The sequence below is a fragment of the Leptospira levettii genome, from assembly GCF_002812085.1.
In the GTDB taxonomy this organism is placed as follows: domain Bacteria; phylum Spirochaetota; class Leptospiria; order Leptospirales; family Leptospiraceae; genus Leptospira_A; species Leptospira_A levettii.
Window position 1 is genome coordinate 1,326,445 of the sequence record NZ_NPDM01000001.1, and the last position, 115,343, is coordinate 1,441,787.

Consider the following 115,343-nt stretch of genomic DNA (forward strand, 5'->3'; position numbering starts at 1 on the left):
GCATTGAGAGGAGTCCTGATTTCATGACTCATGGACGCCAAAAAATCTGTCTTAGCTTGGGATGCTTTTTTTGCATCAACTTCCCTTTCCTTAGCAACAACCATTTGTTCGCGTAATAATTTCTCTCTAGTTACTTGTTGAGAAACATCTGAAATTTGGATCATACAAAATGAATTTGATTCATCTTCGATTGATATTGGTATGATGTGTAAATATTGGTAAATTCTTTCATTTTTCAACATCTTTTGTTCATTTTCGTATAATGGAAATGGATATGGATTTAAAGTGTGTGTAAGAATGGAATATTGCGAAAATTGAATGCATTGTTCAATTGATTTAAGTGTTCTTGTGTCAACTAACTCTGGAAATACTTCGTAAATTAGTTTGTTTTGAAGATCTTTCTCTAAAAGATTGGAACCTTTTAGAAACCACTGATTGGCAATTACGATTTCATAGTTTTGGTTTAAAATCAGAATTCCTATTCCTGATTTTTTTACAATTGTTAATAAGTGTTTTTCGGTTAAAGAACTCACTACTTTAACTTTTCAATCAATACTCTGGATAAATTTTTGATGCTGTCAAAATTTAGAATAAAAAATATATAACCTTTAATTTCTTTACCTTTTAACTGATAGTCTATGAACACTAATAAAATTGAATTGTCTTCATTAGGATTCGGCTTTCGATTCAATAATAGTTCCTCGTATTTTCCTGAAAAAAATTCCGGGATTTGAGTTTCTATTTTGTAATTAGACATTTTTGCCAAATTTGATAAAATTGCATTTAGAATAATATTACCAATTTCACTGAGTGCATCTTTTTCAAATTGTGAAACTTCATTCAGTGCTACATAGTCTTTCATCATCATTTTTACAATTTCTAAACTAGCACTTTTATGGAATAATAGAAATGCAGATCCGTTCCCAATATCACCAACAAACTTTTGTTCGACTGTGCAAACATCTTTATTCGCTAGGTTTTCAAAGTTTTTTGCTTCTGATTCGGTAATTAGTTTTAAACTGGGAACAGTTAATAAAATTTCATCAGAGATCATTTCACTCATCAATTTTGCAGCTCCACCTAAGCTGATATTGAAAAGTTCACACAACGAATCTCGCTCTAACTCTGTTAAGTGGTTCATATTTTTTCCAACAAAGGAATGATTTTTTCAGGCGTAACAGGCTTTTCGACAAAATCAATTCCCAGATCTTTGGCTCTATTTTTGATTGCATCTTGGATGTTTGCAGTGACTAAAACTATTTTTGAATTCGGATAGTTTGATTTTAAATTCTCAGCTAAATCTAAGCCGGATATTGTCCCTGGCATATTTTGGTCCAAACTAAATAAATCAATGTCTGGATGGTCGTGTAAAATAGATTTTGCCTTATCTGCTGACTCAGCTTCTAAAATCTCCCAATTGGGGTGTTTTTCGGAAATGATTTTCCGAATCATCAATCGGGTGACTGTGCTATCATCAACTACAAGTGCTTTTTTTTGTGACATATGGATTGCCTTATTTTCAAACTAGTTTTATATGAGCATGTATACACTTAGTCGACGAAATTTTCTCAAGTAAGCCATCCATGCGTTCTAAATACTTTTTATTTTTATTTTTTTACATTTTTGTCTTTTGTAAGTCGAACCAAAAAATATGCGAAGGGGAAAATTGCCGAAATGGTAAACACTCCGTTTCCTATGAAAATGGTGACTTTTTTGAAGGTGAATTCTTTGAAGATACCAAACATGGCTTTGGAATTTATCGATATGCTAATGGAGATGTCTTTGAAGGTGAATACAAATTTGGGTATAAAGAAGGATTAGGATCTTATCGTTATAGCAATGGAGATCAGTTTCATGGAAATTATCTCAAAGGCAAAAGAGATGGGTTCGGAAAATATATTTTTGCAGATGGATTCATTTTGGAAGGAAATTGGTCACAAAATGAACTGAATGGAAAAGGGAAAATCACAAATGCAAAAGGTAGTTTGGTGCTAGAAGGTTACTGGCACCAAAATCATTATATTGGGTTTAAACCAAAAGAAGAATCAAACGATACGATCAAAATTTCGGATCCCGAGTGATTCGTAAATTTTCCGTGTAGCCTTGGATTTGTTGAGTGTATACATGTGGATGCCTGCAATTTTGTGATCTAATAAATCACGGACTTGTTCCGTTGCCCAATGGATCCCAACATTTTCAGCATAGGCATCATCTTCAGCACGTGATAATGACTTCAATAGTTTTGCCGGAAAATTAGTACCCAAGGATAATTCAGCCATACGTGCCATTCCTTTTCTAGAAGTTATCGGCATGATACCAGCAATGATTGGAACTTTGATTCCCGCAATCTCACATCGTTCTACAAAATCATAAAAAGAATCATTATTAAAAAACAATTGTGTGCAGATATAGTCTGCACCTTGGTCAACTTTCCATTTTAAGTATTCAATTTCTTTTAAACGATTGGGAGTAGAAGGATGACCTTCTGGAAAACCAGCAACTCCAATCCCCATATTTGGATAGTTTGCTTTGATGAAACCAACTAATTCTCCAGCATATTCGAATCCATTTTCTGTTTTTTGAAATTCATTTTGACCTTTTGGCGGATCTCCACGAAGAGCCATAATATTGTGGATTCCACTTTTTTGGTATCGTTTTAGGATCTCACCAATTTCTTCTTTGGTGGATCCAACACATGTGAGATGGCTAACAATTGTTAAACCAGTCTCCTCTTGTAATTTGACGACTAAATCGTGAGTTAGGTCACGAGTTGATCCACCCGCACCATACGTGACACTCACATAAGCAGGGTTCATTTGAGATAGTTCTTGGATATTTCGGAACAAATCCTCTGATGCTTCCTCATTTTTTGGAGGGAAAAATTCGAAGCTGATGGTAGTTTGTTTTTTGCCGAGGATCTCAGAAATGTGCATAAAACCTATCCTCTAAACAGGAATATTTTTCTCAAGCCCCTTGTTGGCAAGTAACCAACCTTTTGACGCTTTTGTTTTTACCGCAAGCCAGAGGGAAAACTTTGGAAAGAGAGCTGGCATAATCACGATAGTAGACCTGAGATAAGAAGGAACAAGGACTTCACCAGGATTTTTCACTATCGCTTTACAGATTGCCTTTGCCACTTGGTCTGGTTCTATAACAGGAGTAAAAATGGAAGGTTTGACACCATCTATCATTCTAGTCTTCGCCATTGATGGACAAATCCAACTAACACCGATTTGAGTTTCGTATAATTCCATTTTTAAGGCTTGAGAGAAACCAACCATTGCATGTTTGGTTGCGGAATAAGTGACAGTTCCTTCTGTTCCAAACTTACCTGCAATACTTGCTAGATTGATGATACATGCTTCTTTTTGTTCTCTGAGAATTGGCAACGATTCATAAACCAACTTCATTGGTCCATGAACATTGATTTGTAAGGCTTTTTTCCAAACAGAAAAATCCTTTCCTTCAAAGGGACCACTAGGAGCAATCCCCGCATTGTTAATCAAAACTTGGAAACTGAGTTTATTCTTTCTGATTTTTTTGATAAGATTTCCGATATCATCTTCTTTGGAAAGATCACAAACATATCCATAAAATTTTCTTCCTGCTGATTCCACTTTCAGTTGGATTTCTTTCAATAGGGATTGGTTGATATCAACTCCAATGATATCGTTTCCCTCTTTTGCCAATCGTTCTGCTGTTAAAGCACCAATTCCCATTCCACAGCCTGTAATCAAAATCGTATTTCCAGATAATTTCATACCATGACTCTAATCTATTTTTTGGTTTCGTCAATCGGAATCATATAGGAAATAGACTCAAATGCAATATCGACTTTTAAAACCTGAACTAGGTCATAGATTACAGTCTGTAAACTCTACAAACGAATGGATCCGAAATCCAGAGGTTCCCTTTGGATCTTGGGTGATTGCAGAAGAACAGACGGCAGGAAAAGGACGAGGCCAAAATTTATGGCAGTCGTTAGGCGAAGAACCATTAATATTCTCTGGGAAAATCAGAATTTCAGCTGCCGAAATTTCTTTGCCTTTACTTTCGATTTTTATCTCTTCTGCATTGCTTAAAACAATTTTCTATTTTTTTCCTGAAAGGGAAGTAGATACTACAATCAAATGGCCAAATGATATTTATAAAAACGAAAAGAAAGTAGCAGGAATTTTAGTTCAATCTGAGTTTATCAATGGAGTTTATGATGTTGTGATTGGAATTGGACTCAACTTTTTTGGACAATCAGTACCTGAAGATTTAAAGGAGAAGGCTACCTTTTTATGTGATTCTCAAATAGGAGAAGGTGGTTTAGAAAGATTTGTAAATCATTTGGTCATAGGAATCAACCAAGCAGTGATCACACTCCTAGACCAAAGCCAAGTTTTAAAAGATTTAGTCTGGATCGAAGATCATTCTCTATTAAAGAACAAAGTCATTGAGACTGAATGGGATGAAAGAATCGTAAGAGGTCGAGTTTTGGGAATTGATGAATTAGGATTCCTTCTTATTATGACTGAAACTGGCCAAAAGATTGAGCTTATGGACACTTCACCAAAATTTCGGATGATATAAATGTCAGAATCACCATTATTATTAGTTATCGATGTTGGAAATACTAACACTGTATTTGGAGTTTTTCGTGAAGGTCAAGAGACACCTGATTTTCACAAAAGAACTGTTACGCGAAGGGATCGAACTTCGGATGAACTAGGACTATTTCTAAAGGGATTTTTGACTCAAGAGAATGTAAAAGCAGACCGAGTCAAAAAAGCAATTTACTCAAGTGTTGTGCCTTCGCTCAATCCGATTGTCGAAAGAATGTTAGAGGACTGGTTTGATGTAAATCCACTTCGAGTTCATTACCAAATGAATTTAAACTTTGGAATCAGTTACCCTAGGCCATTTGAAATTGGTGCGGATCGACTTGTCAATGCGGCCTATTGTGCCAAAACCTATCCAGGAAAAAAAGCCATCCTAGTCGATTTGGGTACTGCGACAACATTTTGTGTGATTAGCGAAAAACCAGAATACATTGGTGGTGTGATAGCACCTGGATTAAAAATATCCATGGATGCTTTAACGAGAAACACAGCCCAACTTCCGCCAATTGTATTCGGTTCTCCTTCTCGTGTGTTGGGAGAATCAACTGTTGAATCAATCCAAGCTGGTTTTTTCTTTGGGTGGATTGGCCTTCTGAAAGAAATTGTGAGAGCCATCAAGGAAGAACATCCTGGTGATTATGTAGTAGTGGGAACCGGTGGTCTTGTGACAACAATCCATGCTTCGCATAACCAAGTGTTTGATGAAATTGATCCAATGATGACACTCAAAGGATTAAAAATTTTAGCTGATTTAAATTCCTAAGATTTTTTTTCGATACAACTCGCCCATAATTTCATAACCTACTTGGTTTGGATGAATTGGGTCTGATACAGGATATAAGGGAACATTACCTTGGTAGGATTCAAATACTGATTCTACATCGATTGTCTCTACATTTTGTTTTTGAGATTTGATTTGGCGTAGTGTTTCGTTATTGGTGCGGATCGTTTCCCGTATCGAGGACATATTTGTTCTTGGAATTAAGGTAAGATATACTATCGAATTCTGAGAGTTTTGCAAAAAATCAATTAAGGAACGTGTGCGAGTTTCATAGCCAGAGGTTCCATAAACCATCGCATCGTTTGTACCTAATTCTAAAATCCAAATCTGAGTTGGAATCTCATTCAATCGATTTTTATTTTGTAACCAATCTTCCGTTGAGTAACCAGCAACGGAAAGATCTGTTACTGTAAATTCACTTGGTAATTTTTGTTTCAGACCAAATCCGTTTGACCATTGTGCGAGTGAATCTCCAACAATTGTGATTTTACGGTTCAAAGAATTTGCTCCTAATAAAGAAAGATATTGTTGTGAAGGTTTATCTGAATGGTAACAAAAATGGAAACTAAACTGAAAAACAAAGAAACATAGAATATGTTTTAACTTCGTGAAATTCATTTTCTCGTATAAACAATAGTTTTGTAATGTAACCAATGATTTGATGGAACGGGTATATCCCATTCTTTTCGAATCCAATTCCCTTGTTTTAAATATTCTTTAATGGTATCATTGATAAGATTTTCATCATAAAAGATAAAACTATCACGAGAGTGGATCGTTTTGATATAAGTAGTCGATGGAAGTTCCAGTTCACCAGGGATAAATTCTAAAATATCCAAATCAGGACGTTTGGATTTGAGATAAAAATAAGGGTCTGGTAAACTCTGAAGGTAAAGTGCTTTTGAATTTGATAAACTTTTTTCAATCTTTTGAAAATGCAAAGTTTGGATTTCATTCGTATCTGTCTTTGACCAATGGATCTTAACTATGAAAATCATAGCAAATAAGGATACCAAGATTCCGACATATGGAAGTTTGTTAACGAATGATTTTTCTTCGAGTAACAATGCCATTCCGAAAGCCAAAGGGAAAAGGCTATGGTATACATACCAACCTTCAGAAGAAGTATACAAGGCTACAAAAACTGACAAAATCCAAACCCAAAATAAATACCATGAATTCATTTGTTTTGTTTTGTTTTGGAAAAGTTTGAATGTAAAAAAACATAAACATGATAGTTGTAGACCAATGATCACCAAACGAATTTTGGGAAATCCAAATCCAAAAGAAAAGATTTTCAACTTATCAATGAGTGTAAAAGTTTTGAGAAGGTTTTGTTTTCTCGTAAGTTGAGCTCCAAACTGAATTTGAAACCAATCCCAATTTGGATGGATATAATAAATCCAAACCAGTATTGGTAAAACTCCACCTAACAAAAACCAGATTATTTTTTTAAAACCAAAATTTTGATAAATTAGAAAAAGTGTAATGAGTCCAAAAGAAGCACCGATGGGATGAGATAATGCGGAAAACGACAACATCACACCCGCAAAAAAAGAATTCCAATTTGATTTACTTTTGTTTGTTGCAAAGAGTAAACTTAGGATAAAAAAACAGGCAGTGAGGGCTTCCATACGAGCGACAGTGCCAAACCGAAATACAAGAGGTTCCCAAAGTACACTCGCGAGGGCAATTTGAGCTGCCATCTCTGAAATCGAAAGTCTTTTGAGTAAAATATAAAATCCAAGTGCAGTTAAGTAAACAATACAAACATTCGCTATGCGAAGGGTGATTAAACTATCAGGGAAAATAGATAATGTAAATCCTGAAAATAATAGATAACCAGGTGGCATCCATAATGTTTTGGATTCCATGCCAGGTATGAGTCCAGTGAGGACCTCGGTTTTTAAATGTCCTGTATTTGCAAATGAGATGGCAGGGGAATAAAATAAAACTTCATCTGGCCATACAACAGGCAATACTCCTAAGCTGATACCAACTTGGAAACAGTAAAGAAGGGAGATGAATAGAAACGAGGCATAAGCCACGTTCGTTCTACTTTGAGAGAGAGTTAACGGCTTCTTGTTCCGTTTCGAAAACTTCAAACAAATCGAGTAGTTCCACAACATCAAAAACCTTTTTTACAGGCGGGGTGATGCAACAGAGTTTGAGTTTTCTTCCTTGTTTGTCGAGTTCTCGAACCATACCAACGAAGATTCGAATCCCAGAGGAGGAGATATAGGATATAAGCTCCAGGTTGATGATGATGTCACCTTCCCCGTTTTGCACGTCATCAGCTAATTTTGCCTCAACCTCATCAGAATGTGTAATGTCTAAACGACCATTGAGGTGAACGAGTGTGTGCTTTCCGATTTTTTTGGTTTTTATTTCCAAAGCGAGCCTACTTGGAGACTAGAATCTTTGAAAACACCAAAGGTTCAAGAAATTTTTACGCTGCTTGGTTTCTGTTTCTCGTAAAAAGTCGAGGATCGTTGTGTTCTGCCTCCGGAATATGCAACATAATCCTTTGACGAGTGGAACGAGACGTCCTATGGCCTAAAAATTCTTGGATTTCCCAAACAGGGAATCCCTTTTGGTACAAATCGAGAGCAATCACATCTCTTAAAAAGGGAATATGGATTTCTCTGGAAATGAGACGGCTTGCATTTTTGAGAATTTTTTGTATGGTGCGTGTTCGCAAAACTCCATCTCTTCCCGGGAATAGATAATCATTCGGTAAAAACTCACATGCATACCGGTAGAGTTCGATCGCAAAATTGGGTTCGAGAAAGATATTACGCCTGCGTAGGCGACCACCGTTCTTTAAATGGAAACGATTCATTTCCGCATTAAAATCGGCAATCTTTAGATGGATGAGCTCAGGTAAAGATAGTCCCGTACATACTAAAAATTTGATGATCAAATAGTGTAGGTGGTTACGGCATCTCAGTTTATGGAGTAAATTTCGGACTTCTGTTTGGTCTAATAGAGAGTTTTCAATTGTACAAACATCAACAGTAAGAATGTGTGGGAGTAAAGTTGGTAGTTTCAAATTAGTATTTAGCATATTTTTCTTGTGGAATGTATCAGAGTATTACAATCCATGCAATTAAATTGTCACCAAACCGTAGTTTTGGATCACTATTTTTGAAGAAATAAATTTCCTAGTTCATGTTTTTGCACGATGAATTTTTCTGCTTGATTCAAATTTAAAAAACGATTTTATCATTGGGAGAAACGATAAAGGATTAAAACAAATGGACTCGCTGGAACTCAAATCAAATGACCCGGAACTACAACTTACAAAAGAAGACATTCAAAAAGTTGAGGAATTAACCGGACAAATTAAACTCAATAATCCAAATGACATAGTTTCTTATGGATCCTCTGCCCAAGCCAAAGTCTCGGATTTTGCGGACAAAGTTTTAGCTGAAATTAAAACCAAGGATGCTGGTTATGCGGGAGATTTATTAAATCAATTATTATTTAAAATCAAAGATTTGGATATGGATAGTTTTGCGGGGGAAGGAAGTACTCTTTCTAAAATTCCATTGATAGGTGGTCTCTTTGATGTTTCTCGAAAATTTTTAGCAAAGTTTGAAGATCTAGAATCTCAAATTGGAAAAATTGTAGATGAACTGCATTCAGCAAGAACCAATCTCACAAAAGACATAACTTTATTGCAGGCGTTATACGAAAAGAACTTAGAATATTTCAAAGAAATTCAAATCTACATTGCCGCAGGTGACAAAAAGATCCAAGAGTTAAGAGACAAAATTCTTCCTGAAATGTTGGAAAAGGCAAAAGCGCAAGGTGATACCTTAGCATCCCAACAGTACCAAGATATGGTGCAAATGGTGGATCGTTTTGAGAAAAAAATTCATGATCTAAAACTCACTAGAATCCTTTCCCTACAAACAGGCCCACAAATCCGATTGATCCAAAGCGGAAACCAAGTATTGGTTGAAAAAATCCAGAGTTCAATTTTAAATACAATCCCTTTATGGAAAAATCAAATTGTGATCGCTCTTGGTTTGATGCGCCAAAGAAAAGCTTTGGAAGCACAAAAACAAGTTTCAAAAACCACAAATGATTTGATTCAAAAAAATGCTGAGATGTTAAAGTCTGGTACTGTTGAGATTGCAAAGGAATCGGAAAAAGGAATCATTGAAATTGAAACACTCAAAAATGTGAACCAACAATTGATCGAAACGATTACCGAAACCTTAAAAATCCAGGAAGATGGTCGTCAAAAACGAAAGTTGGCGGAACAAGAGATGATCAAAATCGAATCCGACATCAAACAAAAACTTTTGGAATCTAAATAGAATGACAGACATACAATTGGAACAAGACCAAGAAGAAAAAAAGTGGGCCAGAAGGGCCCATATCTCTACTTTGCTCACCTATCCTATGGCATTATTGCCATTCCCTTTCTATTTTTCCTCTCTTGGAGCAATGATTTATCCATTTGTGATGTGGTTATCTCGTGGTAAATCATCCTATTCCGCAAAACAATCATTAGAAGCAATGTATCTACAAGCACTTCTATCTCTTGGATATTTTGGTTTTGGAACCAAGTTCGGTGATGATAGAGTATTACTTGTGTTTTCCTACGTATTTATGGCTTTTTTACATGTTGTTTTTTTAGGAATTGCGATCTATCGAACAACAATTGGAAAACCACACCATTATCCATTTAGCTTTTTTCCATTACTCTTTTCCTCCCACCAAACAAAGGAAAATTGGAATGAGTTAAAGAAAAAATTTGAAGATAAAGTAGAATTTTCAGAATATAAAACCCAAATGGAAAAGTTAGATTCCTTTCGAGTATCAACTGAAAAAGATGCAAAATCACTTATGGATACAAACCTACAAAGTTTGTGTAATGAGTATTTGCATTCACTGTCTGATTTAAGAGTGAAACTTGCAGAAGATCCACTTTCTTATCGTAAGGCAAAACAATTCTTAAACTATTTTCCAGAAACTGTTTCCAAAATTCTGAACCAATACATCAAAGTGAATCAGAATTCAAATACCCCTGATGCAGAAAAAAGAAAATCAGAGCTCAATTCTTTATTAAGTGAAGTGATCAAAACCACTGAACAAGTTCGAAATAAATTGAAAGCTGATGAAACCCTAAATTTAGATGTTGAGATCACTGCCATGAAGAAAAACATCGAATTTGGCGGGTATTAATGCATTCTGAATTACTTGATAGATCCTATCACTTTCTAAATTTTTTACCGAATGTTGTGGACTTCCTTGTTGAAAAACACAAGGAGTCAAATTTAAAAGTAGATGAAAAAAGTTTATACAACCTCGTAACAGAAGCTGATCTTAAAGCAGAATCGATGATCCTGGAGGAGATCCAAAAAAATTTCCCTTTGGATGGAATCTTATCTGAAGAACGTGGTGCCATCGAAGGTAGTTCCGGGTATACATGGGTAATTGATCCTTTGGATGGTACCACAAATTACACACATGGTTTACCGCTATATGGTGTTTCTGTTGGAGTTGTCGAAACAGAAACAATGGCACCAGTGATTGGTATGGTTTTTTTTCCCGAACTAAATACATATTACCATGCAATCAAGGGCCAAGGTGCCTTCCGCGAAAAAAAACAAATTCAAGTCTCTCAAACAAAGTCGATGAAAGATTCTCTTTTTGTTACAGGATTTCCTTATGATCGAAATTTATCGCTGGATACACTGATGCAATATTACAAATCGATTTTACAAAAATCGAGAGGAATCCGTCGAACAGGAGCTGCAACATTGGACTTATGTTGGTTAGCTGAAGGAAAATTTGAAGGTTATTACGAATTAGGATTAAAACCTTGGGATATGGCAGCCGCAGGTCTCATCGTTATGGAAGCAAAGGGGAAATTAACTTCTATGGATGGTAATGATTTTTCGATCATGATCCCGAGTTTACTTGCAAGTAATGGATATGTTCATGAGTATTTACTCGCTGAGTTTGAAGGGCAAATTAACCGAGTAGTTTATTGACCATTTGGTTGAGTTTTGTTCGAATCACTTCCTTTGAGAAATTAGCAAGTACATACTTTCTACCATTTTTTCCTAATCGAACTTTCAGATTTTCATTTTCTAAAAGGTATTCTAACATCCTTTGGAATGAAACTTTATCCGAATAATACAATCCACCTTGACTTCGAATACAATGACCTTTCATCACTGATGAGTTAGCATTTACCAGAACAGGTTTTTCCTGGAGCCAAGATTCCATAATCGAAATAGAAAAACTTTCATACGCAGAAGGATTTATCAGGAGGTAAGATTTTTGAATTTCAGAAATTTTCTCTCCTTCTGATACATATCCTGAAAATAGTATCTCTTTTTCTTTTGAAATATCCATTGAAAAAACTGAACCTAAACATTTGAGATTCACATCGGTTCGATGACTTAGATTTTTCCACTCATGATAATCTTGGAATAATTCAGGATATCCCTTCGCTGGTTCAATACGACCGATCGTCAATAGTTGGATCGTATTACTATTGGAGATAAAATCTTGATTTGAATTGAAGTGATCTTCGACGTAAGTGCCGATTAAAAAGTAATCCTTAGCTCTTTGGTTTGTATAAGATTCGTATACTGCTAATTCTTCAGGAGCATTAAAACTGTAAATATAGTGATTTAAGTATATTTGTTTATAAATCGGTAAGCGGAAAGGAGGTTCAGCATGGAATGTAGGAACAATCACAAAAGGTATTTTAAGTAAAGGAATACTCATAACTACTGGATAATATAAATATCCAATGAGTATGATTAAATCATATTCAAATTGATTTTTTGAAATATAGTCTATTAAATCTGGAGAATAGGGACCTTGTTCTTTTATAAAATCCATTTGGTCTTTCGATGAGACCGACTCACCAACAAACAAACATTGATTTAGTATTTTATTCATGTAATCAATATTACGTTTTTTTCTAACTTCAAATCGAAGGATTTTATATCTGTTTTCGTTTGTTATTCCTGTTTTAAATTCATTTTCCCAGGTAACATAATTTTTTGCAGAAGTTGTACAAACTGTAACATCATGAGTCTCTGACAATATATCTACATAATCAAAGGCTAATTTTTCTGCACCACCTGATGCGTTTTGTAAAAATCGAGGTGTAATGAATAGAATTTTTGCCATGGTTAACTTTTGATTACTTCTAACAAAGGTAAAATGCTAGTTGATTTTAAGTATGCATCAAGCCTTAAGTTTTGATGATAAATGAGACCATTTCGGTATTCGGTACTTGTGAAAATTTTGCTAATCTCTTTTGTTAATTGATCAAAGTTTTTGGATTCAAAAAGTAATCCTGAATTTCCCAGTGTTTCTGGCACAGCACCGGCAGCATAGGCAACAACAGGCATTTGAAAATGCATTGCTTCTAATAATGGAACACAAAATCCTTCATGTTCACTCATAGATAAAAACAGGTTACTTTCTTGGTATATCTGTTTCACCATAGTTTCATCGACATAAGAAATAATTTTCACTTCATTCTGTAGATCTAGTTGTGAAATCATAAAGTTGAGTTCATCTAAATATGATTGTTGGTCGGGGTTACAGAAACCTAACATACGTAGAGAAAACTGATTTCCAAAATTTGATTTCCAGGTTCTCGCAAAACGAATTAAATCATCCTGGCATTTGTTAGGTGCAATTCTGCCTACAAACAAGAAGGATGGAAAGTGAAATGTTTTCACTTTTGATTCAATGTGATTGTGGTCCCATTTTTGAAAATTTAGGTGTAATGGAAAATGTTTTGCGTGTTTGAAACCTAAATGAATGAGTTCGCTCAAATTAAAATTGGAAACAGCAAAAGAATGTTGGAAATTTTCGCGGATGATTTCCAGGTCTTCTCTACCTTTTCGCAGGAGGTAACTGAAACGTAGGTCGTATGGTTCAAAAAAGTTTTCTGGTGTTACGTTATGATAAATTAGTATTTTTTTATTTGGATATTGTAACAAAAAATCTAATACTTTAGAGTGTATGGAATGATGGTAAACAATTACATCGTTTTCATGAATTTTCACTTTTGAAATTTTTTCTGCAAACCTACGATCACTTGACAATACATTTTCAGCGAAGATTTTTCCTTGGTAACCTTCTTTTGCCAATAAACGTTTGATCTCCAACATCTCCTGAGATATGGCATCACCTAACTGAAAACCTGCGGAAAACTGATGAATGTTCATTTGATACCACTTTTTAAAATGCCCGAGATCACAGACGAAAAAGGATATTCATTGTAATACTTTAGTGCAGAAAATTGATTTTGAATGATTTCATTATATTTTTCCTTTTGCAAAATGATTTCTTTCATGTTTTGCACAAGGGATGGATAGTTTTTTTCAAAAAATAATTTTCCACCATTACGCATCGTTCCTGGTACTGCACCAGCTGCATAAGCAAATACAGGAATTCCAGATCCAAATGCTTCTAAGATAGGCAGACAAAATCCTTCGTGTTCACTCATGGATACAAAAATGCTAGTTTGATTTAGGATGGAGAGCACTTCGGAATCGGATTTTCCCATGATAAAATGAACCTTATCTTCAAGTTGGTACTTGCTGACAGTTTCTTTCAATCGATCAAAGTAACCATCAAAAGCTCCTATGATGGATCCAATACAATAACATTCTGCCTCTGGAAATTCCTTTATCCATTCATGTGTAAAACTGATTAAGTCCTCCCATTTTTTTTGAGGTGAATATCTTCCGACAAACACAATTGAGAATTTGTTTTTTGAATTTAGATCAGAATTTGAAATTGTTTGGTATTGTTTACAAATGGGTAAAATGTATGGATTTCGGAAATCGTAACTGCTTAATGTTTCAAAATTAAATTGAGAATCACACCAGACTGAGTCACAAATAATTGATAAACTTGCTAGTTCTAAATAAGAGAGTGATTCAAACTTTTCCATTGCATGAAATATATCTTCTGTTGTTGTATGTTCGTAAAATCGCGAAGGAGTTACATTATGAAATCTTAATATTTTGGTGCCAGGTAAGTTCTGAAATAATGTGTAGGGATAACCAGAACCACCATAATGGAGAATATGGATGTCTTTGGCGTTGGTAGGATTGTTAAATGAATCCACTAAGTGAAACTCACTGGTCAGCGGTTTTCCCTTTCTCGGTAATCTAGTGATAAAATGTGTTTTATAACCTAAATTCTGAAATACTTCAGATAAACCGATAGCATCATTTCCGACACCATCCGAATCTTTCAGTTCATCTAAATGTTGGAAAACATTCATTTTAAAATTTTGTATATCGGAATACCTTTGTATCTTCTGTTACAGATAGATCTCTTAAGGAATTAAATCCTAATGTGTTTAAATAATTTGGTAACAATTCCAAATTGATTTCTGATATTTGTAGGTCTCTAAATGGTCGATTATTAAATTCGGGTTGGATGGAAACTGAAAAATATAAATGGTTTCCTTTGTTTAATAAATAGGAAATTTCTGCAAAAATTCTTTCAATGAAATATGTTGGAAATCGATTTAAAGGCAAATAAACCAAAACGTCAAAATTTTGCATTTTAAGTTGTGATAAAGGAAATATAGACTCGAGATAATTTATGTTATGCGAAATTTTACTTTTGATAAATTTATACTGATCTGAGTTTGAAGTAATTGATTGGAATGGAATTTTTTGAATCGATAGTTGTTTAAGGATTTCACCCCATTCAGGAAACAAAATTAAAACTTGTTTTGAACTTTTTAAATCATCTACCGTAAGATTCCAATTTGGATTGATTCCTGCGTCGACAAAAAAGGATTCTGTTGCCCAGCTAAAATTAGGTGACGAAGTTTGATTCGAGTTTAATAAATGATCACGGTAAAAACCATCAAATCTTCTTTCAATGAGTTCTAATCTCTTTCCTAACCGTACCAATTCATGTAGTACAGAGAAAAAAGCTCGGATTCGATTTTCAGAAAGTTTTTTATCAATCTGGCTATATACAGAAATGACTCGATTGATAATAAATTTGATAGGACCACGAATGTACCAAAACTTCGGATTGGAAAATTTTGGACTCGAGATTCCCTTTTCAAATAAATGTGCAGTTCCCGCTGGGTCAAATTTTCGAAAACCAAGAGGAGATTCCGGTTTGTAGCTGATTTTTGTGAGTTCCGACCAATGGATTTGGTGGTTTGGGTCCAATGGAATTTTGGATTCTATTGATTCGACAATTTCTTGTACGTTGAGCTGTGGGTCTCTGATCTCGACAAAGGGGGATGGATTGAATTTCTTTTTGTCTTCCACAGTTTTCTTTCTTTTGTTGAGAGGATTTGAAAAATTGGAAGAATGGCAACTAAATCTTAGGGTCAGATCAGAAAATTCCCTTATATATGAAAAAAAAACAAACTTTAGTCACCGGAGCCACTGGATTTGTGGGAAGTTATCTACTTCCTGCACTGAATTCCCACGACAATTATGAAATCCATTGTTTTGAAGGTGATATACGTGACCGGAATTGTGTTTCCGACCAACTGAAGAAAATCCAACCCGATATTTTGATCCATTTAGCTGCCCAAGCTTTTGTTCCCAACGCGATTGCAAATCCATGGGAGACAGAAGAAATCAATGTCGGTGGTACTTTAAATCTTTTAGAAACCCTCCATCGTTTGCAAAAACCATGTAAGATGTTGTACATTTCCTCAGCAGATGTTTATGGAAAACAAAATGTAGATGTACTCCCCCTCAAAGAATCATTACTTCCAAAACCTGTAAATCCGTATGCTGGTAGTAAACTCGCTGCTGAATCCTACTGTCGTCAATATGCAGAATATAGTCCTAATGTTTCCGTAGTGATTGCTCGCCCATTCAATCATATTGGAGTTGGACAACGAAAAGAATTTGTGATTCCCAATTTCTGTACTCAAATCATCGAAGCAAAACACATGGGTAAAAAAATGATTTCAGTTGGTGATTTAGAACCTACGCGAGATTTTTCACATGTGAGAGATATCGTTGATGGTTATTTGACTTTGATCGAAAGAGGAGAATCAGGCGAAATCTACAATATATGTTCTGGTGAGGAACATAGCATCCGTTCCATGGTAGAAGAGCTTGTAAAATACTCTGGCGAATCGATTCAATTCTCTGTGGATGAAAGTAGAGTTAGACTATCTGAAACATCCAGAGTTTACGGTGATAACACAAAATTAAAAACTTTGGGTTGGATCAACAAACACAGTATCAGCGAAACACTTAAAGAAATTTATGATCATTTGGAATCAGAATTTTTAAAATCCAAACAAGCAGTTTGAACTTCTTTCCAAGTAATATCCGATACTACCTTTTTAATGGATCCCTTTTTGCCTTTCTGAATCAGGGATTCTAAGGTTTTCATTCTTTCAGCTGTTGCAGGGTGTGTGCTTAGAAAATCTGTAATTTGATTTGTAGTAGATTTTTCATCTTTGGCATTGGAAACCTCTTCCTTGTCTTCGGAACCAGATTCACCATTTTCCAACTCTTCCATTTTTTTGAAAAAACGAAGTAAACCATCTGTTGACATATTTTGAGCTTTTAAATATTCGATGGAAGATTTATCTGCTTCCGTTTCAAAATCTCTTGAAAATTTCAAAACCAAAATAGTAGAACCTATTTCGGTAAAGGTTTCTAAAAATTCCATATTTCCAAGTCCAGGACCTACCACCAAACTGATTGCAAGTGATGTTCCACCTGCTTTCACCAAGTTGCGCATATGATGTCGTTTTTCCACATGTGCGATTTCATGTGCTAAAACACCTATGACTTCTTCTTGTGATTCAGCATCATTTAACAAACCAGAGAAAAAGTAAATTTTTCCGTTGGATAATGCAAATGCATTGGGGATTGTCGAACTTAAGACTGAAACTTCGAATTTGTGTTTACTATCTTTTGGAACAATTTTTTTCAATGCTTCAGAGAAAAAACGATCAGTTGCCTTTGAATCACATTTTTGAAACTGAGCTTCCATTTTCAATTGTACCGAATCTCCTAAGGATTTGTCCATTGAAAGTGGGATAAAATTCGTAACAAACTCCAATCCTTTAAAGTAAAAAAAGCCAACGATCGTTACAATGAGTAGAGAAAGAATCCCAAGTACAATGGGATTCATTTCCCGAATGGAATAAAATAAAGCATTTGTATGGCTTTGGGATTTTTTGTTATGGATCCAAATTTTTTCCAATAATTTGGTTTCTTCTTTCGTACAGAAAATTTCTAAAATAGGGCTTTCTTTTCTTTCGTCAGGAAGGAGGATCAGCTTACAGCCCTTATGCGTATGCGAAAATTCTGCGAATTGTGATATGGTTAATTTATGATGAGTATCAAATGACGTAAATTGTATGGTTTGGCCATGGACAAGGACGGTCCCTTCTTCTGGGACCGCCGAGACACCATTAAAATATCGTGATGTAAATATTTGATTTTGAAACAATGTTTATGATAGGAAGGCTTCTAGAGTTTCTGCAAGTGCTTCCAAACCTTCCGCGGTAGCATTTGCCTGTGTATCTGGTTGGGCAGAAATTGTTGAGAAATCAACTTCAGCTTCTAAACTTACTGATTCGATAAAGAGTTTAGTCAATCGAACCACAGCCCAAGCAAATCCAATACCTAGTGTGAATAGAATGATCAAATACGCGATCAGAAAATTGACAAAAATCTTCCCACCTGTGATATCAGATCTAAATTTTTTACCTTGGAAACTAGTTCGATTCCAGATATAGTTTTGCACATCTGCTAAAAACCATGAGTAATAGATACCAAGAGTGACTATGCTTAGCAAAAATCCTTTCAAATACAGAAAGAAAATTTCCTTACCATCAGCTGAGAAACCAAAATTGGTATTTCCATAACGAGTTTTACTTTGGATATAAGCTTCTTTTTCAGCAAAAAACCAAGGGTAATAAATTCCTAAAGTAACGATTGTCAGTAGAATCCCTTTCCCATAAAGTTTTGCTACTTCTAAGATTTTACCATCAAAGCCAAATCGAAGGTTACGATAACCTGTACGTGATGTTATGTATTTTCGGCCACCAACAATGATGATGGGAACTAATGCTAAAATAACTCCAATGTAGAGTACAATTCCAACGATCGTTGCAAAGTACGGGACAGGAATTTTATTGGCAATCCATAGGATGATCATGATGGCAATGTACAACACGATAAAAATTCCAGCTGCTTTCAAAAAGCCGATGAAACGTTCTTTTCCAGTTCCGTGAAACGAAAATCGTTCTCCAGCCCATTCCAAATTCTCAGCCATAAACTTTTGGACGTTGGTGCGAGCCCAAAAGCTATAAATCCCCAAAGTCACTACCGTGAGAAACATATTCTTCAAAAATAATATGAAGAGTTGTCCGCCAGTGGCGTGGTATTGTAGTCTTGTGTTGTTCATTGATTTCCCCGATCGATAATAGTGTGCAGAGTATCCACTATGTTCAAAAAGGGTAAAGAAAAATATTTCCAATTGATTCGAAATACAGATTATACGGTTGAACAGAATTCACTATTTTTATAAAATCATACAACTGGAACCTTTGGGGGTCAGTCTATTTGTATAGAATGCGTACATCTTTATCCTTTGTCCTGATCTTTGTTACGATAACGACCTTGTGGTCAGACCCAAGGCAGGAATTACCTCCAACACTTGGAGATTTAAAAGGCCAAGATAAATCTGTAAGGCAACCACCTGATCGAAAAGACAAAAAAGGTTGTTGTAAAATCAAATACCCCGCTGGAGGGTATGACTTCTTTCTGGCAACGGAAGAAGATTGTCGTGCGAGTTTGTATTTTGACAGGTTTCTGGGAGAAAACAATACACTATGCTTTCGTTGGGAAGGGGATTAGAGATAGCTGAATTTATGGGTGTGCGTGAACAAGTTTTACAAACATTAGTCAAGATTTTTCCAACTTACGATGCTTCTCTTGCCATTGCTGGTGGTGGGTGTAAGGCTTTTTATGCACTTGGTGTTGGAAAAACCTTACGTGAGTGGGGAGTTCGTTTTACAGAATTATCAGGTGTTTCTGCAGGTGCAGCTATGGCACTTTGTATCCTCTCACAAACAGAAGAAGAGTCTGTCGAATACTTCGAAGAAATCACCAAACGGAATTCCCGTAATTTTCATTTTTCCAATTTATTGAGAGGAGAATCAACTTTCCCTCATGAAGATATGTATAGACGAACCATTCGATTTGGAATGCGTTTTGACCGTGTGTTAGAATCGGGTGCAAAAATCTGGATCCACTCAGTGAAAGCCCATCCGAAAGAGGATTCGCTTAAAAATAAATTTCGTTTGGCTAGGTTGATTTCAGAAACAGGAAGAGCCTTTATATTAGATGATAGAGATCGATCGGAAGGAATTCCGGCAAATCGTACGGCAGAAATCATTAAAAAATGGAATATGGAAGATGTTGATTTCACAGAGAAAGACTTTGTGAATCCTGAAACGATTGAACAATTCATTTTGAATTCTTCATCCATTCCTCCGATTGTAGACTTTCAGTCAGTAGGCAATGAATATTATCTCGATGGTGGACTCACAAATAATATGATGATCGAAACATTTGCTCCAAAAGCAAAAATCATCGGTATCCATTATGAGCCAAATACCATTGTAGGAAAGGATCCTGATTTACTTGCCCGTACTTTTCTCATCACACCATCCAAACCACTTCCCATCACTTCTTTTGATTATACGAATCCAAAAGGTGTTCGAGAGACTTATGAATTAGGGAAGGCGGATGCTTTGGCCAAAAAATCAGAAATCATCAATTATTTAAAAAAGGATTGAATCGAGTTTAGTCCTTTTTCTAAAATTTCTTCTTCCGTAATAAGAGAAATTACAACAATACATCTATTATGCGAAAATCCAAACCAAGAACCTGGATGTAATAAAACGCCAGTTTCTAATAAAATTTCTCCAACAATCTTCTCATCTTTTTTATCGAGATTTAACTCGAGTAAAAAATACCAACCTGCTTCTATAGCGTGAACTTTTTTGCAGTAGGAAAATTGGTTCACAAAATCTTTACAGAGCGAATAGTTTCGCATAATTCTTGTTCGAATTCGGTTTTGAACCATAGTTTTCCATGGTAACAATTCGTTTGTTGCCAATTGAACCAACGAATTTACGGAAAGGTAAGTGTCTGAGATGAAACTGAGTTTTTTTTGGATTTCTGTTTTGATTGGTTCAGGAGAAAGATTGAGGATCCAAGCTAATTTGGTTTGAGGCAAAGCTAACATTTTGGAAAAACCATGGCAAACAAAAAGAGGAAAATTTGGATTTGAAGGAAGGTGATGAGGTTCTCCAAAAAAATCATATGCTTCAAACACTTCATCAACAATCACAGGGATTTGTATCCCAAATGATTCCCATATTTTCCAGAATGATTCCGTTGTTTTGGATCCAGTTGGATTCGAAGGACTTACCAAAACAATGAGTTTGGTTTTTGTGCTAATTGAATTGGCAATGGTTTCAGCATCGTAAACCCAAGAACCATCATTTTGATTTTCTTTTAATTGGTAATGTACTTCCTTTAAATTTTCTAATCCAATCAGAAAACTAAATAGTGGATACCCTGGGTTAGGGGTAAATACTTCATCTCCCGGATTAGTCAGTAATTTAAATAAATAGGAATATGCTTCGGATGTACTCGCTGTTAAATGAAAATTGGAAGAATTTACTTGGAATCCACGAAGTTTATAGAGGGAGCTAATTTCATTTCGCGTTGATTCTAAACCTTCTGGAATTGGTTCATAAATACTGGCATTCAGATTCGAAAGTATGTGAGTTAAAACAGAAGCTGGAAACTCTAATCCCATTTCTGTAAGATTAGAATTTCCTAAATCTAAAATTGGTTTTCCAGTCTTGATTCTTTCCGTTTTAATTTGGTAGATCGGATTCTCTGCGTTTAGATCACCGAGCAAACCAAAACGATCCGAAAAGTGGAAATGTTCTTTGGTCAAATCATCCAACTTTGTTTAAAGATTTTGCAATTTTACGAATCACGATTCTTGGAGTGATCCTAACCGATTCTGCTAACAAAAAGTTGATGAACCCTGGAATTTTCACTACACGTTTTGCAAACAAAGCTTTTAAACCGATTTCTACAACATCTTGGGAATTCATTGCCAAAAAAGATGATTTCACTAACTTACTTCCCGACATATTGGCTCTTTCAAAAAATTCTGTTCGTGTAGGACCAGGACAAAGGCAAGATACTGTTATACCGTAATCTTTTACTTCTTCAGCAAGTCCTTCGCTTAACGACAGTACGTATGCTTTTGTAGCATAATAATTTGTCATCAGTGGTCCAGGTTGAAACGCAGCTGTGGATGCTACATTTAAAATATAACCATATTTGCTAGTTACCATGTCTTGCAAAAACAAATGGCATAATTCTGCGAGAGTTGTCACATTCAGTTGGATCATTTTTGATTCTTCTGAAAAAGAATTTTTGTGAAATTCACCATTTAGTCCATAACCAGCATTGTTAATGAGGCAATTGACATTGAGATTTAATTTTTTGACAGCCTTATAAACTTTTTCTGCAGCATTCGGAAGAGATAAATCTTCGGTTATGACAACTCCTTCCACTCCATACTTTTGTTTGAGTTCACTAGCAAGACTTTTGAGTCTATCAGCACTTCTTGCTACTAAAATTGGAGTATAACCTTTTTTTGCCAATGAATGGGCAAAATCTTTTCCGAGTCCTGTAGATGCACCTGTAATTAAAGCATATTTCATATGGGAAATTTATTTCAATTTCGAAAACTTGGCAATTCTTAAATAATTTGTTTTGGCAATTTTGACTACCTGGTCAATATTCGTATTATGAGCCAACCTCTTACCCATCCGCTTCATACCATCCAAAAAGAAAGAGCCATAATTTTTATTTTAGCCGCCCTCCAATTTTTGCACATACTAGATTTTGTCATTATGATGCCACTTGGACCTGTTTTTATGCAGAGTTTCAAAATTGATTCCGCTGCTTTTGGATTACTTGTATCTTCTTATTCAATTAGTGCAGGTGTTTTCGGATTAATTGGAGCTTTGTTCTTAGATTCCTTTGATCGTAAAATGAGTTTACTCGTATTATTTTTTGGTTTTTCTTTTGGAACTTTATTATGTGCGATAGCTCCTAACTATCCATTTTTCCTTTTTGCAAGGATCATTGCGGGAGGTTTTGGAGGGATGATTGGTGCAACGGTTTTATCGATCATTGGTGATATCATTCCTGTTTTTAGACGAGGCACTGCAACTGGAGTGGTGATGAGTTCCTTTTCTGTTGCTTCTGTGATTGGAATTCCAATTGGATTATCCTTAGCCAATCGGTATGGATGGCATTTCCCGTTTTTATCTTTAGCAATTGCAGGTTTTTTAATACTACCGATTGGATACAAGGTATTACCCGCAATCCGATACCATCTTGATTCTGATGAACATCCAAAACAATCTCAATTTAAGTCACTCAAAGAAGTGCTCCTTAAAAAAGACCATATGGCACCTTTCATTTTTATGGTTTTTCTAATGTTTGGTGGATTTACTATCATACCTTTTTTAAGTCCATTTCTAGTATCTAATGTTGGTTTGGCGGTAGATGAATTGCCATATATATATTTTTTTGGTGGTTTATTTACTTTTTTTACAAGTCGTCTGATTGGAAAACTAGCCGATCGTTATGGAAAGTTAAAAGTATATCAAATTATATCAATATTGGCAATTATTCCCATCGTGTTAGTTGTTACTTTAACAAAAACTACACTGCCAATTGTTCTCGTCATCACAACTGTTTTTATGATCTTAGTTTCTGGAAGAATGGTGCCTGCATTTGCAATGGTAACTTCTGCTGTCGAACCACGGATTCGTGGGAGTTTTATGTCAGTAAATTCTGCCATTCAACAGATTGCTTCGGGTGCTGCTTCTTACGTCGCTGGATTGATTTTAGTGCAATCATCCGACCAACAGTTTTTGAATTACGAGTTGGTTGGAATGATTTCTGTTTTTAGTTTATTGTTTAGTGTTTATCTGGCAAAAAATATTAAAATTGCAGGTTAAGAAATATGCCGAAACTAGCAAATGTTAGATTATACTATAATTCTAATTTTCCAGTTTCAAGAAAATCGATGATCATACGTTTTTGAGCAGGTGTGATCATCTTTTTTTCCAAAAGTTGATTTAGTATTTCTTCAGCGGTTCCTATTTCAATACCACTTAATTCAGAGAAAATATATTGAAAGTATTTATCGATTCTGTGGTCAGCAATATAGGATGTAAGTTTGGAACTTGTTTCTAAAATCAAATTTTGACGACGCACCAATTCTTCCATAGTTGATAAAATAATGGATACTTCGGGATCCTCTGCAAACAATTGCATCATATGATCGTAAATTTTGGGAGATTGTAGAGGAAGTTCATAAATTGAATCTCCTAAGGCGGTGTATAATGATTTTTCTTCTTCATAATCCAAACCAGTATATTTATTTAAGTTTGATACCACTTCGGAAGGAAGGATAGTTAGAAATTGACAGGCATATTCTGGTTCTTTTAAATAACGGACAAAATATTGAATCAAATCACAAATTCTTACATAACTAACAAATGTCCAATATTTGAAACTACGAATATCAAACATATGTTTAATCGTCTTTTCTCGTTTTAGAGATTCACGAAGATTCATATAATTTTCAAAATCAACTTTAAATAAATAACTTAAAGTATGATTGGAAAATGATTCTATGATTTCACGTACTAAAGTTGGCTCACCTATGTATAAAAAATAAGTGATTAGTTCAAGGTTATCTTTGTTGGTCCAAAGAAATTTTTCTAAATTTTTTGCAGGGATTTGGGAAAATGCAGAAAAACCGATTTTGAAAGTTACTTTATCTTGCAAAAATGCTTCTAGTTTATTTTTTGCTATACAATCTTCGTCTACGTCTTGTTTAGCGAATGAATGCCTGCAACTTGGAGGGCAGGCTTCAAATAGAGATGTTCCTAAAAAGCATTTTGGCATGAATTATTGCATCAACTCTCCACAATCTCTCATTTCAGGAGCATATGGATTCTTTATTTCTTTCCCAGTCATTAACCATGATTTATCGACCATTGGACAATAAAATCGATTGTACTTCAATTGATTTGGTACCTCGGCTTTGATTTGAATCAATATTTCTTGGATTTTGGAAATTTTTTCATAACTAGATTCTAAATCACTCTCATTTGATGGTATGTTGGTAAGAATCTGGTCAGCCCAAGATTTTAATTTTGGATGGCCACTTGTACCCAAACTTTGAACTGATTCGGAAAATTCTTTCCAAACCGGCTTTGGATTTTCTTTCAAAAATTCTTCGAGTATTGTTTGGTTTTTCGCGAAAACTGTTTCTACTAGTTTTTCATGGTTTGGAGAGAAGGGAACGACTTCTTCTTTGCAAGATTGGGCGAAAATGGCTAAAATGAGGAGTGAAATCCGAAATACTTTCATAATTTGATTCTTTTTTCCTATCTTGGAATTGGAATTCAAATTTTACAGGCGAGTTTGTTGGAAGGAAATTGCTTTTTTCTCGACAAAGCCGCTTTTTCAAGCATGATGACAGAAAAGTTCACGAAGGTGTAATTCCATTATGATTATTGTAGAAGGCATTGGCCACGTCAGTATCCCCGTCTCCCAACTCGACACCTCTATCGATTTTTACCGGGACATTTTTGACTTCGAAGTGGAGACAAAGAAGGCTACTGAGGCAATTCTTTCTCTAGATTCGTTCCGAATTCGTTTGGTGAAAGCAGAGGTATCTGATCGATCTCTTCCTATCCTTAGTTTTGTGATGGATGTGGATGATTTTACAGAAGCAATCAGCGAATTAGAAGAAAAGAATGTAAAGATTATCAAGGGACCTGAGGGAACCGATTCTGGAGAATGCCTTACCTTTGCTGATCCAAGTCAAAATTTAATCGAGATTTTTTACTCTAACTAAAACCTGTTGCTTTTTTAATCTTTTATTCGTAACATCCTCTTGGTATGTCGCAAGAGTTTCGAGAGGATGATCACGAAATCCAATTCATTGCTGATTTTAAGAAAGGTTATGTATACTTTCTAAATAATTTCCAAAACATTGTTGGAAGTTTTCTACAATTCTTAAGCACAGGACTCACGGAAGCAAACAAACGTGAAATCTTACCTTTCCGAAAGACACTCGACCAAGAACTAGACAAATCACAAAAAAAAATAAAAGAAATCATCTTTAACTTAGATGAAAAACATTTATTCGCCCAAGTAAGGAAAGATTACTCTCGGTATTTTTCACGGCACATTGAAGATAACAATCGTGATGACTTCATTCAGTTCCATTTAATCTTTGAGATGTTGAGATATTTCCTGATAGAAACCAAAGAAGGTTGGGAAAAACTAAAATCTGCTGTTCAAAGTAACCAATTTACTGACTTAGAATTTCAAAATAACGGACTACTAAATTATCGAATCCTTCCTGCTCTAGAAAAATTATTCCAATTAGAAATTTTACTCAAACGTATGAGTTTTATTTTACAAATTGATAATCCGAATTGTTTGACGGAATTCAAACCTACAAAACCAAAATATCGTGATAAAGGAACTTACCGTCTTTCCTCCGTTTTTGAAGAATCTTTATATGATAAACCTAAAGAATTAGAACCTGAAGATTCTGGAATTGAATATAAAGCTGATGAAGTTATAAACAATCATCAGGAAAAATCGAAAGATAATTGGAAGTCGATCAAACAAAAAATCAAAACAGAAGGAGAGACCAATTACATCCAAGCATATGGAAAGTATACTTGGAACTCAGACCAACATTATTTTTTTAGATATGAATTGGATAAATATAATGCTGAAAAATCATTATTTAAAAATGCAATCAGTTTAGATTCACATTTAGGTGCAGACGAACAGGTTCTACGTTCTGAATTAATTCGTTCTATGACTAGTATTGAGAAAAAAAGTAAATCAGCTGATGATTTCGAACTTGAATACCAAACTTTCTTAAAACAGTTTTTTACTTTTTGTGAAAATATTATTCTTATGAATATGATGTTACCTACCCAATTTAAGTATGTTTTTTTGTTTCATTTAGGTCCATCTCACTTTTATATGATTGCAAAAAAGTTCCTAATGGAAGTGAACACTGGTTATATCCATGCAAGAGGAAACGATGGTAAAAAAGTAATCCGTGTGATTCCAAGTGAATATGTAAAAAAACATGTAATCGATTATTGGAACGAAGTGATTTTACCAAATGTTGGAGAAGAAAAAAATAACTTAGCTTTACTTAAAAAAATTACGGAAATGATTGAAGAGAAATACAAAGAAATTTCTAGATTGGTGATTAAAAACTACGACGACCTTGATCCTGAAATCAAAGCATCAAAACCACGAGAAACAATTTTTAGAGAGTATATGAATGAGTGGATGGGAGCAGCGAATCTCATCGTATTCAAACGATTTGTGAAGAATAAATCCTACTAAAGAACTAAGCTACAAGTTGCAGATTCTGCTGTAACGTAAAACTGCGTTGCAACTCCCGCAGGAAAGGGAATGATGGGGTTGTTCTGAAGTACATAATCGGTAGCTTTACAAGAGCGACTAAACACTCGAACAGTAACTACACTGTCACAACCTATAGTTAAGTTCCGAGCACTTAACAATGTGTCTGTTCTGTATGCCTTTGTCTCATTCCCATCGTATTCAACAGAAATTCCTTGTCCTTGTTTCAGTTCAATTTCAGGGCCATATGCTTTATTGGTAACCGCATAACAGTCTACAAAAAATTCTGTGCCAGAACAATTGACTCCCTCTTTTGAATTTGGTAAACAAGAGCCACCTGATTTAGAAACGGTTATATAACCTGAATAAGTACCATCTGGTACTTTTGTGTAAAGTTCTGTACCAAGATTCAAAGTAATAGATGCAACTGTATCATTGAAACGTACAACAGGATCAATTCCAAAATTTTCACCTTTGATTACAACTTCTGTTGCACTATAGGTTGCATTGGAATTGTTTTGAGCAGGTGTCCCAATTTGTGGGGTAACTGATGATATCACAGGAGCTGAGGTTAATAAAGCAGCCAACGGATCTTCCGAAGACGATTTCACGCAGGAAAAACTGTTTCCAAAGACTAACGAGAATCCGATTGTGTATAAAATCCTTCTCATGGTACCCACTTCCATTATCGGATATTTTTCAGAAGATTCATTTCTATTTTTTACCACACAGGAAATTCTATGAACACTGTCTCCATCCAAACGATCGATTCTTATGTAGCATTGATTGAACTGAATAGACCCGAAGCAAAAAATGCAATTTCAGTACAATTTTTGGAAGAGTTACACCAATCCATCAAAGCAGTGCAGAAGGAGAAATTTCGTGCCCTTGTCATTACGGGTGTAGGAGATGCATTTTGTTCTGGCGCTGACTTAAAAGAACGAAAAAACATGTCTCAACCAGAGGTTAAAAGATTTCTCCGCAATATTAATGTTTGTTTTTCGGAATTGGCAAACTTATCCATCCCAACAATTGCAGCAATTAATGGATTTGCCTTTGGAGGCGGACTAGAATTGGCTTTGTCATGTGATATTCGTTATGCGAGTGAATCTGCAATCATGGGTTTAACGGAAACAAAATTGGGAATTATTCCTGGAGCTGGTGGTACACAAAGATTATCAAGAATCGTAGGGGAATCAACAGCAATGGAGTGGATTTTTTCTGGTAAAAAATTGTCCAGCGCCGAGGCACTTAGCCGAGGATTGGTCTCCAAAGTCGTGAATCCCGTGGATTTGAAGGATTCTTCTCTTGCCTTAGCAAGGGAGATTGCGGAATCTGCACCTATAGCTGTTTCTGCATCCAAAAGGGCAATTCGGCAAGGATTTTCAATGCCAATCGAATCAGCCTTGCAGTGGGAACAATTATGTTATTCTGAAACGTTAACTACAAAAGATAGGTTAGAGGCCTTACAGGCATTCACTGAAAAAAGAAAACCTATGTTTAAGGGAGAATGAACTTTGATTTTAACTGGTAAAGAAATTTTAAAACGATTAGGTTCTGATATTAAAATTGAACCTTATGATGAAAAACTGTTAAACCCAAACTCATATAATTTAAGACTTCATGAGGATTTGTTAGTTTATTCTGAATTTCCATTGGATATGAAAAAACCAAATCCGGTACAAACCTTAAAGATACCTGAAGAAGGATTGTTGTTGGAACCAGGAAAACTTTATTTGGGACGGACCATAGAGTTTACTGAAACACATAATTTAGTACCTATGTTAGAAGGTAGATCATCCATTGGAAGGCTTGGAATGTTTGTTCATATCACCGCTGGGTTTGGTGATGTTGGTTTTAAAGGATTTTGGACATTAGAAATCCAAGTGACCCATCCACTACGTGTTTACTCTGGAGTCCAAATCTGTCAGATTTTTTATCATACCGTTGAAGGGGAAATCAGCGAATACAAATCAGGGAAGTACCAAGCAAACCAAGGGATCCAACCGTCTTTGTTGTATAAGGACTTTGAAAAAAAGTAAATACGTTTCGGTGAGAACCATTTACCTGCCAGCCATCTCGGTCGGCAGGTTTTGTATCATTTCAATTATTTTTTAGTCTTAAAGGTGCAATCCCATTTCGGGTCATCTAAGTTTAGACCACCAAGTTTCACCCAATTGTTCGTTTTTCCGATGAATGTAATGGAACAGAGTGTTCCCTTTAGATCCAATCGGTTTCCACCGTCAAGTGAAGTGAATTTTCCACAGTATGTTTTTCCATCGCGTGGATTATAAATACGGCCGTTTTTATAAACACCTTCACCAACATAATCAAAACCAGTGATGAAAACCATACCTAAATTCGGACGTGTTCTCAGCTTTGGATCTTCATTATTGTGATCTAAGTAAGGAGTGCCAGGGACACCTTTGTCTTTGTCTTTCTCTGGGTATGCGTTATCTTTGATACAAACTGTTTTTCCACAGTATTTATCACCACACTTGAAAATTTCGATGACCGAATCTTTCTCAGGTGGAAGGTATCTTCCCAATGCAACATCAGCATTTTGAGCAAATAACGTAGTACTAGATAGAAGTACAACTGCCCATACACTTAATACAATTCTTAAATTCATACAGATCCTTATTCTAAAAAATGGATTCGCTTATTTTGTCAGATTTTCGTAACTATGGCAAGCTGGTTTTTTAAAATTTTATACAATTGAATCTAAGAAAATGCAGAGTGTTCTGAATACAAAAAGAGCCAAAATGTTGAAATTCATTTTAGCTCTTTTCTAATTTCTAAACTTTAAAACTAAAGTTTAGAATCAATTCTGTGGAAAACTTAATTCTAACCTCAATTAATTGAGGCTTGTTGCTTTTTCTAATAATTTAGAAAGTTTGACCACGTTTTTATTGGTTGGATCGATTGACTGCGCCCTTGTGACATAGGTAAGAGCTCGGTCTACATTTCCCAATAATCGGCTAACATCCGCAAGGTTTATTAAGTTTTGGAAATTTTCAGGGTCATATTTTAATGCTTCTTGGGCTGCTTTTAGAGCTCGTTCATAATTCCCTAATTTTTTTTCTGACATCGCTAGGTAATACCAATATTCACCAGATCCTTCGTTCTCTTTTAAAAACTCAGTTAAAACTTTTGCAGCAATATCGTATTCTTTTCCCTTATAACTGACCAGTCCTAAAAATTTATTTAGTTTCTGGTTATAAGGATCAGCGAGAAATGCTTTTTTCATGACGGTAATGGCACGTTCAATTTCACCATTTTGGTAAAGTGCCTTTCCTTCTTCAAAAGCACCAGTCGTTGTAAGTGCTTCATCCCAATCATCACCTGGTGTGTCGAAAAAATCATCAATTGGTTGGTTAGCAATTTCGTCTTTTGGTGGTGTATGATGGATCGGTGATTTTTCACTTTTAAAGACCACACTTAACATAGAGATATCGTCTGTGATATCTCCTGCATTTTTCACAAGTCTTTCGACTTCATAGATGTCTCCATCCGCTTCTTCTACAAAACGTAAAACCATGGTTTCATCTTCATTGATGGTTCTTACATCTTCATCAGGAGTTAAATCGATATCATCGCGACCATCGGAACCAAGGATGAGTTGGTCCCCTGGTAATAATTGGAAAGACTGCACTTCAAATGCATATTCAGAATCAAGTCCAAGTTTTCTAAGTTTTAATTCACTTTCAATGAAACTTGCTTTGCCATCTCGGTATAAAATACTGTAAGGGTGTTCCGCATTAAAATACCAAACCTTTCCCGTTTCGTCATCAATGAGCATCACGGTAGCAGAAATTACCATCGTTCCACTAAATGATTTGAAGACAGCATTCACTTCTTCGTAAACATCTGTTAGCCATTCTTCCGGTGTACGGTTTAAAATTCGTTTGTTACCAGCGGAACGTGCCATAATGGAATTCATCACAACACCCATAACAAGTGATCCACCAGCACCTTGCATGGATTTACCCATTGCATCCCCATTCATCACCATGGTAAAACGGCGGAAATCATCAGGTTTTCCTAATTTTAAGTTTCCTGTGATACAAATATCACCACCTAAGTCTCCCGTTTTGTTACGGAATTCAAAAGTTTTCTTTTGGTGCACAAAAAAATCACAACGAATGTTCTCCGATTTGTTAGCATTGAAGAACAATGGTTTTGCGAGAAGTGAAGTTAGGAAGTAGTCTCCATCTTGTTGAACTTTTAACCGATGGATTTCATCCATTTTTTCTTGGAGTTCTTTTGTTCTTTCTTTTACTTTTTCTTCCAAGTTTTCTGCATAATCTTGGAGTTCTCTTCTGGCGTCTCGAATGGAAGATACCATTCCGTTAAATGATTCGGCTAAATATCCAATTTCGTCATTAACTTTGATAGGCACTTCAACTTCTAAATTTCCTTGGTTTACCTTTTCTACCCCAGCAAGTAGAGCATAAAGTGGATTCACAGGGGCAGATCGAAAGAACAATGGAAAAATGACTAATAAAACGATCATTACAATTGCAAGGATCACAAGTTCTAGTTTGGCAGATTTGTGCATGTAATTTCTGTAATCGCGGTAATTAAATCCTACTTCCAGATTGATTTTCTTTTTCGCATCATAGGTCATATAAGCAACGTAATGCGAAAGTCCATCCAAATCTTTACGGTAGTGACGAGTTAAATCTGGCTTAAAATAACGGAAAAATTTTAACATTTCCACTTTTAAGTCACGGCCAGAAATTTCTTTTCCATCCCATTTACATTCATTTACGTGTTTGAGGATTGAGTCTCGGAAGGTATCAACATTTTTGACTTTTTCGATGTATTTGACACCTTCTTCGCAGAAGTTATCTGGATCAATATCTACCAATTTATTGGTATTAATGAATGTACGTTTGTTTAACTTTTCAATGAGTTTAGAGACTTCGGTTTTGAGTTCATTGCCTTCTAGATCTGGATTATCACTTAAAAAATGAGTGATGGCATCTTTGTAACCAGCAAAGTAATAAGGTGTTTTTGATAATAAGGAAGTGAGGGAATTTCGATAATCGGAATCTCCTAAGGAAACAAGTTCATTGTAAAGTGCAGTATTGTATAAATCCGCTTGGACAAGAGGCAGGTCCAAGGTAACATTGGAAGGTAAGTACGCTTTTTTAAGATTTTGTCCATTGGAATCGTATTCAATCATAAAGACGATGTCCTTTGATCTTTCTCCACCTTCTGCTACACGTAAGGCTTTTTGGATGGCGGTATTATCAAAGGAAAGTTCCTTTTCTTGGTCCACCAAATAAGAGAATGCTTGCATGATGAGAAGGATCGTAACAAAGGATATCCCCACAATTTTGGCCATAAACGTTGTACGTTCTGTACTATTGTTGATGAAAGTAATCGTGATGATAAAGAATGAGAATGTGAAAGTTAATACTATTGCTGTCAGATAAGTAGATCTTTCCATTGCTCCATCACGACTCATAACATTAGTTATGTTTGGAACTACCGCGGCAATCAAACCTGCAATCATAATGATTAGGAGGGTGCTACGTTTGTCTTTTTCTACATTTAATAATCTATAACATGGTAATCCGATGAAATTGAAAAAAGAATAACCAGCGATGAATAAACTTAAAATTCGGCTGGCACCCTCTGAATTAAAATCCCAATGGTGAGCCGTAAAATGGTATTTCCTTTCCCCTTGGGAAACACTTACTAGAAACCATAATACAACAACAACAGCAATTACGTAAGAGATTACTTGGATAATGTTTGCAGCTTTATAATCTCTATTGTCGGGGAAACGAAAGAAGTATTGTCCAAAATGGATGATACCAAAAATGATAATTCCACCTGTTATCCAACGATGGTAAGAAGCAATCGGATGGTAGTAAAAGGCACCTAGTAAGTATCCAAGCTGGAAAAGTGCTAAAAATAAACATGCTAAAGCTAAGTGTTTGGTTGCGACAGTTTTGTCTTTTAGTGAAAAGAAAAATGTTGCCAAGACCGCAAGGAGGACAGTGACAATTAAACTACCGAATGTATAATAATTTGTTAGTATGTGGTCAACGGATAATGTGCTTTCCATAGGGTCTTCTAGATGTTAATTTAATACGAAATCGTAACAAGCGGATATGTGAAATCAATTCATTTTCCACCGTCTCCGAGCAAATCAGAACTGTACTTTTTTGCTCGGAGGAAAAGGGAAATGTCTAACGGGTAACGATGAAACAATCAATTCCGTCGTATTTTAATTTCGATTTGAGGGATTCTGCCTTCGCACGGTCCGAAAAATCACCAACTTGAACGACATATTTGCCATCTCTCGGTGTGACAAAGACTGCTTGGTTGTATTCAGACTTAATGGTCTCTTGGTACTTAATGGCTCGTTCTTTTTCTTGGAAAACACCAACTTGAACCGTGAATCCTTTGCCACTTACCAATGGTTTTGCCACACCAGGTTTGATTGGGGTGAGTTTTTCTGGTTTTGCGGGCGCATCATCTAAGAGGTCAGAATCATCCAAGTCATCTGCCAATTCATCCTCACCTTTTTTTAAGACCTTAATCCCAACTTTAGTGACACCCTTGTCTTTAAATTCTAAGATTTCTGCAGTTTTCTCAGATACATCAACAATCCTTTCATCGACAAAAGGACCTCTATCGTTAATCCGAACCACAGCTTCTTTTTGGTTCTCTAAGTTTTGGATTTTAACGACTGTTCCAATGGGTAATGTTCTATGAGCCCCAGTCATTTTCATTCTGTCAAAAGGTTCACCGCTGGCAGTCGGTCTACCTTGGAATTTTTGTCCATACCAAGAAGAAAGACCAACTTCATCAAACTGAGTCGTCGGTTTTTTGGATGGTAATTCAGCTTGTGGTGAAGTAGTGCTTGGTTTGGACTTCGCATCTAAATCATCCATGATTGACCTTGCAACAGGGTCATTCGAACTAGCAGGTTTGGATTTTTGTGAACGTTCAAAAAATATATCTTCTGGATCACCGGAAGCACTATAATCCCGTCTCGTAGCATCTGCTGAACTGCAGGATACGAACCACAATAGAATGGTAATGAGTATGAGCCTTTGCATATTTTTCCCCTTTCTCTGGACTCTTGTGTGTACCTTTCGGTTCGTTTTTCCAATCTCGTGATAAAATTTCTATGGGGAGAATCGATTCTGAATCGATAATCCCTCTGTATGGCACAGGAAATCCTGACTCTATTCAATGAAGCAGTGCGTTTGGAGCGGAATGGTGAATGGGACCGTGCCGAAACTCAATACAAATCTTTATTAGAAAAAGATCCCAATTACCATCTTGCCTTACAAAACTTAGGTGTCATTTACGCGAAACAAGGCAAACACGCGGAGGCGATTCCGCTATTCTCAAAAGCATACAAATTACATGCGAATGTTAAAAACAGTTATAATCTTGCTGTTTCTCTTTATAAACACAATGAAACAGAAAAAGCGATTAGTTTCTTAAAACAAACCTTATCCTTTGAAAAGAAGTTTATCTCAGCACATTTATTACTCGCCCAAGCATACCAGAAATTGGGAAACGATGAGAAAACGGAAGTGTATTTGAACAATGTCATCAAAATTGAACCTAACCATAAATCAGCTTTAGGAGGGCTTGCGATGTTTTATTACGAAAGGAATCGTTTTCCAGAAAGTTTAAAAATGATTGAGCGTTATTTGATTTTATATCCAGGTAATGCTCAGCTAAAAATCATCCAATCCGAAATTTTGGCCAAACAAGGGAATTATAAAGCGTCTGCAAATTTGCTGACAACAATGGTAAAAGAAGATGTTGGGTTCACACATTTTAATGAAAGTTTACAGTCTGCTTGGCAAGAAGAAGACCAAATGGCAAAAGAAAGTTTGGAGAGAATCCAATCGAAAGCCAAAAAAAAATTAAAAGAATTTAAAACGAAATTAGAACTCTCCAAAGAAAATCCAGAAGAATTTTCTCCCCCTGATCCGCAAGAGGCTTTGGATTTAAGTTTGTTGTATCTTTTCAATGGAAACCCAGAAAAAGCGATGCAGTATTTAGTATTTGCGCAAAAGATGAAGGAAAACGCTGATTCAGACGGTACTTCCTAAATTGAAACCTTCCATTTATTTTTCTTTTGCCATTCTATTGATTTTTGGATTGGAAAATTGTCGTTATCCAATCGCCAAACAAGATGTCCTAGAATCCGATACCTTATTTTTAGAATCTACCGATCCGAAAGCAAAAGAATGTAATGAAGAAGGAATTCGTTTCACAAAGACCATTCAATTAGATTCTGCTGCTGCTACTTGGGACAATTGTATTCTATCAAATCCTAATGATGTATCTCTCCACCTCAATCGATTAAGGTTTTATTTTCTATTAGATGAATATGAAGTTCTCAAACAGAAGGTAAGCAAAGAATCACCTTCTCGTAGTTCGGTTACTTACCAATCAATTTTAAAAGAGTTGGAAGTTCGATTACGTTTAGAAGAAAAAGTAGTCCTTTTAGATGCATTGTCACGTGTGAAAGGTTGGGAGTTATTTGCTTATGAAGAACTCGCCAATTATTATCTTCAAGTGGGAAATTTCCAATTTGCAGAAGGATATTTTAATCAAATTTTAGAAGTAGTACCATTTCATGAAAATGCCTTGTATGGAATGGCAGACATTCAGGTCCACAAAGGGAATTGGTACAGTTTACTTGATTATGCAAAATCATTAGAAGTCTCTGCTAAAAAAAACAAAGATTACCATTTTTACTTTTTAAAAGGGAATTTTGAATTGGGGCGGTATGAGATCGCACTTAAGTGGGCTGAATCAGCATCGACAAATGAAAAATCAGATATCAATTTTTTGGAACTTTGGAGAGACACACTTCTCGTTTTAAAAGACAATCCAAAATGGGACTCCTTGTTACCTTATTATCGTAAGGCAAAGGAAAAAGGATATTCAGTTCCTGAATCAGTTTTTTTCCCAACGTTATCGAAAGAAGGGAAAGATGTTCGAAAAGCAGTTCGTTCTGGAAGGAGTTAAACTAAAAAACAATCTTCAAGTTTGAATCATTGTTTTTAAACGAAAGGATAAATTTTGATTTAGGAATGGATTTATTCGTTCTCTTGGCATAAGTTCCAAATTTTTTCCGCCTGTCTCAACTTAAGTACGTTATGCGTTCGAATGAATGGAATTTTATTTTTTAACAAATGCAGTTCACATGCTAAGGTGGCAAACTCTCGATCTTCCACTGGTAAGTTTCCCAATACATTTCCTAAAAATGATTTTCTTGAAACACTTACCATGAGCTGAGGGAATTCTAATTTTAAGATTTCTAGGTCTTGCAAAACTCGAAAGGAAACCATTGGGTCATCACTCAGGAAAAACCCCATTCCTGGATCAAAAAAAATTGCTGATTCCTCAATTCCTAGAGAACTTAGCTCATTCCTTCTGTCCCTGAAGAAAACTTGTATTTTTTTGATAACTTTTTCGGGTGATAATGTAGAGTTCACTTTCGCAATATTTCTGTTATGCGAATGCATGATGATAAATTTTAAATCAGGGTATTTTTGGCTATATGGTTTTAAAAATTCACGATCACCTTCGTAGGTAAATCCAGTGATATCATTGAGGCATCGAACACCGGCTTCAATGGCCTTTTTTTGGACTTCTGGGCGAAAACTATCCAAACTGATTCGAACCCCTTTTGGAACAAAGTAACGTATCACTGGTTCCACTCGGTTCCATTCTTCCTCTTCCGTGACCAAACTTGCCGCTACATTTGAGGACTGGCCTGAAACATCCAACCAATCTGCACCTTCTTGTAAAAGTTGTGTGCCTTTTTTGATGGCTTCATCTGGATTTAAATACTTCCCTCCATCACTAAATGAGTCAGTTGTTATGTTTAGGATTCCGAAGATTTCAGCCATGATTGTGAAGATTCCCTAGGAACCTCTCACTTAAAGCCATATTTTTCCCTTGGCAGAAAATTCCGATCAGCCGATACATAGGAGAGACGGCAGATGAAAAAATTCCTTGTTTCCTTACTGATTTCGGTGTTTCCAATCCTCGGCCAACCACTTCCGAAAGTGAAGGACGTAAGGTTTTACCCACCTCTCAATACCCAAAATGTGGAGTACAATCCAATTGTATCTCCAACAGGTAGGTATTTGGTCTTCCAATCCAATAGGCCAGGTGGAGAAGGAGGGATGGACCTTTGGATTTCTGAAAACTTAAGTTTTCCTGACCGAATGAAATTGCCTGTCTGGTCGGCTCCTAAAAATTTCAGAGAACTGAATACTACCAATTTTGAAGGAATGTTTTCGATTCTTTTTGATGAAGAGGAAAAACCTTACGAACTATACTTCACATCAGTTCGAGACAAAACACAAAAAGATGTCAAAAAAAACAGAGAAGGTTATGACGGATTAAATATTTATTATACGAAGATCAATCAAAGAACAGGTCTTTGGTCAATACCCAATCATGTGAATGAAATCAATTCAAATTTTGAAGATAAAATGCCCGCAGTTTCACCTGATGGATGTTCGGTTGTGTTCTCATCCAATCGACCTGGTGGACTCGGTGGATTTGATTTATGGATTTCAAAACGAGAACCAATTACAAAAGACACAGAAAAAAATCCAGATAAACCAAAAATCAAATGTAGAGATGGTATTTGGCAAAAACCTATTTCGCTTGGTCCAGTGATCAACACAAGCGAAGATGAAATCAGTCCCAACTTCCATTGGGACGGTCTTAGATTGTATTTTAGTTCTAATCGTGGCGACAAAAATAGAAAGTTCAGTTTTTACTTTAGCGAATTGAATGAAGCAAATGGTCAATTTGAAACTCCAAAATTATTAGGAAATCCATTTAATACCAACCAACCACTGTCAGGCGAATCGACAGGTTTTCCTTTTGATACACCTTCTGATTATTCTACTTATAGCCTTTGGGAAGAAAGTGACAATGAAGGAATATCGGTTACGTATGACGATCTTTGGTTTTATTTTGCATCCAATCGCCCTGGTGGTGAAGGCCAATTTGATATTTATCGAACCATGGTTCCAGAGGATTTGAGAAGGACCTATGACTTTGTATTCCGTGGTCTGGTTTTAGATGGATCGGAAGCCATTATGATTGGTTTAGATTCAACTTTAAAAATATACGATGATACAAAACCCATCCAAGTGATCACATCAAAACGGATCGGTGGAGATCTTTCTTTAGAAGATGTTGAGAATTTTCGTACTACGATTAAAACAGGGAAACTCTACCGCGTGGAAGTTTCTTCCCCTGGATTCCATCCAACAGAAATATTACTCGATCTCCGTGGTAATGTGGGAAAAGACAAAGAACAATATTCACAAATCATTTTGCAACCAATACGACCTGTTAAAGACAGTCGTCCTGACAAAACCATACAAGGGATCCGATTTGTAGTAAAAGATAAAAAAACAGATTTAGTCATACCAAATGCAATTTGTTTTTATTTTGATGATTTGACTCGTAAAGGAAAATCTTTATCGGCCACAGATGGTCATTTTGATTTAGAACAAACACCTACGATGGACTTTGAGATCTTAGCACGTGCCAAAGGGTTTAAAGAAGAAACCTTTTTGTTTTCAAAAGATAAAATCCAAGAGATGTCAGGCAAAGAGACAGTATTGTACCTTCGAAATTTAAAAGACTTTGATGATCTGTACAACACAATTATTTATTTCCCGTTCAACGAACGAACATTGAGCGATGAGGATAAGAAAAAATTGGATCTTTTGGCGGACTTCCTTATCCAACATAAAAATGAAAAAGTTGAAATTGGTGGGCATACCGACAATATAGGGAATAAAGAATACAACATCAATCTAAGTGAAGATCGAGCTCTCTCTGTTTATCAGTATTTGCGTTTGAAAGGTGTACCAAAAGAACGAATGAAAGTGCAAGCTTATCATTATTCGCAACCAATTTCAGACAATGAAACAGAAGAAGGAAGATCTCGCAATAGACGTGTGAATTTTAAGAAGATAGACTAACATGATCAATCGAGTCAAAATCCATTTCGACCAAGAACGCGAGTATGTTCCTTTAGAAGCCGTCCGTGTTTTGCCTGAATTTTTCAAACAGATGATGGCTGGAAATGGATTGTTTCTAAAAGGTTATGATTCCCCTGTAAAAGTGAAATTTAAAGGGGAACGTCCTGATGGGGCACATATTTGGGAATTGGAAACAATGCCCGAAATGATTGAAACCATTTTTACAATCCAAGCGACACCAAGTTTTCATGTAGAAATCGATTACGAAATCCAAAATCAAAAGGATAATCTTTTACTTGGGAAAGCAATTGACCGTCGGCAAACTTATACAACTCGCCAAGATTCTAGGAACGAAAAAGTAAGAGGTAATGTTGTTGCTTCCAATTTTTTAATTGCGAAAACAAATATCGATTTTTCGAAATTAACCGGTGTTAGTTCACAGGTTATTTTATCTGACATTCAAAAAACCGTTCTGAAGAACTACCCTCAGTCGAAAGTGGTATTCATTTCATCCTCAACACACAGTGATGAAATTGATCTAATGAAGGAACATAAAAAACCAATTTTTGTTTTGGATACGGAAACATTCGAATCTTACAATTCGGATGAAGTATTCGACCCTAAAAAAACTTTTGAAGATGAGTTTTTACTCGATGATAAAGTGAATGAATACAAAAAGAAAAAAATAGGATCTTATATTTATTATCCATTATTCATTCAAATGAAAGAAATGCATTTTTTTGCATATCTCTCATTAGAAACCGAAAGAACAAGAATCCCTAGTGAAGTTTTGGATTTGTTTAAAGAGGTTGAACGTACGTTTCAAGAAAGAATTATGGATTCAAATACCCATATTCTTGATATCAAACAAAACGTTTTGAACGTTTCTCGAGGTGGAGTTGCCTTGGAAATCAGTGATATGGAAATTGTAAAAGCACTGAAAGTGAAACCTTCGTTTACCTTGGACATCAATTTTAAATTACAAGCACCAATTCGGATGGCAGTAGAATTACGTCATTTAGAAGAAGTGAACGATTTTTATCGTTTAGGCGGTAGGATCACTGGTGTAAGCGGAGACAAAAAAGCCAAAGAGATTTACCATAGTCTCATTGATTTTTTTAATTAAACTTCTTGGTTCAATAGGAGCCAAACATTGAAAGAACAGAAATTAACTACAGAAAACTATAAAGGTACTCGGGATTTTTATCCTGAGGATATGCGCCTTCGGAACTATCTTTTTTCCGTCATGAAAGACGTTGTAAGGTCATATGGATACGAAGAGTATGATGGCCCAATGGTCGAATCCTTAGATTTATACCGAGCAAAAACTGGTGAAGAAATTGTAGGGAAACAAATTTATAACTTTATCGATAAGGGTGATCGTGAAGTTGCGATTCGACCAGAAATGACTCCAACTGTTGCAAGAATGGTGGCAAAAAAATTACGAGAGTTACCAAGACCAATTCGTTGGTTTTCCATTCCTAATTTATGGCGTTATGAACAACCAGGCCATGGCCGTCTTAGAGAACATTGGCAATTAAACGTTGATATGTTTGGTGTCACAACAAGTCGTGCAGAGTTAGAAATATTGTCTCTAGCTTGTGACATCCTCTTTGCTTTTGGTGCTCCTAGAAATAGTTTCAAAGTTACCATTTCTCATAGATCATTACTCGATGAATTTTTGTTAGATGGTTTAAAAGTAAGTCCAAACCAAGCACATGAAGTTTCAAAAATTTTGGACAAAAAGAACAAAATCACACAAGAGGAATACATCACTCTTGTTTCCAAAACAATTCCAAATGATAGTTCTGCTGTTTCAAAAATTGATTTGTTTTTAAATTCAACCGTAGAGACACTCAATCAAATCCCAGGAATCAAAGAAGAAACTTTGAGTGCAATCAAAGGATTGTTCCAAGAGATTAAGATGATTGGTTTAGAAGACATTGTACATTTTGATCCTTCTGTTGTAAGGGGTTTCGATTATTATACAGGTTTTATTTTCGAAATCTTCGATTCATCACCACAAAACAAACGTTCCCTATACGGCGGAGGAAGGTATGATAATCTCATTGGATTATTTTCGAATGAAGAGTTAACGGGAATTGGTTTTGGGCTAGGGGATGTAACGTTACAGAACTTTTTAACAGTCCATAATCTATTGCCTAGTTTTAAAAATGATTCTACAGTTTATATTCCACTTTTGGATGATTCTTCCTTTGCAGAAAACCATAATTTTGCAAAACAATTACGAAAAGAAAAGATCAATGTCGAAGTTTCGTTAGTTTCTCAAAAGATGGGAAAACAACTTTCTTATGCCGAAAAAAAAGGATACAGATGGATTTTGCTTCGTGGTGAAGACGAAATCAAAACTGGTAGCGTAACATTGAAAGATATGGCAACTAGAGACCAATTTACGTTTAGTTTCTCAGAAGCACTTCAGAAGATAAAAGAAGAGCTTTTGAAATGAATTGGATAAACAGAGTAGATTTAAAGTTATCCACTTGGATACAAAAACACTTACATCATAAAAACCTTAGTTGGGTTTTATCTCGAATCAATCGAGGAGAGATGTTTGCATTGGTTTTACTACCACTAATGTTTTTAAGTGAACTATATAAACCAGTTTATATGAGTCTGCCATTTGTTTTGGTTTTTACATATATGACCGATCGTTTGGTTTTGGTATTAAAGAAGTATTTCGCCAGAAAACGCCCTCTAGTGAGTGTTATGGGAAAAGTGGATTCAAATCCAGATATGAAACATTCGTTTCCTTCCGCTCATAGTGCAAATTCAATTGTTGTTGCAACAATACTTGTTTTTGCATTTCGAGAAACTCCTTATTTCTTTTTATTTAGTTTATTTGCTGGAGTGGGCAGGTTGATCACCTTACACCACTTTGTTAGTGATATTATTGGAGGATGGGTCATTGGTTTTGTGATTGGAATTTTTGCAGTAACAATCCATTTCTTTTTATGGCCATATTTGGTAACTTTATGAAATACATCGGATACTTTTTATCATTTATCATTGTTTATTCATTTTATTTCCCTTTTAAGATTTTGCCATACCAATGGTGCCTTTCGTATGGGATGTTTTTAACAAACTTAATTTATCAATTTGATAAAAAACATAGAAAAGTAGCAGCAGAAAACATTCGTTTCGCTTTCCCAAATTACACAGAGGATCAGATTTTAAATTTGGTCAAAGCTCATTATCGTCATTTGGGAATTTTACTTGCTCATACTCTTTGGGCTCCTCGCATGACACACGCTTGGTTGGACAAGTATCTTGTTGTTGATGAATCTAGTTTAAAAATAGAAGAAGATACCAAAAAAGAAGGTGTAGGTGTTATTCTTATTTCCGGTCATTTCGGTACGTGGGAAATTTTAGTTCAATTTTTGGGAATCCGAATGAAGGGTGGAGGAATTTACAAAAAGGTAAGAAATCCTTTTGTTGATACCTTACTGAAGCGGATGCGATCTAAAAATGGTGTTGTTTTAGTTCCTGTTGAAGAATCAACACAGGTGATCAAACTACTCAAACAAGGTTATTGGATTGGATTTGGTGCAGACCAAAACGCTGGCAAAGCAGGCATCTTTGTTCCTTTTATGAACAGGCAAGCTTCTACGTTTGTAGGTCCAGCACTCATGGCATATCTAACTGGAGCCAAAATGTTATATTATTCTGTGTTAGCTGGTGAAAATGGTAAGGTAATTGTAAGAGTCAAAGATCTGGGTTATGTTGATAAAAAGTTATATCCTAAAAAAGATGATGTAATTCGTCATTATACAGAACTATGGACAAAAACTTTAGAAGAAGAAGTAAAGTTATTTCCGGAGCAGTACTTTTGGGTACATCGTAGATGGAGAACCCAACCCCAACTCGTCGATATGAACTCAGATTCAAAGTGAAGAGATTTAGATCTTTACGGGAACAGAATGTTTGTTTGATTCGTTCCTGTTTTGGAAGTTGGTAAAAGTCGATTTTTTGAATTGAATATCGTAGAAAAAGGCCAGAAATATTTCTGGCCTTTTTTTTTGATTACTCTCCTAAAAGAGTTAAGGTTGGTTTGTGTCGGATAGAACCATTTTCAGCAATCATACATGCGTTGATGATTTCATCTTCTAAGTTGATATTAAATTGTTTTTCTTTGTTCACAAATAGTTTGAGAAAGTTCACAATGTTTTTTGCATACATTTTACTTGCATCCATTGGTTGTGTACTTTGGAGATTTGAATTCCCAATGATTGTGATACCTTTGTAAACAATGGTTTTATCATTTTCTGTTAACTCACAGTTTCCACCATTTACCGCTGCAAGATCTACAATGACAGAACCTTGTCTCATCTTATCAACCATCTCTTTAGTGATCAGAAGAGGTGCACGTTTTCCCGGAATCAGAGCTGTAGTGATGATGATATCTGCCTTTTCCGCAAACTTTGCAATTGCTTCTTTTTGACGTCTTTGGTAGTCATCTGATTGTTCTACCGCATAACCACCAGTATTGGATGCATCTGCTGCACCTTCCACTTCCACAAACTTTGCACCAAGTGACATACACTGTTCTTTAACTTCTGGACGAGTATCAAATACATCAACAACAGCACCTAAACGACGTGAGGTTGCGATTGCCTGCAAACCAGCAACTCCTGCCCCTAGGATTAATACACGTGCTGGTGTAATTGTACCAGCAGCAGTAGTTAACATTGGAAAAAATCGACTGTAGTTAGAGGCAGCTAGTAAAACCGCTTTGTAACCGGAAACAGTTGCTTGGCTACTGAGTACATCCATAGATTGTGCTCGTGTAATCCTTGGGATTGTATCCATCGAAAAGATTTTGAATGATGCGGATGCAATTTCCTTCACCTTTTTGGGGAAAGCCAATGGTGATAATGTAGCGATGTACATTTTATCTTTTCCAATCTTCTTAGCACTCGCTTCATCTAATGCATGAATGGAAACTACAATATCGGAGCCAGATAAAATTGAATCTCTCGATTCCACTGTTGCACCAACATCTTTATAATCTTGGTCTGAGAAAAATGCGCTGTCTCCAGCTGTAGTTTCAATCGCAACACTGAAGCCTAACTTTTTCAATGGGTCAATTACATCTGGTGTGATTGCAACTCGGTTTTCATACGATGGTTCTTTGATTACGCCTATTTTCATTTTATACTCTTTTGCTAAAATATTCGATGGTTTTTTTTACACCTTCCACGAGTGGAACAGTGGTAGTATAATTCAGTTTTTCTTTCGCCAAACTTAGATTTGGTTTTCTTCTTGTTGGATCATCTTGTGGAAGTGGCAGATAAATTATTTTTGATTTACTTCCAGTTTCTTTGATCACTAGTTCTGCTAGTTCTTTGACAGTAAATTCACCATCATTGCCTAGATTCACTGGACCTACAAAATTTTCGACATTCATCATATCGATGATACCTTTTACAAGATCATCCACAAAACAAAAAGACCGAGTTTGGCTTCCATCACCATAAATTGTGATGTCTTCACCGCGTAACGCTTGTACGATAAAATTACTAACAACACGTCCATCATCTGGAATCATTCTTGGGCCATAAGTATTAAAAATGCGAATGACTCGGATTTCAACCCCATGTTGTCTGTGGTAATCAAAACACAAAGTTTCAGCCACACGTTTCCCTTCATCGTAACAACTACGAATTCCGATGGTATTCACATTTCCCCAATACGATTCCGTTTGAGGGTGTTCTAGTGGATTTCCATAAACTTCTGAAGTACTTGCTTGTAGGATCCTTGCTTTCACACGTTTGGCAAGTCCCAACATATTCATCATACCTAAAACGTTTGTTTTTACGGTTTTGATGGGATTACTTTGGTAATGGACAGGTGACGCAGGACAGGCCATATTATAAATTTGATCCACTTCTAACTTGATCGGATCAGTGATGTCGTGTCGGATAAGTTCAAAATTGGGATTTGAAAGTAGGTGAGATAGATTTTCTTTTCTACCAGTGTGAAAATTGTCTAAAACAATGATTTTGTTTCCAGCATTGAGCAGTCTTTCTGCTAAATGAGACCCGATGAACCCAGCTCCCCCCGTTATGAGAATTCTTTTTGCCATTGAGATTCTATATTTGTGAAGTAGGTGTCCTACGCAAATGAAAATTTGCGATAAGGACTAACCTTGGTTGTCTTTCGAAGGAGGATCTAAGAAGAAATTTGGAGGCAAAACGATCCCACTTTCCGGATCAACCCCTCTTTTTTCCAACCAAAGTTTCGCTTCTGGTGAGAGTTCCCCAGGGAATCGTTCAAATTGTTCCACGGGATCTGGAGAATGGTGGGCTTCCTCGTGAGAAAGAGAAGTTCGGAGAGACATAAAAATGATACCAATGCTAAGCAATGACCAAAGTGTTGCGATCAAATATCCCAAAATCAAAACCACTGTTGGAATTTCTTCATTTTGTAAATCTTCAGGTCCAAGGCCTGCCATCCAAAAGGCAAGGATGCCCGCATCGGTTTCTGCGAGTCGTTCTGCAAAATCAGATAAATCATATAGTGAATACAATGAAATGCTGGTACCTAAAAAAACGAGGGATAGGATCGAGGTCGTTTCACCTAACATCCCTAAAACTAAAATCCCAACTCCCCAGAAAATACCTGTAAAATAAGCTAGATCACCTAATTTTGAATACAACACACTGACAGAAATCAGAAACAATCCAAACAAAATCATTGTTTGGCGAGCATGTCGGCCTTGGAATCCTAATCGTAATAAAAATGCTCCAACAATGGAAGATCCAATGTATCCTGCTGATACAACTAGGATAAAAGAACCACGAAAGGATGCAGGAACAGCAATGGTCTCTCCACCTTCGTTACCGTGTAGAGTGATTCCTTTCACAACACCACCGCTAAAAAGAGCGGCTGTTGCATGGCAGATTTCGTGAATCAAAACCACAAACTCTTTTAAGTACGAAGTGAATTGGTGGTCCCAAAACGCGACTAAACTTAGGATGAGCGATAAAAAAATGACAAATTTAACAGGTTTTTCTGCCATCATCGGTTTAAATATCGGCTAGTTGGGGCTAAAAGAAAGACCAATAAATGTAATATCGTCTGATTGTTCCCGATTTCCTCTGAATTGTGTCATTCTTTGGTCGAGTAACGAGGGAAGTTCTTTGACCGTTTTGTCGGCATTATAATGCAAAAAATCAATGAGAGTGTCCTCACCAAAAATTTCATCCCGTTCACTGAAGGCTTCTGTAATCCCATCAGAATACAAAAATAGTTTGGTTCCTGGTAAAAGTTTCAATTCTTGAACATGGTAATCAGTTTCTAAAATTCCTAACACTCGTTGGGTTTTTGAATGTAATTTGATTTGGCCATCAGCGCGCATTTCTATTAGGGAAAGATGACCTGCATTTACATACTTAAAAACATTTTCAGTGGAATCGAATATTCCACCGAGTAAGGTCATAAATTCATTCCCTTTGTATCTCGCGCGAAAAAAGGAATTAATTTCTCGGAATAATCCTTCCAATGAAGTACCATTTCTCAATTGTTCTCTGACAATACCTTTAATAGCACTTACTAAAAATCCAGTTCCAAGTCCATGGCCAGCAACATCACCTAACAAAACAATCATTTTGGTATTGGAAATTGGGATGATATCTAAGTAATCTCCAGAAATACCAACAGCGGGTTTTGATATATAACCGTAATCAATACCTTTTACTTCACTCGGTAAAATCAATCGTAAGGTGTTGTCGACAATGGATGCTGTTTGGATATCTCTTACTATTTTACGTTTTTGAATTTCATCTTCCAATAAACTATAGTTTTCGAGTAACATTCCCGAAATTTTCACAACTTCATTAATGAATTTTAATTCTCCAATGGAAAAATATTTTTTATCTAATTTTTCTCCGATCAATATCATAGCTTGGATATTTTTTTTGTTTGAGGAGGAATCATATGCTGGAAATGCCAATTGAACATGTAGTCCTTTCAAAAAATTATAAAGTGTTTCTCGAAGTCCAATTCCATATTCTAAATGTGAGGTGACAGTAACACGATCAGTACTTTTGAAATAATTCCAAATCTCTGATTGTGGGGAGATTCTCATAAAATCAATATTTCTGAGATCAGTATTTGCGAATTGATCACCTGGAATTAGGATGATTAAATTAGAAACATTTACCGTTTCTTTAACGGTTTTGTTGATTGTGAGAATGGTTTTTCTCATTGATAAAGGAGAAGATAACAATGCAGTGATTTTATTGATGCCAGCACTAAGTTTTGGGTTTTTCTCAAAAAACCAATAATCGAAAAGTTCCTTCACTTTCAGTTTCAACGGAATTAAATACGCAGTTACTAAAAATAAAAAGATAAAATTGAAAACCCATCGGTCTCTTAAGTAACGAATGGGTAAAAGATAATCTAAAACAAAAATAGAACCAACATAGGTCCCCAAAATAATACCTACTAAAATTAATGTAACAATACTTGGTGTAAAGATGACAAACGACGGAACAAATGTATATCGGTATGTCCCATAAAAAAAGCTGAGTATAAACAATAAATATGTGAATATAAAGAAAGATCGGTGAACGTAAAACCAAGGATACCCATCAAAAAACAAAATACTTGTTGGTAGTGCTACATAAATGACTATAGAAAATACCAAAACCAATCGTTTTAAAAGTGCTTCCTCTTGAGGTTTTGATCGTATTAACTCATAAACATTTGCAATGATATTGATCGATCCAAATAAGACTGTAATTGCATGAGCAACAATTCCAATTCGCTCAATCAGAATTAAATCATACTTCTCTTGCGATGCTATCATTGCCATAATGAATGAAATCAAAACTTGAGGTAACAACCATTTTGAATTGATCTCCTTTCCTCGAAGTCGATAGATCAAATGGTATTGTAAAAAACTTCCTAAATATAAAGTTAGAATGAACAAAAAAATAGAATTTTTGAATGCGAGTACAAAAACATTAGATAAAATGATTAATCCAAAATTAAAGAAAAAACCAAATATTAATGCATCTCTTGTTGAATAGTAAAAATAGACAGCAATTGCTAGGCTAAAAAAAGCTAAAAATAAATCAGAAAAAAATACACCCAAAACATCTGTTTTGCGAATATTCTTTAATTTAAATTCTTCTTCGTAAATTTCTCCCTGTGAGTTTTTAAGTTTTAAAGTATAGGAATCTAATTTAGAAAAATCACTTATCGATTCAAACGTTTCCAAATCGGAAGTGACAATTGAATTTCCCCAATGAGTTCTATTTTCTTCGCCAATATTAACAATCAATCCAGAAGGGTAATAATAAAAGGGAAGTTTTTTGGAACTATTTTGAATTCCAATAAACGAAAAAAATAGGATTAAAAAAAATAATAATGAAGAGAGGATTGTAATTGCCAGTTCTCTCATTGGACTTCCAGCTCTTTGAAATTAAATTTTAATACGGGTTCTCCTCGTTGTTGAATGATGATGGGACCTTTGTCCATACTAATCATATTTTTCCAACCCATACTTGCCACAACTTCTTCCGAATTTCGAATAATCTTAAATTGTTTCCCTTCTTGGATAATATAAAGTTCAGAATAACCAATTTTACCAATGATCATTTCGTAATTTTCTTTCCAGTCTAACTTTTGAAAGGTGGACTGAATTAATGTTTTAATATCAGAAAAACCTTTCAATAATTTTAGTCTGGATTGTGAGTATACAACTCCTAAAATATAAGAAAGTATAATTCCGATATGTTGGTATGATTTTCCTGCATTTAAGATAACAAAAAACCAACTCCCATCTTCTACTTGGAAAAATTCGATGAGGTTTCGATTGGTTCGTTTAAAAGGTGTAATCTCCCAGCCAAGTATATTTGGAATTGTTCCTGTTTCTAATAAATTTTGCACTCGTACAGCATACTCAGCTTCTTTCTGATACTTTTTATTTTCAGAAATGTGATAAGAGAGGATATGATTGTGGATTGTGAGAGCAGATTGACCAGCTAATAACGACAAACTGTGGCTGGCCTCCGAATTAGGAATATTTGATACCGCTATAAAGCCAAATAATTTTTCACGAAAGATAAATGGATAAATATAATTAGCATGCAGTTCCATGAAGTCATTGTTAATGTTTTCATTTGAGAACGTGTTGGCAACCGATGCTCCATTCCGATTGGCTAATAAAAATGATTGAAAACTTGCTTTTACTAAAATGTCTTTTGTGGGACTTAATTTTTTTTGTCTTCCGCGAAAGTAGGAGTGAAAGGCAAACGTTCCATTTTGGGTTAAGACCGCCATCGTTCCTGATTGACTACCAGTAATTTTCACCATATCGGGAAAAACATTTTTAATCAAAGCATCAAAATTAAATCTTTTGATGGCTTGGCGATATGACTCAGCGTCTTCTGTCAAATATTCTGACAAAAACTTTGTTCGCATATACCTTGCTAATCGCTCAATTAATGGTAGATATAAAATTAAAGCAAAAGCACTTGTCAAAAGAAGTGCTAATTCCAATCGATAAGACATGGATTCAGGTATTTGAACTAAAATGATAAAATACGAAACATAAACTAATAAAATAAAAACAGTACGAGTGAATAAATTTGTAACCGAAAGTTTTAATTGGTAACTTGACGGTAAAAAAAATTTCAACGTGTTTTTTATTTTATTAGAAATCATGTTGTATAATATGCGTTTTCTTGGATGTATCCTTCAGTAAAGTCACAACTCCAAAAAGTTTTTTGAAAGTTACCTGTATTGAGTTCAACTGTAATGAAAATTTCTTCATTCGATTTTAGATATTCGGCTAACTTTGATTTGGTCTCATTGCTTGCACCTTTAACGGAAATGCCACCTAATTGAATTTCTAAGTGATCATATGGAATTGGTTCGTCAAAAACTTTACCAATTGCCATGATGAAACGTCCCCAATTAGGATCCCCGCCGTAAATTGCGGTTTTGACGAGAGGTGAGTTTAAAATCGATTTTCCAATCTTAGTCACCTGAAGATCGTCTCTTCCTTTTTTAACAGTTAGTTCGATTAATTTACTCGCACCTTCACCATCTCTTGCAATTTTTTTCGATAGTTCTGTGGCTATGTCTTTTAACATAGATTCAAAATTTTGATCGGGGATGGTTCCTAATTTACCAGAACACATTAATACTACGGTATCACTCGTGGAAGTATCCGAATCTATGGTGATACAGTTGTAAGTCTGATCAACAACACGTTTTAGAATTCCTTTTAGATCTTTCGATTCAGGTAAAAAATCACAAAGGATATAGGATAACATTGTCGCCATATTTGGTTCGATCATACCTGCACCTTTGGCGATTCCGTACATCACACCCTCATTTCCGTTATGCGAATAGGTACGGTAGGAAATTTTTTTCTTGGTATCTGTGGTCATAATGGCTTCAGCTACTTCATCTAAATTTCCAGGTTTTAAGTTTTCTTTGGCACTGGCACAAGCGGTGAGGATTTTTTCGATGGGAAGGGGAACACCAATCACTCCAGTGGAGGAAGGTAAAATATCTTCTTTGGTTATCCCTAATGATTTGGCTAAGGTTTCACAAATTTGATAAGAGTCCTTGATTCCTTTTTCTCCAGTAGCCACATTGGAATTTTTGGAATTGATGACGATGGCTTGTAAGTATCCATCTTTGATATGATCACGGCCAACATAAATGGGAGCTCCAGGAAAATTATTCCGAGTGAATACTGCAGCCGCAGAACAACGAACCTCAGAATAAATCACAGCAAAATCTAAACTTGTATCTTTGATTCCAATATTTTTGCCAAAGGAGTAAAATCCCAAAGGATACTTCATAATTACCTACCGGATACCAATATTCTATCCGGGGACTTCTCTTACGAGAATCTATTTTTTAGGAAAAACAAAGGAGAAAATGGACCCACCTTTCGGATTGGGAGAAACAGAAACCTCACCTGAATGTAACCTTGCAATGTGTTTTACAATGGATAGTCCAAGGCCAGTCCCACCTTCTTTTCTCGAGCGGTTCGTATCAACTCTGAAAAAACGCTCAAAGATTCGTTCCGCATCTTCAGAAGAAATGCCAATCCCTTGGTCGATGACTTGGATCACATTTTGTTCCTCTGTCGTGGATGCTTTGACAATGACACTGGAACCTTCTGGGCTATAAGCAGAAGCATTTGATATCAAATTTACGAGTAAGTCTTCCAATAACAATCGATCCGCTCGAACCTTTAGGTCAAATGGAATGTCGAGAACCAAGTTTTGTTTTTTCTGAGAATAAATCACACCAAGAGATTCCGAAACATTTTTGACCAATTCTAAAATAGAAACATCAGTCAGATTTAAAACTGTTTTGTGGTTTTCCAATCTTGAAACCGTCAACATATCTTCTACGATTCGAATGAGCCGGTCCGTGTTTCGAAGTATGGCATCCAAAAATTTTCTTTCATTTGAATCAGGTGGAAGTTTTAATTTGTATTCTAAAGTTTCCGCATAACCTTTGATTGATGTAATAGGAGTTTTTAATTCGTGAGATGCATTTTGGAAAAATTGTTCTCTTATCAATTGGTTTTGTCTGTCTTCGGTTATATCAGATATCACTCCGATATATAATTGAACCATGGCATCGGATTTAATTGGATAAATTCTTGCTGTGTAAAAATGAAGTCCATCCTGGAATTCAGTTTTTCCTTCTTTTCCTGATTTGATTTTATCGGTAATAAAACTTAGCAGTTCTTTGTTTTTGATTGAGGGTACAAATTCTTTGAATTGTGAATTTTTTTCTATTAAGGTTTCTGCAATATTTCGATTCAAAAATAGGAATTTATGGTTTCTATCAATTGCAAAAACACCCTCTTTTAAATTTTGAAGTAAGTAATTAAATTTTTCCTTTTCAACGGTAAGATCTAAAAATTGAACTTTAAGTCGCCTTGCCATTTCGTTAATGGAGGAGGCAAGTGTAGCCAATTCACGAATGTCAGGTGATGACAATTCAACACCAAAATCACCTGCATTGATTTCTTTTGTTTTTTTCTCAACCGTTGCAAGTGGGTCTGTGATTCGCATTGCAATGTTTGTGGAAATATAAAAAGTACCAAAGATGGCAATGAGTACAAAACCAAAAAGAATAAGTGGTCTTACGGCTGGGACAACCAAATCATAAATATAAAATACACCCAATGCAAGGGTCAAAAGTACGAGTAAAAGACCCCAATTGAGAAGGAGAAGTGTTGAAAAAAAACTACGCATCTCGGAATCGATAACCGACTCCGCGGATCGTTTCGAGTCGTTCTTTTTCGGAGAGTAATTTATCTCTTAGTCGTTTGATATTTACATCTACAGTGCGGTCAGTGACAAAAACGTCTTTGCCCCAAATCCGATCTAAAAGTTTGTCTCTGGAAAAGGCAACTCCTGGATTTCCAGCAAACAGCTGTAATAATTTAAATTCGATTAATGTTAGGTCAATCTCAGTTCCTTCGACAAAAACTTTGTGAGCGGTTGGATTGATTTGGATTTTTCCAGTGGTTATGGTTCCCTGTACTTCTTGGTTTGGGTCTGTTGTCCTTCTTGTGACAGTTCTAACTCGAGCCACAAGTTCCCTGATATTAAAAGGTTTACGGATATAATCATCAGCACCTAACTCTAATCCCAATACCACATCGGTTTCACCTGTTTTGGCTGTGACCATTAGGATCGGGATTTGTGGGTACTTTTCTTTGATCCTTTTACATAGATCCATACCACCGATACCAGGTAACATTAAATCTAAGATAATGCCATCAGGGAGATTTTTTTCTAAACGAGGGAGGACTTCCATTCCATTATGGCAAACTTCCGTTTGGAAACCTTCTTCTTCCAAATGAAATTGGATGAGGCCGGCAATGTCTTCTTCGTCATCTACAATCAATATTTTCATGAATTGCCTTTAAAATAACAGGGATTCATTACAAAAAGAATACAAAATGATGACAAAAAATCGATTCCCGATCATTTACCAAGCATTTGGTTGATGTCTCGGATCGCTTTTCGTTGGCGAAGCAGAATCAGACCTAAAAATCCAGTGAACAAAACGAAGGCAAGAACGTAGACCCAGAGTAACGATTTTAGTCGCGCTTGTTCTTTTTCAATCGCCTGGATTTCTTCTAAATGCGAGATGAGAAAGTAAAAATGATCTACTTTCGGATAGGATTTTTTCATTTCCAACCGTAAATCAGAGACAAGTACCTTTGCCTCTTCTTTGGAAAGAGATTCCACCAAACGAATCGATTTGTCCAGGTCCATGTTCAAAAATTCTTCTGCTGAAGGGAGTGGTTCTGCAGACAATGCGGATACGAATAAAAATAAGAAGGAAAATAAAAGACCTTTCACTAACGTTTAAACCTCTTCAAATCCAAGTTTCTCTTTCCATGCATTCAGAAAAGGAATTCTTGTGTTGAGGAGTAAAAAGCCAAGCACTAAGGAATAAAAACAAAAAAACAAACTTGAGCTGATGAGAAGAGGGAGTAAATAAATGGAACTCTCATCTTGGTGGATGGAAAAAAGCATCGTTCCAAATGGAATGAGTAATAACAGAAAGGATACAAAGAGAGAAGAGAATAAGAACTTAAGAGGCAAAATTTGGCTTAACACTCTGATCCTGATGATAGAAGGAACTTCCATATTTTTCAGAAATGGATCTGGTTCCGAAAAAATCTGTTCAGGTATAAAAATTTTTTTATCCTTCGATTTCATGAGACCACCATTTTCTTAAAAGTTCCTTACCTCGTGAGATATGACTTTTAATTGTATTTAGTTTGATATTTAGATCGTTTGCAATTTCCTTTAAAGGTTTGTTTTCAAAATAATGCAAGTGGATCGGCAATTGGTAAGATTTCGGGAGTTTTGCAATGAGGGAATGTAAAGTATGATGAGTTTCTTCTTTGTCCAGAATTTCGACAACAGAGGGTTTTGATTTGTCGGCAACAGTTGATACATCTTCTGTCCAATCAGTGATGAGATGAGATTTCTTTTTATTAACTTTTGTTAAGCGAAATTTTGCAATTTGAAACAACCATGTTGAAAATTGAGCTTCTCCCCGGAACTGGCTCAAAGATTCGTAGGCTTTGAGAAAAACTTCTTGGGTAAAATCTTCAGCTTCTTCTTCCGATAAAAAAGCTTTGCGAGCTTGAGAAAAAACCATCCCTTGGTACCGTTTCATCAGTACTTCAAATTGAGAAACATCTCCACCTAAAACGAGCTGGATGGAATTCCAGTCTTCGTCGTTACATTTCCGTTTGGTCTCTGTTACCGGCTCAGTTTGTAAAAGGTCAAGAGACCGAGTCCAATTGCGAATGGGATTAACCCTCCTAACATCGCCATAGAACGACCTAAGACGAGTATAAATACAAACGATAATGTAAATCCAGTGAATGTCAACAAAAGACCTAGTAAAAAAGAATACAATCTGATGTCAAAACTCCATGGTTTGTACTGACCCGACTGGATCAGCGCCATTTTCTGTTTATGCCACCATTGGAACAAAAAAAACAATAATGTGGTCCCAAATATAATCCCAATATGGGGGACTAAGTACAAAGCCAATCGATAGGGATCGGAACCACCTTGGTTTTGTATCTCTCTTAATAGTGTAACGATTGTTTCATACTGTTCGGGTGTCATGAAACAGCTTCTCCAATTAAATTTGATGCGTATGTACTAAGTAGTGACATACCTTCTGGTTTGTCACATTGGAAAATTTGTAATCCAATATTTGTAGTATCATTGTCTCCTTTTTTTAGACTTCGTAAACTTCCAAAAAAAGTGTAAGGAGATGAGTTGATTTTTAATTGGAAGGAAACTGGTGAACCTATAGGTCTTCCATCAATATTGGTTCCTTTCGGAAGTGTCATTCCTATCCCACGACCGTCTTGGCTAATGTCTCTAACGGGTGTTGTGCGAATTATTGTTTCCCAATCTTTTGCGTAAGCAAATTCAAGTTGGAAAACAAATTCTTCCGCTTTTTGGTCTAAAAAACTAAGTAAGGGTCCAATTCCCTCGGGGCCTTCGATATTTGATTGTAGAACTGGGTTTCCTAGGTCAGGCAAATTGCTGATGATTTCGAAGTATCCTAAAAGTACCTTACCATTGGCAAAAAATGGGAAAATTAACGTAGATTTTGTATTACTAAGTAATAACGAATCTAAATAGGATCGAACGTAGATTTCACTTAATTTTTTAGGACTGTAAAATCCACGATCTGTATAAAAAATCCTACGATTCGCATCACGGACGTAATATGGAGCTTTGGATGTAGCGAGGGCTTCCATAAGCTGGGTGTCTGCTGCATAATAAAAACCGATTTGGACTTTTTTAATAAAGTAACCAAAATTCGTCAGCACTTGTTCTAAGTGGATTTGCCACTGGTTCAGTGCTTGGTTGATAATGGAAGTTTTTCCGTAAATGGAAATCACTGTGCCTAAATCTGCGGTTTGTGCCATCTTCAAATCATAAGCAGAAATATCTTCGATCGCTGCTCGTTTTGCGGAACGTTCCAAAGGTTCGATTAAAATTTCGTATACCTGTAATAAATCGTCTTGGTACGGATTCACAGGTTTGACCCGTAGTTCCACACGATTTTCCTTTAGGACACAAACCAAGGATTTGGGTTTAGAGACCATAGGTTCCGTCGTTTCGATTGTGATGTGAACCGATTTTAGGATATCATTGACTGCGACAGGATTGATCAGTGTGAATTTTTGTTTGGTGTCACGATCTTGCAGAACCGTAGTTGTCAGTTTGGAAACAATCCCTAAAAGTGTCCTTTGGTCAGTCAGTCTATATTTTTTCATGGTCTAATGAGTATGATACGTAAAATCCTAATTTTCGCCATAGTTTTTCCATCCTTTTTGCCTCTTTTGGCAGAAAAACCTAAATACCAATATTTTGGTAAGGCATATGATCTAAACACAGGAAAGTACATTTATTCGGATAATCATAAAGAATATTATAATAATGGAAAACACACTCACTCCGAAATCCAATACAAAGATGCGAATGGAAAAGTATTTGGTTCCAAACACATTGAGTTTGATCAAAATTCGGAAGTACCTACTTTTAAAACAGTTGATGATAGAGATGGTTATACGGAAGGAGCTGATGTAAAAGGGAAATCAGTTCGTTTATATTTTAAACGTAAAAAAGAAGATCCTCTTTCTGAAAAAACATATACTCCTAAATCTCCTGCTGTGATGGACGGAGGATTTGATTATTTTGTTAGGAACAATTGGGAATCGTTGTCTAGAGGAGAAAGAATGTCTTTCCACTTCATCGCTCCTGTACAACTTGATGATTATAAATTTGCGGTATTAAAAATCAAGGATGGTGAGTGGAAAGGAAGACAAGCTCTTTACCTTAGATTAGAAATTGATAACTTTCTTTTGAAACAAGTTGTGAAACCATTTCTTTTGGTGTATGATGTTCAAACTCGTCGAATTTTACAATTCGAAGGTCTTTCGAATATCAATGATGAAAATGGGAAAAGTTTGAAAGTGAAAATTGTTTATGATTATCCAAAGGATGTATTGGAACCTTGACAAAAAGGAGTTTCGACCAATTTTTTAAAAACCCTCGGCATTGGAGGGAAGATTTGGTTGCGGTCGGTGGTGATTTCTCCGTTGATCGGCTGTTATACGCATACACACATGGCATTTTCCCTTGGTCTGAGGATCCTATTCGTTGGTATTGTTTGGATCCTCGCGCTATTTTTGACATTCACCGAGTTCATTTTTCTAAAACCGTTCTTCGTAAAGTAAGACAAAAAAAATTTCGTATCAGTTTTAACGAAGCTTTCCCGATTGTGATGCAGGCATGTTCCTATCGGGAAAAAGATAACACGTGGATCACTCCTGGTTTTATCGATGGTTATTTGGAACTCCACAAAAAAGGTTGGGCGCACTCTGTGGAAGTATGGAATGCGGAAAATGTTTTAGTCGGTGGTGTTTATGGTGTTGCGATCGGCAAGTTTTTTGCAGGGGAAAGTATGTTTTCCTTTGAATCGGATGCAGGAAAAATCGGGCTCTTTCATTTGTTTGCAAAACTAAAAGAATCTAACTTTGAGTTATTTGACACCCAACAGCTCAACCATGTGACTTGGCAATTGGGTGCTTATGAAATTCCAAAACTATCTTATTTAGATCGATTGGAACACTCTATTCAAGAGATGGTTCCTTGGGTCATTCCACCTTCACACGACTAATTTCATCCAATTCTACTTTCCAAAGTTTTTGTACTTCTTCTGTTATCTTTTCCCATTCCTTTTCTCCAATCATTGGTGCTTTGAATGGATCGAAGTTTGGATGGTTCTCGAAGAACTTTGTAATCTCCATCTGTTTCATCGTAGTTCGGTAAATCTCAGCTTCTTGGATTTCTGTCTCTGGATTTTTTTCTCCTTGGATGAAGAACGGTTTGGAAAGGCTAAGTGACAACTGATCAAAATGGTGCAGGTTCAAAACATAACCAATGCGTAACATCACCAAACTTTGGTATTCAATCATCACCTTGCGGTACTCAGACGGATCATTGAATGTTAAAGGACTATTACTCCCATAAATGACATGAACTTCGTTCTGTTTGTCTTTGTTAAGCGATGATTCGATGTTTTTAAATTCTGTTCCCAGTATCTTTGGCAAAATTGTTTCCGCAAAAGGAATGAGGGAACTTGTGTTTTGATCACGGATAGAAGTGATTTCTTCTTTTGTGATTTCTCTCGGGCGACAACCCGAGAGCAAAACAAGAGTTATCATCAAATTGAGAACTAGATTCATCTTAATTTTGTTTTGACTTAATTTTGGCAAATTCAACATCAATACGTCCTGTTAACATTTTGAAGTACATCATCCAATCAGAAACAAATGAATAAATTGGGTAGGTAAATGTTGCAGGGCGATTTTTTTCGACAAAGAAATGTCCGATCCATGCGAAGAAATACCCACTAACAAGCGCCAAACCTAAGATATACAACTTAGCAGTCGCAATAAATCCTAGAATACAACCTAAAGCAAGACTCGAGCCAACAAAATGTAACGCACGGTTAAACGGATGGCTATGTTCTTCTAAATAGAATGGGAAAAAATCTTTGAGTGTTTTGTACTTCTTTTCCATAAATTGGTCCTTTCTCTAAACCTTAGTCGATCTTTTCACTTTGCCAACACAAAAATCATTCCAAATATTAGAGTTTGTCCCTAGTTTTTGAAACTATATTCGAGAATTCAGATATGATTTTAAAATAGAGTTGCACGTTAGTGGGTACAAACTAATGTGCATTAACATTTAGAATCTAACAGAGAGTTAAATTTAGCAAAAAGTAGGAGAATGTATGAAGCCTAAATCGATTAAACCGGATGAGTTAAACAAGATTTTTTCCGAATTAAAAAAAGGAGAGGAGTCTGCCATCGGAAGTTATTTGGTAAAAGGAGTTCGTCTTCAAATCAGTAAATACAATTTATCAGGTGCCGAACGAGTTCAATTGTTATACAAAAGAAGAAGAGCACAAGGTTTGTGTATTGTATGCGGAAAAAAAGTCACAAAGAAAAATCCATCTACAGATCAACTTTATAGACTCTGTGAGGAACACCGCAATAAGATTGATAAAGGTACTAAGTAACCTATTCTGTGGTAGAGTTTCCCGCCTTTCTATGCGGGAGCTCCTGCCAGACCGCTTCTTTTTCCTCATCGCTCATACTGGACCAAGCCCCGATTTCTTCGATTGTTCGGTAACAACCAGCACAAAACCCAGATTCTGGATCCATCATACAGATTTTAATACATGGTGATTTTCGAGACATAGACCTGAAAATAGTAAATTTTTATAAATTTTCCTAAGCTAGTTTGGGAATCCGTCGATCCTTCCCATAAGGGAAAAGGAATTCGCATGTTGGATTGGGTAGAATCACTTAGAAGTTTATTTACTACAGAAATAGACTGTTACAAGCGCCTTTTGGATTTGGAAGGCAAAAAAAGAAACGCCATCCACCAAGCGGACGGCAAATCACTCGAGTCCTTTGTCAAAGAAAGTTATCATATCATGGTAGAAGCCTCTGAATTGGAACGAATTCGGATGAAAACCATAGAAGATGTCTATGAAAAGGAAAAGTTCCAAAAAGACGAATCTTCGATCACACTCACTCATTTTTTAAACCAAATGGACCGAGAGTCCAATTTTAAACTCAAAACGTTTGCATTAGAACTCAAAAAAGTGGTGGCAGACCTTAAGGATGCCATCATCACCAATGATAAACTTCTTAGAACCAGAAAAGAATTTTTGCAAGCAACCGTTGACTCTCTTCAAGAGTTATCCCGTGAAAAGGTATATACCTCTCACAAACAACCAACAAGGCGTGGGCAGAGCCAAAAAGGCGCGATCATTTTGAACGCGACTGCCTAGGAGAATCGTATGGGATCAACATTCCAAGGTATAGAAATCGGAAAACGAGGACTTTCGGTCCACCAACAAGCGATCCAAACCACAGGTCATAATATTTCCAACGCGGATAACAAACATTATGCGCGTCAACGAGTTGTCATGAATAGTATGGATCCAATTTATGATCCTGCTTTCAATCGAGCAGAAGTACCCGGCCAAATCGGACAAGGGGTAAAAATTTCTGAGATTGAACGAGTTCGTGATAATTTTATAGATGATCGTATCATTGATTCCTCTTCCTTAAAAGAATACTGGGGCAAAAAAAATGATTATTTGTACCAAGTAGAAACAGTTTTTAACGAACCTACGGGAACCACACTCAGGTCCATGATGGATCAGTTTTGGTCTTCTTGGGAAGATCTTTCGAACTATCCAGAAGAGACCGCTCACCGTGCCGTTGTACAAGAAAAAGCCGAAGCACTTGGTTCACGTATGGAAGATGTGTACAGAAAACTTTCTCTACTCCGTGACCAATCCAATCGGGAAATTGAAGCGAAGGTAAACCATCTCAATACGGTTGCAGAAAACATCAAATCACTCAATGAAAAGATTACCAAGTCACAAGCATTAGGTGACAATCCCAATGACCTTTTGGATAGAAGGGATGAACTTTTGCAAGAATTAGCTGGTATGGCGGATATTACCATCGGACGAAGTGATGAAGATGAACTCATGGTTTTTATTGGCCAACAAATCCTTATCCAAGGGCAAAAAGTTCACAAAATAGACTTGGTTGGGAATCCAAATAATGACGGATTGCTAGATTTAAAATGGTCTGAAACTGGTGATACAGTTCTCCTGCGAAAAGGGAGTATCCAAGCCCTATATGAAATCAGAGATCGAATCTTAGTCGAAAAAATCAATGCTGTCGATGCCCTTGCGATCAATGCTATGGATGTCATCAATGAAATCCACAAAGATGGATTTGGTCTGAATGGCAAAACCAATGTGAACTTCTTCGAACAAAGAGCCCTTGCAACGAATACCTTTGGGGAAATTGACACTGATGGTGATGGACTCAATGATAAAACAGCAGTGTTTCGTGTGACAGGTCGCACCTCTCTTGATCCTGATCGCCCGATCGGAATCTCAGGGACTATGCGATTTTTAAAAGCAAGTCCAGGTGGCGAAACAGAAATCCTTGTACCATATTCCAAGGATGATACATTAAATGCTGTCATCAAACGTATCAATCGTTCGGAAACTGGTGTTGTTGCTTACATGTCGCATGACAACCAATTGGCGCTAAAAGCAACGACAAACCCACACGATAAAAAAGAAAACTTTATGATCCGTCACTTAGAAGACTCTGGAGAGCTCCTTGTTGGACTCACAGGGATTTTGACTGCATCTGGTGTATCAGGATCGTTTGATTACCGTAAAATTGGTGAGATCAATAAGTTCCAAACAAATGCACAAGACATCACTCTCACACCGATGTACCATCCTTCTTCTTTTTTTAAGATGTCAGACGATGTGAGAAATAACCCGGCAAACATTGCAGCTGGTCGGGGTAAGGATGTGAATGGATCAGGCGATTACAATTCACCAAACGGTCAAAAAGATGGATCCAATGCACTTCTCATTGCAGCGGCACTAAGAGAAAAACCAGTGATGTTTGATTATTCCAAAACAACGGATGATTTTTACAACTCACTGATTTCAAGACTGGGAACTGAAGCTCGGGAAGCGAAACAAGAGTATACCACTCAAAACGAACTGATGGTGGAATTGGAAAACATGCGCCAATCAGTGATGGGAGTGAACTTAGATGAGGAGATGGCCAATATGGTCCAGTTCCAACAATCATATAATGCCTCGGCTCGTATGATCTCCACCCTCAATGAAATGTTAGATACCATCATCAATAGGTTAGGTGTATAATTATGATCAGAATCACTAACATGATGCAAAACAATTCCTTGGTGCGGAATTTAAACCGCCACCAAGTGGCAATGGACGAAACCCAAACTCAATTAGGGACTGGATTAAAAATCCGTAAACCTTCCGATGATCCGGGTGCTGCTACCAACCAAATGTACTTTCGTTCGCGACTCAATGAACTTTCACAATACGAAGAAAACATTGGTGATGGATACCAACGATTGCAACAGATTGATGGAGTCCTAGATAAGATGGGTGAAATTTTCCAACGCGTACGTGTGTTAACCGTACAAGCTGGAAATGGTATTTACCAAGGTGACAAAGGGTTCGAACTCGAAGTAGCCATTGGAAAAGAAATTGACCAACATTTACGTGCCATTGTGGATCTCGCAAACGCTCGTGATGCGACAGGACAACCTTTGTTTGGTGGTCATGTGATTGAAAGACCTCCCTTTGAACCAATCGAATCAAAAATTAAGGGTTTGCAAGGTTTAGAACTAAAAAACCAATATGTTGGTGTGGAATACCGCGGGGATATAGGCGAACAACTCCGTGAGATTGAAAAAGGTGAATACATTCCCATCACAATTCCAGGGAACAAAGTGTTTTGGGGAACAAACGTAAGTGTTACATCCAAAGTGGACAACTCTGCTTACCAAGCTACCTCTGACCAAAAGTTTAAAATTGATGGAGTGGAAATCCATATATCTGTGGGTGATACCATTGATGATGTGATCGATAAAATCAATAATGCTCCATTGGAAGTGAAAGCAAGTAAACTCGCCCAAGATAACATCTCCATTTCTTCCACAGCTCCTCACCAAATTTGGTTAGAGGATGTAGATGGTGGAACTGTGTTACGTGATATCGGACTCATTGAACCAAGTGCCAGTGAACCACCCAATAATTTTTCTAAATCAGCTACGGTAACAGGACTTTCTGTTTTTGATGTTCTCATCCAACTTCGAAATGACCTCATCCAAAAAGACCAAGAAAGAATTGGTGGTCGTGATTTAGGTGATTTGGATTTAGCTTTGGAGAATATTTTACGCCACCGTTCTACTATTGGTGCACGTATGAATCGTTTGGAACAACATGAAGAACGTGTTTCTTATGATAAAATGTACATGACGGAACTCCTTGCTAAAAATGAAGGAATAGATTTTCCGGAAACCATCATGAATATGAAATGGTTAGAAACTATTCATAGTTATGCGCTCAATGTTGGATCTAAAATCATCAAACCAACTTTGATGGATTTCCTCAGGTAATTGGGATTAAATGACAGGCACATTAGAAAGATTAGAAACAACAGGAACTAGAATGTCGGTAACGATTCATACAAAACCTTTCGGAACCATCCAAGTGGATTCAAAACAAATTCTAAAATTCCCACAAGGGTTACTTGGATTTGAAGAATTTGATGAATATGCACTGATTGAAGAAAGTGCAGAAAGTCCATTCAAATGGTTACAATCCACAAAAGAGTCGGGTCTTGCATTTATTGTGATCCAACCTGAACTGTTTATGAATCATTACAAACCTGCAATCAGTGACGAAGAGTTACATGATATCGGTTTAACTAGTTGGAAAGATGGGATAATTTTTCTCATTGTGACCATTCCCCATGACAATCCAAAAGGTATGACTGCCAATTTACAAGGGCCTATCATCCTGAATGGGAAAGAAGGAAAAGGAAAACAATGTATTTCTAGAGATGAGAACCATCCAATTCGCAAAAATATAATAGAGTCAATGGAAGAGATGTCTTCCGAAAAGGTTTAGCTCGTGTTAGTTTTAGCAAGGAGAAGTAACCAATCCATTATGATAGGTGATGACATTGAAATTGTCATCGTTGATATCAAAGGGGATCAAGTGAAGATTGGTGTCAAAGCTCCTAAGAATGTTTCTGTACATAGAGCAGAAGTGTACAAAGAAATCCAAGAAGAGAACAAAAAAGCTGCAGGTACAAATATCAAACCTGAAGACTTAGGTAAATTGGGAGACCTATTTAAGAAGAAAACTTAACTTGATCTTTCTCTAATCATAACATTCTCTGGAAACAAACTCCAGGGAGTGAATTTATCTCTTGAAACGAAAAATATTAGTTTGGCTTTTACCTCTTATTATCGTTTGGCTACAACGATTCATCGGCCTCACATCGCGATTTCGCATTTTCAAAAACGAACAATATGAAGAAATATTTAAAAATAAAAAACCATATATCTATTCCATTTGGCATACGAACGTATTGTACTCTCCTTACCTTCATCGAAATAAAAATGTAGCAGTCTTAATTTCAGAATCAAAAGACGGAGATTTTATCAACCAAGTGGTTCACCGTTTTGGGAATTCAAGCATACGTGGCAGTAGTTCTAAAGGTGGATCAAAAGCATTAAAAGCAATGATCCAACATTTAAAAAAAGGATTACCTGCTGCATTTACACCTGATGGACCAAGAGGACCTGCACTCATTGTTCAACCTGGAATCATAGCAGCTGCACAAGTCACACAAGTTCCCATTGTCCCTTTTCATTATGAATGTTCAAGGCAATGGATTTTGGAAAAAGCTTGGGACAAACATAGGGTTCCAAAACCGTTTACAACCTTTGTTGTTTCGTATGGAGAACCAATTTACGTTCCTCGCGAATTAAACGAGGTGGAATTTGAAAATATGAGATTGAAAGTCGAAGAAGCTATGTTAAAAAATAGAGACAAAGCGATTCAGGAAGCGGAACGAATTCGTACAGGAGATTCCAAATGACAGCAGTATTCGAAGACAAAGTAATCGTCACAACAGAAAACACGAAATACGAAACCAAAATCTCAAAAGGCAAACACCATTGGATAGCAGACGAACCAGCAGATAAAGAGGGAACTGACCTAGGTCCTATGCCGACAGAACTTCTTGCCTCCTCTTTAGGAGCATGTACATCGATTACGATAAGAATGTATGCAGATCGAAAAGGGTATTCTTTAGATTCAGTTTCTGTCCAAGTAACGATTGATAAACGTTCCCCAGAAGACCACAAATTTGTTCGTGAAGTCACTCTTAAAGGAAATTTAAAACCTGAGGAAAGAGATCGATTGTACTCTGTTGCCAATGCTTGTCCCGTACACAAGATTCTTACTGGCAAAATCGAAATCGAAACTCTTTTACTCCCTTAAACCCACAAGGGGATGACAGTGGCAGATCCCCCTGTCCATTCGATCTTTGTGTGAAAGTGTTTCCCTTCTCTGATCCTTGGGACTTTGGCTCCATTCACATAAAAAGTCCCACCAGTGTATTCATGTGTTTCCCTTTCTTTGGTTTTGCTAATGGAATGGTGCATGTGGCCAGAAAGGACAAGGGGAACTTTTTTCCCAATCGATTTGGCATATTGAATGGCTTCCGTTAAATCGGTATCACCCCAATCACCACCTTCCTTTTTAAATTCTGCACCATAGATCGCATTTTTAGCAGAACCAAGCCCAAAAGGTCCGTTATGCGAAAGGAAGAGTAAATTTTTTTCTTTTGTTCCATCAATCAGGCGTTTGTAGGTTTCGATGGAGGTTTCCATATTGGTTACATGATAGGTCTTTTTTAAATGAGGTGCAAAACTAAGTCCTCCACCCATGGCATGTGGTCTCCCTACAATGAGAGACAAATCCAATTCTTGTGACAATACAAGTGAACTATAACCAAGGATTGTGATTGGTCTCACTCGTTCGGATAGTTTTTGTAATCTTCTACCTTGCCCCAAATGACCTGATTGGATCAGGAGTTTGGAATTTACAATTTCTCCAACCACGGAGGTGAGACTTGTTCCATCCCAATTTCCAGGTATCATATACGCGCGTTTGGTGAGTCCTTGGAAGGAAACCTTTCCTAGTTTTGGATTCCCCCTTAGATCACCTGTAAAAAACAAAAAGTCATAATCTGACTCATTGAAGTATTCAATGTCCTTTTGGTTCCAATAACCATGGATGTCTCCAATTAATGCAAATTTCATCTGGGTTGGTTCCTTAATTCTTATTCCGTATACTTTCTAAGGAAGAACGAATGAGACCCTCTGATTTTCCTCCCACACGGATAAAAGCAGGTGGTTTGCCAATCGGTGCAGAGACTTGTATTTTTCGATTTCCTTCATAGGTTGTGCCTGTCCAAAAATGAGTCCATTTCCCTCGAGGTAAATATACATCTTGTACAATTTCATTTGATTCCACAACAGGAGCGACGAGCAAATCATCTCCTAAGAAAAATTGGTATTTGTAATTGAGGAGAATTTTGTCTTCTGGTTCCACAATGGCATTGTGTCTCACAACAGGAAGTCCTGTTTTTGATGCTTCTTCCACCAAACTTTGGATATATGGTTTTAAGGCAAAGTGGATCCTTGCAATTTTAGCAAACAGTTGGACTGTATCTTCATCCCCCAGTGATTTAGTTCCATCAGGTTTTGTGTATGTATAGACTTGCCAGTTTTTCAGAGGTCTGTTCCCTTCGTGTGTGCGAAAGACAGGCGTAAATGCAGAAACTTCTGCCCATCGGAGTAATAATTCTTTGGTACGATGGTAGTTTTTTAAAGGATTGGATATCGTTGTGTAACCACCAATATCACTATGGTTTAACGCATAACCACTGATACCTGATGTTGTGAGTCCAACAATAGATGACGGAAGTCCATCATTGGTTCCAAAACTGACCATTTGGTCTCCTTCCCAAAAAAGTGTGGAATAAGCATTGGAATAACTATAACCTGCTCTTGTAAAAAATACAATTTTTCCTTCCATCCCTGCTTCTTTGATGGCTTCACGATTGATCCTTGCCCAATCCACAGGGTAACGGTTGTGGTACACTTTTGCATCTACACCTGAGTAAAGTTTTGCATCATAGGGTAACCATTCTCCGAAGTCGGCCATCCATCCAGATAGACCCATTCCAATTAAATTCTTTTTGATGAGGTCTTTTGTCCATTTCACAGCGAGTGGATTGGTAAGATCAATGAGGTAAGCTGGAAAACCAACGGTTTGGATGAGGTAATCTTCTCCTTTTGCATTTTTAACAAGATACCCTTTTGTTTTTGCTTCTGTGAGGAGGGGGTTTGTAAAATCATCACCAGGTTTTTTAGGGTCAGTATCCGCTAAGAAAGAATTGATATAACCTAATACCTGCACGTTTTGATCATTCATTGATTTTACAAATTTTTTAAAATCTGGATAGAGGGATTCATCGGCATACCAACGCCATTTGAGTTGGTCACCAAAATTGGTAACTCGCCTTCCACACCAATCTTGGATCCAAAGTGCTGTAACAGGGTTTCCAGCATCTTTTGCTTGTTTGACGATGGATGTAACCTTATCAGTTCCCCCTTGGACACCTAACCAAGTACCGTACGCCCATTCGGGGAGTTTTGGAAAACGTCCTGTTTTTTTGGTGTAGGTTTCGATGAGTGATTTGGCAGATGTGCCGAGCCAAATGGTACCAGAAATGGATTTTTCAGATTGGAAGTCCCAAAATTCTACCTTGGTTTTTTTTGCGTGATCAAAATCAAACTTCGCATAACCACTGTTTTCAAAAAAGACAGATCGATTTTCTGAACTGATATAATGGGGAATCGGAGCATAGGTTGTATAAGCGTTTCCGCCAGCTCCTGCGAGTAAATTGGCTCCTGTAGTGATGGGTTGGTCTCCACGACCAATGCCTTGTTCTTCTGTGAAGAAAAATGGTTTTTTCCCTTTGAACTCATCATAAGTGAATTGTTCACCGAGTCCAAAAAACTTCTCATCCGGCTGAGAAACATACACAAGTTGGATTCGATTTAGATTTTCATCTGAGACAGTGATTTTGAATTCAATTTCAGTATCAGATTTTGCAACAAAGTTGACCTCGTAATTGGAAGAACAATTTTTCCCTGTTAATTTACCAAAGATGGTAATTTTCCCATTTTCTTTTTTGATGGAATCCACTGTTTGTTCGGAACAGGTTCGTTTGATTGACTCTTCAAATTTAAAAGAAGCCATTCGGTATTTGGAAATGGTTTCTACTTCGGAAACAGAGAGGAAAGGTTCATCTAACGATAATTTGATGAAGTTTTTGTCAAAGGATGTATTTTTGAGAATGAACTCTGTTGGTTTTTGGATCCATTGAATTTGTTTGGAAACTTGGTAGATTTCTTCCTGAATGGGAATGGGTGTGAGAATATGTGATGCACATTCCAGGAACAAAAAGAAAAAACATAGGGATAAAAAACGAAAAACCATCGGATCCTCCAAGAGCGAGAGCTTAGTGAACCGATGGTCTTAAGTTACGTAAATCTTTTTTTAGACTTTCTTTCGATCGACTCCACCTACCCTTGGAGCTGCTGCTTGTGCACCTTGTTTGGCACCAAAAACGGCAACTGCTTGTTTGGGTAAGTTGGATTTACGCCATTCGAACCAAGAACCTTGGTAAGTGGTAACGTCAATGTATCCTGCCTCTCGTAACATAAGAGCTAACAAACACGATCTGGCACCATTGTAATCATAAATCACAGTTGGTCTTTCGGGCATAAAAGGAAAACCATTCAGACGTTTTTTGAAAATAGAACGTTCGATGAGATTGGCTTCTCCATCATACAAATTCCTCCAATCCCAAAGGAAAGCTCCTGGTAACCGACCACAAAGAGTTCCTTCTTCTGGTGCTGTGAGACGAGGAAGACGACCTTCGTATTCGTCCATAGTCCTTGCATCAAAGATTTGTAATTTCGTAAGATTTCGTTCCATGAAGGCTTTATCAACAACACCTTCGATTGGTTTTGCCTTATCCGCAACAGGAGGTTCCATTTTGAGATCTCCTTTTGCTTTTTTGCCTTCTACAGGCCATTTTTGGCCAAGAACATATGCATCTTTGATTCCCATTCCACGGAGTAAATACACCATACGAGTGGAAAACATCCCCATTCCTTCATCAAAAACAATGATTCTTGTCTTTTTTGATTTTTGAAACTCTTGGACCACAGAGGCCATAGGGCCATATAATTTTTTTTGGGATTCAGGGTCAGAGCCGAATGCTTTTTTGATAAATGGATAGTAGTAGGCACCTTCTAATGTTTCTTCTTCATATGCTGATTGGGAACGACAATCGATGAGGAAGTCACCAGGTTCTATTTCGGTTTTAAGAAAGTTCCAGTTCAAAAAAGTATTCTCCTATTTCTTACATTACTTTTCCCCCCCTCGAATTTTTGAAAGTCTGAAAACCAAAAAAAAAATTCAAAGCTGGTCTGGGACATAATGAGAAAAGAAATCAATTGTTCGAGAGTTGATTCCGAGGGGTATAGAATCCGATACTAAAGATAGTCGGTAAACCATGAATTGGCATGTTTCAATATCATTCTCAGTCGTTTTAAGTCTATTTTCGTTAGCCAATCTATCTGCTGACAAAATTCCAACGGTTCATTCGTTACAATCATTGAACGATGAAATCATTCAATGGAAACAAGGTAAAATTTCAAAAAACTTCCAACAAAAAATTCGGAATCGTAGTGTATACCCTACGATAGACGAGAATTGCCATATACAATTGGCATCCAAAATCTCATCGGTTACTTATTACAGACTCAGTTGCCAAACAACGGAAGAACCCATTTTTATCGAATTTTTATCTCAAAATAGAAACAATATACCAAAAGAAGAATTTCGTTTAAAGTCTGTTCAACGAATTGGTAAAAAACAATATTTGGAAATCCAAACAGGACTTAAATTTGTAGGATCAAATGCAAACGAAGGTGCAAAAACTAATTTTGATGATACAGATTTGGATTACCCTCAAAAAAAAGTAAATCAGATACGAAATGAAAAACCTACCAAGGTAACCTCTTATCAACCAATTCAAAATCCAAACTTGTTCTATTTCAAATCCATTGCAGAAAATCCAAAGAGGCGAAAAGAAGTCCCTTCCAATTTAGAAATCTTTTTTGATTCTTCCTGTCCGTTGGAATTTGTAGAAAAAGACCAAAGTTTTTACTGGGATCAAACAGTTTCTTATGTTTTTCGCATTACGTGCGTTAAAGACTCTATCTATCGATTGATACGTGCCCCCTCTGCACCTACAGGTGAATTAATGGTTTCGAATACCATTTGGAAAGATCCAAAACCAGGAGAACGAGTCTTAGGGAAGGCTCTTCTTAAAAAAATTTCAGAAACTCAAATCATTTGGGAGAAAGTAATTCTGTATTATGAATAAAATCATCTTAATTTGTCTCAGTTTATTCTTATGGAGTGGGACATTATTTTCACAAACTGAATCAGAACCCGCAGTGGATTCCATTTTTCGTTCCGTAGTTCTCATTCGGAATGAAGGGTTTAACACTGAGAATAAAACCCAACCTTGGATGAAAAAAAATCTTTATACAGGGTTTGGTTCAGGATTGGTATTGCCCAATCAAACCATCTTAACCAATGCACATGTAGTTCGTGATGCAAAACGAATTTTAGTAAAGAGTAGTTTCACTAAAAAAGAATACTTAGCAGATGTAAAATTTATTGGTTATGATTGTGACTTAGCACTATTACAAGTGAATGATCCAGATTTTTCAGAACAAACAACATCCTTAAGTTTTTTAGAGGGAATTCCCAATTTGGGTTCGGATGTATTGTTATTAGGTTTTCCAAATGGAAATGACAGTTTATCGGTTGAAAAAGGATCCATTTTACGATTTGAAAAGAATCGATACACCTACTCTGGGTTAGATTATAGAAATGTTTTAAAAATATCGGCAAATATACAACCTGGCAATTCTGGTGGACCCGCTGTTCAAAATGGAAAGGTGGTTGGTCTAGTATTTCAGATCAGTACATTAGAACAAGGGATTGCATATTTGATCTCGAATGATATCATCCGACATTTTTTAGAAGATATTAATGATGGAAAATATGATGGTTTTCCAAATCTGGGATTTACATTCCAAAATGGAAATCCAAAAAGTTTAAAACAAGCAATGAAAGTTCCTTCGAGTGAAACAGGAATTTTTGTGAATCGAATTTATCCTTCTTCAACATTCTCTAAAGTATTAAAAGAAAAAGATTTTGTGACAGCAGTGGATGGAATTTCCATCTCAAACGATGGTGAACTCACTTCTTCCAATAAAAAAGAGTTCATCATCGATTGGATTGAAGACAAACAATTGAATTCAAAAGTTACGATCAGTTTTTATCGAGCAGGAAAACAAAACCAAGCAGAAGTTAATTTGCAGAAAAATTATGCATTGGAACTCTATCGAGATGGAACTGAAGATTATTTTTTGCAAGCGGGTTTTGTTTTCCAACCAATCACACGATCTTTTTTCCACTCTGAAGATGGTGATTTAGATAGTTCCTTACAATACCACTACAGTTATTTTATCCAAGACCTTCTCTATCGGTATACAACTAGAGATATTGTTTTGAGTTACACATTTAATGATCCAGAAACATCGAAGTATAAAAAATATAAATACAAAGTAGTAGAGTCGATTAACGGAAGAGTTCCAAAAGATTTAAGTGAATTTAAAACCCTTTGGAAAGAAAATAAACGTGGAATGATTGTACTAAAATTTAGAGGTATGGATCTCCCAATTGTGTTACGACCTGAATCCATTTACCAAATGAACCAACGAGTTAAAAAAAGATATGGTGCCAATTATGAAGAACTTTAAGTCGATTGTCCTTGTATCATTTTTAGTGTTGCTTACCTCCAATGTATTTGCGGAAGAGTTTGAAGACAAGCGTGTCATAGAAGCAAGGGTAACCTTTCAAAAGATTAGCCACCAAAATCCATGGTTAGTTGGTGAACCATTTAATCGCAAATTAAACATCATTCACTTAGGAAAAGGACAATTTTTTGGTGTCACTCTTTCTAAACAAAACCCCGTTTATGCGGAATTTGAATCCTTTGATTATTCTGTACCAAAATTGGCAATCAAAGCGTATGATGGTGAGACTGGCTTTCTATTATTAGAATCAAAAGGAATGCAGAAATATCCAAAACCTGTAAATTTAGATTTAAAACTGACAGACAAACATTGTCCGACTGGAAAATCTCGGTATGTTTATTTGCCTTTTTCCAAAACGCCAATCAAAGTATTGATGTTAGAACAGAAAAAAACAGAAGAGTCTGATTTTTTCTTCAAAAATCAATTGTTATGTGGAATTGCGGTTTCTGATTTTTTAATCCCAACCGAATATGTAGAATTGTTTTTACGATCTGGTGGTAAGTCATTTCCTCACCCAGGATTCTTATTCGATGTGAATCTAACTCCTTCGGAGAGAGAATATTATTCAAAATCATTTCCAAATCCACTTTTGGTATCAGAAGTGATTCCTGGTGTTGGACCAGCTTATAATTTATTCCCTGGAGATTTGGTGACCATGATCAACTCGTTTCCGCTTACGAAAGTGGATGAATGGGACCGTGCTGACAAAGTTTTGGATTTGTTATTACGTAAACCCGATGGACGTTTGCGAGAATTAGGCGAAACGATCCAACTTAAATTACATCGAAATTTTCAAAGTATCAGTATTTCTTATGATCTAAGGGCCTATGATTCTAATGATTTTTTAATTCCAGAAGAAGCAAAAGATCGCAGACCTTTGTATTTGATTGTAGGGGGATTTTTCTTTACGGAACTTTCCAATGCGTATCTCAAAGAGTTTGGTTCGGAATACAGGGTGAAGTCTGAAAAAAAATTGGTGTATTTGTCAGATTATTACCAAAAGAAAGTCCACCCAGTCAGGGAAAAAATAGTGATCCTCAGTCGTGTTTTCCCCCTAGAAGGTAACCTAGGATACCAGGACTTCCAAGATTTAGTCTTAGAGAAGGTAAATGGAACTCGTATTAGCTCCCTTAGCCAATTAAAAACTCTTTTGCAATCGGAAGAGTCCACCTACTACGCGTTCGAGTTGTCTGGAGGTAAAATCGCCTTTTTTACCAAAAAGGAGATTTTGGATTTGCAACAAGAGCTTCAGTCTACTTACAAATTGGGACGTTCTTACAACTTGGAAGACTAAAATTCAAAAATAGATTTACAATTGTTAAAGGTAAGGCAATCTAATTCCCTAAGCCATTCCTTATGAAAATCCTATTTGTTGACGACGAAGAAACAATTCGTGAATTGTTTTGGGAATATTTCAAAGACGAATTTAATGTTACATTAGCCTCCGACGGGATGGAGGCTCTTGCTATTGCCAACCAAAACACTTTTGATTTAATCATTTCGGACATCAGCTTACCTAGATTAAATGGAATCCAATTCATCCAAAAATTAAGGGCAGACGGAAACCAAACTCCCTTTTTGGTAATCACTGGAGACAGTGACATTCAAATTGCAATCGATGTGTTTCGTATGGGAGCCGTTGATTTTTTTCTAAAACCCTTCCGAATGGAAGCTCTCCGCTCTCGGATTAAAAAATTTGAAAATGCAGACATTGACCTCACCTTACTATATAATAGTGGTGAAATCACACAATTCAGCGGTGATTGCAAAATTAAATTAAAACCTCAAATCAAAAAGTTAACATCCTATATTGCTTTTTTAACCAAACAAATATTAAATTCACCTCATGCTTTACCTGAAGACTTAATCTCTATAAAAATTGTGTTGTATGAATTATTGGCAAATGCCATCGAACATGGTGTTGCGGGTGTGACTTATGCTGAAAAACAGGAATGTTTAGAATCCAACCAAGATTATTTTAAATATGTCGATGAACGATGTGCCGGTAATAATTCATCTGTTTTTGTAGAGTTACTCATGGATGATGTGGGTGTTACGATTGTGATTCGAGATGAAGGAAATGGTTTTGCCGTTTCACAAATTCCCAATCCGATTGAAAATCCAAGTGCCAATTTAGTTAGTGGACGAGGGATTTTTTTAGCTAAAATGAATATTGATTCTATTGTTTATAATGAAAAAGGAAATGAAGTTCGATTTTTTAAAACGTGGAATCGGATTGCAGGAATAACCAATCAAAACTGAATTCCTAAAGAAACATAAAACCTTATGTATTCTTTGTTAGGTTCTTTTTCTGTAAATGGTTCTGTGATGAGAACTCTATTTTTTCTAGGGTCCATTTGAGTATACGAAATACTAAATTGCGAAACTAAATTTCCATAGTCTTTTGCTTGCAGACTCAATTTGCCAATCACCTCATTTCCTCTTCCTAAAATGGAATCAGAACGGTTGATAAATACATCACTACGAATCCAAGAATTCCAATCCCAACCCAATTGTACTCCAAACATCTGATTCCCTTTGTTTTCAAAATTGGGATTTGTCGAAATTGTACGATCTCGGAACAAAGGTGGATGGATAAAATCTAAGGATTGATAGAGTAAAAAGGAAGAATAACCTCCCATTACTCTTGGTTCTGCGAAACTTGACGCATAACCATTGCTATTTGAATCAATTCTATCTTTTTCATCTTTTTTGGTGACAAGTCCTGCTAAAGCGAAACTCAATTTTTCATTTTGAGTGTGTAAAGAAAAGTATCCCAAATATGAATTGGTTGCTATTTTTGATTCAGACCATGGTGAACTAGAAGATTTGGATTCCCCTAATAACCTAATCGTTGTAAAATCAAACCTCCATGTTTCCAAAAAAGGTTTAGATTGGAATTCGATTCCCGAATAAGAATACCTGCCTGAGACTTTTTGCCCCGAACCAAGAGATTCATTTGTATTGTGATTGGGGTCTTCATACACAAAATGAAACAGCCGAAACTCTTCCCAAAATAGTATTTTTTCTGAAGAGATACGACCACCATAAAATTCTCTTCTGTAACCTGACCAAGGAGGCCCAAACCAATTTTCTAATTCAGGTTTGGCATTTAAACGAATTCCTGTTAGGCGAAATCCATATTGAGTGTCGAGAGATAAAAAGATGGCATTTGCCATTCCCACAAATACAAATCCATAACGGTCAAGTCGATTGTAACCACGGCCAACTTCCATAGAGAGTTGGATTTTCGAAATTTCCTTTCTGAAGAGGAAATTAACTTCTGTGTCATACACGGTTCTAACTTCTTTGTTCGTGATGCGGGATTCGCTGAGTGTGACACGAGGTGAGACAAAAAATCCGGATGCCCATGTTGATTGAGTGAATGAAAATAATGATGGTGTAGTTAGAATGCCTTCTGAGTGGTAACGGTTGGCTTTTTCTGAATCGATTCCACCTTTTTGGGATTGGAATTTTCCTCCCGAAACCACAGAAGACTGGAATCCGAATCCATCCTTTTCAGAAAGTTGTGGGAGCAAATTTTGGCGTTCTCCCACCTTGACCAATCCAAATTGCCGATTGGCTCGATCATCGTCCTTTACAGAGTCAGAATAGGACTGGGCACCAAGGATTTGAAAAAAAGAAAGAATGAGGTAACAAACAATCCCGATACTAGAAGGGATGAAGAAAATACTTTTGAAATATCGGCATGGATTTCTTCTCATTTTCCCTCTTCTGTTGGTTATTTTCTCTTACAGGGAAGCTGACACTCGTTTTTCCTACGACCTGAGTCGATTTTTTGAAAAAACAGACCATAGTAAAGAAGAGGGGGTGATTGTTTCTTATTTAACACAAAAAGATGCATCCAAAATTTCTTTGAGACGTAAAAAAGAATTAGCGAGAGCAATCGTAAGGTTTTCACAAAAATTACAATTACCAGATGGTACCACGTTAGGTGATTATCCACCTGTCCCTTCCTTATTTTTATTAGCTTGGGCAAAAACAAGAACTGACTTACAACCTATTAGTGAGAAAGGTTACGGCATTTTAGCACTTTCAGAATTTTTTGTAAGAGAATTTGAAATGTCATCAGGTACAAAAATCAATAGGGACTATGACATACAATTGGACTCAATCCAATTTAAAATTGTACTTTTGAAACTAAAAGAGTACTTAGCAGAAGGTAAATCAGTAAAAGACGCCTATCAGATGTTAAACAAAAATAATATTGGTCCCAATGAATGGGAAGTTCTGATTTCTAACTATAAAAAAATCTACGATTACGTTATTTCCGAAAGTAAGCCATAAAATATCCTGTGAGTAATAACCAAGATACAATTTGACCTAAAAATAGAGAAACAGCGGCTCCGTTTGCTCCGAAGTCAGGGATGATCCAATAGTCAAACAAAGCACCAAATAAAAGTCTTAATAAGGCTAGACCCGCGAGTAATCTAGGAAGTCCCAAGGCAAATAATGCAGTTCCTAGTGGAGCAAATACCAATTGTAATAAGAAATTGGGATATAGAATTTTAAAAACAGAAATAGAGTTAGTATACTTTGTACCAAATAACAATGTTAAAATGGGTTCAGCGAGTAAAATTCCTGGTGCCAAACAGATTGCTATCATTCCACCTAAAAAAACGGATTTTTTTAGAACCGTTGGGAATTCATCTGTTTCTGCGAGTCTTGCCATTTTTGGATAAATGATAGAGTTGAATGTTGCTAGAATGATGATAAATCCGCTAAACAATTGCAAGGCGGTTCCATAATCGGCCACAATTTCAGGAGGATGGAATTGGTTTAAAAAGAAAATCTCCATCCTATCTGATAAAATGGCAAAAATAGAAGCTGCAAATGCCCATAAATTAAATAGAAGCAGTTTTTTTTCATTTAATCGGACTTCGGATGGATTTGCTGAAAATGAGATCTCTTCTTTTCCAAAAAAAATAAAAAACAAAAATAAAACAAATATCGGTGCAATACAAAAGATTGCAAGAATATCCATATAAGTTAACGGATGTTCGTTCGTTTCCGAGAAATAAAAAAGTAATACTAATCGAATTATATTAGGAAGGGGATTCCAAAGAGATAATGATTTATATTTCCGATAGGAGACAAATAAACTTTCAAAATAGGAAATAAAGGAAATGATGATACCGCCAAATAACAGAAGTAATAGGACTAAATAGTTTTCGTTACTTGTAAAATAGGCAATGATCGTAATCACTGATAAGAATAAAAAAGAATAAAATTTGATCCTTAGCGATGCATTTAAAATGGCTCCTGGATTTTCTTTTTTTTCGGCCAAAGGTGAGATGTATTTGATGAGTGCATTTGGTAAACCAAACTCAGCAATCGCAAGTACAACAGGAAGGAATCCTAAAAAATATTGTAGTTTTCCATTTTCCGCTTTGCTTAGCAAATTTACGGAATAAATCATAAAGACAAGATTGGAGACCGCCGAAATTGCCTTGGAACTACTTACAAAGAAAGAGTTTTTTAAAACTCCTTCTTTCATCAGTTCGACTTTGAGAAGTTGGAAGATTTTTTTAATTTTTTGCATGTATTAGTTTTGCAAAAACTTTCCTTTTTGGATCTTTTGTAAAATCAGTGGAACAATGCATACCAATGCAAAACTAACCACTAAGTAACGAATGTATCTTAGAAATAAATCATCTTTCCAAATTGTTTTTTTAATCAAAATTCCAGGGATTACATAAAACAACGCCATCACAATTACTAAGATGGAAAGTCTTACAAAAAAAGTTTTCCAAAAAACTGCGAAAACATCAGAACCGAATTGGAAATTGATAGTGGGCATACTCCAATCCAAAAATTCTTTTTTGCTAAATCTTGGGTAAAATAAGATTCCAAGCCAAAATCCTCCAAGTGCCCCACTCGCCATTAAAACTCCAGATAAACTATGATGGTGTTCCTCTGTTAAGAAAGGAGAATCGAGTGTTATTGGTAGCAAGGTAAGCACAATGCCCAATAAACCTAATGTTCTATATTGGTTTGTAAAAAGAAACGATTCCACTTTGTTTGAGTAATATTTATTTAATAATAACAAAACAATGATTAAGTGTAAAATACCCAAAACAAATCCTAAAGTCACGTCTCCCAAATAATGTACTCTTAAATACATTCTGGAAAATGGCATAAACAAAATAATGAGTATGGACAAAATTCGAAACCATAATTTGGGAATACGGTACGCTAACAGACCCCATACGACAATCGCCGAATAAACATGCCCAGAAGGTAAACCAAACGCTTTTTCATCAAATGTTTCTGGATAAGGGAATGGTCTTGGGCTTTCCAAATAAAATTTCCAAAGTGAAACGGCAATGCCTGAGGTTAATAGACCTAAAGAAAGTTCAAAAGCAAGTTTTGGTCGGTAATACAGGTAAACAAAAGAGATAAGACCAAGGAAAAAACTACTTCCACCCAAATAATGGCAGATGGTAGAAATCACAAAAAAGATTCCTCCAAGGGAAGGGTCCAAGATGTGTAAGGCATCGAGTGGACCTGATGAGAACCATGGGGATGTTTCGGCTAAAAAGAGTTCTTTCATAGGATTTTCCATCTAAGATGAAAATCGAACTTGATTTCATAAAGTTTTATTTTGAAATATGTGATGTTTCTATGGAACCTAACCCAAATCCCGCTGATATTTTAGAAAGTTTGTTTGTGATTCCTCGTGAGGTGCCAAAAACCATCCTCCGTAACCTTTTAGAGCTCATTTATGACGTAAAAGTAGCTGGTTCCGAGAATATCCCTGAATCAGGTGGGGCCCTCATCATCTCCAATCATACTGATTATTTGGACATTCCTGTCCAAGGTGCCTTTGCAGATCGTAAAATTGTTTATTTAGGAAAATATGAACTTTTCCACCCCCAAGAAGAGATTATGGCCATTATCAACCATAAAAATTCTCCTTTTCATTACCCACCCCTCAGTCTCACAAAACCTGTGATTGAAGTTTTATTGAACTCACTGGGAAGTGTGGTGAAAAAAAATTTAATCAATTGGGGGAGTATGCCCATCATTCGAAATGCTGCGAAAGAATCAGAAATGGACAAACGGGCAGCGATGGAATACTATGAAAAACTAGAGAATTATATGGTGGATCTGATGAAAGAGGGAGAATTGCTTTCCATTTACCCAGAAGGTTCACGTTCCGAAACAGGAGAATTACAATCCTTTCGTGCCATGGCGGCAAAACTAGCGATCCGCGCGGGTGTTCCCATCATTCCATCTGGGATCGTAGGGGCGACCAATATGTCCAAACCCAAGGCATTTCTTACCGGAGATGCTTTCAAAACAAAGATTCGTTACCAGATTGGAAAACCCATTCCACCCTCCGAGTTTCCGACTGGCCCTGAGAAAAAAGCCGCAAAGGAACTCACTGAAATCTTGGAAAACAAGGTGAGAGAGTTGATGAAACAGGCAGAATCCATCCTTTAGTCTCGACTTTTAACGAAAATATGGCATGATCAGAGTAGTTATGTCATTCTCGTCACATTTTCCAATTGAATCCAGGACTATGCTCATAGAACGTTGTTCTCTATGAGCACCGAAATTCTGACTTACTCCCCTCAAAACAAAATCCGCTTTGTGACCGCGGCCTCTCTTTTTGACGGACACGATGCTTCCATTAATATCATGCGTAGGATCTTACAACAAAGTGGAGTGGAAGTGATCCACTTAGGTCACAACCGTAGTGTCCAAGAAATCGTTCAATGTGCCATCCAAGAAGATGTCCAAGGAATTGCCATCACCAGTTACCAAGGTGGTCACGTAGAATACTTCCAATACATGATTGATTTGTTAAAAAAAGAAGGAGCAAACCACATACGGGTGTTCGGTGGTGGTGGGGGAACGATTTTACCTTCTGAAATTCAAATTTTGCATCAATATGGCGTTGCACATATTTATTCACCTGATGAAGGTCGTACCCTCGGACTTCAAGGTATGATCAATGATGTGGTTAAACAATCTGATTTCGCAACACCACTGTCATTTAACGGTGATTTGGCGTCACACATTCAAAAGAAAAACTATTTAGCTTTGGGACAAGCCATCACACAGATGGAATTTTCTCTTTTGCAAGAAAAAACAAAGTATTCAATCAATTTGGAATTTCCACCTGCTAAAAAAACAATTCCTGTCCTTGGGATTACTGGTACAGGTGGAGCTGGAAAATCATCATTAACGGATGAGCTTGTTCGTCGTTATCTGGATGATTTTCCAAACCAAACCATTGCGATTTTATCGGTAGACCCTTCCAAACGAAAAACAGGTGGTGCACTACTTGGTGATCGTATACGTATGAATTCCATTTTCAATGATAGGGTTTACATGCGTTCGTTTGCCACAAGAGAAGCAAACATTGCCATGAACCGAAGTGTAAAAGGTGCCATCCAGATTCTTAAGTCAGCTGGTTATGATCTCATCATTGTGGAAACAGCAGGAATAGGGCAAAGTGATTCTGAAATCACAGAAGTTGCGGATGTATCATTGTATGTGATGACACCAGAATACGGTGCTGCCACTCAATTGGAAAAAATTGATATGATCGATTATGCGGACGTCATTGCGATCAATAAATTTGATAAACGTGGTGCCCTTGATGCCTTAAGAGATGTCAAAAAACAATACCAACGTTCCCGTAATTTATTCAATGATACCGTCGATAGTATGCCAGTGTTTGGAACTATTGCTTCTCAATTCCAAGATGCCGGGACAGATGAATTGTATGCCCACTTGATGGGAGTGGTGATTCAAAAATCAAATTTAGATTGGAAATCAAAATACCAAAAAAACCAAGTTGGAAGAGAAGCATCCGTTGTACTACCTCCAGACCGTGTTCGATACTTAACAGAAATCAAAGAAGAAATTGATCGAAATGCAGAATGGATCAAAAAGGAAGCCGACCTTGCTCGTTCCGCCTACCAACTGAAAGGTGCTATAACTTTACTTTCCAAAAAAGGAAAATCAGTAGTAGATTTGGAATCTGAATACCAAACAACTTGGAATTCTTTATCCGTAGATTCAAGAAATACCATTGAAACTTGGTCAGAAAAAATTGAGTCCTTTCGTAAGGAACAATATTCTTACTTTGTCCGTGGCAAAGAAATCAAAGTTGATAATTATACTGTATCATTAAGTCATCTTAAAATTCCAAAAATTGCCACTCCACGATTTGTGGATTGGGGTGATATTTTAGAATGGTCTTACCAAGAAAACTTTCCAGGATTTTTCCCATACACTGCAGGTGTGTATCCATACAAACGAAGTGGAGAAGACCCAACGCGTATGTTTGCAGGCGAAGGTGGACCAGAGCGTACCAATCGAAGGTTCCATTATTTAAGTTCGGGAATGCCCGCCAAACGTCTGTCAACTGCCTTTGATTCTGTGACTTTGTATGGAGAGGATCCAGACATACGACCTGATATTTATGGAAAAATTGGAAACTCTGGTGTCAATGTTGCAACGTTAGACGATGCAAAAAAACTTTATTCAGGTTTTGATCTTTGTGATCCTTCTACTTCTGTTTCCATGACGATCAACGGACCTGCACCAATGGTCCTTGCTTTTTTTCTCAATGCAGCAATTGACCAAGCTTGTGAAAAGTACATTCGGTCGGAAGGAAAAACAGAAGAGGTCACATCCAAAATCAAATCCATATTTGATTCAAAAGGATTACCTGTTCCAAAGTTTGATGGAAACTTACCAGAAACAAATAATGGTTTGGGATTACTCTTACTTGGGGTTACCGGAGATGATGTCCTTCCAAAAGATACATATGAGAAATTAAAAAAAGATGCTCTTTCTCAAGTGAGAGGAACTGTCCAAGCGGACATTCTAAAGGAAGACCAAGCCCAAAACACATGTATTTTTTCGACAGAGTTTGCGTTGAAGATGATGGGTGATATCCAACATCATTTTATTCAAAATCAAGTTCGTAATTTTTATTCCGTTTCTATTAGTGGTTACCACATAGCAGAAGCAGGTGCCAATCCAATCACTCAGGTTGCCTTTACTCTAGCAAATGGATTTACGTATGTGGAATATTATCTTAGCCGTGGGATGGACATCAATGACTTTGCTCCGAACTTGTCCTTCTTCTTTTCCAATGGAATTGATCCTGAGTATTCAGTGATTGGTCGTGTGGCTAGACGGATTTGGGCGAAAGCAATGAAGTTCAAATACAGAGCGAATGAACGCTCGCAGATGTTAAAGTATCACATTCAAACTTCTGGAAGGTCACTTCACTCTCAAGAAATTGACTTTAATGATATTAGAACCACATTGCAAGCCTTATATGCAATTTATGATAATTGTAATTCCCTTCATACAAATGCCTATGACGAAGCAATTACAACACCTACAGAAGAATCCGTTCGGCGAGCTGTTGCCATCCAACTTATCATCAATCGCGAGTTAGGTCTTGCTAAAAATGAAAATCCATTACAAGGAGCTTTCATCATTGAAGAACTGACCAATTTGGTAGAAGAGGCAATTCTCACCGAATTCAATCGATTGACAGAACGTGGGGGCGTACTCGGTGCAATGGAAAGAATGTACCAAAGGAATAAAATCCAAGAAGAGTCCCTCCATTATGAAACTTTAAAGCATACTGGTGAATATCCGATCATCGGAGTGAATACATTTCTCAATCGAAATGGTTCCCCAACAGTGATTCCTGGGGAAGTGATTCGTTCGACAGATGAGGAGAAACAACAACAAATTGGCAATTTGAAGGCATTCCAAAAAGCAAATGTTGGCAAAACGGATTCCGCGATCACAAAATTAAAACAAGTAGCTCGTGCCAAAGAAAATATCTTTCAAGAGTTACTAGAAACGGTGAAAGTGGCGTCTTTAGGGCAGATCTCACATGCATTGTATGAAGTGGGAGGTCAGTACCGCCGCAATATGTAAAAAGGATAGGGTAGGAAACATCTACCCTTGGTAATGTTATGATTTCCTGGGACTTGATTAAAAAACATAAATTGGGAATTCCTTTGTTATGGGACATCACAATGGTGTTTGTTGTCCTTGGAAATTTAGCTCTTATTATATTTGATTTGAGTTATTTAAGTTTAAGGCCATTTTATTTTCATAAATTCCCAGAAATCCTTTCCATGTATGACAAACCCATTTTAGGGATTGAAGCACATCGAACTACAACAGCATACACAGATTTGGTGGATGATCTTAAATACCTAACTCAATTACGAGATGATGAGTTTCGAGAAAACCAAAGAAAAAACACAAGAGAAGAAATTTATAAAGTCTTAACTTCTCTTAAAACACAAGTTGCCAACGAAAAATTTGATTCACTTTACATTGGTTTTGAAGCAGCACTCAAAATCGAAGACATACAATTACGACGAAAAAAAGTCGAAGAGATTCTTTTCCTATTGAATGAATTTTTTAGTGTGATGGAAGAGACAGACGAGATCACAACTTTAAGTGAACTTTCTGAAAAGTATGCTTTTATCAATCGATTGAGTATTGAGACCAATGAATCAAAAGAAATTTTGTCAATTATCCAAAAAATGGACAAACGAATGTTAGAGATTGTGGAGAACAATCCATTTGCCATGTCTGGACAAACACAATTTCTATTGGATATCCAATCAAAAATTAAAAATGAATACCAAACTCATAAAACAAAAGCACGAGATTTAAAACTAAGACAAGAATTGGACCCAATTTTAAATCGGGATCGAATTCCTTCTACAGTTGTTGCTTTTGCATGGTTTTGGAGAGACCAAAATCGATCATTGGAACAAAAAATTGAGTTTTTTAATGCAAACTTTCGAGAATACTTTGCACTCAATTATTACCGAGCAATCTCTTCGGATGGAACACCTGTTAACAACTATTTACTGTTAGATGCACCATTTTTATTTTTCTTTTTGGCAGAGTTTGTAATCAGTTGGTTACTTGCCATCAAAAACAAAACATACATAGCTTGGTTTTTGTATCCTATTTATCATTGGTATGACGTTTTGGGACTCATACCAATCGTAGAATTTCGTTTTTTCCGTTTGGTTCGTGTCTATAAAATTTATTTAATGTTACAGACAAATCAATTCACCAAAATATTGGGAAATGATTTGATTAGTAAAACATTACGTTATTATTCAAATATCATTAAAGAAGAAATTTCTGATATTGTCACCATTCAAATTTTAACAGAAACACAAAACGAAGTTCGTTCAGGAAATTCTCTTGATCAATTGGTAAATGCCATCGACCAAAACCGAGCAGAGTTAAAAAAAGTAGCACTTAAAAATATAGCACAGTCGGCACAAAATCCAAATCTACAAGCTTTGATTCAAAATTTAGTGACGGAAGTATCTGAAAGAGTATCTGCTAATATGAAACCCATTTCTTTACTTCCAAAAGAAATGCAAGCTAACCTTACAAAACAAATTAGTTTGACCATTTATTCTGCGGTTTCTCAAGCCACAGTTGCGATGGCGACTGATCCATCAGGTCGAAAATCGATAGAGAACCTAATTGATTATTTGATAGATGAGATGATCCTTGTTGCACAAGACCCAGATATGGTAAAACTTAATACCAACATTTCTGTTGCACTCATTGAAAACATGAAAAAATCCATTGGCGAGAAAAAATGGCTTAAATCAGAAATTGGAAGTAGTTAATTCTATTTTATCGTTTTAGAACTGGGACAATCCTTTCATTTTTCGAACAGCGTTTTCACTAAAAAAAATGTCTTGTTTTCTTTCGGAAACAAGATGGAATCAATCCACTTTGGTAAATCTAGTAAAGATATTTCTATCCTTGGCTTTCTGGTCAATTGTAGGAGGAGAAATCATGGCGAATCCAAATCCAGTGGAGACAAAAAAACAAATTAAATCTACGAATGAAAATTCGGATTCCTCTGCAAGATCTACAAATCCAAAAAATAGAAAAGTAAAAACAAAGACCAATTCGAATGTATCTTCATCTCTTCCCTCTAAAAATGGAAATAAAACAGTAACGATAAAACAAAATCTGAAAGCGAAACAAAATAACGTATCTAAAGAAATACCTCCAAATCTTACAAATTTGAAAAACCATAAAGGAAATTGGAAACCAATGGATTTGTTTTGGGAAGAGAGTTCTGGAGCCGTTGCACCTGAATATAGGTATGCAAAACAATTCCATCTATGGACAGACTCCAAAACTATTCACTTAACCCGAAAAATCATGAAGAATGGGAAACTTCAACTAGAGGAAACGAAAGACATATCGCCCGTCCAGTATGAAAAATGGATGAATCATTTTTTAGACATGGGTATTTCACAATTCCCATATGAAGAGATTCCCGAAGAACAAATCACTGGGATAAGTTATAATTTTGTAGAATTTCGATTTGGGTCCACCAAATCAAAGTTTTATTATCGGTTAGAAGAAATTCAGCAACCTGAATGGGTACAAAAAAAGGAAATAATAAAGTTTATAGAAAGGATGAAACCATGAATCTGAAAATAAAATCATTAATACTCGGAGTTGTATTGTTCTCATTCCATACAACTTTTGCGGAAGAGTTTGACCCAAGTAGTGTTCGTTCACCTGGTTGTAAACCTGGAACCTTTTCTTGTGGTTACATCCCGAGTCCAAAAGAAGTACAAGATACAATTCCTCTCAAACGTGATTTTAATTCGTTTGAAGACTTACCAAGTTCAATTGACTTATCATCACAAATGCCACCTGTTGGAAACCAAGGAAGGCAAAATAGTTGTGTTGCATGGGCTACAGGTTATGCGATCAAATCCTATCTACTAAAGAATAAGGGCCAAAGCACCGAGTATGATCCGCCGTTTGCTGGTGGAAAAGGAAACTTTGTGTTTTCACCAGCCTTCATTTACAACCAACAAAATGGGGGAGAAGATAAAGGATTATACTATTACAAAACTATGGAATTCTTAAAATCCAATGGTGTGGCACCATGGAGCAGTATGCCTTATACAGACAAAGATTATTTGTCACAACCAACTCAAGAATCGAAACAAGAAGCTCTCAAATATAAAATAAAATCATTCTCTCGATTGAATTTTAAAAACCCAGACGAAATCAAGCGCGTATTAGCTGGCAAGAATGTTGTGATGGTTGGTATGATCATAGATGATGCTTTCTATAAATTGAAAGGTGCCACTGTTTATGATGCGAATAGTGGCCAAAGTTATGGTGGCCATGCCATGACAATTGTTGGATATGATGATAATAAAAAATCGAAATCGGGTAAAAAAGGTGCCTTTAAATTACAAAACTCATGGGGTACAAACTGGGGTGATAATGGATTTGGATGGGTATCCTATTCGATGTTGGCTAAAGTTGGACAAGAAACATACGCGATAATTGATGAGCCAGCACCACAGAATACAACAACGCCAGTTGTGAGTGTTAATCCCACTAAAAAACCTATTTTAGCTCCCACTGAAATTAAAGTTTCCAAAGGTGACTTCGATAATAAAATTCTACTGACTTGGAAACACCAAGAATCTGCAGTCGCTTACCTAATTCAAAGAAAGGAAGAATCTGATTTTTATGACTTAGCATATTCAGACAAACCAAGTTTTACCGACCTATCTGTTTCACCAAACTCTACTTATGCGTATCGAATTTTAGCTATTGGAGCTGAAGATGTTTCAGTTGCCTCATTAGAAGTAGAGGGATTTACATCGTCGGAACCATCACAAGATGGTAATTTGACACAAGTTGTTGGTCTCAGTGGAGTTGTTTTTTCGAATGGAAATACAACGAGTGTCCAATTGGCTTGGTCCGAAATTGATGGTGCCGCAAACTATACAATTGCTAAATCAGATTCGACTTTTAAATGGAAAACCATTGGGACAAGTAAGTCACCAGATTATGTAGATAACTCTCCTAAATCAGGAGAAGTGAATTATTATCGTGTAAATGCTGTCATCAATTCCAAACAATCATCAGATTGGAGTGATTCCATTGCTGTTGAAGTAGCCAATCAATCTTTATTACCAAACCAAGTTAGCAAGTTGTCAGCATCAAATGGTGATTATGCAAATAAAATCCAATTGAATTGGAAAGCTGCGCCTGGTGCTAAAAATTATTTTTTATTTCGATTTGATGAGAATGCAGAACCTTCGGGTCAATTCGAAGTATCTGGTACATCGTATACAGATTCTGATACAACCATTCAAAATGGAAAATCATTTATATATACAGTGATAGCTGCAAATGACTTAGGTTATGCGGAACCAAGTGAAGTTGCTTTTGGAAAAACGGATCCTGGTTTGACAAAACGTGCGGGTGGTGTGACACTTCCTGCTCCAAAACAATTGATTACAAACCCAGTTGGAAAAGATAAAATGGTCAGTTTGAAGTGGGATTCGGTGAAGGATAGTTTTGAATATTATATCTATCGAAAACCAATCCAGAATGGTAAACCTGGTAAATTAGAATTTGTATCCAGTGTGGAATCAAAGAAGACAAGTTTTACGGAAGTGTTTCCTGGAAAATCTGGTGATCTTTTTTTATACACTGTTCGCTCCAAATCAGAGTTTGGTGCTGAATCCAAAGATTCAAATTTTGTTTCGGTTTTTTGGAATGAACCAAAATCCGTTGTAAAAAAGAGAGCCATGTCTTTAGAAGAATTGCCAAATCAATTTACTGGAAAATGGACTTCTATGTATTGGAATCCAAAATTAGGTCCACAAAATTTACAGATGGAAATCACCGGTAATGGACAAGATTTTACTGCAAAATTAAAGTTAAATGATAAGGAAATCAGACAATTCTCTGGATCTTGGACTCCTGGAAGTAAAATGATCAAAACAAAAGGATTTAGTTTAGAACTATCCAATGTCATGGATGGCAATTCTTTGGTACAGTTCCAATCCATTAAAGAAATTGAAAATGGAATGGAACTGAGTTTCGAAAAAGAAAATTAAACGAGTTAATTCCCTTCTGTAAAGGGAATTGTGAATTTTGTTTTTAAATGCTTTGCAAATACAGCCAAAGAGCTTTTAGCTCTGTATCTGTTAATTTAGCTAAACTTTGCCAAGGCATTGGAAACTTGATCTCTGATCCATCTGGGCGTTTTCCTGTTCGGATGGATTCAATAAAACTAACTTCTGTATAATGAGAAAGTCCTGCTTTCGTAATATTTTGTGCTTGAGGCCATTCAGGAGGAGCTCCTTGGATGGGGCCACCAACTAACTTCATTCCATGACATCCAGTACAAGTTGCTGCAACATACTTACCATATTCCAATGATACAGTTGGTTTTAGGTTTTGAAGATGAGTTGTTTCATGATCGATTTGTTCTGCTGAGACCAATACAGGAATTTCTCCAATGACAAATAAAAATCTACCTAGAGGACCTGGTTTGATTTCTCCTTGTTCTTTGTCCACTGGGGTAGATGATCGAAGATAAGAAATTAATTTTCCAACGTCTTCATTTGTCATACCTTGAAAATCAGTGGAAGGCATGAAAATGAGTGCACGTCCATTTTTTCCTACACCATGGCGAATGGCGACAGCCAATTCTTCATCACTTCGATCGTTTAATATTCCTCCTTTACCAGCTGTTAGGTTTGCACCTGAAATTGTTCCAATTGCAGGATCGTTGATAAAAGTTTTTCCACTTCCATCAACGTCATGGCAATCACCACAACCTCGAGATTGATAAAGGCGTTTTCCTTCTAGAATGTCTTGGTTGGATACAAATTTTGGAACCGGGGTTGGCTTTACGGAGTATATTTTTCCCATGCGGTTGTTGCTGATGAGATAAACAGCAGTAACAAAAACGGAAAGGAGTAGGATCACCGTTACGAAAAAGATAAGGAGTATGCGAGAAATTTTTTTCATAAGTGGAGGAATTGGATCGTAGTGGGGGAATTGGTCAAGTGGGATTTTGGGGGGAAGTTGCGAATCTGGTCTCCCCGCCCTGATCAATGGGTGGGGTTATCCACCCGCCACCCATTGACACCAACCTACCATAATCCCCTGTTTTGTGCGAGTTTTCCACACATCGCCAAAAAAAATAACTAACAAATGTTCGTGTTTGGAATACGTTGTGTTCGTTTTTTAAGTTGGGGTATTGTCTGCGACAATGAGGTGGTCGTATTTGTCTGGTTGGTCTGTCTTCAAGTAATATTCTAAGATGGTTTCGACATCGGCTTCTGATTTCATTGCAAACCATTTGCCTTCAGGATAGGAGACTTGGATGGGACCAAGTTCACAACGATCAAGACATCCCGATTTTTGTACCCGAAATTTATATTCAATTCCAGCTTTGGCGGCTTTTTGTTTCAATAATTTGAGAAGTTCAATGGAACCTTGGTTCCCACATGACACCCGTTCGCCGGGTGCCCTTTGGTTTTCACAAACAAAGATATGTTTTTCGTAAAACATAAATAATTTAGTCCTTAGGAAACGACGTAGTTTTCCATGGGTATACAGGAACAAACTAAGTTCCGATCCCCGTACACATTGTCCACTCGTCCGACACTTGGCCAAAATTTTCGTGAACGAAGCCAAGGAAGAGGATACGCTGCACGTTCCCGAGGATATGTATGGTTCCAAGAATCGCTAATCACCATGTCCGCGGTATGAGGAGAGTTTTTGAGAGGATTATCTTCTTTGGAGAGAACTCCAGACTCGATATCCTTGATTTCCTTTGCAATTGATAACATGGAATCAATAAAACGGTCCAATTCTTCTTTGGATTCTGACTCAGTTGGCTCTACCATGAGAGTTCCTGGAACAGGGAATGACATAGTAGGTGAGTGAAATCCATAGTCGATCAAACGTTTGGCGATATCTTCAACTTCGATTCCACTCGTTTTTTTGAATCCACGCATATCCAAAATACACTCATGAGCCACAAGACCCTTGTTTCCTCGGTATAAAACGGGAAAAGCGGATTCTAATTTTTTGGCTATGTAATTAGCATTGAGGATGGCAATTTTTGTTGCATATCGTAGACCTTCAAATCCGAGCATAGCAATGTATGCCCATGAGATCACAATGATAGATGCAGATCCCCAAGGAGCCGCAGATACCGCCCACTGGCTGTTATTCGATCCATTTTCCACAAGACTATGTCCTGGTAAAAAAGGAGCTAAGTGTTCTGCTACACCAATCGGTCCAACACCTGGACCACCACCACCGTGTGGGATACAAAATGTTTTGTGTAAGTTTAAATGGCAAACATCGGCACCGATATCCCCAGGTCTTGTTAAACCAACCTGTGCGTTCATATTGGCACCATCCATATATACTTGACCACCATTGTCGTGAATGGTTTGGCAAATTTCTTTGATGGAAGCTTCAAAAACTCCGTGTGTAGAAGGATAGGTTACCATTAGGGCACCTAACTTGTCTTTGTATTCAACTGCTTTTTTCTTTAAGTCTTCTACATCAATGTTTCCATTGAGATCACAATTCACTGGAACCACTTTGAATCCTGCCATCACTGCTGAGGCAGGGTTTGTGCCGTGAGCCGAAATTGGGATAAGACAAATGTCTCTGTGCATATCATTACGGCTTTGGTGGAAATTACGAATTGCAAGTAAACCTGCGTATTCTCCTTGTGAACCAGCATTTGGTTGGAGTGATACTTCAGCAAATCCCGTGATTTCACATAACCATTTTTCTAATTGGCTAAATAGAGTACGGTATCCTTCTGTTTGGTTTTCAGGGACAAAGGGATGGATATTCGATAGTTCTGGCCAAGTGACCGGATACATCTCTGTAGATGCATTCAGTTTCATCGTACAAGAACCTAATGCAATCATAGAAGTAGTTAAAGATAAATCCTTTGCTTCCAGTCTACGAATGTAACGTAACATCTCTGTTTCCGTATGGAAACTATTAAAAACTGGATGAGTTAAGTATGATGATTTTCTTTCAAGAAGTTCTGGAATTTTCCATTCTTCTTTTGTTGTTAGGTCTTCTAATGGAAAATGGAGTGCTTTGTTTTCATTAAATACTTCAAGAAGATCTTTGATGTCTTTGACGTTTGTTGTTTCATCTAATGAAATGCTGATCACGTGACCTGATACTTGTCGAATATTGATTTCTCTTTCTTCTGCGTAATGGATGATTTCAGCCGATGAGATTTTAGACAGTTCTACTCGAATGGTATCAAAGTAAGGTTGTGAAATGATTTTGTATCCTAACTTTTCAAGTCCAGTGGCGAGAATGGTTGTCATTCTATGAACACGAGATGCAATTTGTTTGAGACCTTTTGGACCATGATACACTGCATACATAGAGGAAAGTACTGCGAGTAATACTTGCGCTGTACAAATGTTAGATGTTGCTTTGTCTCGTCGAATGTGTTGTTCACGTGTTTGGAGGCTTAAACGGTAACCTGGTTTTCCTTGAGAATCTTTCGATACACCGATGAGGCGTCCTGGCATATTTCGTTTGTATTCTTCTTTTGTAGCAAAGTAACCAGCATGGGGACCACCAAAACCAAGTGGCAATCCAAAACGTTGTGTGGTTCCCACAACCACGTCTGCATTCATTTCACCTGGTGATTTTAAAATGGTGAGTGCAAGAAGGTCTGCCGCTACTACAGTTTTGGCACCTACTTTGTGCAGGCTTTCAATGAATTCGCTAAAATCATAAATAGTTCCATCAGTAGATGGGTATTGGACAATCGCTCCAAAAAAATCATTGGAAGGAACCATCTTTTTAAAAGAACCAACAACAATGTTGATTCCAAGTGGGATTGCACGAGTACGGATTACATCTAAGGTTTGTGGGTGAACCGATTGTGAAACAAAGAAAGATTTTCCTTGGTTGTCATCTTTTAATGAAAACAACATATTCATTGCCTCAGCAGCAGCAGTTCCTTCATCAAGGAGTGAAGCATTGGCGATTTCCATCCCTGTAAGATCTGTGATCATCGTTTGGAAGTTGATGAGTGCTTCCATCCTTCCTTGGGCAATCTCCGCTTGGTACGGAGTGTAAGCAGTATACCAACCTGGATTTTCTAAAATGTTCCTTTGGATCACTGGAGGAGTGATACAAGAATAGTATCCAAGTCCCAAATAGGATCTGTAGATTTTGTTTTTAGAAACAATTTTCTTTAAATCTTTTTGGAGAGCATATTCACCAATTGGTTTTGGTAAATCGAGTTCCTTGCGTAACCGAATGTTTTCGGGAACAGCATCACTAATCAGATCATCCAATTCTTTGTATCCAATTGTAGAAAGCATTTCGGAAACAGTTTCTTCTGTCACACCAACATGACGGCGTAGGAAGGTGTCACTTGGTTCTAATGTTTCTTCGTAAGGGGAATGGATGGGTGATGAAGGTTTTACGGAACTCACTTGAAAATAACTCCTATTAATCCAATTTGGAAACGTATTCTTTATATTGTGCAGCTGAGAGTAATCCTCCAAGCTCAGATGTTTGGATGTTTTTTAATTTAACCATCCAAGTATCAAAAGGTTCTGCATTCACAGATTGTGGGTTGGAACCAAGGGACGGGTTTGTTTCGACTACTTCACCAGAAATCGGGGAATATAAATCTTCTGCCGCTTTGACTGATTCAATGGTTCCTAAACTATCTTTTGCTTTAATTTGTTTTCCAGGTTTTGGAAGGTCGATGAAGACAATGTCACCTAATGCGTTTTGTGCGAAGTCAGTGATTCCAACAAGAGCCACATCTCCCTCTACTTTTACCCATTCATGTTTTTCTGTATAATAATAACCGTCTCTTGCTTGTGTGTCTGCCATGGTTTTTTTCCTTACATCTTTTCGTTTAGCGATTGTTTCGGACACTGCCTTGGATGAAGGCACCAGTCTCTACTTTAGCCAATTTCTTCTGCCCACGAATCTCCACAAATACTTCCGTTTGGTTTTTTGTGAATTCGGTCTGAAGAAAGGCAAGTCCTAGGGATTCCTTCCGGCTTGGGGAGTGGGTTCCTGAGGTTGATTTGCCAATTTCTTTCCCTTCCCCTGAAAAAATGGGAAAATTTTCGCGTAAAACACCAGGTTCCATCAAACGGATTCCCACAACTTTTGATTTTGGACCATTTTTTTTATCTGCGATGATCCGTTCGTATCCTAGGTAAGGTTTGGATTTTTCTTTTACGATGAAATTGATTCCAGATTCTACAGGAGTCCACTCTGCGTTCAATTCATGTCCATACAATGGATACTTTGCTTCTAATCGGAGTGTATCACGTGCACCAAGGCCAACGGGAACAAGTCCAAAGTTTTTGCCGGCTTCTAATAAATCTTTCCAAAGAATGACACCCAATTGATTAGATGTATAAATTTCAAATCCATCTTCTCCCGTATAACCGGTGCGAGACACGATGATTGTCTCACCTTTCCAATTCATTTCTGTAAAATGATAATAAAGGATAGAAGATAAATCTTTTCCTAAGTAGTTTGCAAAAATTTCATCTGCTTTTGGGCCTTGTAAAGCAATTTGGTGCCAATTTTTACTATCATCAACTACAGTTACGTTCCCCTTTACATATTTAAGTAAATGTTTGGTAACGGCTTCATAATTAGATGCATTGGAACAAATCATATATTTTGTATCATTGAATTTATAAACTGTGATATCATCAACAAGCCCACCATTCTCGTTCACAACTGCATTGTATTGCACTTGGCCATCTTTCATCGATGAAATGAGATTACATGTGACTGATTCTAAAAATTCTAAAACTTCATTGGCATCACCGGTAACAAAAATTTCACCCATATGGGAAACATCAAAGAGACCTGCGTTCGATCTAGTTGTTACATGTTCTTGGATGATTCCTGTATACTGAACAGGCATGTCCCATCCGCCAAAAGGAACCATCTTGGCTCCCATTTCTTTATGAATTGAGTGTAAGGGTGTTTGTTTTAGTTCCACGGTATTCTCTTATGTAGACTCTTATACCATAGAAAAATGGTTTCATGGTACTGGAATTGAATTTTTTTTAACTCATTATGCAAAGAGAAGCCTACCGCATCGAAAAAACTGGATCCATCCACAACTTACGAAGAAAAAAAGAACTCTTACCTCCTCCCGAAGGTGATGAAGTCACAATCGAAGTAAAAGCGATCGGACTAAACTTTGCAGATGTTTTTTCTGTTTATGGTTTGTACTCAGCAACTCCCAAGGGAAGTTTCGTTCCTGGATTAGAATTTTCAGGAAAAATCATCAAAATAGGCCCAAATGTTAAGGATTTTGAGGTGGGAGAGTTTGTTTTTGGTGTCACTCGGTTTGGTGCTTATACAACTCATCTTAACATTTCAGAAAAAACAATATTTGCACTTCCAAAGGATTGGAGTCTGCAAGATGGAGCATCATTTGCAGTGCAAGCACTCACTGCCTACTATGCTCTTGTTCCACTCGCACAAGTAAAAGAAGGTGATCATGTTTTAGTTCATAGTGCTGCAGGTGGTGTTGGTATCATGGCGGGTCATATCATTCAGAAAAAAAAAGCAATAGCGATAGGACTTGTAGGTGATTCCGTTAAGTTTTCGATCCTAAAAGAGGTTGGTTATGAAAAATTTCTCGTTCGATCTCCTCATTTTAAAGATGAAATGAAAAAAATTCTAGATGGAGCACCATTAAAAATCGTTTTAGAATGTTTAGGTGGTCGTTATTTTCAGGACAGTTATGATCTTTTAGCACCAATGGGAAGACTTGTTACGTATGGAAGTGCAAACTTCACTCCTTCAAAATCATTCATCAATTGGTTTTCAATTGTGTCTTCATACCTCACAAGACCAAAAATTGATCCATTATCAATGATTTCAGACAATAAATCGGTGATGGGATTCAATTTAATATGGTTGTGGAATGAAATTGATGATCTTCGAAAACATTTTTCCGATTTAATGATGTATTCGTTACCAAAACAAACGATTGGGCATGAGTTTACGTTCGATTCTTTGCATGATGCACTCCGTACAATGCAATCAGGTCAATCGATTGGTAAGATTGTTATCAATGTTCCGTAGAATGAGTATTAGCCTGTTTTTTTATTTTGAATAAAAATTCATGCAAAAAATAAAATTTCTTTACATTTAAAATGATATGATTTAATTATGTCGTATCAATTCACTCTCTGTTTGCCAAGGACAGCCGTGTTTTGAAATCAAAAGATAAGGACGATCACAATGGTTGCTAAAAAGAAAGCCGCAAAAAAGAAAGCCGCTAAGAAAAAAGCTGCAAAGAAAAAATCTAAGAAATAACTTAGATTCGATTCTTCCTTCGAAACTATCGAAGTAAGATTGTGTGAACCCGCAAAACCTGCGGGTTTTTTCATTTATACGGGTATCAATGGGAAAAAATTACGCAATTGCCCGTGTAAAACCCCTTCTCGTCATTAAAAATCCTGATTTTTTCTCCGAATTTGATCTTTCAATGCCAATGAATTGAAAATGATCCTTCTTATTGATCGAATCAAAGAGTGCTTTCATGAGTGATTCAATGTTAGGATGGATCACATTCTTATAACTTTTTCTCGAATGATCCTTTCCCCAGATTTCTAAATGGTCATTATCAGGCATTTTAAGGATGAGAGAAGGCAAATCATATCGTTTGATGAGCACATTGCAGACTTCTTCGAATCCATACTCTGTGATTGAATTAAAATCAAAAAAAACAAGTAAGTAGAGGATGTTGGTTGGTTCTAATCTACCATTTTCATCTGAAATTTTTTGGATTCCATCCAGAACTACATAACGAAGATTCTTTGATTGGATCCATAATTTTTGGTCTTCATGGCGTTTTAGATTCACTTCTTCCGAAAACCGTTTCTGGAATACGGTAGAGAGGAAAAATCCAGCGGAATCTTGTCTTTCTTCGAGGATTCTTTCTAAAGAAAAGGGTTCAAACTCTAAATTGAAATACTTTGTATACGTCTCTGCCATATCATATTGAGTAACGGACAGATTTTAGAGTTTGAATCGGATTTTTTTAAAAATTTAGAACTAGAATTCTAACATTCGCCTTTCGGAATCATGAAAAAAAGTATAACCTTCATTTTTCCAAGTCTCCCAAAACTTTTGTGATCCTTCTCTCATAAAACAAATTCGTTCTTCCGTTGAGATTGGTGTCAAAAAAAGAAAGTTTGCACGTTTTCCATTCTCAGTCATGAGTCCGTTCAGTTTTGGCAACACTTCATTAGAACCTTGGTCGAGTTCATCTGTGATATTTCTAAAAACAAACCAATTGAAATCCAAATACAATTGATCAGGATCTTTGCGTGGGTTTTGGATTGTATGTGAGTGACCAAACCAAATTCCTGTATTCCAAGGGAATTTCACCATCTCACCTAAAACATGTTGGATCCATGTTTCTGATTTATCTGGAGAGTCTTTTAAGAGTTGGATGGCAAATACAAGTTCTATTCGTGAAAAGTTTTCATAATCTTTGTGATAGAGTTCGATACTAGGTTGGTTTTGTACACTCATGCCAATGGTTGAAAAAATTTTTATCCCTGGAAACTCCTTTGGTAAAAAGGAAGCAATTCCAAGTGATGGATATTTTCCACCATCTGCAGACCAATAGGTCTCGTGTTTTCCAAGTTTGGATTCTAAAAACTCCAACCTTAGTTTTTGTGCTTTTTTCCAATGGTCTTTCTCAGCAACAGATTCCCAAAATTTTCGATTTCCTTTTACACGTTCTGCAATCACACCGTTGTTAGGATCACCGAGTGGAGAAGCAGTAGGTGCTTCTTCTTTGGCAAACTTAGAATATCCATGGATACCTTTAATCCCGGACCAAGAGGGAAGATAAGCTTGTAATTCCTCATCAACAAATAACGCGACTGCATCACCTTCTTCTGACCAAATAAAATGGATTTGGTCTTCCGATAATGTGGACTGCGCTTTGGGATCAGTGATTTCTGATTGTGTTAAGACAGGTGCAAGTCCTAAATCAAAGTCTTCTTCTTTTCTAACATCTGGTGCATCGATTAAGTTACGAACCCAAAGTGTTTTCATCGGCCACTCTGGATTGTTATGTGATTGTAGGTATAAATAAATGGTTCTTCCATCATCTTCTAGGAAAGCAGTAAAAGAACCGTAAGGATTTGCTTCTTGGTATAAAACTTTTGGTGTGATGGGATTCATTAAAATTTGTGTGGTACCACTTTTTCTTTAAATTTTGCGAGTAGTTTGGAAATGGTTTCATCCATTCCCGCTTCAAAGTAAATCTCAGGATAATACCCGGAAGCATTCCTAAGCCCAATGAGTTCGGGTTCGTTCCATTGGCGGTATCCTTTTAAAGAGTTCCAAACCTCTTCGGAAGGTGTGGTGTTTTCTTTTTTGGCATCGATGAAAGCTTGTATTGTTCGCGTAGGGGTCATACTATCGTATAGATTCTGATGGATCGAAGGGAATCCAACTAAAATTTTCGACAAAAAGGAATGAAATTTGGTAGAATTCTCGTATGTTCTTCAAAGGCAATCTCAAACTCAATTTCCATATTCTGAAAACACCTTAGGTATATGAATTTATTCCAACAAAATCCAGCGACTAATCTTCTGCCTTTTGACGGAACTTTGTTGTACATCCCAGATTTTTTAGATTCAGAAACGAGCCAAAATTATTTTGAAACCTTTCAAAATTCGATCGAGTGGAAACAAGATGAAGCGATCCTGTATGGGAAACACATCCTTACCAAAAGGAGTGTTGCATGGTATGCGGATAATGGATTTTCGTATCGGTATTCGGGTACGACCAAAAAAGCCATCCCTTGGACCAAAGAACTTCTCAGTTTAAAAGAACAAGTCGAAACAAAAACGGATGAGAAATTCAATTCCTGCCTTTTAAATTTATACCATGATGGATCGGAGGGAATGGCGTGGCATAGTGATGACGAAACTTCTCTCAAACCAAATTCAACGATAGCATCTGTGAGTTTGGGGATTGAACGTATTTTCCGATTCAAACATAAGAAAAAAAATACTCTTGTAGAATTGAGATTAGAACCAGGGAGTTTACTACTTATGAAAGATGAAATCCAAATCCATTGGCTTCATTCTTTGCCAAAAACTCTCAAAATCAAACGACCAAGAATCAATTTAACCTTTCGACAATTTGGGAATGTTTAAGAATTTAAATATCGTTGTTTGGATAATAATTCTTTGTACTCATCATCGGATTTTTGATTCCATTGGAGTAATGTCTTAAAAGGATCTCCGCTTAAACCCAAGGATTCACAAAAAGCATGTTCTGTTTTTTTTCCACTTTCTTTTAAATGAAGAATATTCTCTCGAAAAGATTGGTTTGCAAAGTTTAAAAATCTATTTTCAACCATCATATGAATCCATGCATATTGTTCCGTTGGTTCAATTGACTGCGCAAATATTTCGTAATTAAATTTAGGAGTGGAAAATCGACAAATCAATGTTACCCGAAGAGAGATTGTTTTTTCGGAAAAAGAATAATTGGGCAAATTCCGAAACTTTGCATAACAAATTTTTTGTAAATGAGAAGGAACATTGAATTTCGCCAAAATATCAACATCGCTGTTCTTTGTATCAATGCCGATGGGAATTGTTCCAGCAAGTGTTGGTTTAAATCCAATTAAGTTTTTTAGAATTTTCCATTTCTCTAAATCCTCCCACAACTCTTGTTGTCTGGGATTTCCCATCCGCAAGTAGTCTGGTAACAAAAACGGATTGGTTTCTAACGATTGCATATTATGTCTCATGTGTCGGATGCCGGCCCCCACCCTAATTGGGTGGTGGAGGTGGGCTTGTGGGTGTAATTTCCTGCCCGAACTCCTACCATAAAATCTAACGCTTGTCTCTTGGGAATTCAAACTTACCTAAAATTTTCAAGAAAACTTCGCAGTTTCACCAATCCTCAATTGAGTTTGTTCGCTTAAAGATTACAACAATCCAGCACTTTCCATTTGGTTGACATGGTCAATAATCGTTTCCTTTAACGAACGATAGGTGAGTCCTAGATCCGTCTTGCTATATTCATTACTTAAGTTCAACGGTTGCCCAATATTATTTTTTGTATAACCCCAAGATAAACCAAAAAAAGGACCAATGATATAAACGAGTGCCTTCGGGAGAGTACCAGTAGGAACGGAATATTTGTTTCCAAAATTTTCTTTAATGATTTTTGCAAACCCTAACATTGGTAATACTTCGGATGACACAATATGCCTTCCTTTTGCACTAGGATTAAAACCTGCTAAGATATGCGCCTTTGCAACATCTCTTACATCAACAAATCCCATTTTTGTATCAGGTACACCCGTGCGAAAAATTCCTTTTAACATATTTCTCATAAACTCAACACTAGTGCCATCCAAACGTTTGGAAACTGATGGGCCCATCACAAAGGATGGATTGATGACAACCAAATCCCAACGAGATTGTTTCTTTTGTATTTCCCAAGCTTCTTTTTCCGCTAATGTCTTGGAGTAGGCATATGGTTGGTGAGTCAAACTACTTGTTGTATTCCAATGATCTTCTGTAAATGTTTGGTTAGGAACTAATAAAGAATCGATATTGTCTCCATGAATGGCAGCAACACTTGAAGTTAAAACGACTCGTTTGACAGTAGAAATTCGATTACACGATTCGAGAACATTGCGTGTTCCTTGTAATGCGGGATCAATTAATTGTTTTTTTGCGTCTTTGACACCTGCGACAAAAAAAGGTGAAGCAGTATGGATTACCAACTCTGCACCTTCTATGGCTTTATCAAAACTACCATCCAACATTAAATCAGCTTCAATCAATGTTAGATTGTCTTTGAACTTTTCTTTTAGGTCCAATAGATGTTGGATTTTCGACGTATCTTTTAGACTTCGAATTGTTGTTTTAACTTTTTTTCCATCTTCTAACAAATATTTTACGATCCAGGAAGCAATGTATCCTGAACCTCCTGTGACAACAACGGGCATTTCTGCATTGATCGATTTCATATTACGATTTAGACTAATTTCCTTTCTTTTCCGAATTGAATTCGAATGAGATAATACAAAACAAATATTGGTTTTGTTTGCTTTTGATTCGCGAGTCCCGATGGGCCGGGCTTTTCCGGAGTCCGCGTTCGCTCCCGTCTCACTTTTCCACAAAGTGGCAAAGTGAGACCAAGTCCTTCAAATCCCTCTCGCAGGTAAACTTTGATTCTTCGTAAGCATACAAATCACAGTTAAACGAACAAACTACGCCCCGGATCGCAGCGAAAATCCTTTGCGAAGCAAAGATTGCAGCGTAGAGCCGGAGATGGCGCCCCCAAAAAATTATTCGACATGAAATAAATTTCATTTAGAGTGATAAGGAATTTCTTGCTATAGGTTACGTATGAATCGTTTTATCCAACACACTTCTATCCTAATTTGTCTATTGATTTTGTTCCAATGTTTGGGGAGTAGGAGACCACTTGTTCCTAATTATGTGGACCCTCAAGGTAGTACCCGAGATGTGAGTGTTGGCAAAAAATATATGGTTGCTACAGGAAACCCTATCGCAACAAAAGTTGCCATCAAAGTACTAGAAGAAGGTGGTAATGCAGTGGATGCCGCTGTTGCAGCTTTATTAGTGTTAAATGTAACAAATGGTGAAGCCGCTAGTTTTCCGTCCGTAGCACCTACTTTGGTATACGATCAAAAATCTGGCCAAGTAAAAAGTTATATAGGTGCAGGAACAGCTCCTAAAAATGCAACGATTCAGTGGTTTAAGGAGAAAGGTTATAAGGTGATGCCAAAGAATTCTATTTTGTCACAATTGTTACCTGCATCTCCAGATGTCATCGTACGTTTGTTACAGGATCATGGAACTAAATCGTTTTCCGAATTAGTGGAACCGGCAATTCGAACAGCTGAAGAAGGATTTCCAGCAAACAAAATCCTAGTGAAAAATTTAGATTTACCATTGTATAAAAGATTGGGTTTCACCATTTTAATGCCTTACAATTCCGAAGTGTATTTAGAAAAAAAATGGTGGTATTCCATTCGTGAAGGGGAACTAACGAAACGAAGTGATTTAGCAAATACTTGGAAATTGATGGCAAATGAAGAAAAATTGGCACTTAAAAAGGGAAATAACAGAAAACAAGCGTTAGAAGCAGTTAGGAATTATTTTTACAAAGGGCCAATCGCAGATGTGATTGTCAAACTCCATGAAGAAAAGGGTGGTCTATTTACAAAAGATGATTTGACAAATTATTCTGGAGGATGGGAAAAACCGGTTGTAGGTGAGTTTCGAGATTACCAAATTTTAGCAAACCAAACTTGGACACAAGGTCCCGTTGTTCCAATGGTTTTGCAAATGTTAGATGGGGTAGACTTAAAATCTATGGGTCATAATTCTCCTGAATACATACACACTGTATCACAAGCCATAGAACTTGCCATTGCCGATCGAGAAACTTATTTTGGAGATCCAAATTTTGTAGATGTTCCATTGGATGGTTTGTTATCGAAGCAGTATGCAAAAATGCGTCGTTTACTTTTCCAAAAATCAGCATTTGGAAAAACTCCTCCTCATGGAAATCCTTGGTTGTATTCCAAACAAAAACCGAAATCGACAAAAACACCATCTAACAATGAAGAGAGTCATTCTGTAGGTGAAATCAAATATGGAAAAGATACTACTTATATCAGTATCGTAGATTCAAATGGAAATGCAGTGTCTTTAACTCCAAGTGATTTCCCGCAGTCACCTATGGTTCCAGGAACTGGACTTACTCTCGGCATTCGAATGACTCAATTTCGTTTGGATCCAAATCATCCATCATCTCTTGTTCCTGGTAAACGGCCTCGTATAACACCTAACCCAGGTATGGTCTTAAAAAATGGTAAGTTATGGATGAGTTTCGGAACACCTGGTGGCGATGTACAAAGCCAAGCAATGATTCAGTTCTTTTTAAACATAGTTGTGTTTGGAATGGACCCTCAAAAGGCAGTCGAAGCTCCAAGGTTTCGTTCCGTAAATTGGCCCGATAGTTTTTCTCCACATGTTTACAGACCTGGAGGAATTGAATTGGAATCTTCTTTATACCACGCAGTTTCCGATTCATTGAAGGAAAAAGGGTATAAGGTTTATGAAAAAAGTAATTTTGACAATGATTTTGGTGCCGTATGTGCAGTGTTAAACGATAATGAGAACAATAGATTATTAGGTGTAGCGGATCCGAGAGAAGAATCATGGGCAGAAGGAAAGTAAGGGAATCACAATGAGTCAAATGAATTTATTCACAAAGAGATTTCTTTTCACTGGAATCTGTTTAATTTTGTTTGTAAAATGTAGTTTTCAGGCTTCTGGAAACTTAATTAATTATGAATCTTTTTTTCCTCATGAAAATTCAAATTCAGTCATTGGAAAAGGAAAAATACGGGCCACTTTCTTAGGTACTTCATCAATCCTATTGGATGATGGTGAAACTCAAATCCTGACAGATGGTTTTTTTTCGAGACCATCTTTATGGAAAACTGCCTTTTCTAAAATTGAATCTGATCATGTTCTCATCAAATCGGTTTTAGAAAAGGCAAAGATTTATCGATTAAAAGGAGTTTTTGTTTGTCATTCTCACTATGACCATGTAATGGATGCACCATATGTAGCTAAGTTCACCAATGCAAAGTTATATGGTTCCAGTTCCACCCTCAATGTTGGAATCGGTGCTGGTTTAAACAAGGAAAATATGGAATTATTTCAGTTGGGAAAACCAATCAAATTAGGAAAGTTTTCCATTACCGTTTTAGAATCAAAACACACTCCACCTTTTAAGATTTTTGGAAAAACAAATGCGACAGATCCAAATTTTCCTGATATCTCATCACCTCTTTCCCAGCCATTAAAGGCAACAGAATACATAGAGGGAGGAACTTTTGATTTTTTCATCCAACACGGGAAACATAAAATCCTGATCAAAAGTAGCACTAATTATGTAACGGGAGCCTTTGATCGAATCAATGCGGACGTTCTATTTTTAGGAATAGCACAGTTATCATTACAACCAATCAACTTTCAAGAATCCTATTACAATGAAACTGTGCAAAAATTGAAACCCCGACTAGTGATACCCATCCATTGGGATAATTTTTTCTTACCTTTGGCAAAACCATTGGAACCAAATTTAAGATTAGGCGATGATTTTGAATCGAATATGAAACTTTTATTACAAAGGACTAATCAAGATCAAATCCAAGTTCAGTTATTACAAGGTTTTGAGTCCATTGATTTGTTTTAAAGGTATGGATTATGATTTTTTCTATATACCCCAGTAGGTATATAGTCTAATGTTTAGGAGGGAGAATATGTCTGAGACCTATCCCAAAAGTTTTGAAACCTTACTCCAAACACATGAGAAACCAATCCTTGTGGATTTTTGGGCACCTTGGTGTGGACCATGTAAGATGGTAGTACCAGAACTCGAAAAACTTGCCAAAGATTGGAAAGGGAAAGTATCCATCATCAAAGTGAATACAGATGAAAAACAAGAAATTGCAAACAGATATGGAATTTCTGGAATCCCGACATTTATACTATTTAAGAATGGGAAAGAAGTTCATCGTATTTCTGGTGCTATGCGAAGCGAAGAGTTTAAAAAAGTATTCGGTGGTTTCATTTAGCGAAACTTTTTTACTTGAATCAAACAAAAGAGAATCAGATACTTTGTTTCTGCTGAGGTAATCCTTCTTGAAGAAAGTAATCTTTACTCTTTTGTCATTCGTAATGCTACTATGCAAAAACAGTCCAATCGAAACTTCGATTGTCATCGAACGGATCCAGGCTGCATCATCTGCTGATGGAACAAATCCAATCAATGTCTTCATTCCTGGAAAACATTGGAAACCGGAGACAAGTTTGGATGGGATCACTATCTTTTTTTCCAATGGAGCCAAATGGAACCAAGCAGGCAAAACTGATGGCCGTGCTTACTTCAACGAAATCTCCATTGAATGCCAAGAGAAAAAAGGATATGTTTCCTTTTACAAAGATGGAAGTTATGCTACAAACTTTGATTGTTCCAAAGAAACTCCCTTAAAAATCAAATCCAACGGAATTCATGTGATTTATCTTTTGCCAGATGGGACAAATGGAATCAAAACTGTGTCCTTTTTCAAAAATGGAAAAAAACTCGATGTTTTATACCCAGAACCAATTGAGGGACAAGTAACGGCAAGTAGTACATTACCAAATTATCCTGCCTATGGTATGTTTGATGGGAGTATCGATTTTGCTTGGGTGGAAGGTGTAAAAACGGATGGAGTAGGCGAATCATTTCAAGTAGAACTCGAGAATCAAATTGATTTAGCTGGAATCGAAATATTTAACGGTTACCAAAGGTTAGATGCACTTTTTTATAAAAATGGATCTGTAACAGAATTACTTGTTTCAAATGGAACAGATTCTTTTACGCTTCCGATCGCTGACAAACAAGGTGGACAAAGGATTTTTTTTCCGAAAATTCTTTCTGGTAAAACTTTCACTTTTACCATTCAAAAGGTTAGGACAGGGAAAACATGGAAAGACACTGTCATTGCTGAAATCATTTTCTTAGGAGAAAATGGAAAACGTTTCACCGTGATGGACCAAAATGCAAATCAATTCAAAGATGAAATTTTGAAAAAATCAAAAAACACCATTTTAGCAAGCGTTGTAAACAAAGCTTACTTTGCAGACATTCCAGAAGGAAGAATGGATTATGTATTTAGGTCAAATGGTTCCTTTGTGATTTGGTTAGATGATTTAAAAGAGAAACGTGTGTTAGATGGTAATTGGGTTTTTTTGGAGGCGAATGCCACTGAAGCCAAAATCAAAATTTTTGGAAGGGATCATAAGGTGGTTACTCAAAGTTTGGATTCAAACAGCCCCTATTCAGAAACCACTGAAGAAAAATCGACAGTGATCTTTGGTGATACCCTACTTGTGAAAAAATTTGGGAACGGAATCCAGATGGTGGGCAAAAAAGTCCAAATTTCCAACTAAATCCTTTGTTTGGGAAAGATATATATTGGTATGGTGTCCAAGCAGTTTCCCTTTTAGAAACGGGGGAATTGCATTCACCAGACAGATCTCCTGTTTTTCGAATCGTTGCCTTTCTTTTCTCTCTTTTAGGAGTCAGTGAAGATAATCTATTTTATTTTCAGCTAGTAACAGTTGTTTGGCTCTTTTTTTGCCTTTATCTCTCACGTTACTTTTTAAAAACACCGATTGATAAATGGAATTTTTTTCCTTGTGCCATGGTATTTGTTTTGGGTTTTTTATATCCAAAACAAGCTTGGGCTCTTGGATTTCTTCTGATTAGTATCTCTCTCTTTCTTTCAAAATCAATTTCAATCCCTATTGTCAGATGGATTGGTTCTGTGATTTTTTTATTCTTAGCCACATGGTTTCATACCATGGTTGGTGTATTAGGAGTTGGAATTTGGTTTTTATTCCAACTCCCAAGAAAGTATGATTTGATTTTTTTTCTATCTGCTTTGATTTTACCATACTTCGTCAAAACAGAAACAAACGAACGCTTGGTGGTAGATACAAAAACGTTTCCGATCATTGCTGCTTTCGGTATGGTTGGAATTGGGGTTCTATGGGACTGGGTGCGTCTTGTTTTTGGAAAAAATATTCTATTAACTTATGAGTCAATGTACAAAACCGTTTCCTTTTTTGGATTATTACTTGTTGTCCCAATCTTTCATTTTGCCGATATCCAGTTTCGGATCTTAATTTCTGTTTTACTCATTGGCTCATTATTTACAGTAAGTAACCGCAAAGAAGCATTCATCACTCTGATGAGTTTTGTCTTATGGGTGTATACTTTGGTCCAATACCCACATCTGTTTCGTTATCCCTATGAAACAATGTGGAATCCTGGAGAAAAAGCAGCATCCATGACAGACAATGGTTTACTTGTGGCCCACCATGGTTTTTGTGAGTACTACCATTTCCAATTTCGAAAAGACTGTTTGTCATGGGAACCAGATGAAAAAGCGATTCGCGAAATGCCTTCACATACTAAGATTTACCGGCTTGTGTATGGTATTAGAATGGAAAACCTTAGAGCAAGTAAAGAGAATGGTGTGGGTATCTTTTCTATGATTGAACCTTTGGGTGACTACCAGTTGGTATTAGAAGACGACTGGAATCATTACATCCATTGGTTAGAGAAAAAGGATTCAAAACTTCTTTCTATTGCCAAGTCATGGAAAAACCCCTATCGCAAACGACCTAGTTTTATTCAGAGAAAACAAAACTATGGGATTTAAAATTCGGAATCGTTCGTCTTCTTTATATCCAAAAAAAGTCCACAGAAGTGAACTCCGCTTATTTTTAGGAAAAATTTATTTTCAGTGGAAACGATATTTGCGTTGGTTATGCGAAAAAAATACATTTGCAACTCATCAGATCCATTCTGAACATTTGGAAGATGAGTTTCCTATATCTGTGTTTACTCATCATTCACCCATTTACCGTAAACTTAAAGATGTACCGATGTACTTACAAGAGAATAAAAAAGTGAATCTTTCGATCGCCATAAATAAGTTAAACGGAATCGTATTAGCACCTGGTGAAGTGTTTTCTTTTTGGTATCTGGTAGGAAAACCTACAAAACAAAAAGGGTATTTGCCTGGGATGCAACTGAAGAATGGAGGATTTGTTGAACGAACGGGTGGGGGACTTTGCCAAATGGCAAATTTGATCTATTGGATGACACTCCACACACCATTAACCGTAAAAGAAAGATGGCGCCATAGTTTTGATATTTTTCCAGACTCCAATCGTACACTTCCCTTCGGATCGGGTGCCACCTTATCATATAATTACATTGATTTACAAATCCAAAACACAACCAAACAACCATTTGTCCTACACCTTTGGATCAACAATGATGAGTTATACGGTGAATGGAAAACCGACTTAGAGATTCCTTTTGCATACAATGTGTATGAATCCTACCATGCGTTCCATGCAGAACCTTGGGGTGGTTATACAAGACGAAATACAATTCGCAGAAAGGTAGTTTCTAAAGAAACAAATGTTTTGATCGAGGACCAATTGGTGACAGAAAACATCGCTTGGATGATGTACGAACCTCTTTTAGAGTCTAAAGGAACCAATGGATCTATTTCTTGCTAAAATGAATTAATTTGGAAATGTTTCTCAAACAAGGGCAAAAGGTTTTGAAATAAGAAGGATGATTATGGACATAGAAATAAAATGTGGATGGATCTTTGTTTGTACGAGAATCATCCCGATATTGACTCTCCTCACTTTTTCGATAGAGGCAGAACCGAAACCAACAACTCTTATTGTATTTGGAGAAAAAGAATACAAATTTTCTTACCAAAACGATCCCAATCGAAAGTTGGTCAATTTAGAAACCATACCTGGAATTCGATTGGATATCAAATATGCAACAACTGATAATTTTACTGGGCAAAAGATTTACAAAGAAGCAAAAGCTTTTGCAAGAAAACCAGTTGCCGATGCTTTACACAAAGCCCAAATTGAATTTTTAAAACTTGGGTATTCCATTCAAATTTATGATGCTTATAGACCCTACCAAGCAACCGTTACTTTTTATGAAATCATTAAAGATACCCGATATGTTGCCTCTCCTAAAACCGGATCAAGACATAACAGAGGTTGTGCGATAGATCTAACCTTAGTGGATACAAAAACAAAACAAGAACTCAAAATGCCAACCAATTATGATTCCTTTGAGAGAGCCGCTTGGGCAGAAGCACCTGTTTCTGATCCAATCACCAAAAAAAATCGAGATACCCTCATCCAAGTATTATCTCAATTTGGATTTCGTGTGAACAAAACCGAGTGGTGGCATTTTGATTTTTTGGAATGTAATGGATTTGAAGTGTTGGACATTCCGTTTGAAGGATTAGAAGATTAGTTTTTTCGGAGAGTTTGATGTACCAAAAGTATTTTTACATATCGTTATTCTTGATGGCTGGTTCCTTGTTTGCCCAATCCAAAGGGATCACTTCCTTTGAAGAAAATGGATTGTATGGATTTAAAAACAAAAAAGGCAAAGTGATCATCGAACCCCAATATGAACAAACAATGGAATTTACCAAATCGGGTGTGGCCTTTGTGGTTTCAAAAAACAAATGGATTTGTATTGATACAAAAAACAAATTTTTATTAGAAAGTTTTCTCTATGACAATGGTCCTGATTACATTGTGGAATCTCTTGCGCGGTATGTGGAAGAGGGAAAGATGGGGTTTCACAATGAACGTTGCCAAAAGGTCATCGAAGCTCAGTATGATTTTGCCTATCCGTTCGAAAATGGATATGCGATTGTGTGTAACGGATGTGAGTTGAAACCGGAAGGGGAACACAAACGAATTGTGGGGGGAAATTACGGGGTCATAGATAAAAAAGGTAATTTGGTAATACCAATAGATTATGAAGCAATCATTTCGGTTGATGCGAAAAAACGCATCGCGGAAGTGAAGCAGGATGGGAAAACAGTGAAGGTGAAGTGGAAAGCGCGGTCGTGATATGATGATTTAGTGCAATTCAATCCAGTGCGAGGCGCTCTGAAATATTATTTTAAATAAGGCGTCAAAGCCGGTAAAAAGAAAGAATAATCTTTTTTGCCTACTTGGATCAATCCGAATGTTTCAGCTTCAGTTTCAATATAGATTTTTCCAAAGAACCAACCTTTTTTCGTGGTACATGATTTGATTGCATTGAATTCGATAGGGATGTGAGTTGCCTCAGTAAAGGGTGGATTTCGAAACAAATGAAATTTTTTGTTTGTTAAAACGAGTAACCAACTCCCTCCGCTATACTTCTTTTGTTTGGTATCCAGAATGCTTATGGTATAACCTTGGATGATTTCATCTTCCACTAGGTATTGGTGGAGGATTTTGAATTCAGGTGTATATAGGTATAAAATATCAATATTGATATGAGGTAGGTGAGAGATAAGGGACAGTATTTGAGATTTGACTGCGGATTCGCTTAACATTTACTATTCCTTGGCTTTTGTTTTCCATCACTCGATTCGGATTCGGATTTTTATTGGTTTAAAAATCTTTATGAACCGAACGTTTCGATCAATGGAATGGGTTTTAAATCCCATTCCATTTTCTGCGCTTTGTTAGTTGTCTATACTGCGTTAACGACTAAATCTCCACCGGCTTTCACTTCGCCAGCTTCGTTTTTTGCTTCTACGAGTACGGTTACCGTTTTTTTACCATCTTTTTCAAATTTCTTTTTGATGGTTCCCACAATTGTGAGTTTTTCACCTAACTTCGTCATGGCTTTGAAAGTTACACCAAAGTAAGCAATGTCTTTTTGGTCAGCCCAAGAAGTACAAAGTCTGCCTACTTGTGCCATCACATACATTCCATGAGAGATGGTTCCATCGAGTCCTGCTTTTCTTGCGAAATCAGGGTCGTTATGGATTGGGTTAAAATCTCCAGATGCTCCCGCATAACGAACTAAATTTGCATGTTCGATCACAGGGATATCGAGTGGAGGAAGAGTTTGACCAACTTCTACTTTATCAAATTGAATTTTTGCCATAGTTTGCCTCCTTGGAATTAATCCTTACGAATGAAAATCGCCATCTCTGCTGAAAGGATTGGATCATCTTTTTCATCATAGATTGTTGTTTTGAAAGTTACAATTTCTGCTCTTCCCACTTTAACGTCGGAGATTTCAGATTGTGCGTACACTTTGCCCGGATAAAGGATTTTGTGGTACGTATATTCTTCTTTCAAGTGAAGGATTTTGGAAAGGTCGATACCGAGTTCCGCCATATCGTTCCAAATCTTTGGGTATCCCCAAAACATGATGACGGTAGGGAAAGTTGGTGGAGCGGGAACGTCAGAGTATCCTGCTTTTTTTGCTTCTTCTACGTCAAAATAGATTGGGTTTTTTTCGTTGATGGCGAGGCAAAATTCTTTAATTTTTCCTCGTTCCACTGTGAAATCAAAACGATCTAGTTTTTTTCCAACTATATCTTTTGTTATTGCCATTGGCATTTTCTCCTTAGTGTTTGTCGATCCATGCAACTAACTCTTTTAAGACGATTGCTCTGTCTTTAGGAAGTTCGTTCATGGTTTCATGGTATAATTCATCAAAAAGTCTCATCGTTTTGTCTTTTGAAGCCACACGTTCAAATGCATCCACTGTTCCTTCTGGAAGAGCAATTTGATCTTCTTTTCCATGGAACATATAGATAGGAACTTTGATTTTCTCAGCAGATTCCAAAGCAAGTGTGTAACAGTTGAGAAGGTAATCACCGAGATACGTACACACATTTCCATGTACGAGTGGGTCTTTAACATATGCATCTACAACCGACTTGTCACGTGAAATAAGGTTCACATTGAGTCCTGTTGGGATGGTGAGTGTTGGCAATGCTTTTGCTAAAAAACCACCAGCAGCTTTTTTAATGTCCATCACAAGGTCAGTTTTGACTTTGATAGGAAGTGCGCTACAAATGTAAGCATCCAAATCATTCTGGTAATTGTCAGTCGCTGTATAAAGAAAAGTAACCGCAGCACCCATCGAGTGTCCAAGTAAAGTGACTTTACTCACACCTTCATTTTGTTTGGCGATATCGATGAGTTGTTTTAAGTCTGCGAAAAAATCAGAAAAATGGGTAATGACTCCTCGGCGTCCATCGGATTTACCATGACCTCGGCAGTCGATGAGGTAAATGGCATAATTACGTTCCGCCATTGCTTCTAACAAAAAATTGTAACGTCCGCCATGTTCCCCAATCCCATGGTGGACAACGAGCACACGTTTGACTCCTGACTTAGGTCGGTAGATCTGGTAATAAATTTTACCACCATCTTTGTTTAGAAAGGTAGACTCCACGCGGGAGTAGGCTTGTTCCCAATTACTCATAGATGTCAAGGATGGATGATGGAAACCTAAAAAGAAACAACTTTTCCTATTCTTAGGAAACCTGTTTTGCAAACTGGTTCCAAATGCGAAAGATCCTAACCTTCGCCCCTATCCTATGTTTTTGTCTCATTCAGTGTTTGAACAAATCGGAATCCCGTTTCCCAGTGGATTTGGTTTTGGAATTAAAAAATGCGAAGCCCAAATTCAAAATCGGAACAGACAATCGCACATACCATTGGAAAAAAAATCCGGGTAGGCAAAGTGGGCTTCCACTTTCTCGAAAATGGGAAAATACACAAATTACCTTTAATACAAACAAAGAGATTTTTTTAAACCATTCCCTTGATTCCATTTATTTCCCACCTGGCCAAGAATACCAATTTACCCTTCCAAAAGGGAGATACAAATTCTCATCACTTGTTGGTTTGTTAGGCGAAAAAGAATTCCAACCTAATGTTTCAGGAAAATTGAAATTGTATACTCAGTCCCAATTCCTCGAAGAATGGGATTTCACTGGAACTACAAAAGAACAATGGAACAAAAAGGAAACATTCGTTACATTGGAAGGTGATTTACGACTCGTTTGGGAAAGTAAAGATAGCGATTTATACATCGGTGAACCTTTGTTATATCCAAAAGAATGGCTAGATAAACTGATTCCCACTCAAAAACCTAAGTCAGTGATCCTGATCGTTGTAGATTCAGCAAGGAAGGATTTTATAGGAGCTTACGGGTTCCGTCATTCAGTAACACCAAACATCGATCAAATGGCAAAAGAATCAGTTTTTTTTGAAAATCCTTTTGCCAATGGAAATTGGACAAAACCTTCCATGATGTCTTTTTTCCATTCTGAATATTCGTCTAACCTTGGTTTGGGGAATTCTTGGTTTTCGACAAAACCATACCAACGAAAAGTTTATTATGGTAAAAAAAGGGATAATCTAGCCAAAACTTTTCGGGAATCTGGGTATTATTCCAAAACCATTATGAATAATGTTTTCTTTTTGGATTATACAACAGTGGGATTGGATTTAGGGTTTCACAATTCCTACCAAGTGGGAATGGACATTGTGGATACAGAAGTTCTTACAAACCATGCAATTGAGTTTGTGACAGAAAAAAAAGACATCCCATATTTTTTGCATTTTAATTTGAACACTCCTCATGCTTCCTATTCACCACCTCCAGAAGATATGAAGGTTGTGAGAAGTATCATTCCTGATTCGGAATTTTTTCGATATGAATCTCCCGTGCAACGTTACTTAGGTGAGATGCATTATACTGACAGGGAAATTGGTAGGTTAGTAACAAAATTAAAAGAACTAGGAACTTATGATGAAACGATGATCATTGTGACAGGGGACCACGGGGAACTTTTTAGTCCTGAACATGATTATAGTTACCACTTCATTATGCAAACTAGGTTTGGCCATGGAGAAACTCATTATGATGAAGAAATCAATGTGCCATATTTTATCAAACTTCCTAAGTCCATAGCGGATAACATTGGCAATAACAATCAAATTCGTATTCCCGGCCAGTCATCTTTATTATCACTTGCGCCTACCATTTTAGGTTTTTTGGATTTATTACCTAAAAATTCGACTTACCAAGGGGTGGATTATGCATCTTGCATTCGAAACGCGAGTCCTTGTCCCAAGGAAACTTATATTTATACGGAAGGGCGAATGTCAGAATCTGTTAGAACGGAAAAGTATAAATACATTCGTAGGTATCCAGGTTTCACAACCGTTAGGCGAACTTCTGCTGGTGAACCTCATACCATGACGGAAGAACTTTACGACTTAAAACAAGATCCTAAGGAATTACGAAACTTAAGCCTTGAAGCGGAAGGGGAAACTCTTTTGCAACAAGCAAGAGCCGACTTCCGACGAGAAAATTTTCTCAAACGGAATGGACTTCGGATTTGGATCCCTCCCTGTGAGCAAACAGTCTGTCGTGATACTATGTCCATGAGTGTACAAGGTTCTATTTATGATTGGATTGCGCCTCCGACAGTCCAAATCGCTTCTGGTTCCGCAAAAACAATTTCTGTATCAAAAGAATCGAATGATCGAAAGGTTCCTCTTGGATCCCGAGAACCAAAACAACATCTACCGGCAGAAATCATTTTGAAAACTGTGAACCCCGAACTCGGTGCCTTCTTCCAATTCACAAGGAATGGAAAAACGATCCCTGTTCGTTTTGGAAAGTATGGATTGGAATTCCAAAGTTCTATGACTCACATCGAAGACTTGATTGTATCCGAACGACAACCTGATGGTTTGTACGAATCACCACTTCCATGGGTGTACAACGATGGAGCATTCAGTGGGTCAGGTGAGTCGGAGGTACAAAAAGAGATGGGAAAGGAAGTGAAAAAAATATTAGAAACATGGGGATACATTCACGAATAATTGCTCGTAGAGAATATGGCATTTTCCTTAGTCTAATTACACAGTTCTATGAAAGATACCTTTATCGCTCCTCGTTTTGAATTTCCTGTTGCTTTGGGATTGGATTTGGGTTTTCCCATTCTCACAAAACTTTTGTTTAACTTAGATGGAGTGGTACTAGCCAAAGAAGATGAACTTCGCCTAAAAGAAACAAAAGACAAACGAGTTGTGTATCTTTTAAACCAACCCACAGAGATGGAATCCATCATCGCCTACCAAGTAGCCAACTCCATTGGAACAAGATTTCATTATATGGCATCACGTAGTATTTTCAATTGGGGTTTTGGAATTGTAGGTGAACTTATCAAACGAGTTGGAGCATTTTCTGTTTTACATGGAAGTTCCAATCGAAAGATGATTCGAACCACCAAACAAATATTATCCGAAAATTCCGGAAAACTTGTTATGTATCCAGAAGGGATCATGTCTGGTGAAAATGATAATTTGGTTTCCTTTTTACCGAGTACAGCCCAACTCATTTATTGGGGATTGGAAGAAGCCAAAAAAAAGGATCCACATGCAGAACTTTTTTTACAACCAACCTTTGTGAAATATAAAATTTCTGGCACAAGAGATTCCATTTTAAAGGACATTGAAACCTCTTTATCACGGATCGAACGTAAATTAAAGTTATACCCAGGTGGAAGGACAGTGCTTCGCAGGTTTTTGACTGTGGGCCGTGTGATGTTAGAGGAAACGGAATTTGAACTTGGAATCCCAAAATCAGAGATCAATGGTAAGGATTTTGATTACCGATTGGGAAGGGCAAGGCATATGGCTCTGAACCTAGCAGGTCAAATTTTACAGATCAAATTCCAAGATTCAGACAATGCCATCCAAAAGATTCGGATTTTATTCCATGCTTTGGACCGAATTGACGCAGGGATTCCATTGGAATCTACCCCCAAACACCTAACGGACCAAAACATCCGCCGAGCCAAACAATTAGTAGAGACAGCGTATGCATTTCTCATCACCCAACCTAAAAATCTCATCCAATGGCCATCCGCAGAACGCCTTATGGAATGGATTTGTAGTTTTGAAAGGCATATATTTGGAAAATCAGAAATGAGAGCTAAAAAAGCGTATGTTTACGCATCACACTCCATTCCACTTGCTCCTTATTTTGAAAAATACAAAACAAACAAAAAAGATAGTTATCATTTGTTACTTGGTGATATCAGAAAGGAAATGGAAAAACTGATGGAACGTGGAAAAAAGGAAAGTGAACCATTAGTCCCACCATACTCTGTAGGACTCGATTTACAGATTGGTTAGTCGAGAACGAGAGTGATCTCTACTCTTCTATTTTTGTGACGATTCTCTTCTGTGTCATTTGGGGCTACTGGTAAATCGTCAGCATAACCTCGAAAGGAAATCTGTTTTTCGTCCATCTTATAATTATCAACTAATGAGTGTAAAACGGACTTTGCTCTCTCTTCTGATAATTTTTGATTGTATTCTTTTTTCCCAATATTGTCGGTGTGACCAGAAACTCTGATTTCACGATCTGGGTATTTTTTTAAAATTTCTGCAATTTTGGCAACTGCGGATTCTGCATCTGGTTTTATTTTGCTATCATTAAAATCAAATAAAATGGAATCCAAAGAAAACACGATCCCATCTTCCGAAGTACGAACTTTTACTGGTAATTGTTCTGCAATTTTGTTTGGGTCTTCTCCATCGGGTATGAGTTTGGAAGGAGAATTTAAATCTGGATTTTGATTTGTGATGAGAGTTCCTGTTGGCTCGCCGATCCCATTTGGATTTGCATTTGGTTTTCCATTCCCTGGACGATAAGCAGGCGTAATCCGAAGTCCGTTTGGCAATCCATCTTTCGTATAACCAACAATCAAATCATTTAGAATATCTTCGCGAATGGACTCTTTATCTTTTGCATTTACTTGGTTTCGTAAAAAATATACTCCTTTGATATGAAAGTTTGCTTCTTGGACTGTACCATTTGGATAAATGAAGGTATAAGAAAGTTTAACTTCTTTAAATTCAGGAACACCTTTGGTTGCATTGAAAAAAACAGTTCCTGTTGCAAATCCAAATATCTTATAAGGAACGTTAGGCGCCATTCTCTCTGATTCAGCTTTTGTATAAAAAATAGGATAGGTGTAAGTGATTTTTTCACAGTTGCCAGAATAGTTCCCTTCTTTCCATGGAAAAATCCCTTGGAAGGTATATTCGGGAGTGACTTTGACTCGGATGCGTTCACTCGAAAAGTCAAAGGACTCTTCTGCTGGTAATTTCCAAACATCGGATACCGAAACCGCATTTTCAGGAAAGGAAGGAAAACTTCGAAGGTTCGGCATGATAAATTCGTTTGGCACTTCATAACGACCATTTCGAAAGAGTGTAAAATCGGATAAAAATTCTTTGTCCTTCCAAAAAGGTCCCGAAGTTTTACCATACCTCAAATAAGTATCAAACCAAGCGTTCACCAAACAAGAGTCTTGCGAACATTGTTTGGTTTTCATCACAACCCGGTTTTTATCTTCTCGTTCCACTGTTTTTGTTCCTACACGAAAGAAAACATCATGGTATTCATTGAGTTCCAAAACTTGGTTGTTGGTCCATTTCCATTGGAACTGGGTTTTTTCAGAAGGGCCTGCAAACAAATCCAAGAATGGTAGGATTGTTACAAAACAAATGAGAAGCGAATGGACTTTGGTCTTCACTTTGCAAAGATCGGGGTTTTTTTCGAAAAACTGAGAGGGGTTTTGGAAAAAACAACGGGTTTTTGCGATTGACGGAGGATTGAATTTGGGCTTTACCTGATTTACGATGAAAAACCTTTCTCTGCTTTTTTACATTTTGATTACAATTAATTTTGTCGCATGTAAGGACAAACAAACCCTTAAAGTGGCTGGATCAGAAACCATGAATAGTATGATGCGATTTTTGGGTACTGAATATGAGAAAGTCAATTCAAACGTTCGTGTAACAGTCGAAGGTGGTGGTTCGGAATCTGGAATTGATCGATTGCGAAAAGGAGAAATTGATATGGCAGTTTCTTCGCGAGCGCTCAACCAA

The 115,343-nt window shown here is 36.7% G+C and carries 115 protein-coding genes (2 of these 115 only partly in view); 54 read left to right on the plus strand and 61 right to left on the minus strand.

The annotated features are described in order from the left end of the window. The 3 genes in view from CH354_RS06260 to CH354_RS06270 are tightly spaced (each overlapping or abutting the next) and all read right to left on the minus strand, a layout consistent with a single transcriptional unit that may run on beyond the window. Window positions 1-533 carry the start of an ATP-binding protein gene (locus CH354_RS06260; protein WP_100725750.1) on the minus strand. 1,078 nt of this gene lie to the left of the window's left edge, so only the first 533 of its 1,611 coding nucleotides appear in the window; the start codon lies at window positions 531-533; its stop codon lies off the left edge, out of view. Beyond that, window positions 533-1,141 (minus strand): chemotaxis protein CheX, encoded by a 609-nt coding sequence (locus CH354_RS06265; protein WP_100725751.1) that lies wholly within the window; start codon window positions 1,139-1,141, stop codon window positions 533-535. The genes CH354_RS06260 and CH354_RS06265 overlap by 1 nt, the downstream gene beginning before the upstream one ends. Then, complete coding sequence (locus CH354_RS06270; protein WP_100725752.1) at window positions 1,138-1,503, minus strand: response regulator; 366 nt, start codon at window positions 1,501-1,503, stop codon at window positions 1,138-1,140. Before CH354_RS06270 ends, CH354_RS06265 begins: the two co-directional genes overlap by 4 nt. Window positions 1,504-1,583: 80 nt before the next feature. Here CH354_RS06270 and CH354_RS06275 point away from each other — a divergent pair, with 80 nt between their 5' ends. Beyond that, entirely contained in the window at window positions 1,584-2,081 is a 498-nt protein-coding gene (locus CH354_RS06275; protein WP_100725753.1) for an MORN repeat-containing protein, read from the plus strand. On the opposite strand, the gene metF is transcribed toward CH354_RS06275, so the two are convergent. Both metF and CH354_RS06285 read right to left on the minus strand, forming a co-directional pair. Then, a complete protein-coding gene (gene metF, locus CH354_RS06280; protein WP_100725754.1) occupies window positions 2,046-2,933 on the minus strand; it encodes a methylenetetrahydrofolate reductase [NAD(P)H] in 888 nt (295 codons plus the stop codon). The two genes, CH354_RS06275 and metF, sit on opposite strands and share 36 nt — an antisense overlap. Before the next feature lie 12 nt (window positions 2,934-2,945). Beyond that, window positions 2,946-3,761: an SDR family NAD(P)-dependent oxidoreductase gene (locus CH354_RS06285; RefSeq protein WP_100725755.1), complete on the minus strand. Its 816-nt coding sequence runs from the start codon at window positions 3,759-3,761 to the stop codon at window positions 2,946-2,948. Between the two features lie 61 nt (window positions 3,762-3,822). On the opposite strand from CH354_RS06285, the gene CH354_RS06290 reads away from it, so the two are divergent. Further along, window positions 3,823-4,578, plus strand: a complete 756-nt coding sequence (locus CH354_RS06290; RefSeq protein ID WP_100725756.1) for a biotin--[acetyl-CoA-carboxylase] ligase — start codon at window positions 3,823-3,825, stop codon at window positions 4,576-4,578. Then, window positions 4,579-5,370: a type III pantothenate kinase gene (locus CH354_RS06295; RefSeq protein WP_100725757.1), complete on the plus strand. Its 792-nt coding sequence runs from the start codon at window positions 4,579-4,581 to the stop codon at window positions 5,368-5,370. On the opposite strand, the gene CH354_RS06300 is transcribed toward CH354_RS06295, so the two are convergent. The 4 genes from CH354_RS06300 to CH354_RS06315 form a co-directional block, all read right to left on the minus strand. Further along, entirely contained in the window at window positions 5,359-5,886 is a 528-nt protein-coding gene (locus tag CH354_RS06300; RefSeq protein ID WP_100725971.1) for an SGNH/GDSL hydrolase family protein, read from the minus strand. The genes CH354_RS06295 and CH354_RS06300 overlap by 12 nt on opposite strands. A gap of 116 nt (window positions 5,887-6,002) precedes the next feature. Further along, complete coding sequence (locus tag CH354_RS06305; RefSeq protein WP_100725758.1) at window positions 6,003-7,436, minus strand: glycosyltransferase family 39 protein; 1,434 nt, start codon at window positions 7,434-7,436, stop codon at window positions 6,003-6,005. Window positions 7,437-7,443: 7 nt separating this feature from the next. Beyond that, the gene (locus CH354_RS06310; RefSeq protein WP_002975971.1) at window positions 7,444-7,782 is read right to left on the minus strand and encodes an STAS domain-containing protein; all 339 of its coding nucleotides are present in this window, start codon (window positions 7,780-7,782) and stop codon (window positions 7,444-7,446) included. A 55-nt stretch (window positions 7,783-7,837) separates the two neighbouring features. Next, the gene (locus CH354_RS06315) at window positions 7,838-8,455 is read right to left on the minus strand and encodes a tyrosine-type recombinase/integrase (RefSeq protein ID WP_100725759.1); all 618 of its coding nucleotides are present in this window, start codon (window positions 8,453-8,455) and stop codon (window positions 7,838-7,840) included. A 190-nt stretch (window positions 8,456-8,645) separates the two neighbouring features. Between CH354_RS06315 and CH354_RS06320 the strand changes: the two genes are divergently transcribed. From CH354_RS06320 to CH354_RS06330, 3 genes are read left to right on the plus strand one after another with little or no spacing between them, the layout of a single operon-like run. Further along, window positions 8,646-9,716 carry a toxic anion resistance protein gene (locus CH354_RS06320; RefSeq protein ID WP_100725760.1) on the plus strand — a complete coding sequence of 357 codons (1,071 nt, stop codon included), beginning with the start codon at window positions 8,646-8,648 and terminating at the stop codon, window positions 9,714-9,716. Between the two features lies 1 nt (window position 9,717). Then, window positions 9,718-10,587, plus strand: a complete 870-nt coding sequence (locus CH354_RS06325) for a magnetosome magnetite crystal formation protein family (RefSeq protein WP_100725761.1) — start codon at window positions 9,718-9,720, stop codon at window positions 10,585-10,587. Further along, window positions 10,587-11,399 (plus strand): inositol monophosphatase family protein, encoded by an 813-nt coding sequence (locus tag CH354_RS06330; protein ID WP_100725762.1) that lies wholly within the window; start codon window positions 10,587-10,589, stop codon window positions 11,397-11,399. The genes CH354_RS06325 and CH354_RS06330 overlap by 1 nt, the downstream gene beginning before the upstream one ends. Here CH354_RS06330 and CH354_RS06335 read toward each other — a convergent pair. From CH354_RS06335 to CH354_RS06350, 4 genes are read right to left on the minus strand one after another with little or no spacing between them, the layout of a single operon-like run. Next, window positions 11,380-12,555: a glycosyltransferase family 4 protein gene (locus CH354_RS06335; protein ID WP_100725763.1), complete on the minus strand. Its 1,176-nt coding sequence runs from the start codon at window positions 12,553-12,555 to the stop codon at window positions 11,380-11,382. The genes CH354_RS06330 and CH354_RS06335 overlap by 20 nt on opposite strands. A gap of 2 nt (window positions 12,556-12,557) precedes the next feature. After that, a complete protein-coding gene (locus CH354_RS06340) occupies window positions 12,558-13,607 on the minus strand; it encodes a glycosyltransferase family 4 protein (RefSeq protein ID WP_100725764.1) in 1,050 nt (349 codons plus the stop codon). Next, window positions 13,604-14,674 (minus strand): glycosyltransferase family 4 protein, encoded by a 1,071-nt coding sequence (locus CH354_RS06345; protein ID WP_100725765.1) that lies wholly within the window; start codon window positions 14,672-14,674, stop codon window positions 13,604-13,606. Before CH354_RS06345 ends, CH354_RS06340 begins: the two co-directional genes overlap by 4 nt. Before the next feature lies 1 nt (window position 14,675). Continuing rightward, window positions 14,676-15,689, minus strand: coding sequence for an LIC_10202 family protein (locus tag CH354_RS06350; protein ID WP_100725766.1), 1,014 nt, complete (start codon window positions 15,687-15,689; stop codon window positions 14,676-14,678). A gap of 86 nt (window positions 15,690-15,775) precedes the next feature. On the opposite strand from CH354_RS06350, the gene CH354_RS06355 reads away from it, so the two are divergent. Continuing rightward, entirely contained in the window at window positions 15,776-16,696 is a 921-nt protein-coding gene (locus CH354_RS06355) for a GDP-mannose 4,6-dehydratase (RefSeq protein WP_100725767.1), read from the plus strand. On the opposite strand, the gene CH354_RS06360 is transcribed toward CH354_RS06355, so the two are convergent. Together CH354_RS06360 and CH354_RS06365 are read right to left on the minus strand one after the other, a co-directional pair. Further along, entirely contained in the window at window positions 16,654-17,850 is a 1,197-nt protein-coding gene (locus tag CH354_RS06360; RefSeq protein ID WP_100725768.1) for a M48 family metallopeptidase, read from the minus strand. The genes CH354_RS06355 and CH354_RS06360 overlap by 43 nt on opposite strands. 3 nt (window positions 17,851-17,853) lie before the next feature. After that, on the minus strand, window positions 17,854-18,810 hold the full coding sequence (locus CH354_RS06365; protein ID WP_100725972.1) for a YjgN family protein: 957 nt from the start codon (window positions 18,808-18,810) through the stop codon (window positions 17,854-17,856). 167 nt (window positions 18,811-18,977) lie between these two features. Here CH354_RS06365 and CH354_RS06370 point away from each other — a divergent pair, with 167 nt between their 5' ends. Together CH354_RS06370 and CH354_RS06375 are read left to right on the plus strand one after the other, a co-directional pair. Further along, window positions 18,978-19,262 carry an LIC_11321 family protein gene (locus CH354_RS06370; protein WP_100725769.1) on the plus strand — a complete coding sequence of 95 codons (285 nt, stop codon included), beginning with the start codon at window positions 18,978-18,980 and terminating at the stop codon, window positions 19,260-19,262. Further along, on the plus strand, window positions 19,238-20,206 hold the full coding sequence (locus CH354_RS06375) for a patatin-like phospholipase family protein (protein ID WP_100725770.1): 969 nt from the start codon (window positions 19,238-19,240) through the stop codon (window positions 20,204-20,206). Before CH354_RS06370 ends, CH354_RS06375 begins: the two co-directional genes overlap by 25 nt. Here the strand turns inward: CH354_RS06375 and CH354_RS06380 are convergent. Together CH354_RS06380 and CH354_RS06385 are read right to left on the minus strand one after the other, a co-directional pair. Next, a complete protein-coding gene (locus CH354_RS06380; protein WP_100725973.1) occupies window positions 20,188-21,381 on the minus strand; it encodes a pyridoxal phosphate-dependent aminotransferase in 1,194 nt (397 codons plus the stop codon). The two genes, CH354_RS06375 and CH354_RS06380, sit on opposite strands and share 19 nt — an antisense overlap. 1 nt (window position 21,382) lies before the next feature. Beyond that, entirely contained in the window at window positions 21,383-22,162 is a 780-nt protein-coding gene (locus CH354_RS06385; RefSeq protein ID WP_100725771.1) for an SDR family NAD(P)-dependent oxidoreductase, read from the minus strand. Between the two features lie 87 nt (window positions 22,163-22,249). Between CH354_RS06385 and CH354_RS06390 the strand changes: the two genes are divergently transcribed. Further along, window positions 22,250-23,473 carry an MFS transporter gene (locus CH354_RS06390; protein ID WP_100725772.1) on the plus strand — a complete coding sequence of 408 codons (1,224 nt, stop codon included), beginning with the start codon at window positions 22,250-22,252 and terminating at the stop codon, window positions 23,471-23,473. 34 nt (window positions 23,474-23,507) lie between these two features. Here CH354_RS06390 and CH354_RS06395 read toward each other — a convergent pair whose 3' ends face one another. Both CH354_RS06395 and CH354_RS06400 read right to left on the minus strand, forming a co-directional pair. Further along, the gene (locus CH354_RS06395; RefSeq protein WP_100728843.1) at window positions 23,508-24,428 is read right to left on the minus strand and encodes a hypothetical protein; all 921 of its coding nucleotides are present in this window, start codon (window positions 24,426-24,428) and stop codon (window positions 23,508-23,510) included. 3 nt (window positions 24,429-24,431) lie between these two features. Continuing rightward, on the minus strand, window positions 24,432-24,896 hold the full coding sequence (locus tag CH354_RS06400) for a hypothetical protein (protein ID WP_238760104.1): 465 nt from the start codon (window positions 24,894-24,896) through the stop codon (window positions 24,432-24,434). Window positions 24,897-25,035: 139 nt separating this feature from the next. Between CH354_RS06400 and CH354_RS06405 the strand changes: the two genes are divergently transcribed. Next, window positions 25,036-25,386 carry a VOC family protein gene (locus CH354_RS06405; RefSeq protein WP_100725775.1) on the plus strand — a complete coding sequence of 117 codons (351 nt, stop codon included), beginning with the start codon at window positions 25,036-25,038 and terminating at the stop codon, window positions 25,384-25,386. Between the two features lie 44 nt (window positions 25,387-25,430). After that, the gene (locus CH354_RS06410; protein ID WP_100725776.1) at window positions 25,431-26,912 is read left to right on the plus strand and encodes a hypothetical protein; all 1,482 of its coding nucleotides are present in this window, start codon (window positions 25,431-25,433) and stop codon (window positions 26,910-26,912) included. On the opposite strand, the gene CH354_RS06415 is transcribed toward CH354_RS06410, so the two are convergent. Next, the gene (locus CH354_RS06415; protein WP_100725777.1) at window positions 26,909-27,601 is read right to left on the minus strand and encodes an LIC10067 family putative lipoprotein; all 693 of its coding nucleotides are present in this window, start codon (window positions 27,599-27,601) and stop codon (window positions 26,909-26,911) included. The genes CH354_RS06410 and CH354_RS06415 overlap by 4 nt on opposite strands. A 69-nt stretch (window positions 27,602-27,670) precedes the next feature. Between CH354_RS06415 and CH354_RS06420 the strand changes: the two genes are divergently transcribed. Beyond that, a complete protein-coding gene (locus CH354_RS06420; RefSeq protein ID WP_100725778.1) occupies window positions 27,671-28,444 on the plus strand; it encodes an enoyl-CoA hydratase-related protein in 774 nt (257 codons plus the stop codon). 3 nt (window positions 28,445-28,447) lie between these two features. Next, window positions 28,448-28,972 (plus strand): dCTP deaminase, encoded by a 525-nt coding sequence (dcd, locus tag CH354_RS06425; RefSeq protein WP_100725779.1) that lies wholly within the window; start codon window positions 28,448-28,450, stop codon window positions 28,970-28,972. A gap of 65 nt (window positions 28,973-29,037) precedes the next feature. Here the strand turns inward: dcd and CH354_RS06430 are convergent, their stop codons facing one another. The 3 genes from CH354_RS06430 to mpl36 form a co-directional block, all read right to left on the minus strand. Further along, window positions 29,038-29,562: a DUF2147 domain-containing protein gene (locus tag CH354_RS06430; RefSeq protein WP_100725780.1), complete on the minus strand. Its 525-nt coding sequence runs from the start codon at window positions 29,560-29,562 to the stop codon at window positions 29,038-29,040. Between the two features lie 225 nt (window positions 29,563-29,787). Then, the gene (locus CH354_RS06435; protein ID WP_100766342.1) at window positions 29,788-33,012 is read right to left on the minus strand and encodes a SpoIIE family protein phosphatase; all 3,225 of its coding nucleotides are present in this window, start codon (window positions 33,010-33,012) and stop codon (window positions 29,788-29,790) included. A gap of 124 nt (window positions 33,013-33,136) precedes the next feature. After that, window positions 33,137-34,012 carry an RlpA family plasminogen-binding lipoprotein MPL36 gene (mpl36, locus tag CH354_RS06440; protein WP_100725782.1) on the minus strand — a complete coding sequence of 292 codons (876 nt, stop codon included), beginning with the start codon at window positions 34,010-34,012 and terminating at the stop codon, window positions 33,137-33,139. 108 nt (window positions 34,013-34,120) lie between these two features. On the opposite strand from mpl36, the gene CH354_RS06445 reads away from it, so the two are divergent. Together CH354_RS06445 and CH354_RS06450 are read left to right on the plus strand one after the other, a co-directional pair. Then, window positions 34,121-35,026, plus strand: a complete 906-nt coding sequence (locus tag CH354_RS06445; protein WP_100725783.1) for a tetratricopeptide repeat protein — start codon at window positions 34,121-34,123, stop codon at window positions 35,024-35,026. A 1-nt stretch (window position 35,027) separates the two neighbouring features. Then, entirely contained in the window at window positions 35,028-35,951 is a 924-nt protein-coding gene (locus tag CH354_RS06450; RefSeq protein ID WP_100725784.1) for a tetratricopeptide repeat protein, read from the plus strand. Between the two features lie 71 nt (window positions 35,952-36,022). On the opposite strand, the gene folP is transcribed toward CH354_RS06450, so the two are convergent. Beyond that, a complete protein-coding gene (folP, locus tag CH354_RS06455) occupies window positions 36,023-36,838 on the minus strand; it encodes a dihydropteroate synthase (RefSeq protein WP_100725785.1) in 816 nt (271 codons plus the stop codon). Between the two features lie 93 nt (window positions 36,839-36,931). Here folP and CH354_RS06460 point away from each other — a divergent pair, with 93 nt between their 5' ends. The 5 genes from CH354_RS06460 to CH354_RS06480 are packed head-to-tail and all read left to right on the plus strand — an operon-like array spanning window position 36,932 to window position 42,855. Then, window positions 36,932-38,944, plus strand: coding sequence for an OmpA family protein (locus CH354_RS06460; RefSeq protein ID WP_100725786.1), 2,013 nt, complete (start codon window positions 36,932-36,934; stop codon window positions 38,942-38,944). A 1-nt stretch (window position 38,945) separates the two neighbouring features. Beyond that, the gene (locus tag CH354_RS06465; protein WP_100725787.1) at window positions 38,946-40,070 is read left to right on the plus strand and encodes a DUF1577 domain-containing protein; all 1,125 of its coding nucleotides are present in this window, start codon (window positions 38,946-38,948) and stop codon (window positions 40,068-40,070) included. A gap of 27 nt (window positions 40,071-40,097) precedes the next feature. Then, the gene (hisS, locus tag CH354_RS06470) at window positions 40,098-41,411 is read left to right on the plus strand and encodes a histidine--tRNA ligase (protein WP_100725788.1); all 1,314 of its coding nucleotides are present in this window, start codon (window positions 40,098-40,100) and stop codon (window positions 41,409-41,411) included. After that, window positions 41,408-41,941 carry a phosphatase PAP2 family protein gene (locus CH354_RS06475; RefSeq protein WP_100725789.1) on the plus strand — a complete coding sequence of 178 codons (534 nt, stop codon included), beginning with the start codon at window positions 41,408-41,410 and terminating at the stop codon, window positions 41,939-41,941. The genes hisS and CH354_RS06475 overlap by 4 nt, the downstream gene beginning before the upstream one ends. Then, window positions 41,938-42,855, plus strand: coding sequence for a lysophospholipid acyltransferase family protein (locus CH354_RS06480; protein ID WP_100725974.1), 918 nt, complete (start codon window positions 41,938-41,940; stop codon window positions 42,853-42,855). The genes CH354_RS06475 and CH354_RS06480 overlap by 4 nt, the downstream gene beginning before the upstream one ends. Window positions 42,856-42,985: 130 nt before the next feature. Here CH354_RS06480 and CH354_RS06485 read toward each other — a convergent pair whose 3' ends face one another. The 13 genes from CH354_RS06485 to CH354_RS06545 form a co-directional block, all read right to left on the minus strand. After that, window positions 42,986-44,113, minus strand: coding sequence for a Re/Si-specific NAD(P)(+) transhydrogenase subunit alpha (locus tag CH354_RS06485; protein ID WP_100725790.1), 1,128 nt, complete (start codon window positions 44,111-44,113; stop codon window positions 42,986-42,988). A 1-nt stretch (window position 44,114) separates the two neighbouring features. Then, window positions 44,115-45,047: a UDP-glucuronic acid decarboxylase family protein gene (locus CH354_RS06490; protein ID WP_100725791.1), complete on the minus strand. Its 933-nt coding sequence runs from the start codon at window positions 45,045-45,047 to the stop codon at window positions 44,115-44,117. A 57-nt stretch (window positions 45,048-45,104) separates the two neighbouring features. Further along, complete coding sequence (locus tag CH354_RS06495) at window positions 45,105-45,986, minus strand: M50 family metallopeptidase (protein WP_100725792.1); 882 nt, start codon at window positions 45,984-45,986, stop codon at window positions 45,105-45,107. A gap of 15 nt (window positions 45,987-46,001) precedes the next feature. Further along, entirely contained in the window at window positions 46,002-48,371 is a 2,370-nt protein-coding gene (locus CH354_RS06500; RefSeq protein WP_100725793.1) for a PP2C family protein-serine/threonine phosphatase, read from the minus strand. Next, the gene (locus tag CH354_RS06505) at window positions 48,368-49,636 is read right to left on the minus strand and encodes a hypothetical protein (protein ID WP_100725794.1); all 1,269 of its coding nucleotides are present in this window, start codon (window positions 49,634-49,636) and stop codon (window positions 48,368-48,370) included. The genes CH354_RS06500 and CH354_RS06505 overlap by 4 nt, the downstream gene beginning before the upstream one ends. After that, entirely contained in the window at window positions 49,633-50,787 is a 1,155-nt protein-coding gene (gene argJ, locus CH354_RS06510) for a bifunctional glutamate N-acetyltransferase/amino-acid acetyltransferase ArgJ (protein WP_100728860.1), read from the minus strand. Before argJ ends, CH354_RS06505 begins: the two co-directional genes overlap by 4 nt. A 51-nt stretch (window positions 50,788-50,838) precedes the next feature. Continuing rightward, window positions 50,839-52,203 (minus strand): HAMP domain-containing sensor histidine kinase, encoded by a 1,365-nt coding sequence (locus tag CH354_RS06515; protein ID WP_100716898.1) that lies wholly within the window; start codon window positions 52,201-52,203, stop codon window positions 50,839-50,841. Beyond that, window positions 52,196-52,870: a response regulator gene (locus CH354_RS06520; RefSeq protein WP_015676633.1), complete on the minus strand. Its 675-nt coding sequence runs from the start codon at window positions 52,868-52,870 to the stop codon at window positions 52,196-52,198. The genes CH354_RS06515 and CH354_RS06520 overlap by 8 nt, the downstream gene beginning before the upstream one ends. A 71-nt stretch (window positions 52,871-52,941) precedes the next feature. Next, a complete protein-coding gene (locus CH354_RS06525; protein ID WP_100728861.1) occupies window positions 52,942-53,322 on the minus strand; it encodes a hypothetical protein in 381 nt (126 codons plus the stop codon). Between the two features lie 6 nt (window positions 53,323-53,328). Beyond that, on the minus strand, window positions 53,329-53,685 hold the full coding sequence (locus tag CH354_RS06530) for a hypothetical protein (RefSeq protein WP_100716895.1): 357 nt from the start codon (window positions 53,683-53,685) through the stop codon (window positions 53,329-53,331). Then, window positions 53,669-54,151, minus strand: a complete 483-nt coding sequence (locus CH354_RS06535; RefSeq protein WP_100728862.1) for an RNA polymerase sigma factor — start codon at window positions 54,149-54,151, stop codon at window positions 53,669-53,671. Before CH354_RS06535 ends, CH354_RS06530 begins: the two co-directional genes overlap by 17 nt. A gap of 86 nt (window positions 54,152-54,237) precedes the next feature. After that, entirely contained in the window at window positions 54,238-54,612 is a 375-nt protein-coding gene (locus CH354_RS06540) for a hypothetical protein (RefSeq protein ID WP_100728863.1), read from the minus strand. Then, window positions 54,609-55,781: a hypothetical protein gene (locus tag CH354_RS06545; protein ID WP_100716892.1), complete on the minus strand. Its 1,173-nt coding sequence runs from the start codon at window positions 55,779-55,781 to the stop codon at window positions 54,609-54,611. Before CH354_RS06545 ends, CH354_RS06540 begins: the two co-directional genes overlap by 4 nt. A 12-nt stretch (window positions 55,782-55,793) precedes the next feature. Between CH354_RS06545 and CH354_RS06550 the strand changes: the two genes are divergently transcribed. Further along, a complete protein-coding gene (locus CH354_RS06550) occupies window positions 55,794-56,525 on the plus strand; it encodes a hypothetical protein (protein WP_100725798.1) in 732 nt (243 codons plus the stop codon). After that, complete coding sequence (gene aat, locus CH354_RS06555) at window positions 56,522-57,187, plus strand: leucyl/phenylalanyl-tRNA--protein transferase (RefSeq protein WP_100716890.1); 666 nt, start codon at window positions 56,522-56,524, stop codon at window positions 57,185-57,187. Before CH354_RS06550 ends, aat begins: the two co-directional genes overlap by 4 nt. Here aat and CH354_RS06560 read toward each other — a convergent pair. Further along, window positions 57,165-57,755, minus strand: coding sequence for a hypothetical protein (locus CH354_RS06560; protein WP_100725799.1), 591 nt, complete (start codon window positions 57,753-57,755; stop codon window positions 57,165-57,167). The genes aat and CH354_RS06560 overlap by 23 nt on opposite strands. 1 nt (window position 57,756) lies before the next feature. Beyond that, window positions 57,757-58,092, minus strand: a complete 336-nt coding sequence (locus CH354_RS06565; protein WP_100716889.1) for an Mpo1-like protein — start codon at window positions 58,090-58,092, stop codon at window positions 57,757-57,759. Between the two features lie 214 nt (window positions 58,093-58,306). Here CH354_RS06565 and CH354_RS06570 point away from each other — a divergent pair, with 214 nt between their 5' ends. Beyond that, window positions 58,307-58,594, plus strand: a complete 288-nt coding sequence (locus tag CH354_RS06570; RefSeq protein ID WP_012390137.1) for an LIC10235 family protein — start codon at window positions 58,307-58,309, stop codon at window positions 58,592-58,594. Window position 58,595: 1 nt separating this feature from the next. Here the strand turns inward: CH354_RS06570 and CH354_RS06575 are convergent, their stop codons facing one another. Next, window positions 58,596-58,775, minus strand: coding sequence for a DUF1289 domain-containing protein (locus CH354_RS06575; protein ID WP_100716888.1), 180 nt, complete (start codon window positions 58,773-58,775; stop codon window positions 58,596-58,598). Window positions 58,776-58,861: 86 nt separating this feature from the next. On the opposite strand from CH354_RS06575, the gene flgN reads away from it, so the two are divergent. From flgN to CH354_RS06610, 7 genes are all read left to right on the plus strand, one after another. Then, window positions 58,862-59,374, plus strand: coding sequence for a flagellar export chaperone FlgN (gene flgN, locus CH354_RS06580; RefSeq protein ID WP_100725800.1), 513 nt, complete (start codon window positions 58,862-58,864; stop codon window positions 59,372-59,374). 9 nt (window positions 59,375-59,383) lie between these two features. Then, window positions 59,384-61,297, plus strand: a complete 1,914-nt coding sequence (flgK, locus tag CH354_RS06585) for a flagellar hook-associated protein FlgK (RefSeq protein WP_100725801.1) — start codon at window positions 59,384-59,386, stop codon at window positions 61,295-61,297. A gap of 5 nt (window positions 61,298-61,302) precedes the next feature. Next, window positions 61,303-62,568, plus strand: coding sequence for a flagellar hook-associated protein 3 (locus CH354_RS06590; protein ID WP_238761269.1), 1,266 nt, complete (start codon window positions 61,303-61,305; stop codon window positions 62,566-62,568). A gap of 52 nt (window positions 62,569-62,620) precedes the next feature. Next, on the plus strand, window positions 62,621-63,082 hold the full coding sequence (gene fliW / locus CH354_RS06595) for a flagellar assembly protein FliW (RefSeq protein ID WP_174705089.1): 462 nt from the start codon (window positions 62,621-62,623) through the stop codon (window positions 63,080-63,082). Window positions 63,083-63,085: 3 nt separating this feature from the next. After that, window positions 63,086-63,325 carry a carbon storage regulator CsrA gene (gene csrA, locus CH354_RS06600; protein WP_012390131.1) on the plus strand — a complete coding sequence of 80 codons (240 nt, stop codon included), beginning with the start codon at window positions 63,086-63,088 and terminating at the stop codon, window positions 63,323-63,325. 61 nt (window positions 63,326-63,386) lie between these two features. After that, on the plus strand, window positions 63,387-64,061 hold the full coding sequence (locus CH354_RS06605) for a lysophospholipid acyltransferase family protein (protein WP_100716883.1): 675 nt from the start codon (window positions 63,387-63,389) through the stop codon (window positions 64,059-64,061). Next, entirely contained in the window at window positions 64,058-64,465 is a 408-nt protein-coding gene (locus tag CH354_RS06610) for an OsmC family protein (protein WP_100716882.1), read from the plus strand. The genes CH354_RS06605 and CH354_RS06610 overlap by 4 nt, the downstream gene beginning before the upstream one ends. Here CH354_RS06610 and CH354_RS06615 read toward each other — a convergent pair. The 3 genes from CH354_RS06615 to CH354_RS06625 are packed head-to-tail and all read right to left on the minus strand — an operon-like array spanning window position 64,462 to window position 68,449. After that, a complete protein-coding gene (locus CH354_RS06615; protein ID WP_100716881.1) occupies window positions 64,462-65,289 on the minus strand; it encodes a metallophosphoesterase in 828 nt (275 codons plus the stop codon). The genes CH354_RS06610 and CH354_RS06615 overlap by 4 nt on opposite strands. Before the next feature lie 13 nt (window positions 65,290-65,302). Further along, the gene (locus CH354_RS06620; protein ID WP_100725802.1) at window positions 65,303-67,537 is read right to left on the minus strand and encodes an alpha-glucosidase; all 2,235 of its coding nucleotides are present in this window, start codon (window positions 67,535-67,537) and stop codon (window positions 65,303-65,305) included. Window positions 67,538-67,597: 60 nt separating this feature from the next. Next, window positions 67,598-68,449, minus strand: a complete 852-nt coding sequence (locus CH354_RS06625) for a sulfurtransferase (protein WP_100725803.1) — start codon at window positions 68,447-68,449, stop codon at window positions 67,598-67,600. A 172-nt stretch (window positions 68,450-68,621) separates the two neighbouring features. On the opposite strand from CH354_RS06625, the gene CH354_RS06630 reads away from it, so the two are divergent. From CH354_RS06630 to CH354_RS06645, 4 genes are all read left to right on the plus strand, one after another. Continuing rightward, a complete protein-coding gene (locus CH354_RS06630) occupies window positions 68,622-69,497 on the plus strand; it encodes an LIC11113 family protein (RefSeq protein ID WP_100725804.1) in 876 nt (291 codons plus the stop codon). Next, window positions 69,490-70,947, plus strand: a complete 1,458-nt coding sequence (locus CH354_RS06635; protein WP_100725805.1) for a S1C family serine protease — start codon at window positions 69,490-69,492, stop codon at window positions 70,945-70,947. Before CH354_RS06630 ends, CH354_RS06635 begins: the two co-directional genes overlap by 8 nt. Further along, window positions 70,934-72,298: a PDZ domain-containing protein gene (locus tag CH354_RS06640; RefSeq protein ID WP_100725806.1), complete on the plus strand. Its 1,365-nt coding sequence runs from the start codon at window positions 70,934-70,936 to the stop codon at window positions 72,296-72,298. The genes CH354_RS06635 and CH354_RS06640 overlap by 14 nt, the downstream gene beginning before the upstream one ends. Window positions 72,299-72,360: 62 nt before the next feature. Further along, window positions 72,361-73,266, plus strand: coding sequence for an ATP-binding protein (locus CH354_RS06645; protein WP_100725807.1), 906 nt, complete (start codon window positions 72,361-72,363; stop codon window positions 73,264-73,266). On the opposite strand, the gene CH354_RS06650 is transcribed toward CH354_RS06645, so the two are convergent. Further along, complete coding sequence (locus tag CH354_RS06650) at window positions 73,257-74,729, minus strand: hypothetical protein (protein ID WP_243395981.1); 1,473 nt, start codon at window positions 74,727-74,729, stop codon at window positions 73,257-73,259. The genes CH354_RS06645 and CH354_RS06650 overlap by 10 nt on opposite strands. On the opposite strand from CH354_RS06650, the gene CH354_RS06655 reads away from it, so the two are divergent. Beyond that, entirely contained in the window at window positions 74,686-75,312 is a 627-nt protein-coding gene (locus CH354_RS06655) for a hypothetical protein (protein WP_100725808.1), read from the plus strand. The genes CH354_RS06650 and CH354_RS06655 overlap by 44 nt on opposite strands. Here the strand turns inward: CH354_RS06655 and CH354_RS06660 are convergent. Further along, window positions 75,290-76,567: an oligosaccharide flippase family protein gene (locus tag CH354_RS06660; RefSeq protein ID WP_100725809.1), complete on the minus strand. Its 1,278-nt coding sequence runs from the start codon at window positions 76,565-76,567 to the stop codon at window positions 75,290-75,292. The genes CH354_RS06655 and CH354_RS06660 overlap by 23 nt on opposite strands. A 3-nt stretch (window positions 76,568-76,570) precedes the next feature. After that, entirely contained in the window at window positions 76,571-77,578 is a 1,008-nt protein-coding gene (locus tag CH354_RS06665; RefSeq protein WP_100725810.1) for a phosphatase PAP2 family protein, read from the minus strand. A gap of 71 nt (window positions 77,579-77,649) precedes the next feature. On the opposite strand from CH354_RS06665, the gene CH354_RS06670 reads away from it, so the two are divergent. The 5 genes from CH354_RS06670 (at window position 77,650) to CH354_RS06690 (ending at window position 86,957) form a co-directional block, all read left to right on the plus strand. Next, on the plus strand, window positions 77,650-78,471 hold the full coding sequence (locus tag CH354_RS06670; RefSeq protein ID WP_207762642.1) for a lysophospholipid acyltransferase family protein: 822 nt from the start codon (window positions 77,650-77,652) through the stop codon (window positions 78,469-78,471). A gap of 102 nt (window positions 78,472-78,573) precedes the next feature. Continuing rightward, entirely contained in the window at window positions 78,574-81,948 is a 3,375-nt protein-coding gene (locus tag CH354_RS06675) for a methylmalonyl-CoA mutase family protein (RefSeq protein ID WP_100725812.1), read from the plus strand. 38 nt (window positions 81,949-81,986) lie between these two features. Then, complete coding sequence (locus CH354_RS06680) at window positions 81,987-83,687, plus strand: hypothetical protein (protein ID WP_100725813.1); 1,701 nt, start codon at window positions 81,987-81,989, stop codon at window positions 83,685-83,687. Between the two features lie 172 nt (window positions 83,688-83,859). Beyond that, the gene (locus CH354_RS18440) at window positions 83,860-84,507 is read left to right on the plus strand and encodes a hypothetical protein (protein ID WP_243395983.1); all 648 of its coding nucleotides are present in this window, start codon (window positions 83,860-83,862) and stop codon (window positions 84,505-84,507) included. After that, window positions 84,504-86,957, plus strand: a complete 2,454-nt coding sequence (locus CH354_RS06690; RefSeq protein WP_100725977.1) for a C1 family peptidase — start codon at window positions 84,504-84,506, stop codon at window positions 86,955-86,957. The genes CH354_RS18440 and CH354_RS06690 overlap by 4 nt, the downstream gene beginning before the upstream one ends. A 43-nt stretch (window positions 86,958-87,000) precedes the next feature. Here CH354_RS06690 and CH354_RS06695 read toward each other — a convergent pair whose 3' ends face one another. From CH354_RS06695 to gcvT, 5 genes are all read right to left on the minus strand, one after another. Further along, window positions 87,001-87,777 carry a c-type cytochrome gene (locus CH354_RS06695; RefSeq protein WP_165780312.1) on the minus strand — a complete coding sequence of 259 codons (777 nt, stop codon included), beginning with the start codon at window positions 87,775-87,777 and terminating at the stop codon, window positions 87,001-87,003. A 318-nt stretch (window positions 87,778-88,095) separates the two neighbouring features. Then, a complete protein-coding gene (locus CH354_RS06700; RefSeq protein ID WP_100716870.1) occupies window positions 88,096-88,422 on the minus strand; it encodes a (2Fe-2S) ferredoxin domain-containing protein in 327 nt (108 codons plus the stop codon). A 14-nt stretch (window positions 88,423-88,436) separates the two neighbouring features. Next, complete coding sequence (gene gcvP / locus CH354_RS06705) at window positions 88,437-91,238, minus strand: aminomethyl-transferring glycine dehydrogenase (RefSeq protein WP_243396004.1); 2,802 nt, start codon at window positions 91,236-91,238, stop codon at window positions 88,437-88,439. Window positions 91,239-91,368: 130 nt separating this feature from the next. Then, on the minus strand, window positions 91,369-91,761 hold the full coding sequence (gcvH, locus tag CH354_RS06710; RefSeq protein WP_100725979.1) for a glycine cleavage system protein GcvH: 393 nt from the start codon (window positions 91,759-91,761) through the stop codon (window positions 91,369-91,371). A gap of 25 nt (window positions 91,762-91,786) precedes the next feature. Continuing rightward, window positions 91,787-92,899, minus strand: coding sequence for a glycine cleavage system aminomethyltransferase GcvT (gcvT, locus tag CH354_RS06715; protein WP_100725815.1), 1,113 nt, complete (start codon window positions 92,897-92,899; stop codon window positions 91,787-91,789). Between the two features lie 77 nt (window positions 92,900-92,976). On the opposite strand from gcvT, the gene CH354_RS06720 reads away from it, so the two are divergent. Further along, window positions 92,977-93,996, plus strand: coding sequence for a synaptic vesicle VAT-1 family membrane protein (locus CH354_RS06720; RefSeq protein ID WP_100725816.1), 1,020 nt, complete (start codon window positions 92,977-92,979; stop codon window positions 93,994-93,996). Between the two features lie 333 nt (window positions 93,997-94,329). On the opposite strand, the gene CH354_RS06725 is transcribed toward CH354_RS06720, so the two are convergent. From CH354_RS06725 to CH354_RS06735, 3 genes are read right to left on the minus strand one after another with little or no spacing between them, the layout of a single operon-like run. Next, entirely contained in the window at window positions 94,330-94,911 is a 582-nt protein-coding gene (locus CH354_RS06725) for a hypothetical protein (protein ID WP_100716866.1), read from the minus strand. 60 nt (window positions 94,912-94,971) lie between these two features. Continuing rightward, a complete protein-coding gene (locus tag CH354_RS06730) occupies window positions 94,972-96,114 on the minus strand; it encodes a suppressor of fused domain protein (RefSeq protein ID WP_100716865.1) in 1,143 nt (380 codons plus the stop codon). Beyond that, complete coding sequence (locus CH354_RS06735; RefSeq protein ID WP_100716864.1) at window positions 96,114-96,350, minus strand: hypothetical protein; 237 nt, start codon at window positions 96,348-96,350, stop codon at window positions 96,114-96,116. The genes CH354_RS06730 and CH354_RS06735 overlap by 1 nt, the downstream gene beginning before the upstream one ends. A gap of 141 nt (window positions 96,351-96,491) precedes the next feature. On the opposite strand from CH354_RS06735, the gene CH354_RS06740 reads away from it, so the two are divergent. Then, window positions 96,492-97,097, plus strand: coding sequence for an alpha-ketoglutarate-dependent dioxygenase AlkB family protein (locus tag CH354_RS06740; RefSeq protein WP_100725817.1), 606 nt, complete (start codon window positions 96,492-96,494; stop codon window positions 97,095-97,097). On the opposite strand, the gene CH354_RS06745 is transcribed toward CH354_RS06740, so the two are convergent. Next, the gene (locus CH354_RS06745; RefSeq protein ID WP_100725818.1) at window positions 97,094-97,687 is read right to left on the minus strand and encodes a DUF4269 domain-containing protein; all 594 of its coding nucleotides are present in this window, start codon (window positions 97,685-97,687) and stop codon (window positions 97,094-97,096) included. The two genes, CH354_RS06740 and CH354_RS06745, sit on opposite strands and share 4 nt — an antisense overlap. 192 nt (window positions 97,688-97,879) lie before the next feature. Then, window positions 97,880-98,932 carry an SDR family oxidoreductase gene (locus CH354_RS06755; protein WP_100725980.1) on the minus strand — a complete coding sequence of 351 codons (1,053 nt, stop codon included), beginning with the start codon at window positions 98,930-98,932 and terminating at the stop codon, window positions 97,880-97,882. 382 nt (window positions 98,933-99,314) lie between these two features. On the opposite strand from CH354_RS06755, the gene CH354_RS06760 reads away from it, so the two are divergent. From CH354_RS06760 to CH354_RS06795, 8 genes are all read left to right on the plus strand, one after another. After that, window positions 99,315-101,177 carry a gamma-glutamyltransferase family protein gene (locus tag CH354_RS06760; protein WP_100725819.1) on the plus strand — a complete coding sequence of 621 codons (1,863 nt, stop codon included), beginning with the start codon at window positions 99,315-99,317 and terminating at the stop codon, window positions 101,175-101,177. 19 nt (window positions 101,178-101,196) lie between these two features. Then, the gene (locus tag CH354_RS06765) at window positions 101,197-102,204 is read left to right on the plus strand and encodes an MBL fold metallo-hydrolase (RefSeq protein ID WP_243395985.1); all 1,008 of its coding nucleotides are present in this window, start codon (window positions 101,197-101,199) and stop codon (window positions 102,202-102,204) included. Window positions 102,205-102,271: 67 nt separating this feature from the next. Further along, the gene (gene trxA / locus CH354_RS06770; protein ID WP_100725821.1) at window positions 102,272-102,586 is read left to right on the plus strand and encodes a thioredoxin; all 315 of its coding nucleotides are present in this window, start codon (window positions 102,272-102,274) and stop codon (window positions 102,584-102,586) included. A 67-nt stretch (window positions 102,587-102,653) separates the two neighbouring features. Beyond that, window positions 102,654-103,946 carry a discoidin domain-containing protein gene (locus CH354_RS06775; protein ID WP_100716856.1) on the plus strand — a complete coding sequence of 431 codons (1,293 nt, stop codon included), beginning with the start codon at window positions 102,654-102,656 and terminating at the stop codon, window positions 103,944-103,946. A 5-nt stretch (window positions 103,947-103,951) separates the two neighbouring features. After that, entirely contained in the window at window positions 103,952-105,223 is a 1,272-nt protein-coding gene (locus CH354_RS06780) for a hypothetical protein (protein WP_100725822.1), read from the plus strand. Further along, the gene (locus tag CH354_RS06785) at window positions 105,213-106,094 is read left to right on the plus strand and encodes a VanW family protein (RefSeq protein ID WP_100725823.1); all 882 of its coding nucleotides are present in this window, start codon (window positions 105,213-105,215) and stop codon (window positions 106,092-106,094) included. The genes CH354_RS06780 and CH354_RS06785 overlap by 11 nt, the downstream gene beginning before the upstream one ends. A 64-nt stretch (window positions 106,095-106,158) precedes the next feature. Further along, window positions 106,159-106,866: a M15 family metallopeptidase gene (locus CH354_RS06790; protein ID WP_100728808.1), complete on the plus strand. Its 708-nt coding sequence runs from the start codon at window positions 106,159-106,161 to the stop codon at window positions 106,864-106,866. A gap of 17 nt (window positions 106,867-106,883) precedes the next feature. After that, window positions 106,884-107,477 carry a WG repeat-containing protein gene (locus CH354_RS06795; protein WP_100725824.1) on the plus strand — a complete coding sequence of 198 codons (594 nt, stop codon included), beginning with the start codon at window positions 106,884-106,886 and terminating at the stop codon, window positions 107,475-107,477. 47 nt (window positions 107,478-107,524) lie between these two features. Here CH354_RS06795 and CH354_RS06800 read toward each other — a convergent pair whose 3' ends face one another. The 4 genes from CH354_RS06800 to CH354_RS06815 form a co-directional block, all read right to left on the minus strand. Then, complete coding sequence (locus tag CH354_RS06800) at window positions 107,525-107,950, minus strand: PH domain-containing protein (RefSeq protein WP_100725825.1); 426 nt, start codon at window positions 107,948-107,950, stop codon at window positions 107,525-107,527. 140 nt (window positions 107,951-108,090) lie between these two features. Further along, on the minus strand, window positions 108,091-108,510 hold the full coding sequence (locus tag CH354_RS06805; RefSeq protein ID WP_100725826.1) for a MaoC/PaaZ C-terminal domain-containing protein: 420 nt from the start codon (window positions 108,508-108,510) through the stop codon (window positions 108,091-108,093). Window positions 108,511-108,527: 17 nt separating this feature from the next. Then, complete coding sequence (locus tag CH354_RS06810; RefSeq protein WP_015676961.1) at window positions 108,528-108,965, minus strand: FAS1-like dehydratase domain-containing protein; 438 nt, start codon at window positions 108,963-108,965, stop codon at window positions 108,528-108,530. A 13-nt stretch (window positions 108,966-108,978) separates the two neighbouring features. Further along, window positions 108,979-109,845 (minus strand): alpha/beta hydrolase, encoded by an 867-nt coding sequence (locus tag CH354_RS06815; protein ID WP_100725982.1) that lies wholly within the window; start codon window positions 109,843-109,845, stop codon window positions 108,979-108,981. Between the two features lie 83 nt (window positions 109,846-109,928). Here CH354_RS06815 and CH354_RS06820 point away from each other — a divergent pair, with 83 nt between their 5' ends. Next, window positions 109,929-112,262: a sulfatase family protein gene (locus CH354_RS06820; protein WP_100725827.1), complete on the plus strand. Its 2,334-nt coding sequence runs from the start codon at window positions 109,929-109,931 to the stop codon at window positions 112,260-112,262. Window positions 112,263-112,310: 48 nt separating this feature from the next. Beyond that, entirely contained in the window at window positions 112,311-113,579 is a 1,269-nt protein-coding gene (locus CH354_RS06825; protein WP_100725828.1) for a lysophospholipid acyltransferase family protein, read from the plus strand. Here the strand turns inward: CH354_RS06825 and CH354_RS06830 are convergent. After that, window positions 113,576-114,988 (minus strand): OmpA family protein, encoded by a 1,413-nt coding sequence (locus CH354_RS06830; protein WP_100725829.1) that lies wholly within the window; start codon window positions 114,986-114,988, stop codon window positions 113,576-113,578. The genes CH354_RS06825 and CH354_RS06830 overlap by 4 nt on opposite strands. Window positions 114,989-115,094: 106 nt before the next feature. Here CH354_RS06830 and CH354_RS06835 point away from each other — a divergent pair, with 106 nt between their 5' ends. After that, window positions 115,095-115,343 carry the 5' portion of a phosphate ABC transporter substrate-binding protein gene (locus tag CH354_RS06835; RefSeq protein ID WP_100725830.1) on the plus strand. The gene runs 669 nt beyond the window's last position, so 249 of the gene's 918 nt are visible here — the first part of the coding sequence; its start codon is at window positions 115,095-115,097; its stop codon lies beyond the right edge, outside the window.

Excerpts from the sequence above, each read along its gene's own strand:
- CH354_RS06265 (WP_100725751.1), bottom strand. The coding sequence starts at position 1,141 with ATGAACCACTTAACAGAGTTAGAGCGAGATTCGTTGTGTGAACTTTTC.
- CH354_RS06270 (WP_100725752.1), bottom strand. The coding sequence starts at position 1,503 with ATGTCACAAAAAAAAGCACTTGTAGTTGATGATAGCACAGTCACCCGA.
- CH354_RS06275 (WP_100725753.1), top strand. The coding sequence starts at position 1,584 with ATGCGTTCTAAATACTTTTTATTTTTATTTTTTTACATTTTTGTCTTT.
- metF (WP_100725754.1), bottom strand. The coding sequence starts at position 2,933 with ATGCACATTTCTGAGATCCTCGGCAAAAAACAAACTACCATCAGCTTC.
- CH354_RS06285 (WP_100725755.1), bottom strand. The coding sequence starts at position 3,761 with ATGAAATTATCTGGAAATACGATTTTGATTACAGGCTGTGGAATGGGA.
- CH354_RS06290 (WP_100725756.1), top strand. The coding sequence starts at position 3,823 with ATGCAATATCGACTTTTAAAACCTGAACTAGGTCATAGATTACAGTCT.
- CH354_RS06295 (WP_100725757.1), top strand. The coding sequence starts at position 4,579 with ATGTCAGAATCACCATTATTATTAGTTATCGATGTTGGAAATACTAAC.
- CH354_RS06315 (WP_100725759.1), bottom strand. The coding sequence starts at position 8,455 with ATGCTAAATACTAATTTGAAACTACCAACTTTACTCCCACACATTCTT.
- CH354_RS06320 (WP_100725760.1), top strand. The coding sequence starts at position 8,646 with ATGGACTCGCTGGAACTCAAATCAAATGACCCGGAACTACAACTTACA.
- CH354_RS06325 (WP_100725761.1), top strand. The coding sequence starts at position 9,718 with ATGACAGACATACAATTGGAACAAGACCAAGAAGAAAAAAAGTGGGCC.
- CH354_RS06330 (WP_100725762.1), top strand. The coding sequence starts at position 10,587 with ATGCATTCTGAATTACTTGATAGATCCTATCACTTTCTAAATTTTTTA.
- CH354_RS06335 (WP_100725763.1), bottom strand. The coding sequence starts at position 12,555 with ATGGCAAAAATTCTATTCATTACACCTCGATTTTTACAAAACGCATCA.
- CH354_RS06340 (WP_100725764.1), bottom strand. The coding sequence starts at position 13,607 with ATGAACATTCATCAGTTTTCCGCAGGTTTTCAGTTAGGTGATGCCATA.
- CH354_RS06345 (WP_100725765.1), bottom strand. The coding sequence starts at position 14,674 with ATGAATGTTTTCCAACATTTAGATGAACTGAAAGATTCGGATGGTGTC.
- CH354_RS06355 (WP_100725767.1), top strand. The coding sequence starts at position 15,776 with ATGAAAAAAAAACAAACTTTAGTCACCGGAGCCACTGGATTTGTGGGA.
- CH354_RS06365 (WP_100725972.1), bottom strand. The coding sequence starts at position 18,810 with ATGAACAACACAAGACTACAATACCACGCCACTGGCGGACAACTCTTC.
- CH354_RS06370 (WP_100725769.1), top strand. The coding sequence starts at position 18,978 with ATGCGTACATCTTTATCCTTTGTCCTGATCTTTGTTACGATAACGACC.
- CH354_RS06375 (WP_100725770.1), top strand. The coding sequence starts at position 19,238 with ATGCTTTCGTTGGGAAGGGGATTAGAGATAGCTGAATTTATGGGTGTG.
- CH354_RS06385 (WP_100725771.1), bottom strand. The coding sequence starts at position 22,162 with ATGAAATATGCTTTAATTACAGGTGCATCTACAGGACTCGGAAAAGAT.
- CH354_RS06390 (WP_100725772.1), top strand. The coding sequence starts at position 22,250 with ATGAGCCAACCTCTTACCCATCCGCTTCATACCATCCAAAAAGAAAGA.
- CH354_RS06395 (WP_100728843.1), bottom strand. The coding sequence starts at position 24,428 with ATGCCAAAATGCTTTTTAGGAACATCTCTATTTGAAGCCTGCCCTCCA.
- CH354_RS06400 (WP_238760104.1), bottom strand. The coding sequence starts at position 24,896 with ATGAAAGTATTTCGGATTTCACTCCTCATTTTAGCCATTTTCGCCCAA.
- CH354_RS06405 (WP_100725775.1), top strand. The coding sequence starts at position 25,036 with ATGATTATTGTAGAAGGCATTGGCCACGTCAGTATCCCCGTCTCCCAA.
- CH354_RS06410 (WP_100725776.1), top strand. The coding sequence starts at position 25,431 with ATGTCGCAAGAGTTTCGAGAGGATGATCACGAAATCCAATTCATTGCT.
- CH354_RS06415 (WP_100725777.1), bottom strand. The coding sequence starts at position 27,601 with ATGAGAAGGATTTTATACACAATCGGATTCTCGTTAGTCTTTGGAAAC.
- CH354_RS06420 (WP_100725778.1), top strand. The coding sequence starts at position 27,671 with ATGAACACTGTCTCCATCCAAACGATCGATTCTTATGTAGCATTGATT.
- CH354_RS06430 (WP_100725780.1), bottom strand. The coding sequence starts at position 29,562 with ATGAATTTAAGAATTGTATTAAGTGTATGGGCAGTTGTACTTCTATCT.
- CH354_RS06435 (WP_100766342.1), bottom strand. The coding sequence starts at position 33,012 with ATGGAAAGCACATTATCCGTTGACCACATACTAACAAATTATTATACA.
- mpl36 (WP_100725782.1), bottom strand. The coding sequence starts at position 34,012 with ATGCAAAGGCTCATACTCATTACCATTCTATTGTGGTTCGTATCCTGC.
- CH354_RS06445 (WP_100725783.1), top strand. The coding sequence starts at position 34,121 with ATGGCACAGGAAATCCTGACTCTATTCAATGAAGCAGTGCGTTTGGAG.
- folP (WP_100725785.1), bottom strand. The coding sequence starts at position 36,838 with ATGGCTGAAATCTTCGGAATCCTAAACATAACAACTGACTCATTTAGT.
- CH354_RS06460 (WP_100725786.1), top strand. The coding sequence starts at position 36,932 with ATGAAAAAATTCCTTGTTTCCTTACTGATTTCGGTGTTTCCAATCCTC.
- CH354_RS06465 (WP_100725787.1), top strand. The coding sequence starts at position 38,946 with ATGATCAATCGAGTCAAAATCCATTTCGACCAAGAACGCGAGTATGTT.
- CH354_RS06475 (WP_100725789.1), top strand. The coding sequence starts at position 41,408 with ATGAATTGGATAAACAGAGTAGATTTAAAGTTATCCACTTGGATACAA.
- CH354_RS06480 (WP_100725974.1), top strand. The coding sequence starts at position 41,938 with ATGAAATACATCGGATACTTTTTATCATTTATCATTGTTTATTCATTT.
- CH354_RS06485 (WP_100725790.1), bottom strand. The coding sequence starts at position 44,113 with ATGAAAATAGGCGTAATCAAAGAACCATCGTATGAAAACCGAGTTGCA.
- CH354_RS06490 (WP_100725791.1), bottom strand. The coding sequence starts at position 45,047 with ATGGCAAAAAGAATTCTCATAACGGGGGGAGCTGGGTTCATCGGGTCT.
- CH354_RS06495 (WP_100725792.1), bottom strand. The coding sequence starts at position 45,986 with ATGATGGCAGAAAAACCTGTTAAATTTGTCATTTTTTTATCGCTCATC.
- CH354_RS06500 (WP_100725793.1), bottom strand. The coding sequence starts at position 48,371 with ATGAGAGAACTGGCAATTACAATCCTCTCTTCATTATTATTTTTTTTA.
- CH354_RS06505 (WP_100725794.1), bottom strand. The coding sequence starts at position 49,636 with ATGATTTCTAATAAAATAAAAAACACGTTGAAATTTTTTTTACCGTCA.
- argJ (WP_100728860.1), bottom strand. The coding sequence starts at position 50,787 with ATGAAGTATCCTTTGGGATTTTACTCCTTTGGCAAAAATATTGGAATC.
- CH354_RS06515 (WP_100716898.1), bottom strand. The coding sequence starts at position 52,203 with ATGCGTAGTTTTTTTTCAACACTTCTCCTTCTCAATTGGGGTCTTTTA.
- CH354_RS06520 (WP_015676633.1), bottom strand. The coding sequence starts at position 52,870 with ATGAAAATATTGATTGTAGATGACGAAGAAGACATTGCCGGCCTCATC.
- CH354_RS06530 (WP_100716895.1), bottom strand. The coding sequence starts at position 53,685 with ATGAAATCGAAGGATAAAAAAATTTTTATACCTGAACAGATTTTTTCG.
- CH354_RS06535 (WP_100728862.1), bottom strand. The coding sequence starts at position 54,151 with ATGAAACGGTACCAAGGGATGGTTTTTTCTCAAGCTCGCAAAGCTTTT.
- CH354_RS06540 (WP_100728863.1), bottom strand. The coding sequence starts at position 54,612 with ATGACACCCGAACAGTATGAAACAATCGTTACACTATTAAGAGAGATA.
- CH354_RS06545 (WP_100716892.1), bottom strand. The coding sequence starts at position 55,781 with ATGAAAAAATATAGACTGACTGACCAAAGGACACTTTTAGGGATTGTT.
- CH354_RS06550 (WP_100725798.1), top strand. The coding sequence starts at position 55,794 with ATGATACGTAAAATCCTAATTTTCGCCATAGTTTTTCCATCCTTTTTG.
- CH354_RS06560 (WP_100725799.1), bottom strand. The coding sequence starts at position 57,755 with ATGAATCTAGTTCTCAATTTGATGATAACTCTTGTTTTGCTCTCGGGT.
- CH354_RS06565 (WP_100716889.1), bottom strand. The coding sequence starts at position 58,092 with ATGGAAAAGAAGTACAAAACACTCAAAGATTTTTTCCCATTCTATTTA.
- CH354_RS06570 (WP_012390137.1), top strand. The coding sequence starts at position 58,307 with ATGAAGCCTAAATCGATTAAACCGGATGAGTTAAACAAGATTTTTTCC.
- CH354_RS06575 (WP_100716888.1), bottom strand. The coding sequence starts at position 58,775 with ATGTCTCGAAAATCACCATGTATTAAAATCTGTATGATGGATCCAGAA.
- flgN (WP_100725800.1), top strand. The coding sequence starts at position 58,862 with ATGTTGGATTGGGTAGAATCACTTAGAAGTTTATTTACTACAGAAATA.
- flgK (WP_100725801.1), top strand. The coding sequence starts at position 59,384 with ATGGGATCAACATTCCAAGGTATAGAAATCGGAAAACGAGGACTTTCG.
- fliW (WP_174705089.1), top strand. The coding sequence starts at position 62,621 with ATGTCGGTAACGATTCATACAAAACCTTTCGGAACCATCCAAGTGGAT.
- CH354_RS06610 (WP_100716882.1), top strand. The coding sequence starts at position 64,058 with ATGACAGCAGTATTCGAAGACAAAGTAATCGTCACAACAGAAAACACG.
- CH354_RS06615 (WP_100716881.1), bottom strand. The coding sequence starts at position 65,289 with ATGAAATTTGCATTAATTGGAGACATCCATGGTTATTGGAACCAAAAG.
- CH354_RS06620 (WP_100725802.1), bottom strand. The coding sequence starts at position 67,537 with ATGGTTTTTCGTTTTTTATCCCTATGTTTTTTCTTTTTGTTCCTGGAA.
- CH354_RS06630 (WP_100725804.1), top strand. The coding sequence starts at position 68,622 with ATGAATTGGCATGTTTCAATATCATTCTCAGTCGTTTTAAGTCTATTT.
- CH354_RS06635 (WP_100725805.1), top strand. The coding sequence starts at position 69,490 with ATGAATAAAATCATCTTAATTTGTCTCAGTTTATTCTTATGGAGTGGG.
- CH354_RS06640 (WP_100725806.1), top strand. The coding sequence starts at position 70,934 with ATGAAGAACTTTAAGTCGATTGTCCTTGTATCATTTTTAGTGTTGCTT.
- CH354_RS06645 (WP_100725807.1), top strand. The coding sequence starts at position 72,361 with ATGAAAATCCTATTTGTTGACGACGAAGAAACAATTCGTGAATTGTTT.
- CH354_RS06655 (WP_100725808.1), top strand. The coding sequence starts at position 74,686 with ATGAAGAAAATACTTTTGAAATATCGGCATGGATTTCTTCTCATTTTC.
- CH354_RS06650 (WP_243395981.1), bottom strand. The coding sequence starts at position 74,729 with ATGAGAAGAAATCCATGCCGATATTTCAAAAGTATTTTCTTCATCCCT.
- CH354_RS06660 (WP_100725809.1), bottom strand. The coding sequence starts at position 76,567 with ATGCAAAAAATTAAAAAAATCTTCCAACTTCTCAAAGTCGAACTGATG.
- CH354_RS06665 (WP_100725810.1), bottom strand. The coding sequence starts at position 77,578 with ATGAAAGAACTCTTTTTAGCCGAAACATCCCCATGGTTCTCATCAGGT.
- CH354_RS06670 (WP_207762642.1), top strand. The coding sequence starts at position 77,650 with ATGGAACCTAACCCAAATCCCGCTGATATTTTAGAAAGTTTGTTTGTG.
- CH354_RS06675 (WP_100725812.1), top strand. The coding sequence starts at position 78,574 with ATGAGCACCGAAATTCTGACTTACTCCCCTCAAAACAAAATCCGCTTT.
- CH354_RS06680 (WP_100725813.1), top strand. The coding sequence starts at position 81,987 with ATGATTTCCTGGGACTTGATTAAAAAACATAAATTGGGAATTCCTTTG.
- CH354_RS18440 (WP_243395983.1), top strand. The coding sequence starts at position 83,860 with ATGGCGAATCCAAATCCAGTGGAGACAAAAAAACAAATTAAATCTACG.
- CH354_RS06690 (WP_100725977.1), top strand. The coding sequence starts at position 84,504 with ATGAATCTGAAAATAAAATCATTAATACTCGGAGTTGTATTGTTCTCA.
- CH354_RS06695 (WP_165780312.1), bottom strand. The coding sequence starts at position 87,777 with ATGGGAAAAATATACTCCGTAAAGCCAACCCCGGTTCCAAAATTTGTA.
- CH354_RS06700 (WP_100716870.1), bottom strand. The coding sequence starts at position 88,422 with ATGTTTTACGAAAAACATATCTTTGTTTGTGAAAACCAAAGGGCACCC.
- gcvP (WP_243396004.1), bottom strand. The coding sequence starts at position 91,238 with ATGCTTTCTACAATTGGATACAAAGAATTGGATGATCTGATTAGTGAT.
- gcvH (WP_100725979.1), bottom strand. The coding sequence starts at position 91,761 with ATGGCAGACACACAAGCAAGAGACGGTTATTATTATACAGAAAAACAT.
- CH354_RS06720 (WP_100725816.1), top strand. The coding sequence starts at position 92,977 with ATGCAAAGAGAAGCCTACCGCATCGAAAAAACTGGATCCATCCACAAC.
- CH354_RS06725 (WP_100716866.1), bottom strand. The coding sequence starts at position 94,911 with ATGGCAGAGACGTATACAAAGTATTTCAATTTAGAGTTTGAACCCTTT.
- CH354_RS06730 (WP_100716865.1), bottom strand. The coding sequence starts at position 96,114 with ATGAATCCCATCACACCAAAAGTTTTATACCAAGAAGCAAATCCTTAC.
- CH354_RS06735 (WP_100716864.1), bottom strand. The coding sequence starts at position 96,350 with ATGACCCCTACGCGAACAATACAAGCTTTCATCGATGCCAAAAAAGAA.
- CH354_RS06740 (WP_100725817.1), top strand. The coding sequence starts at position 96,492 with ATGAATTTATTCCAACAAAATCCAGCGACTAATCTTCTGCCTTTTGAC.
- CH354_RS06745 (WP_100725818.1), bottom strand. The coding sequence starts at position 97,687 with ATGCAATCGTTAGAAACCAATCCGTTTTTGTTACCAGACTACTTGCGG.
- CH354_RS06755 (WP_100725980.1), bottom strand. The coding sequence starts at position 98,932 with ATGAAATCGATCAATGCAGAAATGCCCGTTGTTGTCACAGGAGGTTCA.
- CH354_RS06760 (WP_100725819.1), top strand. The coding sequence starts at position 99,315 with ATGAATCGTTTTATCCAACACACTTCTATCCTAATTTGTCTATTGATT.
- CH354_RS06765 (WP_243395985.1), top strand. The coding sequence starts at position 101,197 with ATGAATTTATTCACAAAGAGATTTCTTTTCACTGGAATCTGTTTAATT.
- trxA (WP_100725821.1), top strand. The coding sequence starts at position 102,272 with ATGTCTGAGACCTATCCCAAAAGTTTTGAAACCTTACTCCAAACACAT.
- CH354_RS06785 (WP_100725823.1), top strand. The coding sequence starts at position 105,213 with ATGGGATTTAAAATTCGGAATCGTTCGTCTTCTTTATATCCAAAAAAA.
- CH354_RS06790 (WP_100728808.1), top strand. The coding sequence starts at position 106,159 with ATGGACATAGAAATAAAATGTGGATGGATCTTTGTTTGTACGAGAATC.
- CH354_RS06795 (WP_100725824.1), top strand. The coding sequence starts at position 106,884 with ATGTACCAAAAGTATTTTTACATATCGTTATTCTTGATGGCTGGTTCC.
- CH354_RS06800 (WP_100725825.1), bottom strand. The coding sequence starts at position 107,950 with ATGTTAAGCGAATCCGCAGTCAAATCTCAAATACTGTCCCTTATCTCT.
- CH354_RS06805 (WP_100725826.1), bottom strand. The coding sequence starts at position 108,510 with ATGGCAAAAATTCAATTTGATAAAGTAGAAGTTGGTCAAACTCTTCCT.
- CH354_RS06810 (WP_015676961.1), bottom strand. The coding sequence starts at position 108,965 with ATGGCAATAACAAAAGATATAGTTGGAAAAAAACTAGATCGTTTTGAT.
- CH354_RS06815 (WP_100725982.1), bottom strand. The coding sequence starts at position 109,845 with ATGAGTAATTGGGAACAAGCCTACTCCCGCGTGGAGTCTACCTTTCTA.
- CH354_RS06820 (WP_100725827.1), top strand. The coding sequence starts at position 109,929 with ATGCGAAAGATCCTAACCTTCGCCCCTATCCTATGTTTTTGTCTCATT.
- CH354_RS06825 (WP_100725828.1), top strand. The coding sequence starts at position 112,311 with ATGAAAGATACCTTTATCGCTCCTCGTTTTGAATTTCCTGTTGCTTTG.